This is a genomic window from Sinorhizobium sp. NG07B, from assembly GCF_002532005.1.
Lineage (GTDB): Bacteria > Pseudomonadota > Alphaproteobacteria > Rhizobiales > Rhizobiaceae > Sinorhizobium > Sinorhizobium fredii_C.
In genome coordinates, this window is sequence record NZ_NWTD01000006.1 from 168,580 (window position 1) to 280,567 (window position 111,988).

A 111,988-nucleotide genomic window follows, 5' to 3' on the forward strand; every position below is an offset into this window, starting at 1 on the left:
CGAGTCGATGCGGCTGACGACGCGGCTGATGCAGATGGCCTCCTGGCTCCTCCTACAGCGCGCTGTCAACAATGGCGAGATGAGCCGCGAACAGGTCCTGTCGGAAAAAAGCAAAGTTCGCCTCGACAGCTTCAATGTCGACCGCAGCGCGCCCGGCTGGAACGATCTGCCCGACAGCTTCCGCGACCTGATCGAACGCTCGCTTCGCCTGCAGAACCGCGTCGCCCTGCTCGACCGCGAGATCTACCGGCCGCAGGAGGCCACGACCTTCGTCCCAGACAACCAGAACGGCGTCAAGGCACAGATCAAGCTCTTGCAGACAGCGTTTGGCGGCAACTGACGTCGACGGTAATCACGGCAGAGTTCGAGGCCCGGCCACGCCGGGTTTTTCGTGCGTGCGGCACGCGAATTTCCCAGCGGTCTGCCTTGCATGGTCCTTGCATTCTCTTCTCACGCACTTGCCTGTCCGAGCCAGCACGCAAAGGAGTGCGTGTGTGTGAATCCTCGGGGCAAGCCCGAGGATGACGCTTCTGGGTAATGCTCAGTGCAAATCAAGCGGTGTATGATGCCGGCAGGTGCGCTCCCCTTTTTCGACAGCGGTTCACTCTCCCGTCATCCTCGGGTTTTACCCGGGTCAAGCCCGAGGAGGACCCCCTTGATAACGCTCGGTCTTAAGTTGAGACGAGGGTAAGCGACAGGTGCTGTCAACCTTCGCTCGTCTCCGACGAAAACGGCCCCCTTCTTCTTCGTCATTCTCGGGCTTGCCGAGAATCCATGCACAAGCCGCCGAGCGAGAGGATCGCCTGCGTAAAGCCTGCATCTGACTCTTTCGTCCAGAAGGCAACAACAGCCAACAAAAAAGCCCGGCATTGCCGGGCTCCAGAAACGCGATATCGCGAGCGATCAGAGGCCGAGGCCCTCGAAGCGCTTCTTGAACTTCGAGACGCGGCCGCCGCGGTCGACGAGCTGCTGGTTGCCGCCGGTCCAGGCCGGGTGCGACTTCGAGTCGATTTCGAGGTGCATGGTTGCGCCTTCCGAACCCCAGGTCGAGCGGGTTTCGTATTCGGTGCCGTCGGTCATGACCACCTTGATCGTGTGGTATTCGGGATGGATGCCTGCCTTCATAACAATCTTCCTAGAGTTCCAGGGTCCAATTGTCGCAAGGCATTGCGACTTTGGGACCGAACACGTAAATGGAGCCGCGGACCGCTCTCGGCCACGGCTTCTTCAATTCGATGCCGTGCCTATACATGAAGGTCTGCGGGATAACAAGTGCCGCGCGGAAGACTAATCGACCCTCCGTGGCAGGCGATCGGGGGTCACGTGCCAAGACAAGAGAACCAAGTACGAGAGCGCAAGTCCGTCCGGCCGCTTGCAGCCGTGCTGCCCTATGTCAGGCGCTATCGCCACTTTGCGATCGGCGCCGCCATCTCGCTGACGATCGCCGCGGTGACGACGCTGACGCTGCCGCTGGCGGTCCGCCGGATGATCGATCACGGCTTCTCCAATTCCGATTCCGCCTTCATCAACACCTATTTCACCATGTTGATGGTGCTGGCGATCGTGTTGGCGCTGGCGAGCGCCGCCCGCTACTACTTCGTCATTTCGCTGGGAGAGCGCATCGTCGCCGATCTCCGGCGCGACGTCTTCGCCCGGGTCACGGGCCTTTCCGCCTCCTTCTTCGACGTCAACCAGTCCGGCGAGATCGTCTCGCGGCTGACCGCGGACACGACGCAGATCAAGTCGGCGGTCGGCGCCACGGCATCCGTTGCGCTGCGCAACTTGATCCTCTGTCTGGGCGCGATCGGCATGATGGTCTATACCAGCCCGAAGCTGTCGAGCCTGGTGATCGCCGCCATTCCGCTCATCGTCTTCCCGCTCGTCGGCTTCGGCCGTTCCGTCCGGCGCCGCGCCCGTCAGGCGCAGGACACGCTCGCCGCTGCCTCCGCCTATGCCGGCGAAGCGATCGCCGCCACCCGCACGCTACAGGCCTTCAATGGCGAGGCGAGCGCCAATAACCGCTTCGGCGCCGCCGTGGAGGAGGCCTATGGCGCCGCCCGTGCGGCGATCCGAGCCCGCTCGGCGCTCACCGCCTTTGCCATCACCCTGGTGTTCGGCAGCGTCGTTGCGGTGCTCTGGTTCGGAGCCCGCGACGTGCTGGACGGCACGCTTTCGGCTGGCACGCTCAGCCAGTTTCTACTCTATTCCGTCTTTGCCGCCGGCAGCCTCGGAGCGCTCTCGGAAGTCTGGGGCGAGATCTCGCAGGCCGCAGGCGCCGCCGAGCGCCTGAACGAGCTCCTGAGCGAAGTTCCGCAGATCCGCGCGCCCGAGCACCCCGCCCCAATGCCCGTGCCGGCGAAGGGGGCGATCGCCTTCGACGACGTGCACTTCGCCTATCCGGCGCGGCCCGACTACAAGAGCCTCAAAGGCCTGAGCCTCGCGGTGGAGCCGGGCGAGACCGTTGCCATCGTCGGCCCCTCCGGCGCCGGCAAGAGTACCCTGTTCTCGATGCTGCTGCGCTATTACGACCCGATCAAGGGAACCGTGCTGGTTGACGGCATGGACATCCGCAGCGTCGACCCGAAAGATCTGCGCGAACGGATCGCCATCGTGCCGCAGGACGTGACGATCTTCGCCGCCTCGGTGCATGACAACATCGCCTTCGGCACTACGGCGAGCCGCGAGGCGGTACAGGCGGCCGCCGTCGCGGCGCAGGCCGACGAGTTCATCGCAAGGCTCGACCGCGGCTATGACACGCTGGTCGGCGAGCGTGGCGTGACGCTTTCCGGCGGCCAGCGCCAGCGTATCGCCATTGCCCGGGCGATCATCAAGGCCGCTCCGATCCTGCTTCTCGACGAAGCGACGTCGGCCCTCGACGCTGAGAGCGAGACGCTGGTGCAGAAGGCACTCGACGGGCTGATGCGGGAGCGCACCACGCTCGTCATCGCGCATCGGCTGGCGACGGTGCTGAAGGCGGACCGAATCCTGGTCATGGATCACGGCCGTATCGTCGAGGAAGGCACCCACGCATCGCTGATCCGCCAGGCCGGGCTCTATGCCAAGCTCGCGCGGCTTCAATTCGATCACGGGGCGCAAGGATTGTTTGTCGCATCCCAGGCCTGAGACCGGGCGTTAACCACGCGGCCCTCGGATGTGATTGTTTCTCGATCCGCCATTGCCCGCGGCAAGCGCAGCCCTATTGTAAGGGGGCCGGCTTTTGCCGGCAGCGCCTTCGACGAGATTGGGAGGATATCCGTAATGCCATTTCTAAGCATGACCCGCCGCGCCGCCCTTGCCTTCGGCATCGCCACGCTTTCCGCCATGACCTTGGGCGGCCCGGTGCAGGCGCAGAGTTTTCCGGACCGGACGATTACGCTCGTGGTCCCCTTCGCCGCCGGCGGTTCCACCGACGTCGTGGCCCGGATCATCGCCCAGAAGATGTCCGAGGATCTCGGCCAGCAGGTGATCGTCCAGAACGTCGCCGGCGCCGGCGGCAATCTCGGGGCGTCCAATGTCGCCCGTGCCGATCCGGACGGCTACACGATCCTGATGGCGACGGTCGCAACCCACGCCTTGAACCCGCTGATCCTGAAGACGAAGCCCTACGATCCGGAGAAGGACTTCGCGCCGATCTCGCTGCTGGTCGTCGTTCCGAACGTGCTGGTCGTCAATCCGGAGCTGCCGGCCAAATCGGTGCAGGAATTGCTGGCGCTGCTCAAGGCATCGCCTGACCAGTACAGCTACGCGTCCTCCGGCAACGGCACGCCGCTGCATCTATCCGGCGAGCTCTTCAAGTCGATGGCCGGCGTCGAGATGCAGCACATCCCCTACAAGGGCTCCGGCCCGGCGCTGAACGATGTCATCGGCAACCAGGTGCCGATCATGTTCGACAACCTGCCCTCCTCGTCCAGCCACATCAAGGCCGGAACGCTCCGGGCACTGGCGGTGACTACGGCGGAACGCGCCCCCTCCTTCCCGGACGTGCCTACCATCGCCGAATCCGGCATCCCCGGCTACGAGACCTATACCTGGAATGCGCTCTTCGCCCCGGCCAATACGCCGCAGCCGGTGATCGCGCGCCTGAACGAGTCGGCCAAGAAGGCGCTTGCCGATCCGGGGGTCCAGAAGCGCATGGAGGAATTCAGCGCCAAGATCGTCGGCTCGACGCCCGAGGAACTCGGCGCCCATGTGAAGGCGGAGCTTGCGAAGTGGACACCGGTCGTGCGCGACGCAAACATCCAGATGGATTGACGAGAGACCGGTGTTTGCCCCTCATCCACCTGCCGGCACCTTCTCCCCGCTTACGGGGCGAAGGAGACTCGCGGCGGCGCCTTCCAACCCATCGCCTGAGGAAGCGGCCGGCAGTAGGCACGCAAGTCGCCTCTCCCCGTCAAAACGGGGAGAGGGTTAGGGTGAGGGGCATTACAAGCGATGATAAGATTCTTTGATCAAACGTCCCCGCCCGCGCCCCGCCCCGCGGCACGGCCGGAAAAGATGCAGCCACCCAGGAAAGTGCCCTCGAGGGCGTTGTAGCCGTGCATGCCGCCGCCTCCGAAGCCAGCGACTTCGCCGGCCGCATAAAGGCCCGGCACCGGATCGCCGGAAAGCTCCAGCACTTGGCCGGCAAGGTTGGTCTGCAGACCGCCGAGTGTCTTGCGGGTCAGGATGTGCAATCGCACGGCGATCAGCGGGCCTGCCTTCGGGTCCAGGAGACGATGCGGCCTGGCGGTGCGGAGCAGCCGGTCGCCGCGATAGGCACGCGCGCTGCGGATGGCGGTAACCTGCGCGTCCTTGGAAAACGAATTGTCGATCTCCCGGTCGCGTGCCTCGATCTGCGCCTTGAGGTGGCTCGCCGAGAGCCGGTTATCGCCCGTCAACCTGTTCATCCCCTCGACAAGATCTTCGAGCCGGTCCTTGACGACAAAGTCCTCGCCCTTGTCCATGAAGGCCTGCACCGGGCCGGTCGGCTTTGCGCCGAGCCGCTTCAGCAGAAGCGCTATGCTCTTGCCGGTCAGATCCGGGTTCTGCTCGGACCCGGAAAGGGCGAACTCCTTCTTGATGATCGCGCGCGTCAGGATGAACCAGCTATAGTCATGGCCGCTCTGCCGGATTGCGGCCAATGTCCCGAGCGTATCGAAACCGGGCATGGCCGGCGCCGAAAAACGGTTGCCATCGGCATCGCACCAGAAGGAGGACGGGCCCGGCAGGACGCGGATGCCGTGGTCCGGCCAGATCGGGTCGAAGTTCCTGAGGCCCTCGGTATAGTGCCACATGCGGTCGGCATTGATGACGGAGCCGCGCGCCTTAGCCGCGATGTCCAGCATCCGGCCGTCGACGTGGTGCGGCACGCCGCTGACCATGGAGGCTGGCGGCTGGCCGAGCCGCTTGCGCGGCCAGTTGCGGCGCACCAGCTCATGATTGCCGCCGATGCCGCCCGAACTGACGACCACCGCGCCGGCGGAGATCTCGAAATCGCCGATCTCATCGCGCGAGCTGCGCTCGCCGCGGCCGACCGGATCCGCCTTGAGGATTGCCCCGCGCGCGCCGGTCACGGCACCGTCCGTCGTTACGAGTTCGTCGACCCGGTGGCGGAAGCGGAAACGGACAAGGCCCCGGCTCTCCGCCTGCCGCGTCAGCCGGATGAAGGGTTCGAGCACCGCCGGGCCGGTGCCCCAGGTGATGTGGAAGCGCGGCACCGAATTGCCGTGGCCATGCGCAAGACCACCGCCGCGTTCGGCCCATCCGACCACCGGAAACCAGCGCAGCCCGAGCGCATGCAGCCAGCGTCGCTTCTCGCCGGCGGCAAAATCGAGATAGGCCTCGGCCCACAGGCGCGGCCAGTGATCCTCGGGCCGGTCGAACTGCGACGATCCCATCCAGTCCTGGGCGGCGAGTTCATGACTGTCGCGAATGCCCATGCGCCGCTGCTCTAGACTGTCAACGAAGAAGAGGCCGCCAAGCGACCAGAAGGCCTGGCCGCCGAGATTCTGCTCGCCTTCCTGGTCGAGAACGATGACCTTGCGGCCAAGCGCCGCCGCCTCGGACGCCGCCACGAGCCCGGCAAGGCCGGCACCGATGACCAGCACATCGCAATCCATCAAGGCGCTCTCCCCCAACATCCCTCGACCAGCAACTCTTACGCATACGTCAAGGTCAATTCAAGCGGGGGCCGCTCGTCTATTTTTCGGTCAGCTTGAGCTCGATACGCCGATTTTGCGCCCGCGCCTCCAGGCTTTCCCCGGCCGCAATCGGCTGGTATTCGCCAAATCCGGCCGCCACTAAGCGGTCGGCCGGCACGCCCTTGGAGATCAGGAACTTGACGACCGAAGTGGCGCGCGCCGAAGACAGTTCCCAATTGTCGGCAAAGCGGCCGGTGCCGGAGAGCTGCACGTTGTCCGTATGGCCGTCGACGCGCAGCACCCAGTTGATCTCGGCCGGAATTTCCCTGGCAAGGTCGAGCAGCGCCGTGGCGAGTTTGGCCATTTCCACCTGGCCCTCGGGGTTCAGGTCGCTGCTGCCCGAGGAAAAAAGCACTTCCGACTGGAAGACGAACCGGTCGCCGACGATGCGGATATTTTCGCGGTCGGAGAGGATTTCCCGCAAGCGGCCGAAAAAGTCCGAGCGGTAGCGATTGAGTTCCTGCACGCGCTGGGCGAGCGCGACGTTCAGCCGGCGGCCGAGGTCGGCGATCTTCGCCTGCGAAGCCTGATCCTTCGCCTCGGAAGCCTGAAGCGCGCCCTCGATGGCGGCAATCTGGCTGCGCAGCGCGGCGATCTGCTGGTTCAAGAGCTCGATCTGGCTCATCGCGCGGGCGCTGACCTGCTTTTCGTTTTCGAGCTCCGAGCCCAACCGGCCGAGTTTCTGATTGGCCGCATCGGTACTGCCGGCCCCCTGATCAAGCAGCGCTTCAAGGCGGGACCGCTCGCCCTCTGACTGGGCAAGCGAGGCCTGGAGATTGGCAAGCGAATCCTCGAGATCCTGCTTGCCGCTCTTCTCGAGGGCGAGAAGCTGGGTCAGTTCGTTGATCTGGCTGTTCAGCCGGTTCAGCACCTCGTCCTTGCCGGTGATCTCCCGCCCCATCAGGAACTGAGCCGTGACGAAGACGCTGAGCAGGAACATGATCGCCATGAGCAAGGTCGACAGCGCATCGACGAAGCCCGGCCAGTAGTTGATCGTCCGCGGATTGCGGCCCCTTCGGGCGAGAGCCATGGATCAATCACCCCCGCTTTCGTCGGCGTGGCTGAGCTTCGCCTGCGAGGTGGCCCTCTCGCTGTTGACGGCGATCCGGTCGGCCTGGCCGATGCGCGAGGTCAGCCGGTCGAGCGTCTTTCGCATCGACTTCGCCTCCTCCTGCTGCGCCTCGATCCAGTCGCGTAGCATCTGCTGCTCGCCGCGCATGTTCTTGACGAGACCTTGAATGCCCTCGGCGAGGCTCGCCATCGCTGCCGTCGTGCGCTGGTTGACGCCGCCGTCCTGCGCGAGGCGGGAGAGCTGGTCGGCGACGCGCCGCATTTCCTCCGCCGGTGCGCCGCCGGTCGTCTCGATCGGCGCCGAAAAACCGGAGCCGACATCGGTCACCGAGGAAAGCCAGTTCTCAAGTTCCGTGTAGAAACGGTTCTGGGCGCGGCCGGCCTGGAGATCGAGGAAGCCGAGGATCAGCGAACCGGAAAGGCCGAACAGCGAGGCCGAGAAGGCGGTGCCCATGCCGGTCAGCGGCGCCGAGAGACCGCTCTTCAGCGAGCTTAAGAGGTCCTCCGTCGTCCCGGAACCGGCGTCGAGAGACTGGATGACGGTATTGATGGAGCCGATCGTGCCGAGAAGGCCCCAGAAGGTGCCGAGCAGGCCGAGAAAAACGAGAAGGCCGGCAAGATAACGGGTGATGTCGCGCGACTCGTCGAGGCGGGTGGCGATGGAATCGAGGATCGAGCGGAGCGCGATCGTCGAAATCGCCGTCGTCTGGCGCCCGCCGATCAGCGCCCGCATGGGTGCAAGCAGCACCGGATCTCGCCCGACCTTGTCGGCACTGCCAGCGGCGCGGAATGAATTGAACCATCGCACTTCGGGCCTGAGGCCGAGCACGTGGTTGAAAGCCAGCAGAATGCCGATCAGCAGCACCCCAAGGATCAGCCCGTTGAGGCCGGGATTGCCGACGAAGGCCTCGCGTGCCTGCCGGAAGAGGATCGCCGCGACAAAACCGACGATGATCAGGAAAATGACCATCGTCCAGAAGTAGGGCATGGGGCTCGAAAGCTTATGCGGATTATAGTTCTCCTCCGCCACTTCCTGCCCACGCCAGCCGGACAGACTGAGTTTCGTCATGCGTTTGCCAATCTCCCGGTTTGCGGCACGCTCCTGCGCCTGTCCGCACAAGCGCCGGTTGCTGCAACTCTTTGAAGTAGCGGATCATTCTCGAAATCAATAGCGATCTCGGCCGAACGATGCCGCCGATGGCCGGAGACCATCCTATCGGCCCGGAGACTAGTGGAACTTTGCGCCAAATTGAAGGGAAAACGGCAGAGCCGGCCCAGGAATGCGCCGCCCCCCTCCAGGGAGGTCGGGTCGCAACGCTGCAAAGGAGCAGAAATGTTCGATTCCAATGCCTTATGTCGAACGCGGACCGGAAGACACGTGTACGCGGCCGGTCCGCAGCATGGCCTTGGGCGGCCCTACTTCGTTGGGACCGGGCGGTGGATGACCTCGCGCAGTGCCTTGGCGATATATTCGTTGCCGCAGATGATCGAGCCGTCTTCGACCGGCTTGCTGCCGCCGTCGATGTCGGTGACCCAGCCGCCGGCCTCGCGAACGAGCAGGACCCCGGCGGCGATATCCCAGGCAGCGAGATCGCGCTCCCAGAAGCCGTCGAAGCGACCGGCAGCCACATAGGCGAGGTCGAGCGAGGCGGAGCCAAAGCGGCGAATGCCGGCAACCTCGCCCATGACGTGGCGGAGCTCGATGAGATATTTGCCGTGATTGCCGCGGCCGAGATGCGGCGTGCCGGTGCCGACCACCGCGTCGGACAGGACCTTACGGGCGCCGACGCGCAGCCGCCGGTCGTTCAGGAAGGCGCCACCGCCCCGCTCAGCCGTATAGAGTTCGTCGGTTGCCGGATTGAAGACCACCGCAGCGACGATCTCGCCCTGGCGCTCCAGCGCGATCGAGATGGCGAAATGCGGAAGGCCGTGGAGAAAATTTGTGGTGCCGTCGAGCGGGTCGACGATCCAGCGATGGGCGCCGTCGGTGCCCTTGATCTCCTCGCCTTCCTCGCCGAGGAAGCCGTAGGTCGGGCGGGCCTTCAGGAGATCCTCGCGGATGCTCCGCTCGGCCTTGCGGTCTGCCTGGGAAACGTAGTCGCTCGGCCCCTTCAAGGACACCTGTAGGTTCTGTACTTCGCCGAAATCGCGCGCCAGCGACTTGCCGGCCTTGAAGGCCGCCTGGACCATGACATTGAGAAGGGCAGAACGGGCCATAGGGCAATCCTCTGAAAGCGAAGGCCGGCCGAGCCGTCTCGACCGGACATTGAACCTGCTTGACGGCCCGCCCTCGTAAAGGGTCGGCGAAGACGCAACCGTCGTCAAAAAACCGAGTGAGAAGTCACTCCGCCCGCGGAGATGGCATGAGGGGCCGCGGACAAAACCGCGGCTTCAAGACCACAAAAACCCCAAGAGTTCAAGCGAAATACATGGCGCCGGTCGAATCTAGGCTCAGGACGAGCGGAACTTGTTCGCGGCCGCGAGCGCCGATTTCTGCTGCGAGTCGTTGAGGCCGAGATAGAAATCCTCGAGCGCATCGTCCTTGAGCCCCGCCCGGCGCGACAGCACGTACCACTTCGCTGCCTCGATTGGATCGGGCCGCGTGCCGATGGCATTGACGAGGAGGTGGGCAAGCCGGTTCTGCGCAACCACGTTGCCGCCCTCGGCTGCCCGCTTCATCCAGGCAAAGCCCTCGTCCAGGTTGCGGTCGCCGCCGATCCCTTCGATCAGCCAGATCGCCATGTCGAGCTGCGCGGTGTCGTAGCCGGCGCGCGCCGCCCGGGCCAGCCATTCGCGTGCACGCGCCCGCTTGCCGTCGTCGATGCCCTCGACATTGAGATAAATCTGCGAAAGCGCATATTGCGCATCGGCAATGCCCTGTTCGGCCGCCTTCTCGTAATAGGGCATCGCCGCCTTCAGGCCCTTCTGGCCGGGTGCGTCGGCAACGAGCGTCTGCCCATAGTTGAACTGGGCGGCCGCGTTGCCGAGATCGGCGGCCTTCTTCATCAGTTCGTCGGCGGCCTTGCGGTCGCGCTTGACGTAGCGCCCCTCCATCAGGATCAGCGCATATTTGAACATCGCCGCCGGATCGCCGTTGTTCGCCGCCTGGCCGTACCAGAAGGCCGCATCCTTGGGGTTGCGCGCGACGCCGAGGCCCTGCTCGAGGATCGAGGCGACCAGCGTCTGGGCCGCCGGATCGCCGAGTTGGGCGCGCGGCAGCGCAAGGTCCATTGCCGTCAGGTAATAGCCGCGCTGGAAGGCTCCATAGGCCTCGTCCACCTTGCCGGCGAACGGCTTTTCGGCCGGAAGCGCCGGAAGTTCGGCCCCCATGCGGTCGATTACGTTGACGCCTCCGGAGGGTTTTTCGTCGTCTTTCTTGGGCTTGGCGTTCGTATCGCCCTTCGCCGGCTTTTCGGCGCCTTCCGGCAGCGCCGCACCGTTAAAGGGTGTGATCCGGCCCCGTTTCGGGACGATGCCCTCATCCGCAGGTGCCGGCGGCTGTTCGGCGCGAGCCGGCAAGGCGGCCAGAGTGACGGCGACGACAAGGGTCGCGAACCGGCTTCGTTTCAGGGGGGATCGGCTCAGCATCGCCACGTCTAATCTTCAAACCGTGGCGCTTTTTCGTCAAGCAAGGCGTTGACGGCGGCAACCACGGAGGGCGCCTGGCCCGACTCGGCGAAGACCGCGAGACGCAGCGCGACGAACTCGGCGCCGGTCTCGGCCACTGCAAGCGCGGACTGCGGATCGGTGCCGCCCATGACGATGCAGGGAATTTCGATCATCGATGCCCACCATTCCGCGAGCGCCAGATTCTTCGGGTGCGCTTCCGGCTTGATGTCGCCGTCGGTGCGGCCGAAGAACACGTAGTCCGGCCGGAGTTCGCCGATCTCGAGCGCGTGGTGGCGGTCGGTCGCATTGCCGCCGCCGACGATCATCTTCGGCGTATGCCGCTCGATCGCCTCGCCAAGCACGTCCGCACCGGCGGCGATATGAAGACCATCGGCCTTGGCTCGGCCGGCGGCCCGCGTATCGCCTTCGATCAGCGCCGCCGCACCCGCTTGCTGGATCACCGGCACCAGCGCCTCGGCGTGCCTTTGGAAATCCGTCTCGTTGAGGCCATATTGCGGAACAATGACGGAGGCCACGTCGCCGCCTTTCAGCGCATCCGCAAGGATCTTCGCGCGCTCGGCGGCATCCGGCATGTCGGGCGCGATCAGCACAAGGCGGCAGCGGTTATCGGTATTGCTCATGTCGTTCGTTCCTGGCGAAGCCCGCTCGAGGGCGGAAATCCGCTACTCGATTTCAATCGGGAAAACCGATAGACGGAGATGACCAAAGGATCAACCGCCGCCTATGCTTCCCGATCTCGACTTCTATCTGGTCGCCGTGCCGGCGGTCCTGCTCGTTGGCCTCAGCAAGGGAGGCATGGGAGAGGCGCTATCGCTGATGGGGGTTCCGATCCTCTCGCTGGCGGTCTCGCCGGTCCAGGCGGCGGCGTTGCTCCTCCCCATTCTCATCGCAATGGACATCGTCTCTTTATGGATCTGGCGGAAGCACGGCGACCGGAAGACGCTCACCATGCTCTTGCCCGGCGCGCTGGCCGGCATCGCCATCGGCTGGGCGACGTCGGCCTACGTGCCGCGCGATGCGTTGCGGCTGATCATCGGCGCCATAACGGTCGTGTTCGTGCTGCGTTACGTCTACACCGTCTGGCGCAGCCGCAGCGGCACGCCGATCCTTCCGAAGCAGCACCGTCTGGGCCCTGCGGCGCTATGGGGAAGCTTTGCGGGATATGGCAGCTTCGTCGCGCATGCCGGCGGGCCGCCTTTCCAGATCTACGCCCTGCCGCTGAAGCTGGACCCGCGCGAATATACCGGCACCATCGTGCGCTTCTTCGCAACGCTCAATGCGGTGAAACTCATTCCCTATTTCGCGCTCGGGCAGCTCGACACCAGCAACCTCATGACATCGGCGACCCTCTTTCCTCTGGCGATGGTCGCAACGGCCTGCGGCGCATGGATCGTGCGCCGCATGAAGCCGCAGGTGTTCTATCCCTTTATGTACACCATGGCTTTCATCGCCGGATCTAGACTTATCTGGGAGGGGCTAACCAGCCTTCTGTCCGCCGGCTGAGCGAGCCTTGCTCCGCTCGAATAATGCTGCAAAGCAATGCGGCATATCGCAATGCACAATTTTCTTGCCGGTCGCAGGAAATTCGCCTAACGTCCCGTCATGACGATCGCGGACCCATTCGATGCCATTGCGGATCCGAACCGGCGTTATCTGCTGGAGGAGCTGCGGCGCGCGCCCAAGACTGTCAATGAACTCGCCGAAGGGCTGCCGATCAGCCGGCCGGCGGTGTCGCAGCATTTGAAGGCGCTGCTCGACTGCAATCTCGTATCGGTGTCGACAAGCGGCACCAGGCGCATTTACGCCATCCACAGGCCGGGCTTCGACCGGCTCAATCTATGGCTCGACCAGTTCTGGTCCTGATGGCTTACATTCGCCCGCTCCGCGGCGGCCGTTAAGGAAGTCGCCGAAGAAGCGGACCGGGCCTTAGGCCCGGTCGAGCGATCCGTCATATATGGGATTGTTGTTGACCTTTCGCGTCGTTTCTCCTTCACGAAGACGACGCCTCCCGAAAGCGCGGGAAATACCGTTCGCAATCAGTGTGTCGAGGAACGGAGTCTTTCGATTTCGTCCTTGATGCGCAGCTTCCGACGCTTGAGTTCGCTGATCAACTCGTCCTCGCAGGAGGGAGAATTCAGCGCTTCATGCAGCTCCTGTTCCAGGGCGCCATGTTTTTTCTCAAGCGTTGCAAGATGAGCCTCAATGGTCATTGGCAGTCCCTTCCTTTTGCTTGCATCCGGCACGCAAATGCCGGATGTTCCATGGTTGTAACCTTACCAGTGTGCCATGCCATTTTTCATTTGTCGAAGGCGAAATGATGACGTCGGATAACTTCCCGTCACCGCCCAAGATGTGATAGAGCGCGGCGCAGGAAATTCCGGTTCGCGGCATGGACGCAGCCGGGCTTATGGGGATCGTTTTGCATGCCGGACCAGGACCAGGCCGAACTCAGACTGACGATAGCGCGCCTGAGGCAGGAACATGAAGATTATGACGTCGCCATCAATGCCATGATCGAAACCGGCTGCGACGCCCTGCGCATCCAGCGCATGAAGAAGAAGAAGCTGGCCATCAAGGACAAGATCAGCAAGATCGAAGATCAGATCATCCCCGACATCATAGCCTGAACGGATCCTGATAGACGTGACCGAAACCACGACCCCGCCCGTCGCCATCATCATGGGAAGCCAGTCGGACTGGGAGACGATGAAGAATGCGGCCGACACGCTCGAGGCCCTCGATATCGCCTATGAGGCGCGCATCGTTTCCGCGCATCGGACACCCGACCGGCTGGTCCGCTTCGCCAAGGGCGCGCGCGACGAGGGCTTCAAGGTGATCATTGCCGGCGCCGGCGGGGCGGCCCATCTGCCGGGCATGTGCGCCGCGATGACGCCGCTGCCGGTCTTCGGCGTCCCGGTACAGTCGAAGGCTCTCTCGGGCCAGGACAGCCTGCTCTCGATCGTGCAGATGCCGGCCGGCATTCCTGTCGGCACACTGGCGATCGGCAGGGCCGGGGCCGTCAACGCCGCCCTGCTCGCCGCCGCCGTCCTGGCGCTGAGCGACGAGGCCCTCGCCGACCGTCTCGACGACTGGCGTGAGCAGCAGACCGTTTCGGTCGCCGAGTACCCGGTAGACCAGGCATGAAGACCATTGGAATCATTGGCGGCGGCCAGCTCGGCCGCATGCTCGCCATGGCGGCTGCGCGGCTGAATTTCCGCACAGTCATTCTCGAGCCGCAGCCGGACTGTCCCGCCGCTCAGGCGGCGAACACCCAGATTGTTTCCGCCTATGACGATCCGAGAGGGCTCGACGAGCTCGCCCGGACCGCCGATCTGATCACCTACGAATTCGAGAACGTCCCCGTCGCCGCGGCCGAGCGGCTGGCGGCATCGCGGCCGGTCTTCCCGCCACCAAAGGCGCTGGAAGTCGCGCAGGACCGGCTGGTCGAGAAGCGGTTCATCAATGGCTGCGGCATTGCCACGGCCGGCTTCCACGCCGTCGACAGCCAGGCCGACCTCGAAGCGGCGCTTGCCGACTTCGATGGCTCCGGCGTTTTGAAGACCCGCCGCCTCGGCTATGACGGCAAGGGGCAGCGCGTCTTCCGCTCCGGCAAGGACAATCCTTCCGACGCCTTCGCCGCCCTCGGCGGAGTCCCGCTGATCCTCGAAAGCTTCGTGGCCTTCGAGCGGGAAATCTCGATCATCGCCGCACGCTCCCCTGACGGCGCCACCGCCTGCTTCGATCCGGCGGAAAATGTCCATCGGAACGGCATTCTCCACACCTCGACCGTGCCCGCATCGGTTGCCGCCTCGACCGCCGAGGCTGCCCGCAAGGCTGCGACCGCCATTCTCGAAGCGCTCGGCTATGTCGGCGTCATCGGTGTCGAATTCTTCGTGCTTGCCGACGGCAGCGTCGTCGCCAACGAGATCGCTCCGCGCGTCCACAATTCCGGTCACTGGACGGAAGCCGCCTGCGTCGTTTCGCAGTTCGAGCAGCATATCCGCGCGATTGCCGGCCTGCCGCTCGGCGACGCCTCGCGTCACTCGGACTGCGTGATGCAGAACCTCATCGGCGACGAGATCGCCGAATTGCCCGCTCTGCTCGGCGAGCCGAACGTGCTGGTCCATCTCTACGGCAAGGCCGAGGCGCGCCCCGGCCGCAAAATGGGGCATTTCACCCGCCTCAGGTGAACCGAGTGGCCCAGGAACGCGCGCGCAGCTGTCGAAATCCCGCGGTCCTGCGGTTGACAAGGATAGGGGCGACACGCTATGTGCCTGCCTACTTGAAGAGCGCGCTGAATGGCGCGCTTTTGATTGTTGGAATTACCGGGCGAATTTTCATTCCCCGAAACCTGCGGATCAGGAAAAATGAAGATCAAGAATTCGCTCAAGTCGCTGAAGACCCGTCACCGCGAAAACCGCCTGGTTCGCCGCAAGGGTCGCGTCTACATCATCAACAAGTCGAACCCGCGTTTCAAGGCACGTCAGGGCTGATGCCCTCGGGCGGCTTCTGCCGCCGGCCTGAACGTCGGTCGCTTCGGTGATCCTCCGTCACATTTGATTTTGATCTTGTTTCATGGCGGGCTACGATGTCCGCCATGCGCTTTTTTCTACCTTTGATTCTGGCCCTGATCGTCCCGGCAACCGCGGCCCTGTCGCAGGCTGCCGAACCCGCCCCCCGGCCGGAGGCGGCAAGTCTCGCCACACCCGAGCAACGCCTGGACGCCCTGTTCCTCGACCTCAAGAAGGAGCGCGACGAGAGCAAGGCACGGGAACTTGCCGACCGCATTCGCCTCGAGTGGCAGGAGTCCGGCAGCGCCACGGTGAACCTTCTGATGCAGTCGGCCGACAAGGCGATCACCGACGACAAGAAAACAGTGGCGCTCGACATCCTCGACCAGGTCATCGTGCTTGCCCCCGGCTATGTCGAAGGCTGGAACCGCCGCGCGACGCTGCATTTCCAGATGGGCAATTATCGCAAATCGATGTCCGACATAAACCGCGTGCTTGCCATCGAACCCCGGCATTTCGGGGCGATCGCCGGCATGGCGACCATGCTGGAGGCCGCCGGCAAGAACGAGCTGGCGATGCGGGCGTGGCAGCAATTCCTCGATATCTACCCCTCCGACCGCAAGGCCCAGGAGCAATTCGGGGAACTCGCCGAGAAGCTCGCCGGCAGCCGGACCTGATCGGCGACCTCTGCCCTATCGCAGCCGCTCTGATATGACCGACGGATGTTCCTTGCCCTTCTGATTCTCGCCATTCTCATTCTCGCCGCGGTCGCCCACAGCTATTGGCAGGCACGCAGGATTGCCGCTCGCTTCCCGAACAGCGGCGAACTGGTCGATGTCGGCGGTTTCCGCATGAACTGCGTCCACATCCGGTCCCACGGGACCGCGGATCTGCCGCCGATCGTCTTCATTCACGGAGCCGGAGGCAATCTTCTCGACCAATTGCACGCCTTCCAGCCGGCGCTCGATGGCCGTGCCGAGATGCTTTTCGTCGATCGGCCGGGACACGGCTATTCGGGGCGCGGCGGGCCGGCCAATGCCCGGCCGGACGGCCAGGCCGACGCCATTGTCCGGCTGATGGACAAGCGCGGCATCTCCCGCGCAATCATCGTCGGCCACTCCTTCGGGGCCGCGATCGCCGCCAGCCTTGCGCTTCACCACCCGGACAGAACCGAAGGCGTCGTCCTGCTGGCGCCGGCGACGCATCCGTGGCCCGGAGGCGTCGACTGGCATATCACCTTCGCTGCCATGCCTTTTGTCGGCTGGCTGTTCGCCAGCACGGCCGTCATTCCGATCGGGCTGAGGCGCATCGACCGGGTGACGCAAGCCATATTCTCGCCCAATCCGCGCCCGAAGGACTACATCGCCAATACTGCGCCACACCTCGTCCTGAGGCCGGCCACCTTTCTCAACAATGCAGTCGATGTCGCCAATCTTCACGCTTACGTCACGCAGATGTCGCCGCGCTACGCGGAGATCTGCGCGCCGACCGTCATCATAACCGGTGACCGGGACGGCATCGTTTTGGCCGATATCCATTCCCGCAGCCTGGCGAGCTCAATCAAGGGATCGGAGCTGCTGTGGATCAGCAATCTGGGGCACAAGCCGGATTATGTCGTGACCGACCTCGTCGTCGCTGCCATCGAGAAGATCTCCGGAAAGCCGCACGACCTCCAGGAATTCGCAAGGCGGGCCGAAGCCCGCCTGAGAGTCGAGGAGCCGGTCGAGGAACTCGCTTATACGCCGGTACGTCCGTCCGAGCCGATATAGGCGATGCGCAGCATGTTGGTGGCGCCGGGCGTTCCGAGCGGCACGCCGGCGGAGATGATGATCCGGTCGCCGGGTTTGCCGAAACCTTCCGAAACGGCAATGCGGCAGGCGCGATTGACCATGTCGTCGAGGTCGGTCGCATCCTCGGTGACGACGCAGTGCAGACCCCAGACGACCGAGAGGCGGCGGGCCGTCTGGACGATCGGCGAAAGGGCGATGACCGGCACCTGCGGGCGTTCGCGCGCGGCGCGCAGGCCGGTGGCGCCGGACGAGGTGTAGGTGACGATCGCCGCCAGGTTGAGCGTCTCGGCGATCTGGTGCGCCGCAAGTGAGATGGCGTCGGCGCCGGTGGCCTCCGGCGGCGTGCGCTGGGCGTAGATGATGCCCGAATAATGCGGGTCGCGTTCGACGTTGCTGGCGATCGAGGCCATGGTAGCGACCGCCTCGACCGGGTATTCGCCGGAGGCCGATTCAGCCGAAAGCATGACGGCATCGGCGCCTTCGAACACGGCGGTCGCCACGTCCGAGACCTCGGCGCGCGTCGGCACCGGCGACGAGATCATCGATTCAAGCATCTGCGTCGCGACGACGACGGGCTTGCCGGCACGCCGACAGGCGCGCGTCAGTTGCTTCTGCAGGCCGGGCACGGATTCGAGCGGCATCTCCACACCGAGATCGCCGCGCGCGACCATGAGCGCGTCCGAAAGCTCGATGATCTCGTCGATGCGTTCGATCGCCTGCGGCTTCTCGATCTTCGACATGATCCCGACCCGACCGCGGGCGATCTTGCGGACCTCGGCAAGATCCTCCGGGCGCTGGATGAAGGAAAGCGCCACCCAATCGACCTGGCCGGTGGCAAGTACCGCGTCGAGATCGGCACGGTCCTTATCGGTCAGTGCGCCGACACCGAGGAGCGTATCGGGCAGGCTGACGCCCTTGCGGTCCGAAATCCTGGTGCCGGAAACCACGGTGGTGACGATGCTCTTGCCATCGGTTTTCTCGGCGCGCAGATGCAGCTTGCCGTCATCGATCAGCAAGCGGTCGCCGGGCTTCACCGCCTCCAGAATTTCCGGATGCGGAAGGAAGACGCGCGTGTTGTCGCCGGGCACGTCCCTGTTGTCGAGCGTGAAAGTCTGGCCGATCTTGAGCTCGACCTTGCCTTCGGCGAACTTGCCGACGCGCAGCTTCGGGCCCTGCAGATCGGCAAGGATGCCGATCGGCCGGCCGCAGCGCGCTTCGACACTGCGAATCCGCTCGATGAGGGTGCGCATGACCTCATGGCTGGCGTGGCTCATATTGATGCGGAACAGGTCGGCCCCCACCTCGTGCAGCTTCTGGATCATCTGCTCCTCGGACGATGCCGGCCCGAGCGTGGCGAGGATTTTGACTTTTCTGTTCCGTCTCATCAATTCTGGCTTTCCTGCGTGCCAGGCGTATCGGAAAGCTGAACCATCCAGCTCCCCTGCCGCCCCGTGTCATATTCCTTGAATCCCATGCGCTGGAAGCCGCGCGCAAAGCAGTCCTGCACGCCGACGATCTTGAACTCGTTCTCGGCGACGCACATGTTGATGTCGCCGGTCCAGCGGCCGCCCTTGGCCGCGTCTTCCGCGTAGAGATAGTAGTAGCGGGACTGGAGTTCGCCCTCGATCAGCGTCGCGCAGGTCGTCGCCGGCACCTGCCACCAGCCCTCGGTGACCCAGCCGTCCTTGGCGCGATAGCCGATCGCCACGCCGACCAGCTGCTGCGTCCCGTTGCAAACGCGAAAGTCGGCCCGAGCCTCGCCAGAAATGAGAAATGCACCGGAAAGTACCAAGGAATACAGGAGAATGGCTCCTAACGTCGTCGACCCCGGCTTCGCTTTGCAAAAAGGATATCTAGACACGGCTTCCTGCGGAACTCCGTTTTGATTTGTGTGGCACTTTCTTGCGACGGCCAGCCGGGAAAGTCAACGCAACTCTAATCGATTATATTTGCCATTCCTGTGACAGAAGGCGCTGAACTCACGGCTTTTTATTGCGAGCCGCAATTTTGCGTGCGATCAGGTGCGGAGCGTTGGAGAGCGACACAGGATCGGAATGCGGCACTTCTCCCCCTATGAAATCATCGGCGGCAAGCGCGAAAACGGCCTCGTCCTTCTGGCCGACCACGCCATGAACCGGCTTCCCCCGGAATACGGGCGACTCGGCCTTGCCGACAGCGCCTTCGAACGCCACATCGCCTATGATATCGGCATCGAGCCATTGGTGCGGCAATTGTCGGCGGCCCTCGAAGCACCGGCAGTCCTCGGCTGCTTCTCGCGTCTGCTGATCGACCCAAACCGCGGTGAGGACGATCCGACGCTGATCATGAAGATCTCGGACGGCGCCGTCATTCCGGGCAACCACCCGATCACCGACGAGGAATGGCAGAACCGGCTGAACCGGTTCCACCGGCCCTACCACGAGGCGGCCTCGCAAACAATCGCCGAGGCCGCTGCGGCGAGCGGAAAGGCGCCTCTGGTGATCTCGCTGCATTCCTTCACGCCTGCCTGGAAGGGTATCGCGCGCCCCTGGCACGCGGCGGTGCTCTGGGACAACGACCCCCGCGCCGTCTTTCCACTGATCGAAAGACTCGAGAGCGCCGGCGACATCGTCGTCGGCAACAACGAGCCCTATGACGGCGCGCTGAGGGGCGATACGATGTACCGCCATTGCATGGTGCCGGGCATCGCTCACGCCTTGATCGAGGTGAGACAGGACCTGATCTCCGACATGGCGGGCGTCACTGCCTGGGCCGAGCGGCTGGCGCCGATCCTCGCGGAGCTAAACGAAATGCCGGCGCTCCACGCCTATCAGCGCTATCCTTCGCGAACCGGTGCCTATGATGGCTGACAAACGGAGACATAACATGACCGAGCTCAGCAAGGAGCAGCGTATCGCGTTCGAGGCCGCGGCCTTCCGCCGGCTGATCGAGCATCTGCGCGAGCGCGGCGACGTCCAGAACATCGATCTGATGAACCTCGCCGGTTTTTGCCGCAACTGCCTCTCGAACTGGTACCGGGAAGCGGCCGAAGCCTCGGGCATATCGATGACCAAGGATGAATCGCGCGAGATCGTCTACGGCATGCCCTATGAGGAATGGCGCGCGCTTTATCAGAAGGACGCGTCCGCGGAGCAGCAGGCGGCGTTCGAGCGCAATCGCCCGAAGGAATAGCGGCCGTTTTCCGCCGTATCCACATCAATCCACATCTGCGGCCCTCTTCGGCGACGGCGCGGGAAGGAATTGCCCTACCTGTTGCGCAATCGCCCTTGACCTCGCCTGCCGTTCGCGGCAGGTCACAGCACCAGAATTCATTCCCCAAAAGGAGAAGACCATGTCCGATGCTCAAGGCTTCGCACGCGATCAGCTTCGCGCTTTCATCGAACGGATCGAGCGGCTGGAAGAAGAAAAGAAGACGATCGCCGACGACATCAAGGATGTCTATGGTGAAGCCAAGTCGATGGGCTTCGACACGAAGATCCTGCGCAAGGTCATTTCGATCCGCAAGCAGGACGCCGACGAGCGCATGGAGCAGGAGGCAATCCTCGACACCTATCTGCAGGCACTGGGCATGGTTCCCGCCGCCGACGAGGCCGCTTAAGCCCGATCAGGCTGAATGAAAAAGCCCCCCGGTCAGTTCAGACCGGGCGGGCTTTTTCTGTGTCCGGGAGAAGGACCTCAGTTGGTACTGAACTTCTTCACTTCCATGAAATTCACCGCAGTGCCGCTGAAGCGAGCCGTATCGACCGTGGCGCCGGCATTGCTGTTGAAGCCGGCCGCATAGACGGTCGTCGGCGCGGCCCTGAGCGAGCTGCTGACGAAGCGCGGCGCTTTGACCGGCTTCGACAGCGTGGCGACGCGGCCGGTCGAAAGCGCCCATTCGGAAATGATCTTCTTCGTCAGCTTCGGCTCAGTCCGAACGGAGGAGCGGCTTGCCGCTTCCGCATCCTGCCGCTTCGGGCGCGCGCCCTTCGAAGGCAGGTCCGCCTCGGTGTCGAAGGCGCTGTCGAAGATCGAGGCCCGCGAGCTGCTGTCGGGCTGCGGCGCATAGGCGGCCATTTGGACCGCCGGTGCAGCATGCTCGTCGACCGTCGGGGCAGCGAGCGCGACACGCGTTTCAGGCGGCCGGGCCATGGCGATCGTCTCGGCCACGGATGCGGCCGCGACCGGGCGCTCCTCAACGAGCGGGGCGGTGACATCGGCCGCGGCGACGGCGGCGAGCGCAGCCTGTCCGGCTGGACGCATTCCCGGCACCGGCACGAAGCCGAGTTCGGCCGTCTGGCCGTCGGCAGAGGCCACGAGCGTTTCGCCGGCCATGAGCGTGTTCTCACGCATCTGCGGGACCGGCACCTTCAGCGTGCTGAGATCCGCATATTCCGATGGCGTTTGCCCGGTCTGCGGCATGGCCGCGGCGAGCGCCTCCTGGGCGCTGTTCTTTTCCGGTGCAACGAGCGCGACCGCTACGCCGCTTTCGGCCGGCGCATTCTTGAAGGCCGGTCGCACGGCGGGCACGGGCGCGTTGATATTCTGCTGATCGTCGGCCGGCGCACCGGCGACCGAACCGGCGACACCCGGCAGCGCCTCCTGACCGGCGGGCGCCGAGGCGGTCTGGGCCTTGGCCGGAACTCCCTCGTCGCCGCCTTCGCCCGCGCCGGCGGCAATCGCCGTCGGTTCTTCATCCTCGTCCCCGCCGCCGCCGAAGAGCGCGGCGAAGAGATTGCGGCGCTTGCCGGTGCCAACGTCGCCCGGCCCCTTCGCGCCACCGCCGGCCACCTCGATCGCCGACGCGCCGACGCGCCGCTTGTAATCGGCAACCGCCTGTTGGAAGCCCGGTAGCGGCTTGCCGTCGGCGGGAATGTGCATCGTCTTGCCATCGGGGAAGAGGCGGGCGAGCTCGTTGCGGGTCATGCGCGGCCAGGCGCGCACGCCGCCGACGTCCATGTGCACGAAGGGCGATCCGGAGGTCGGATAATAGCCGACGCCGCCGACCTGGAACTTCATGCCGATCTCGCGCAGCGTCTTGAGCCTAACGTCGGGCAGGTAGAAGTCCATCGCCTTGCCGAGCATGTGCTGGCTCTTCTTGGCGACGCCCTTCGAACGGGATCGCAACATGCCGTTGGTGGCGGGCGAGCGATAGGCAGAGACGACGTGGATATAGTCGCGCGAACCGCTCTTCTGGTAGACTTCCCAGATGAGGTCTAGGAGGCGCGGGTCCATCTTGGTCGGCTCGTTGCGCCGCCAGTCGCGCAGGAACCGGTTGATCTGCTGCAGGCCCTTCGCATCGTAACGGCCGTTGCGCTTGAAGGTGATCTGCGCCTTTTCCTTGGTATGGATGAAATAGAGCTTCAGCGTCCGCGTCTGGCCGGCGGCCTCGACCGGCGGCGCCATTCCGGGAGTGACGAGGGAGCACGTCAAGGCAATGGAGGCGAGAATCTGCGGACCCTTACGGGTGATCGCCGAGCAGAGTCTGCGCGTCAAGGAAAAGATGGGTCCCCCCAAACCGAACAAATTTGGCATTCAATCCCCGTTCGACGGACAACCGTGCTTTGCTGTCTCAGATGACTGTCAAATAAGGTGACAGCATGGCAAATATGCCACAGTAGTCACCGCCCCTTATAATATAGTGAACAGTTTCCTAACAAGGTCTAAACGGCGGTGACTGAATTGGACGGCAAATGAGGTGTGAATGCGTCGATTTTATGCCGCTTCGCGCAGTGGATTGTCGGGATCGATGCCGTAATCCTTGAGTTTTCGGTAGAGCGTCGAGCGCCCGATGCCGAGTTTGCGGGCCACTTGGCTCATCTGGCCGCGATAGAACTTCAGCGCAAACCGAATCAGTTCCTCCTCGACCTCGGCAAGCTTGCGCACTTCGCCGCCCTGATCGACGCTGGCGATGGCGTTCTCGAACCGTCCTTCGGAAACCGCGCCGAACGAGTCGGACTTTTCCTGAGTTTCAGCGCGCGGAACGTGAACGGTCGCAGGGGCGGGAGCCGCGCGGCGGTCCGGACCCGCCTCGCCCCAGGAGAGCCCGCCACGGTCGGCAACGACATAGCCCGGTATCTGGGTGGCGATCTGCGGAAAGTCCTTGACCGTGAGGTCGCCGCCGTCGGCAAGCACGACGGCGCGGAAGATGGCGTTTTCGAGCTGGCGGATGTTGCCGGGCCAGTCATAGGCGGTCAGCAGCGCCATCGCCCCGTTCGAAACCGTCAAGGGGTGGTTGAGCCTCTGCTCCGCGGTGAAACGCTCGACGAAGGCGCGCACCAGGACGGGAATGTCCTCCTTGCGCCGGCGGAGCGCCGGGATCGTGATCGGGAAGACGTTGAGGCGATAGTAGAGGTCCTCGCGGAAGCGCCCTTCGCGCACCTCGTTGATCAGATCCTTGTTGGTAGCCGAGATCAGCCGCACATTGACCCGCTGCGGCTGGCGCGCGCCGACCGTCTCGATCTCGCCCTGCTGGACGGCGCGCAGCAGCTTCACCTGAACCTCGAGCGGCAGGTCGCCGATCTCGTCGAGGAAGAGCGTGCCGCCGTCCGCATCGACGAATTTGCCGCTGTGCTTTTCGGTCGCGCCGGTGAACGCCCCCTTCTCATGGCCGAAGAGGATGCTCTCGACGAGATTGTGCGGGATGGCACCGCAGTTGACGGTGACGAAGGGCTTGCCGGCCCGGTCGCTTGCCGCCTGGATCGCCCGCGCAACCATCTCCTTGCCGACGCCGGATTCACCCTCGAGCACGATCGGGATATTCGATTGCGCGGCGCGGCGCGCCAGGTCGAGCACCCGGATCATCGCCGGGCTCGCCGAAACGATATCGTCGAAACCGACGGCGCCGCCGCGCGGCCGGCGAGAGGTTTTGACCCGCCCGTCGCGGCTCGCCATCTTCAGCACGTTGCCGATGGCGATCGACAGCCGCTCCGGCGAGACAGGCTTGACGAGGAAGTCGAAGGCGCCCGCCTGCATCGCCTGCACGACCGTCTCGATGCCGCCCTGCCCGGTCTGGACGATGACCGGCGTGTCGATACCGCGTTCGGAAAGCGCCTCGAGAAAGCCGTGGCCATTCATCTCCGGCATCAACAGATCGAGCAGGATGAGGTTGATCATGCCGCCCTTGCGTTCCAACAGTTCGAGCCCGCTGCGCCCGTTGTCGGCGAGATGCGCGACATGGCCGAGCCGCTCGATCATGTTCGTCAGCAAACGGCGCTGCACCGGATCGTCGTCGATGACAAGAATATGGGATGTCACGAAAGCCTCCTGCTCAGGACACGCGGTACTCTTTGGCCAGCCTCATGTGCCAAATCATGCCAGCCATTCGTGCCATAAAGGGCTGAACATCGTGTTTTGAGAAATGCTTGCATTTTAGCCATTGCGGGCGGTAGCAATGCGCCCCATATCGCTGCCTTCCATAGTCAAAAGGAGAGAACCGCCGATGACCCTCGCCTCGCCCCTTCTCGCCGCCGTCGGTCCCTCTCCACTGCTCACGCCGGCCGGGCAGGCGGCCCGCCCGGCGGCAGATCTCGGCGAGTTGCCCACCTGGCGGCTCGAGGATCTCTACGCCTCGGCCACCTCCGACGAGTTCCGCTCCGACCTCGCAAAGGCGGAATCCGACGCGCTCGCCTTCGAGAACAAGTGGAAGGGCAAGCTCGCGGAGGCCGCCGGCAGGACGGGCGATCAAGGCGTCGGCGCGGCCGTCAAGGAGTTCGAGGCGCTCGAGGACCTGATGGGCCGCATCGCCTCCTTCGCCGGCCTCACCTATTTCTCCGATACGTCCAATCCGGCGAACGGCAAACTCTATGGCGACGTCCAATCGAAGCTCACCGACATATCGGCGCATCTGTTGTTCTTCTCGCTGGAACTCAATCGGATCGACGACAAGGTGATTGATGCGGCGCTCCAGGCGGACAGCCTCGCTGCCCACTACAAGCCCTGGATTCTCGACCTGCGCAAGGACAAGCCCTACCAACTCGACGACAAGCTCGAGCAGCTTTTCCTCGAAAAATCGATGACCGGGGCAAGTGCATTCAACCGGCTGTTCGACGAGACGATCGCCTCGCTCACCTTTTCGGTCGATGGCGAAGCGCTGCCGCTCGAGGTGACCTTGAACCTCCTGCAGGATCCGTCCTCCGAAAACCGCAAGAAGGCAGCCATGGCGCTGGCCGAAACCTTCAAGGCGAATATCCGCACCTTTACCCTCGTTACCAATACGCTCGCCAAGGACAAGGAGATCTCGGACCGCTGGCGCGGCTTCGAGGACATCGCCGACAGCCGCCATCTCGCCAACCGGGTCGAGCGTGAAGTGGTGGACGCGCTCGCTGCGGCGGTCAAGACTGCCTATCCGCGTCTGTCGCATCGCTATTACGCGCTGAAGGCCAAGTGGCTCGGCATGGAACAGATGGAGTTCTGGGACCGCAACGCGCCACTGCCGGAAACGCCGACCGCGCTGATCCCGTGGGCCGAGGCGAAGGACACGGTCCTATCCGCCTATCACGGCTTCGCGCCGGAAATGGCTTCGATCGCCCGGCGCTTCTTCGAAGACCGCTGGATCGACGCGCCGGTGCGGCCGGGCAAGGCCCCCGGCGCCTTCGCCCATCCAACGGTTCCGTCCGTCCATCCTTACGTACTCGTCAACTATATGGGCAAACCGCGCGACGTGATGACGCTCGCCCATGAGCTCGGCCATGGCGTCCACCAGGTGCTTGCCGGTGGCCAGGGCGCGCTAATGGCGTCGACGCCGCTGACGCTCGCCGAAACCGCCTCCGTCTTCGGCGAGATGCTGACCTTCCGCGCGCTGCTCGACAGCACCAAGGACAAGCGCGAGCGCAAGGCGATGCTCGCCCAGAAGGTCGAGGACATGATCAACACGGTGGTGCGGCAAATCGCCTTCTACGAGTTCGAACGCAAGGTCCACACGGCGCGCAAGCAGGGCGAACTGACGGCCGACGATCTCGGCGAAGTTTGGCTTTCGGTGCAAAGCGAAAGCCTCGGGCCGGCCATCCGGATTTCGGAGGGCTATGAGACCTACTGGGCCTGTATCCCGCATTTCATCCACTCGCCCTTCTATGTCTATGCCTATGCCTTCGGCGATTGCCTGGTGAACTCGCTCTATGCCGTCTATCGCAACGCCGAAAGCGGCTTCCAGCAGAAGTATTTCGAGCTCCTGAAGGCCGGCGGAACCAAGCATCATTCCGAACTCCTGGCGCCCTTCGGGCTCGATGCCGCCGATCCGTCGTTCTGGGCACAGGGGCTGTCGATGATTGAGGGCCTGATCGACGAGCTGGAAGCGCTTGATAGGGCGTGATCCAGCCAGGACGGCGACTGACAGCGACGGCTTTAGATGATCGAACACGCGCCCTTTGTCCTCTTCCGGGACGACAGCGAAGACCGCACGACAGTCTTCGCTGAGCCGTCGCGCGTGATCACGGCGCGCACGCGGGCCGAGTTCCGCCGTGGACTTTCAGAACTCGAGGCTGCCCGCCGTGCCGGCAAATGGCTCGCCGGCTATATGGCCTATGAGGCGGGCCATCTCTTCGAGGAAAAGCTCACGCCCTTCGCCGAGGAAAACCGCGAGACGCCGCTGATGTCCTTTGGTGTCTTCGACGCGCCGGCGGAAGGCCACCCCCTCGCCGAGCCGCGCCGACGCCTGGAAAACGAACCGTTCCTTTCCGAGGCCCGCGCCCGCTGGGATCTTCCTGCCTATCGCCAACGCTTCGAGCGGCTGCACCAGCACCTGCGACGGGGCGATTGCTACCAGGCGAACCTGACGATGCCGATCCACGCGCGCTGGTCCGGCGACCCGCGCGCCGCCTTCTGGTCGCTGATCGAACGCCAGCCGGTGAAATACGGGGCACTCGTGGCGCTCGACGGGCCGCTCCTGCTGTCGCGCTCGCCCGAGCTCTTCTTCCGTGTCGATGCGGACGGCTGGATCGAGACGCATCCGATGAAGGGCACGGCACCACGCGGGGCGACCGCTGGGGAGGACGCGGCGATCATCGCCGAGATGCGCGAAGACGAGAAAACCCAGGCCGAAAACCGGATGATCGTCGACCTGCTGCGCAACGACATCTCCCGCGTCACCGCGGTCGGTACGCTCGATGTGCCGAAGCTCTTCGAGATCGAGACCTACCCGACCGTTCATCAGATGGTGAGCCATGTTCGGGCCAAGCTCCTGCCGGACATTACGATCGCCGACATCTTCGCCGCCCTTTTTCCGTGCGGCTCCGTGACCGGCGCGCCGAAAATGCGGGCCATGGAAATCCTGCACGAGCTGGAATCCGGCCCTCGCGATGCCTATTGCGGGGCGATCGGCTTCATCGCGCCGAACGGCGTCATGCGCTTCAATGTGGCGATCCGGACGATTTCGCTATTTCCCGACGGCCGCGCCATCTTCAATGTCGGCGGCGGCATCGTCTTCGATTCCAAGGCCGAGGCCGAATACGACGAGTGCCTCTTGAAGGCGCGTTTCGCCGTCGGCGACGCCGAGATCGACCGATGACGGATTTCTCGCTGATCGAGACCCTGCGCTACGAACCGGAGGCCGGCTTCGTCCGCCTTAGGCTGCACCTTGCCCGACTGACGCGGTCCGCGAGGCGTCTCGGTTTTGCCGGCACCGCGGAGGCCGAGGCGCGGCTGTTCGAGGCAGTCCGCAACTCGCGCGGCGCTTTGCGCGTCCGCCTTACGCTCGACCGCGAGGGTGCCATAGCGGTTACGACCGCGCCGTTCGTGCCGCTGTCGGCCGATGCGCTGTGGCGTGTCCGGATCGCTTCGACCCGGCTCGATTCTTCGGACCGGCTGCTTCGCATGAAGACGACGCGGCGCGGCGCCTACGAAACGGCGCGCAGCGAGTTTTCCTCGGCCGAGGCCGACGAGGTGGTGCTGCTGAACGAGAAGGGCGAGATCTGCGAGGGGACGATCACCTCGATCTTTCTCGACGACGGCGACGGCATATTGCAGACGCCGCCGATCGCCTGTGGTCTGCTCGCCGGCGTGCTGCGCAGCGAACTCATCTGCCAGCGGCGCGCGCGAGTGGCGCGGCTGTCGGCTGCCGACCTTCGGCGCGGCCGTCTCTATGTCGGCAATTCACTACGAGGTCTGATCCGGGCGGAACTCGTGGTCTGAGCCTGGCAGGGTGTAGCGCTTCACCCGGTCGCGGCCCTCGCGCTTCGCCAGATGGAGCGCCTGGTTGGCGCGGGAATAGATATCGCTGACCTTGTCGCCGTCGCGATACTCCGCAAGCCCGACCGAACACGTGTAGTAAAACTCCGGAATGTTGGAGAGCGGCCTGGCGCCTCGTATCTTCTCCAAAAGGCGATCGAGGATGAGGTTCGACTCGCTGACCGTCGTATCGGGCAGGATCAGCATGAACGCCTCGCCGCCGATGCGGCCGAAGCAGTCGGAGCGGCGGACGAAGCCTTGCATCTGGCGTGCGAAGTCGAGCAGGACCTCGTCGGCGCGCTGCGGGCCGTAACGGTCGTTGATCGCCTTGAAATAGTCGATGTCGACAATCGCCACGCAACCCCACATCTGCGGATTCTCGGCGCAGTCCTGGATGAACTCGGCAAGCTTCCCGAGCGTATGGCGGCGGTCGGGGACGTGGACCAGTTCCTCCACCGGCGAATCCCGCAAGGCGAAATCCCTGTCCTTCCGGTGCTTGCGCTCCTCCTCCCGTATCCCGGTCACGTCGACCGCCATGGAGAGCGTCCAGCCCTTTTCGTCAACGGTCTCGGTCACCCACAGCGACCGCCCGTCATGCAGTTCGGCTTCCGACGCACGAGACGGCACGCTGCGGCGCCGCGCGAGCGCCGTGGCGATCCAGGTCTCGATGTCGTCGATCCCGAGCATTGCGCCCCGGCCTGCCGCGTGATTGCGGCGCATGATCTCTTCCCATGTCGGCGACTCGTCGGCGCCGACATGAAAAGTGGAACGGAATGCCGAATTGGCAAAGCGCAGCCGATCGTGCTGATCGTAGAGCGAGATCAGCACGGGCGATCGGGCTTGCAAACCCATCAGGGCCTTGAGGTAATCACCGGTCACGGTTGGTCTGCTCCAGCTTGAACAACAAATCAATCACGGCGCGAAGCGGACGGATCAACTAAAGCTATAGCACGAAAAGCTTGCGGCAAGTCGTACAACATGTGAAACCAAGGGAAAATGGCTAAGTCGCAGAACGTGCCGAATTCGCACATGAAGCACACACCTTATGACGGTTCGTCGAAGCCCTTCACGATCGGGCTCACGCAGCTCGACCCCGATCGCTGGATCGAGCCGGACGAGGCGCTGGACTTTTATCTCAGCGAAAAGGCGAGGCTGCTTGCCACAAGCCGCCAAGAGGTCTTCGCGGCCGAGGACGGGACCGACACTGCCCAGTGGGAATTGCTCGATCTTCTGACCGACTACCTCCAGCACCGCTACCCCGAGCTTTATCGGCGGGAAAACGGCACGATGATCGCCGGCGGCCGCCGCGTTGCGTTCGACGACGACGTTCCTCTCGTCATCGCCGGCTCGCTGATCCAGGATGATCTGGCGATCCTCGAACGCAAGGCCGGCGAATGGCGGCTTACCGCCGCCTATGTCGCCTTTCCGTCGTCCTGGTCTCTCCGTGAGAAGTTCGGCCGGACGCTCGACGAAATTCACGCCCCGGTGCCTGGCTTCGAGCGCGGAAGCCGCAATGCGGAGCTGATCGCCCGCATGTTCGACAATCTCTCGCCGGCCCGCTTCGTCGAGCGCTTCAACTGGGCGGTCAATGTCGACGGCGCGCTGCATCTGCCGAAATCGAAGGCCGAGGGCATCGGCGCCGAGGCCGTCCACCTGACCGAGGACGGCACCTTCATTCGCGTCGAGAGGCAGACGCTTCGCAAGCTGCCGCGAACCGGCGCGATCGTCTTCACCATCCGCATCTATTCCGACCCGGTTGCCGCGCTCAGAAACAGGCCCGACGCGGCCGCTCTTGCCCGCGTCTTCATCGGACAGTTGAACGACCTGACGCCGCCGCAGGCGGCCTACAAGGGCCTCGTCAGCAAGCGGGAGGCGCTGATCTCGGCCCTCCTATCGATAGCCGGTTAAGCAATATCCGAAATCGCGGTTGACCCGCCGGCCCTTTATTGTGACACGAAACTATGCTCTAGGGCCTCACGCGAGATTCCGAGGCGCGCTGTTCCGCGCGCATTCAAGCAGCATCAGAGACGTTTTGTCAGGAGAGACGCAAAAATGGCAGACACCAGCTACCCGGTCTATGGCGAGATTACCGGCCCGATCGTGATGATCGGCTTCGGTTCGATCGGCCACGGCACCTTGCCGCTGATCGAGCGCCACTTCAAATACGACAAGAGCCGGCTGATCGTGGTGGAGCCCCGTGAAGACGCCAAGGACACGGAGATTTTTGCCCGCCACGGCGTCCGCCACGTCCGCGCCGCCGTGACCAAGGACAATTACAAGGAACTGCTGAAGCCGCTCCTGTCCGAAGGCGGCGGCCAGGGCTTCTGCGTCAACCTCTCGGTCGACACCTCGTCGCTCGACATCATCAAGCTCTGCCGCAAGCTCGACGTACTCTACATCGACACGGTCGTCGAGCCGTGGCTCGGCTTCTATTTCGACTCCGAGATGGACAACGCCGCGCGCACCAACTACGCGCTGCGCGAGACGGTGCGCCGCGAGAAGGAAAAGAACCCAGGCGGCACCACGGCGATTTCGACCTGCGGCGCCAATCCGGGCATGGTCTCCTGGTTCGTCAAGAAGGCGCTCCTCAACCTCGCCGACGATCTCGGCCTCAAATACGAGGAACCGCACCAGGACGACCGTGAAGGCTGGGCCAAGCTGATGAAGAAGGCCGGCGTCAAGGGCATCCACATCGCCGAGCGCGACACCCAACGCACCAAGCACCCGAAGCCGCTCAACGTCTTCTGGAACACCTGGTCGGTCGAAGGCTTCATCTCGGAAGGCATGCAGCCGGCCGAACTCGGCTGGGGCACCCATGAGAACTGGATGCCGAAGAACGCTAGGAGACACAAGAAGGGTTGCCAGGCGGCGATCTACCTCGAGCAGCCGGGCGCCAACACCCGCGTGCGCAGCTGGTGCCCGACGCCGGGTCCGCAATACGGCTTCCTCGTCACCCATAACGAATCGATCTCGATCGCCGACTTCTTCACCGCCCGCGACAAGAACGGCGAAGTCACCTATCGGCCGACCTGCCACTATGCCTATCATCCGGCCAACGACGCGGTCCTGTCGCTGCACGAAATGTTCGGCAACGGCGGCACGCCGCAACCGGTGCACCACGTGCTCGACGAGACGGAACTCGAGGACGGCATCGACGAACTCGGCGTGCTGCTCTACGGCCACGAAAAGAACGCCTACTGGTACGGCTCGCGCCTGTCGCTGGAGGAAACCCGCCGCATCGCCCCCTATCAGAACGCCACCGGCCTGCAGGTGACGAGCGCCGTTCTCGCCGGCATGGTCTGGGCGCTGGAGAACCCGAAGGCCGGCATCGTCGAGGCCGACGAGATGGACTACAGGCGCTGCCTCGAAGTGCAGCTTCCCTATCTCGGTCCGGTCGAAGGCCACTACACCGATTGGACGCCGCTCGACGGCCGGCCCGGCCTCTTCCCGGAAGACATCGACACCAAGGACCCCTGGCAGTTCAAGAACATCCTTGTCCGCTAAGCCGATTGCGCCCGGAGCTCGCTGGCTCCGGGCGCCCCGACCATGATTGTCGCGCCGCGGCGCCGCTTCCTCCTCTTGCTTGCAGCTCACAACTGAACGGCGAAATCGAAAGCCTCCTGCGGCTTGGGCGCAACGCCCGGCGTACAAAGTCGCCCTGGAACGCTGTTCCGCTGCTCAATTTGCCGTCAAGCCGGTTCCGGCGGAGCGAATTATGCGGTAGAGCGGGGCGAACAGAAGTCTGTAGCGGCATTGCGTTTGCATTCCGCTTCAACTCGTGACGCGGGAGAAACGCCGATGAAGCCACTCGCCATACTGACCATTCTCGCAACCGCCACGGCGCTTGCATCCTGCCAGTCGTCTCCGAGGGAAATCCGCCAGGCGCCGCAGGTACGGGCGAGCGGCGTGGAGGGCGCCTGGGTCGATCCGAACGGCATTATCTCTACCTTTGCCGGCGGCACCTTCTCGACGCGCACCACCGACACCAACCAGCTTCTCGCTTCCGGCACCTATGTGAATGTCAGCCCGACGCTCGTCGAGATCAACATGACCTCTCTGGTCAGGAATACCCAATCCAGGGTCAACTGCGCGCTCGTATCACCGGCGCAGCTGAACTGCACGACGGATGCAGGCGCCCAATTCTCGCTCGCCCGCCAGGGCTGAGCAGAGATCCGACAATGCATGTCAAAGAAGCCTCCGACCGGAGGCTTCTTTGTTTCTGAGCCGGCTTAACCCTACTTGGAATCCGGCAAAGAAGAGACGTGTTTAGCGCTTGAAGTCCGGCGCGACTGATGAAAACATCCGGCCTGCTGAAATGCCTCGGCCGGGCGATGATTTCCGACTGGGGCCTGCAATCGGCTGAAGACGACAGGCAACAGGAGAACATCATGATCAAATCCATGCGGACCGGCCTCATCACCGCATCCCTTCTCGCCCTTTCATCGGGCGCCGCCTTCGCCGATTACGAATTGAACATCCTGCATATCAACGATCTGCACTCGCGCATCGAGTCGATCAACAAGTTCGATTCGACCTGCTCGGCCGAGGAGGAAGGCAAGAACGAGTGCTTCGGCGGCGTCGCCCGTCTGAAGACGCTGATCGACCAGAAGCGCCAGGAGCTTACCGGCAAGAACGTGCTTCTGCTCAATGCCGGCGACAACTTTCAAGGATCGCTGTTCTTCACCACCTACAAGGGCGCGGCGGAAGCGGAATTCCTGAACCTGATGAAGTTCGACGCGATGACCGTCGGCAACCACGAGTTCGACGAAGCCGAGGACGGTCTCGCGAGCTTCCTCGACAAGGTCAAGTTCCCCGTCGTCACCGCCAATGTTCTTCCTAGCCACAAGTCGAAGATCGGCGACCGTATCAAGCCGTCGATCGTGCTCGACCTCGGCGGCCAGAAGATCGGCATTGTCGGCGCGGTCGCCAACGACACGCCGGAGCTCTCCTCGCCGGGCCCGGACATCCTGATCGGCGAGGACGTGGCGACGATCACCAGCGCCGTCGACGAGCTGAAGAAACAGGGCCTTAACAAGATCGTCGCGCTGACGCATGTCGGCTATCCGCGCGACCTCGCAGCGATCGCCAAGATCCCGGATGTGGACGTCGTGGTCGGCGGCCATTCCCACAGCCTCCTCTCCAACACCGACGAGAAGGCCGAAGGCCCCTATCCGACGATGGTCGACAACCCCGGCGGCTACAAGGTGCCGGTGGTCCAGGCGGGCTCCTACAGCAAGTATCTCGGCGACCTCGTCGTCACGTTCGACGACAGCGGCGTCGTCAAGGCCGCCAAGGGCGATCCGATCCTAGTCGATTTCTCCATCAAGCCGGATGAGGCAGTGGTCGCGCGCGTCAAGGAGCTCGCTAAGCCGATCGAAGAACTGCGCACGAAGATCGTCGCCAAAACGGAAGCGCCGATCGACGGATCGCGCGAGAATTGCCGGGCGAAGGAATGCGAGATGGGCAGTCTCGTCGCCGATGCCCTGCTCGACCGCGTCAAGGGCCAGGGCGTGACGATCGCCATCACCAATGGCGGTGGCCTGAGGGCCTCGATCGACGCCGGCGACGTGACGATGGGCGAAGTGATCACGGTGCTGCCCTTCCAGAACACCGTCGCGACCTTCCAGTTGAAGGGTGCCGATATCCGCGCGGCGCTGGAGAACGGCGTCAGCCAGGTCGAGGAAGGCGGCGGGCGGTTCCCGCAAGTGGCCGGCCTCAAATTCTCCTTCGATCGTTCAAAGCCCGCCGGCAGCCGCCTTGTTTCGATCCAGGTGAAGGAGGGTGACGCCTTCAAGCTGCTCGATCCGGAAAAGACTTATTCGCTCGTCAGCAACAATTTCATGCGCGGCGGCGGCGACGGCTACGCGGTCTTCAAATCCAAGGGCGAGAACGCCTACGACTACGGTCCGGGTCTCGAAACGGTGCTGGCAGACTATCTTGCGGCGCATCAGCCGTTCAAACCCTATACGGACGGCCGCATTTCGGAGGTCGCCGCTGCGGCCGGCACGACGCCGGCGGAACCGGCTGCCGAAACCAAGCCGGCCGAAAGCGCTGCCGCGGCACCCGCCGCCCAGCCATCGGGCGGAACCGCATCGGCCGCTGGCGGACCGCAGAAGCACGTCATCGCCCGGGGCGACACGCTCTGGGATTTGGCCGAGTCCTTCTACGGCAACGGCTTCGAGTGGAAGAAAATCGCGGCAGCCAATGGCGATCCGGCCCCGCGCGCGCTCGAGATCGGGAGGGAACTGGAGATTCCGGCGAAGTAAGACAATTTGCCTCTGTGGCAAAGGCCGGTGCGGGCTTTCCCGCGCCGGCTTTTCTTTTTAGAAGGATTTGAAAACAGAGGCGCTGCTAAACATATAAACGCCCGTGAGGAAGACGATGACAGACCTAGTTGCCGAACCGACCGCCGCTGCTCACCCCGCCGTTAAATCGGGGAAGGTCGGCGTCCTGCTGGTCAATCTCGGCACGCCGGACGGCACCGATTACGCTTCCATGCGCCGCTACCTCAAGGAGTTCCTCAGCGACCGCCGCGTCATCGAATGGTCGCGCCTCTTCTGGTACCCGATCCTCTACGGCATCGTGCTCAACACGCGCCCGCAGAAGGTCGGCAAGGCCTATGAGCTGATCTGGAACAGGGCGCTCAACGAAAGCTGGCTCAGAACCTACACGCGCAACCAGGCCGCACTGATGGCCGAAGGCTTCGCCGATCGCCCGCACGTCGTCGTCGATTGGGCGATGCGCTACGGCCAGCCTTCGATCGCCTCGCGCATGGAGGCGCTGCAAAAGCAGGGCTGCGAGCGCATCCTGGTATTTCCGCTCTACCCGCAATATGCAGCGGCAACGACCGCTACGGTCAACGACAAGGCCTTCGAGGCGCTGTTGAAGATGCGCTGGCAGCCGGCGTTGCGCACCGTCCCTCCTTACCACGACGACCCGGTCTATATCGACGCGCTCGCCACGTCGATCGAGCGCCACCTGGCAAGGCTCGACTGGCAGCCGGAGGTCGTTCTGGCGTCGTTCCACGGCATTCCGAAAAGCTATTTCGAGCTTGGCGATCCCTATTATTGCCATTGTCAGAAGACGGCGCGGCTCTTGCGCGAGAGGCTCGGCTGGTCGAAGGAGAAGCTGCAGGTGACCTTCCAGTCGCGCTTTGGACCGGAGGAATGGCTGCAGCCCTATACGGACGCGACGGTCGAGAGGCTCGCCAAGGACGGCGTCAAGCGCATCGCCGTCATCAATCCGGGCTTCGTTTCCGATTGTCTGGAGACGCTGGAAGAAATCGCCGGCCAGGCGGCCGAAAGCTTCCATCACAATGGCGGCGAGAAGTTCGCCCATATCCCCTGTCTGAACGACAGCGCCGAAGGCATGGCCGTGCTCAACCACGTCGTGCGCCGTGAACTCGAGGGCTGGCTGTAGTTGCAGCGCCCTTTCTTCTGATGTAGAATACACCGCTGAGTTGAACGTAGCATTGGTCGCCCGACCGCTGAGGAGGGCACGTGGAGCTACTGGATCCCCTCTTCGACCCGCAAAGCTCCTATGTCTCGACAGGGAGCCTTCCGCCGTCCGATCATGTCGCACGCCTGGTCACGCAGGCCCACGAACGCTTTGCCTCCGTCGCGCTGGGACAGAACTCCCAAGTCTATCCGGCCCTGGCCCACGTGCCGAGCAATCTCTTCGGCATTTGCGTCGTGAGCGTTGACGGGCGCGTGTTCGCCGTCGGAGACGCGGAACATGAATTCACCCTCATGAGCGTCTCCAAGCCGTTCATCTTCGCTCTGATCTGCGATGTGATCGGCGCCACCGGCGCGCGTGAGCGGCTGGGCGTGAATGCGACCGGCTACGCCTTCACTCCGTTGCCGGGACCGAGCGCAACGCGGAGGGCCGCAGCAATCCGATGGTCAATGCCGGAGCCATCGCCACGACGAGCCTGGTGCCGGGAGAGACCGAGGAAGCGAAATGCGCTTCATCAGCGAGGGCCTGTCTCGCTTTGCCGGAAGGCAGCTGTCCGTCAACGATGAAGTCTATGACTCCGCTTCCCGAACAAACTCCCGGAACCGGAGCATTGCCTGGATGCTGGAAAGCCTCGGCCGCATCTATTGCGATCCCATGGAGGCGACGGAGCTCTATACCCGGCAATGCTCGCTGAACGTCAGCGCCAAAGATCTCGCCGTCATGGGCGCAACGCTCGCGCATGGCGGCTTCAATCCGCTGACGCGCGAACAGATCGTCAGACCCGAAGTCTGTCACTATGCCTTGGCGGTCATGCTGACCGCCGGCCTCTACGAGACCTCCGGGGACTGGCTCTACGAGATCGGGCTGCCGGGCAAAAGCGGAATCGGCGGCGGCATCGTTACTGTCTCGCCCGGAAAAGGGGGTCTCGGCACCTTCGCGCCGCCTCTCGACGAGGCGTGCAACAGCGTCAAGGGACAATTGGTGGCGCAATTCCTGTCACAACGGCTCGGGCTCGATCTGTTGATGTCACCGCCCGGTTGATGGCCGGCGCGCCGCTTCAGCTAGCTGAAGAAATCGCCAGGTCCAAAGGGGACTATCTATGGCCGCGACGACATCCGCCCAGCAGGAACTTGCGGAAGAGCGAGCCTCCTGGATTCCCATGGTCGCGATTGCATTCGGCCAGGCGATCATGTCTTTCAATGTGGCGTCCTTGCCCGTCGCGCTTGGCGGCATGGTCAAAGTTTCCAGGTTGCACCGACGGTGGTAGCCACCGGCATCGTTGCCTACTCGATGATCGTCGCGGGCTTTGTCATGCTGGGTGCAAAGCTCGTACAGCGGTTCGGTGCGCTGCGCGTCTTCCGGCTGGCTGTCATTGTGTTTGGACTGGCGCAGGTTCTCATGACCTTCAGCCCAAACGCGACGGCCATGATCACTGCGCAGGCGCTGTGCGGTGCCGCCGGCGCCGTCATCGTTCCCGCCCTCATCGCCTTGATCGCCGAAAACTACCACGGCACCCAGCAGGCGACGGCCTTGGGCGCATTGGGATCGGCCCGGGCAGGCGCCGGCGTGCTGGCATTGCTGATCGGCGGCGTGCTCGGCACCTATATCGGCTGGCGGCCGGTCTCCGGAATCCTGATCGCCGTCTCGGCGCTCGTCCTGCTGCTGAGCTTCCGGCTCAAGCCAGATCACGGTCGCCCTGAGGTGCGGATCGGCTTCCTCGGCGTGCTGCTTGCCGCAACGGCGATCATTCTTATCAGCTTCGGCTTCAACAATCTGAACGGTTCGGGACTTGCTCTGGCTCGGCCGACTGCACCGTTCAACGTGCTTGGCCTGTCGCCGGCACCGATCCTGATTCTCATCGCATCGTGCTTGGCCCGGGATTTCTGCTGTGGACGCGGCGCCGCGAGACGGCCAACGCTGTCGATCGAGATCCAGTCGCAGGTGAACCTCGACAGCATCACCTTTGCCAGCAACGAAAGACTCGAGAGCATAGTCGCGGCCACCACCGCGACGCCCGACCAGAAGGCCGAGGCGCTTCGCATCAACACAGAGGCGAGGCTGCGGGCTCTCAAGCTCGGCTTCCTGATGATGGCCGGGCTCGCTCTCCTGACGATCCTGCCGGCCGGCAAGCTGCCCAACTATCGGCCGGGCGAGATCCCCGAGGGCTGAAGGCGCTACAGCGCGTTCTTACGGAGCCGGCCGTCTTTCATGACGACGGCCACGTTTTTCTCCGGATCTTCGATCAGGCGGATGTCCGCGAGCGGATTGCCATTGAGAACCAGGATATCGGCAAGCGCGCCTTCCTGTATGACGCCGAGCTTGCCCGGAAAAGGCGTGCGAAGATTGGAGAGCGCCAGCAGTTCCGCATTGACCGATGTCGCCATACGGCGCGTTTCGGCGTTGGTGTACCAGCGGCTGAGATGGGTGAGCATGATGCCCTGGCGCCGCGTCACTTCAGGGGAGAACAGCACATCCGACACCCATGCCGCCTTGATCCCGTGCTTGCGAACGAGCTCGTAGGTTCTCGGTGTTCCGGCAAAGACCTGCTGCATGCGTTCGGCCGATGGCCCTGCCTCCGGGGCGATATCCTTCGTCGACAGGAAAGGCTGGGTGCTGAGCCAGACTTCCTTGTCGGCCATGAGCCTTGCCGTCTCCTCGTCCATCAGATGCGTATGCTCGATGCAGCGCACTTCCGCCGCGATCGCCCGCTGGACGGTGTTCGGGGCATAGGCATGGACAGTGACGTAATGTTCCAGTCCCGAGCAACGTCAATCGCCGCACGGAGTTCCTCCTCGCCGAAGGCGCGGACCCGGTATCACGCCGCTGTCGATCGCCTGCTTGAAAGAGAAGACGGGACTGCCCAGGTCACGGACGGCGGTAAAGCCGCGCAGGAGTGTCCGTTCCGCTTCGGCCGTGGAGGCGGAGAACACGAAGCCTGGATCGCAAGTCGCTATGACCGTCAAGGGAACTGCGGCATACAGCGTGTGCAGTGCGCATCGATCATGCCCGGCATCAGAACGCGATCGCCGCAATCGATCACGGTCGCGTCGAACGGCGGAGCCCTGTTCGTCGCATCTGTTGCCCTCGATCAGGACCTGAACCCCGGCCCGCAAAGGTCGGACTTGCCATCGAACAACCGGATTTTGCTCAAGAGAACCTTGGAGGCGGGTCCCTGGGCGAAGGATGGCCCAGGCATTATCCCAGTGGCGGCCGCGGCACCCGCACAAGCAAGAAAGCTCCTGCGGGAAAATTCTTCCAAGCGGCGCGATGCTTGCTGTAAAACGGGGCTGAAGCAGCCGCAGCCAGTGCCGTGCACGAGGTGTTGATACTTGGTACCCACCCGAATCATGACGCCGCTCCGGTTTCACGTCATCAGAAGACCATGGCCAGACTTTCGTTGGGTGAGCGGAATATCCAATACCGCGTGTATGCGCACGCATGATACGCGCCGCATCAGATCCTGATCGTTGAGCCGGAAAGCCTTGCCGCTGGCTCCGAGGTCTGCGCCTAGCCTGCCAACCTGACGTCCGCCGCGTCGGCGAGCACACGCGCGAGAATGCGATTGCGACCCAGCATCTTGGCTTCGTAAAGAGCGGCGTCCGCCTCCGACAGCAGGCGGCCCGGCTCGGCCTGCAGGATATGCCCGATTGCCGAGGCTATGCCGATGCTTGCCGTGACAGATCCAAACTCGCTTTGCGCATGGGCGACTTTCTCCTCGCCGAGCAGACCGGCGAATTTCTCGGCAACGATGGCGGCCGCCTTGTCGTCGGTGTCCGGCAGCAGCACGACAAATTCCTCGCCACCGTAACGGGCGACGATATCCGCCGGCCGTTGCGCGGAATTCAAAAGGCACTTGCTGACAAGACGCAGGCACTGATCGCCGGCCGGATGTCCGTAAGTATCGTTGTAAGCCTTGAAGCGATCGATATCGATCATCAGGAGGCTGAGCGGCGTATTGATCCTGGCGCATCTCGCCGCCTCGCGCACGAAGGCTTCATCGAAGGCGCGGCGGTTGACAAGGCCGGTCAAGCCGTCCGTCTCCGCCAGGTTCTTCAACTGCTCGGCCGAAAGCCTGAGTGCCATTTCGGCCTGTTTCATGACGGTGATGTCCGAGACGACCACCATCGCGGTCCCGCCGGGCGCAAGCCTTGTCCTGATGCTGTGCCAGTCGCCGTTCTGATGCTGAACCTCTTCGTCCTTGTTGCAGTGCAACGTGGAAGTCGCCTCACTGATCCATTCATCCACGGATTCGTAAGGCACGTTGAGCCGCTCTCGGGTTTCGGCGACGCAGCGGACAATGTCGCTGATATGCGCACCGATCACCCGGGCTCTGCCCGACAGCGGAAAAGCGCTGCGGTATTGCTCGTTGCAGAAGAGGAGATAGCCATCCCTGTCGAACATCGCGAAGCCGTCGGACATCCCCGCCATCGCATGGGAGAGCAGGTTCTTGCTTTCCCTGAGTTCCCGCTCGAGCGCGGTGCGTTCGGTAATGTCCCGGGTTACGCCCGCCAGCCCGATCACCCGTCCCTCCCTGTCGCGGAGAGGCACCTTGGAGGCGAGCAGGTCGCGGCCCTCGATGTGTTCGAGGGAATCGATAAGGGGCACGCCCGTGCGCATCACCTCCTGCTCGCGATCGTAAAGCTCCTCGGCGAGCCGTCGCGGATGGAGATCGAAATCCGACAAACCCACCATCTCGGCCGTCGTCCTCATACGGTAGAGGCGGATCATGTTCTCGTTGACGGTGATGAAGCGGCTGTCCCTGTCCTTCACGTAGAGATAGTCGGGCGATTGCGAGAACGCCGTCTCGAGCATTCTGCGCTCGAGTTCCAGGTGCTGGGTCGTCAGCACGATGAAACCGCAAACAATGGTCGCAGCGCAATTCATCGCCGCCATGGGCAGACCCATTGTCGCCAAAGCATGGCTCTTCGACAGAGTGGGCAGCACCGCCATCAGCACGACCAGCAGGATTCCGACCGCCGCGCCGAGCACGACGACATGCAGAAGGGTCGGCGATCTCTTCTTCATCAACAGATTGACGCTAAGGCCCATGCCCGTGACGGCGATGATCGCCACCACGCCATCGGGTGCGGCGACACCGCCGAGCGCGATCCGGAAAATAGCCGCCAGGGTTGCGCCGATGGCCGCCGCGAGCGGACCGCCGAACATACCGGCCAGTGCCAGCGGTGCGTAGCGCAGGTCCATATGGATGCCGGAACTGAATTCCACGGCCAGCAGGATCGAGCCGATAGAGGCGATGCCGGCCATCAGCCCGAACAGGATTTTCTCGTGTCCGGCAAACCGCCGGCGGAGCCAGATCGACAGATGCGCCCAGATCGAAATCGACAGGCTTACAAATGCAAGGTTGCCAACAAACTGCCCCCAAATGCCATTCATCGCGCTGCGTTCGGCCTTTCATCACCTGTAGAAGACCGACCTTAAACGACAACTGGTTTGAGCTTTATTAAGTTCGAACCGGCACCGGGCAGTAGCAAACGCAGAAAGATACTTTCGCTTGAATTATTCCCGCGAATCGCCGCGTCATAGGCCGGGCAGCACTCCAGGTCTGGAGCTGCAAAGAGGGAGGATTGTCCTTGGGCGGCTTGGATTATGCGGTCATTGCGCTCGTCGTTCTCGTTTTCCTGACGCTTTTCGCCGGGATCAAGACGGTTCCACAGGGTTACCGTTACACGATCGAGCGCTTCGGACGATATATCAAGACCCTCGATCCCGGTCTGAATTTCATCATCCCCTACTTCGATCGCATCGGCGCGAAGATGAATGTGATGGAGCAGGTGCTCGACGTTCCGACCCAGGAGGTCATCACCAAGGACAATGCCAGCGTATCGGCCGATGCGGTCGCCTTTTATCAGGTGCTGAACCCCGCCCAGGCCGCCTATCAGGTCGCCAATCTTGAAAACGCCCTCCTCAACCTGACGATGACCAATATCCGCTCGGTCATGGGCTCGATGGATCTCGACGAGCTGCTTTCCAACCGCGACACGATCAACGACCGGCTGCTGCGCGTCGTCGACGAGGCGGCCAATCCCTGGGGCATCAAGATCACTCGCGTCGAGATCAAGGATATCGCCCCGCCGACCGACCTCGTCGAGGCGATGGCCCGGCAGATGAAGGCGGAGCGCGAGAAGCGCGCGCAGGTGCTCGAAGCGGAAGGCGCCAGGAACGCGCAGATCCTGCGCGCCGAAGGCGCCAAGCAATCGGCGATCCTCGAGGCGGAGGGGCAGCGGGAAGCTGCCTATCGCGAGGCGGAAGCGCGCGAGCGCCTGGCGGAAGCGGAAGCCAAGGCGACCCGCATGGTCTCCGAAGCGATCGCCGCCGGCGACGTGCAGGCGATCAACTATTTCGTCGCGCAGAAGTACACGGAAGCCCTGGCTTCGATCGGCACCGCCAACAACCAGAAGATCGTCCTGATGCCGATGGAAGCCTCCTCGCTGATCGGTTCGCTCGGCGGCATCGGCGCGATCGCCCGCGAAGTCTTCGGCGACGGGCAGCCGCCCGCTCCTTCTCGCCCGCGCCAGTCGACGCCGCGCACCGGCCCGGCGCCGGGCCCCGCCGAGAACGCGTGAGGATCGGTCGATGATCGAGCGCATCGCCTTCGAGCTCGGCCCCTGGAACTGGTGGGTCCTGGGCCTCCTGCTGCTGGCGGCGGAAGTGATCTTGCCGGGCGTGTTCCTCGTCTGGATCGCGCTTGCGGCGCTTTTGACCGGCGTCCTGTCGCTCCTCCTGTGGGACACGGCCTTGTGGGTCTGGGAGGTGCAGCTCGTCACCTTCTCGCTGCTCGCGCTCTTCTCCGTGGTGATCGGGCGGCGCTTCGTCGTCTCCTCGTCGGAAAGCGACGAGCCCCTCCTCAACAGGCGAGGCGAAAGCCTCGTCGGCCGCACGGCCGTGCTCGAGCAGCCGATTGCCGAAGGCCGCGGCCGCGTCCGCCTCGACGATACGACCTGGCTGGTCGAAGGACCGGATCTGCCCGCCGGCACCCGCGTGCGCATCGTCGCAAGCAGCGGCCGCCAGTTGACCGTCGAGCAAGCCTGAAACCCTCGCATCTTCATGGCTGATTTCGCTTCAGAAACGATTGCTTAACCACGTGCCTTTACGATTGCGAAACGATTGCAATCAGGTTTGCGGACAAACGGCAGATGGCGCCCAGGTTTTCACGCTCGATCACGGCGGGCGCCTCGCTTGCGAGAAAGCGGGCCTGGCTGTCGGCGGGCTGTGCGCTTCTTTTCGCCCACACGGCGACCGCGCAAAGCCTTGATGCGCCGCAAGCCGCAACCACCGCAGTCACTGGCAGCACGATTGAGACCGGTGCCTCCCCGGCGGCCACCGATCCCCAGACGACCGGCGCCGTCGCCAGTTCCGATCTGCCCCCGGCCTTGGACGAGGATTTCAACCGCCTCAACCGGCGCGAGGAAACGACCGACGGGCTGCGCATGCGCATCGATCCGGAAGCCGGCCAGGCGCCGGGCATCCGCATCGGCAGCTTCGTCCTGAAGCCGGCGCTCAGCGAAACGTTCAATCACGAGCGGCAGAAGAATGGCAGCGCCAGCCAGAGCCGGACCTTTCTCGAGACGGGCCTAAAGGGCACGCTCACATCCGACTGGGCGCGCCACCAGCTGAGCGTCACCGGCGAAGGCGTCCTGCAGGACAATATATCGGGCGAAGGCGAAGAAGAGCCGCGCGCCGACGTCGATGCGGAACTGCGCCTCGACTTGAGCGACGAAACGACGGCCAAGTTAAGCGCCGGCTACAGTTTCGAGCGCGAGGACGCCAACGATCCGAACGCTATCGCCAATGCCGTGGAGCAATCGGCGGTCAACACCTACCGGCTGGGCGCTGCCGTCGAGCGCGACCTCGGCCTCGTCCGCGGTTCCCTCGGCCTCGACTTCGAGCGCCAGACCTATGGCGATGTCGAGCTCGACAACGGCACGACGCTGTCGCAGGAGGACCGCAACCGCAATACCGGCACGCTTACCGGGCGGCTCGGCTACGAGCTGTCGCCGGCCCTCATTCCCTTTCTCGAAGCCTCGGTCGGCAAATCCATCTACGATCTCAGGCGGGACACGCTCGGCTTCGAGCGTTCCTACATGAGCTATGCCGGCCGCGCCGGTATGGAGTTGGACCTCGGCGAGAAGCTCAACGGCGAACTCGCGCTCGGCTATGAGACGTTTCGGCTCGACGACGACCGGCTGGGCGACTTGGGCGGCCTGTCGGTCGACGGGCGGGTCAACTGGTCGCCCAAGCGCGGCACCGACGTGCTCTTCGGGCTCCTGACCTATCTCGATCCGTCCACGACAGCGGGCAATCCGGGATCGATCAACTATGAGCTGACGAATATCATCACCCACCAGCTGCGTTCGTCACTGGTGGCGACATTGTCGAACAGCCTGACATTGCGCGATTTCCCCTCGGATGCCGCCGCCTCCGACGAGGCCACCTGGCGGACCGGCGCGGGTCTCACTTGGGACATGAGCCGCTATCTGGCGCTCACCGGCGATGTCAGCTACGAGCGCACCAACAGGGATATCGGCCCCTCGAGCGATACGACACGCGTCGGCGTCGGCCTGACGCTGCGGCGCTGAAGCAAGCGGATTCCGCTTCAAAGAGAAAGGCCGCGCCAGAGGGACGCGGCCAGTCTCCGTCGTTCAAATCCGCTCGAAGCGCAAGCGATCACTTCAATCCATGCAACAGCGTCTTGAGCGGCCCTTCGACGATCGGGCGGATGTCGGCGCGCTCGAGCGCAAAGGCAACGTTTGCGAGGATGAAGCCGTCCTTCGCACCGCAGTCGAAAGTCTCGCCGCGGAAATGATAGGCGGCGAAGGGCTGCGCGCCGGAAAGCTTCACCATGCCGTCGGTCAGCTGGATCTCGTTGCCGGCGCCGCGTTCCTGGCGCTCGAGAATCGGGAAGATTTCCGGCTGCAGGATATAGCGGCCGTTGATGAAGAAGTTGGACGGGGCCGTTCCGGGCGCCGGTTTCTCGACCATCTTGGTGATCTTGAAGCCGTCGCCGACCCGGTCGCCGACGCCGACGATCCCGTATTTGTGCGCCTGGTCGGGGGCGCATTCCTCGACGGCGATGACATTGCCGCCGCTGTGCTCGTAGAGCTCGACCATGCCCTTGAGGCAGCCCTTCTCGCCCTTCATGATCATGTCGGGAAGAAGCAGCGCAAAGGGCTCGTTGCCGACGAGATCGCGCGCGCACCACACGGCATGGCCGAGCCCGAGCGGCGCCTGCTGGCGGGTGAAGCTCGTCGTGCCGGCCTTCGGCAGCATGGCTTCGAGCAGCTCGATTTCCGCCTTCTTGTTGCGCTCCCGGAGCGTCTGGTCGAGTTCGACCTGGATGTCGAAATAATCCTCGATGACCGCCTTGCTGCGACCGGTCACGAAGATCAGATGCTCGATCCCTGCCTCCAGCGCCTCGTCGACGACATACTGGATGACCGGCTTGTCCACGACCGTCAGCATTTCCTTCGGCACTGCCTTGGTGGCGGGAAGGAAACGCGTTCCCAGGCCTGCGACCGGGAAAACGGCTTTGCGAACTTTACGCTTGTCGGTCATGAACACCTCCTTGGAGTGGACCTCAGTCGAGCCTGAAACAGGCGAATTGAATCGGTTTTAGTCGTCATTTGCCATTTTTTGCGAAGGAAGACGACTCGGCAATTTCATGGTAAAGACTTTGTTGACTTCGTTTCTGTAGGCTTCTCCACTGACCCGAAACGGCTGCTGCCGTTCGGCCTCACGAAGGACCGCATGCTGCCCCACACGCGGCGCGCTTGCGGGGAAGATTCGCAAAACCCGGAGTAATCCGTCCGGCATGAACGCTGGCTGAATGCTCCGCCGAGAAACGGAACCGACAGCAGATGATCAGAAACCGCAGGACGTTCTTCCGACATATCGCCGCCGCTCTCGTCGCCGCCGCCGCGCTGGGTTCATCGCCGGCGCGGGCGGATCAAGGTTTTCAGAACTGGATCAACAACTTCTACGCAACGGCCGCCAAGAGCGGCATCAGCCAGGCGACCTACCGCAAAGCTTTCGCCGGCGTGATGACGCCCGACCCGGCCGTCATCGAGAAAGCCAACTACCAGCCCGAATTCAAGCACAAGATTTGGGAATATATTGACTCGCGTGTCAATCCTTACACCAGGCGCATAGGCCAGGAGATGGCGGCCAAGCACGCGCGCACGCTCGACTCGCTCGAGCGGCATTTCGGCGTCGACCGCACCATCCTGCTGGCGATCTGGTCGATGGAGTCGAATTATGGCGCCGTCCTGCAGAAGGACGACCGGCTGCACTATGTGCCGCGCGCGCTCGCAACGCTTGCCTATGCCGACCCGAAGCGCGCCAAATTCGCCAGGACCCAGCTGATCGCGGCCTTGAAGATCCTGCAGAGCGGCGACATCACCCCGCGCGAGCTCACCGGCTCCTGGGCGGGCGCCATGGGGCATACGCAATTCATCCCGACCAGCTACCTGCTCTACGCGGTCGACGCCGACGGCAACGGCCATCGCGACATCTGGAATTCGGTTCCCGATGCGCTGGCGACGGCTGCCAACCTCTTGAAGAAGAACGGCTGGCAGCCGGGCGAGACCTGGGGTTACGAGGTCGTGGCGCCGGCCAATGCGGCCAAATATTCTGGCCAGACGAAGACGCTCGGCCAATGGGCCGCGCTCGGCTTCCTTCGCCCGAACGGCAAGGGGTTCCGCAACTCGAAAACCCGCGCCGAACTCAAGCTGCCGGGCGGCGGCGGCGGTCCGGGCTTCCTGATGACGCGCAACTTCTTCGTGATCAAGCGTTACAACGCCTCCGATTCCTATGCGCTCGGCGTCGGGCTTCTCGCCGACCAGATCGCCGGCTATGCCGGCATGCAGCAGCGCTGGCCGCGGCCCGACGGTTCGCTCGACATCAGCGAGAAGTTCGAACTGCAGAACCGGCTCAAGGAACTTGGCTATTACGATGGCGAGGTGGACGGCAATTTCGGCTCGGGCTCGAAAGCCGCGATCCAGGCCTTCCAGACGCAGAACGGCCTGACGCCGGACGGCGAGCCGACGCAGAACCTGCTGCGCGCCCTGCGCCGCTAAACGCTCGCCACGACCTTCCCGGATCACGGCGATTTGCGATCATTCGGTCCCAAATCGCTTTGATTTGGCGTATGGTTGAGAGCGCGCCTGCCATTCGACGGTGATTGTAAGCATGTTTAGAACCAGAGATGCCGGGAAAGGGTCGCTTCTCCTGCGTTTGACGCCGGTCTTCCTGGCTGCGGCTGCGATGCTGGTCACCGGCTTCCTTGCCAGCATGGCCGAGGCGCAAGAGCCCGTCCCGCGTCGCACTTTTTTCCAACGGCTCTTCGGCGGCTTCGCGCCACAGCGGCGAACTTATTATCAGGATCAGGGCGCCTATCCGCCGCAACCGCGGCCGCGTCGCATACAGAGGCGGCGGCAGCAGCCGGCCGAGCAGCAGCGGCCGCGCCAGCAGCGCGCCAAGCCGCGCGTCGTGGACGCCGCCCCGCCCGCTCCGGTCGTCGAGAAGTCGCCGGACGCGAAAAAGGTCCTGGTCGTCGGCGACTTCGTTGCCGGAAGTCTTGGCGACGGCCTGAAGACTGCCTTCGAGATGACGCCAGGCGTCGTGGTGGAGACGCGCGCCAACGGCTCGTCCGGCCTCGTCCGGGACGACTACTTCGATTTGCCGGAGAACCTGCCGGGCTATGTCGCCGAACTCAAGCCCTCGGTCATCGTCGTCAGTCTTGGCGCCAATGATCGCCAGATGATGCGGATCGGCGAAACCAAGGAGGCGTTCCGCAGCGACCTGTGGATGGCGGAATACCGCAAGCGCGTCAACGCGCTCGCCGCGCTGGCTCGAAAGGACAATCTGCCGCTTCTCTGGGTCGGCATGCCGCCATTCCAGTCGACCGCCATGACCGCCGACATGGTCACCTTCAACGGCATCTATCGCGAGGAGGCGGAGAAGGTCGGCGGACAGTTCATCGACATCTGGGACGGCTTCGTCGACGAAGGCGGCAAGTTCGTTCTGACCGGCTCCGACATCAACGGCCAGCAGGTCCGCCTGCGCGGCTCCGACGGCATCAACCTGACCAAGGCGGGCAAGCGCAAGCTTGCCTTCTATGTCGAGAAGGACATCCGCAAGCTTCTCGGCGAGGCAGCCGCGGACGCGGACGTGCCGGGTGCCGGGGAACTCAAGGATCTTGTGGTTACCGCCCCGCTTGCCAACGAGGATATCGTCAAGACGCCGCCGATCGGCGTCACCGATCCGGCGCTCGACGGCGCCACAGCCCTTCTCGGAGCGGGCGCGCCTGAGAAGGGCACCGGAAAGAGCCCGAGAGATCTGCTCGTGGAAAAGGGCGAGGTACCCACCGCCCCAGTCGGCCGCATCGACGATTTCCGGCTGGCAAAGCCCGCAACGGTGATCAGCAATCCGCTGTTGCGGAATGCACAGCCATAGATTCTTTGCCCCTCATCCGCCTGCCGGCACCTTCTCCCCGCAGGCGGGGCGAAGGACGCGCGCCACATCGCCTTTGTCCCTTCGCCGGAAGCGGGGCGGAGGAGAACCGTCGCGCCGTCCATCCTCTCCCCGCGCGTGGGGAGAGGCTTAGTCCTCGGGTTAAACCCGAGGAGAGGGGCACAAGGAAGGCAATGCCTTTACCTCGGCAGCACCGTCGATCCCATCAGCGCCTCGTCGATCGCCCGGGCCGCCTGCCGGCCTTCGCGGATCGCCCAGACGACGAGCGATTGGCCGCGGCGGACGTCGCCGGCTGTCCAGAGCTTGTCGACCGAGGTCCTGTAGTCCCGCTCGTTGGCCACGACGTTGGTCGAACCGCGCCGGTCGGTGTTCAGCGACAGCCTGTCGCCGAGGTCCTTTAGCACGCTGGTCGTGAACGGGCCGCGGAAGCCTATGGCGATGAAGGCGAGGTCCGCCTTGATGATGAACTCGGTACCGGCAATCGGCTTGCGCCGATCGTCCACCTGGCAGCACTTGACGCCCGTCAGGTTGCCGTCCTCGTCGCCGATGAATTCGAGCGTGGCGACCTGGAACTCGCGAACGGCACCCTCGGCCTGGCTCGATGAGGTGCGCATCTTCGTTGCCCAGAACGGCCAGACAGCGAGCTTGTCTTCCTTCTCCGGCGGCTGCGGGCGGATGTCGAGCTGCGTCACCTTGACGGCACCCTGGCGGAAGGCCGTGCCGACACAGTCGGACGCCGTGTCACCGCCGCCGACGACCACCACATGCTTGCCGCCGGCGAGGATAGGCTCGGACGGCCAGCCGACGCTGTCGATGTTCTCGCGGCCGACGCGGCGGTTCTGCTGCACCAGATAGGGCATGGCGTCGTGCACGCCGATGAACTCGACGCCCGGGATCCCAGCATCGCGCGGCGTTTCGGAGCCGCCGCAATAGAGCACCGCGTCGTGGTCGTCGATGAGCGTTTGGACAGCCAGGTCGACGCCGACATTGATGCCGCAGTGGAAGGTCACGCCTTCGCCCTTCATCTGTTCGACGCGGCGATCGATGAAGTTCTTCTCCATCTTGAAGTCCGGAATGCCGTAGCGCAGCAGCCCGCCGGGCTTCGATTCGCGCTCGTAGACATGAACCTCGTGGCCGGCGCGGGCAAGCTGCTGCGCAGCCGCCATGCCGGCCGGTCCAGAACCGATGATCGCGACCTTCTTGCCGGTCTTGGTAACGGCCGGCTGCGGCACGATGTAGCCCATCTCATAGGCTTTGTCGGCGATCGCCTGCTCGACCGTCTTGATCGCCACCGGGACGTCCTCGAGGTTCAGCGTGCAGGCTTCCTCGCAGGGCGCCGGGCAGACGCGGCCGGTAAATTCCGGGAAGTTGTTGGTCGAATGCAGGTTGCGGATCGCCTCGTCCCAGTTGCCGTTATAGACGAGGTCGTTCCAGTCCGGGATCTGGTTGTGTACCGGACACCCGGTCGGCCCATGGCAGTAAGGGATGCCGCAGTCCATGCAGCGAGCGGCCTGCTTCTGCACTTCCTGGTCGGACATCGGAATGGTGAATTCACGAAAATGGCGGATGCGGTCGGACGCCGGCTGGTACTTCGCCACCTGCCGGTCGATCTCGAGAAATCCAGTAACCTTGCCCATCTTACGATCCTGATATCTTCAAATCTGCACAGGCGCCCATGAGGCGCGTGGTGGCCCCCGTCACCGGGAACGGTTCGGGGGCCGCTGTCACAGGTGCCGTTACTCGGCCGCTACCGCCATTTTCATGCGTTCCATGTCCTCGAGCGCGCGGCGGTATTCGACCGGCATGACCTTGCGGAATTTCGGCCGGTAGTCCGTCCACTGATCGAGGATCTCCTTGGCGCGCGCCGACCCCGTGAAGTGCAGGTGGTTGGAGATCAGCTGGTAGAGCCGTTCCTCGTCGTGGCGCGTCATATCGCCCGAGACGTCCACCCGGCCCTTGTACATGAGGTCGCCGCCGTGATGGTGCAGCTTCTCCAGCATGTCGTCCTCCTCCGGCACCGGCTGCAGCTCGACCATGGCCATGTTGCAGCGGCGTGCGAAGTCTCCCTCCTCGTCGAGCACGTAGGCGACGCCGCCGGACATGCCGGCCGCGAAGTTGCGCCCCGTGCCGCCGAGCACGACGACGACGCCGCCGGTCATGTATTCGCAGCCGTGGTCGCCGACACCCTCGACGACCGCCACCGCACCCGAGTTGCGCACGGCGAAGCGTTCGCCGGCGACGCCGTTGAAGTAGCACTCGCCCGAGATCGCCCCGTAGAGCACCGTGTTGCCGACGATGATCGACTCCTGCGGCACGATCTTCGCGCTTTCCGGCGGCCGAACGATGATGCGCCCGCCCGAAAGGCCCTTGCCGACATAGTCGTTGCCGTCGCCGACGAGATCAAAGGTGATGCCGCGCGCCAGGAAGGCGCCGAAGGACTGGCCCGCCGTGCCCTTGAGCGTCACGTGGATCGTGTCGTCCTTCAGCCCCTTGTGGCCCCAGCGCTTGGCGAGCGTACCGGAAAGCATCGCGCCGGCCGAGCGGTCGACGTTCTTGATCTCCGCCTCGAACGCCACCGGAACCTTGGTCTCGAGCGCCAGCTTCGCCTTCTCGACCAGCCTGCGGTCGAGAATGTCATCGATCGGATGGTTCTGGCGGGTCGTCCAGTAGGTCGCATCCTTCGGCGCTTCGACCTTGTGGAAGATCTTCGAGAAGTCGAGGCCCCTCGCCTTCCAATGCTCGATCATACGGTCGCGCTCGAGCAGTTCCGACGCGCCGATGATGTCGTCAAGCTTGCGGACCCCGAGCGAAGCGAGGATTTCCCGCACCTCTTCGGCCACGAAGAAGAAGTAGTTGATGACGTGTTCCGGCGTGCCCTTGAAGCGCTTCCGGAGCACCGGATCCTGTGTGGCGACGCCGACCGGACAGGTGTTCAGATGGCACTTGCGCATCATGATGCAGCCGGCGGCGATCAGCGGCGCGGTGGCGAAACCGAATTCGTCAGCACCGAGCAACGCGCCGATGATCACATCACGGCCGGTCTTAAGGCCGCCATCGACCTGAAGGGCGACGCGCGAGCGCAAGCCGTTCAGAACCAAAGTCTGCTGGGTTTCGGCAAGGCCGATTTCCCAAGGGCTGCCGGCGTGCTTCAGCGAAGTCAGCGGCGAGGCGCCGGTGCCGCCGTCGAAGCCGGCAATGGTGATGTGGTCGGCGCGCGCCTTGGCGACACCGGCCGCAACCGTGCCGACGCCGACTTCCGACACCAGCTTCACCGAAATATCGGCCTCCGGGTTGACGTTCTTCAGATCGTAGATCAGCTGCGCCAGGTCTTCGATCGAATAGATATCGTGATGCGGCGGCGGCGAGATGAGGCCGACGCCCGGCGTCGAATGCCGGGTCTTAGCGACCGTCGCATCCACCTTGTGGCCGGGCAGCTGACCGCCCTCGCCGGGCTTCGCACCCTGCGCCACCTTGATCTGCAGCACGTCGGCATTGACCAAATATTCGGTGGTGACGCCGAAGCGGCCGGAGGCGATCTGCTTGATCGCCGAGCGTTCCGGGTTCATCGAACCGTCCGGACGCGGCAGATAGCGGTCGCTTTCCTCGCCGCCCTCGCCGGTGTTCGACTTGCCGCCGATCCGATTCATGGCGATCGCCAGCGTCGTATGCGCCTCGCGGCTGATCGAGCCGAAGGACATGGCGCCGGTCGAGAAGCGCTTGACGATCTCGGCTGCCGGCTCGACTTCCTCGATCGGGATCGGCTTGCGGCCAACGGCTTCGGCGCTCTTGATGGTGAAGAGCCCGCGGATCGTGTTCATGCGCAGCGCCGAGGCGTTCACCATCTCGGCGAATTCGCGGTAGCGGTCCTCGGCATTGCCGCGCACCGCATGCTGCAGCGAAGCGATGGCGTCCGGCGTCCAGGCGTGGCTCTCGCCGCGCATGCGGAAGGCGTATTCGCCGCCGATGTCGAGCGTGTTGGCAAGCACCGGATCGGCGCCGAAGGCGGCCTTGTGGCGGGAAACCGTCTCGGCGGCGATCTCATCGAGGCCGATGCCCTCGATCGTCGTCGCCGTGCCGAAGAAATACTTGTCGACCAGCTTCGACGACAGGCCGACGGCGTCGAAGATCTGTGCGCCGCAGTAGGACTGGTAAGTCGAGATGCCCATCTTCGACATGACCTTGAGGATGCCCTTGCCGACTGCCTTGATGTAGCGGTAGACGACCTCCTTCTCGTCGACTTCTTTTGGGAAGTCGCCGCGCTTGTGCATGTCGACGAGCGTATCGAAGGCGAGATAGGGGTTGATCGCTTCCGCGCCATAGCCGGCGAGCAGGCAGAAGTGATGCACCTCGCGCGGCTCGCCCGATTCGAGCACGAGGCCGACAGACGTGCGCAGGCCCTTGCGGATAAGGTGGTGGTGCACGGCCGCGGTCGCCAGCAGCGCCGGGATCGCCACGCGATCCGGCCCGATCTGCCGGTCGGAAAGCACGATGATGTTGTAGCCGCCCTTGACCGCCGCTTCGGCGCGCTCGCAGAGTCGATCGAGCATTTCCGGCATGCCTTCGGCACCGCGCGAAATGTCATAGGTGAAGTCGAGCGTCTTGGTGTCGAAGCGGTCTTCCGTATGGCCGATTGAACGGATCTTCTCAAGATCGCCATTCGTCAGGATCGGCTGGCGAACCTCCAGCCGCTTGGCATGCGCCATGCCGGCGTGGTCGAGGATGTTCGGCCGCGGACCGATGAACGAGACGAGGCTCATCACCAGTTCCTCGCGGATCGGATCGATCGGCGGGTTGGTGACCTGGGCGAAGTTCTGCTTGAAATAGGTGTAAAGCAGCTTCGGCTTGTCTGACATGGCCGAGATGGGCGTGTCGGTGCCCATTGAGCCGATCGCTTCCTGGCCGGTAGTCGCCATCGGCGACATCAGGAGCTTCGTGTCTTCCTGGCTGTAGCCGAAGGCCTGCTGGCGGTCGATCAGCGATACGTCGCGGCGCAGCGCCCGGGGCTCGACCGGCTTCAGGTCTTCGAGGATGAGCTGGGTATCGTCGAGCCACTGCCGGTAGGGATGCTTGCCGGCAAGCGACGACTTCACCTCCTCGTCGGAGATGATGCGGCCCTCTTCCATGTCGATCAGCAGCATCTTGCCCGGCTGCAGCCGCCACTTCTTGACGATCTTGTCCTCATCCACTGGAAGCACGCCGGCTTCCGACGCCATGATGACACGGTCGTCGCTGGTGACGATATAGCGCGCCGGGCGCAGGCCGTTGCGGTCGAGCGTCGCGCCGATCTGGCGGCCGTCGGTGAAGGCGACCGCCGCCGGCCCGTCCCACGGTTCCATGAGGGCCGCATGATACTCGTAGAACGCCTTGCGTTCGGGCGACATCAGCTGGTTGCCGGCCCAGGCCTCCGGGATCAGCATCATCACCGCGTGCGACAGCGAATAGCCGCCCTGCACCAGGAACTCGAGCGCGTTGTCGAAACAGGCAGTGTCCGACTGGCCCTCATAGGAGATCGGCCAGAGCTTGGAGATGTCGTCGCCGAAGAGCGGCGAGGAAACCGACGCCTGCCGCGCCGCCATCCAGTTGACGTTGCCGCGCAGCGTGTTGATCTCGCCGTTATGCGCTACCATGCGGTAGGGATGCGCCAGCTTCCAGGACGGGAAGGTGTTCGTCGAGAAGCGCTGGTGAACCAGCGCCACCGCCGACTGGAAACGCTCGTCGGCAAGGTCCTTGTAATAGGCGCCGACCTGGTAGGCAAGGAACATGCCCTTGTAGACGATGGTCGAGGTCGAAAGCGATACGACATAGAAGCCGAGGTCGCCGCCGTCCGCCTCCGCATAGATGCGGTTGGAGATCACCTTGCGCAGCGTAAACAGTCGCCGCTCGAATTCCGCATTGGTGGCAGCATCGCGGCCGGCGCCGATGAAGACCTGCACATGGTGCGGCTCGGTGGCGGCGATGTCTGGCGCCTTCGAAAGCGACGAATTGTCGACCGGAACGTCGCGGAAGCCGAGCAGATGCTGGCCTTCCTCGGCCACCACCTCGCTGATCACCTCCTTGAAATGGGCGATCAGCTTCTCGTCGCGCGGCATGAAGAGATAGCCGACGGCATATTCGCCCGCCTTCGGCAGGGTGACCCCCTGGTTCGCCATCTCCTCGCGGAAGAAGCGGTCGGGGATCTGCACGAGAATGCCCGCGCCGTCGCCCATCAGCGGGTCGGCGCCGACCGCACCGCGGTGCGTCAGGTTTTCAAGCATAAAGAGCCCGTCGCGCACGATCTGGTGCGACTTCTCGCCCTTCATATGCGCGACGAAGCCGACGCCGCAGGCGTCATGCTCGTTGCGTGGATCGTAAAGGCCCTGTTTTCGCGGCAGACCGGAGGGGAATGCGGGCGTTTTCACAGCCGTCGCAGCATTCTGTGCGAGGTGGAGCCCAATCTGTTGTGATGGCGAATGATCCGTCATCGTCGTCCCTCCTGTTGTACCCGGAAATCCGGGCATACCGCGGCCCGCGCGCCTAAGCCGCCTCGCGTTTTCGCATCGCGGCAAGCCGGGGCATTATCGTCGCATGATCCTGAGCAGGTCGCAAATGAAGCGCGGCCCATCAGGCACGAATGTCCGCGACCATGGTGATGGCAGGCGATAACAGCCGAATGAAACCCGGCGAAACCCCTTACGCTCCCCGCCCGAGGCCGCTTTTCGCGGCCCTTCCGGCGATTGTTCCGGTCCCTAGACCGAAATAGGACAGCAAACCTGTCCTATTTCATGCGCTCTATGCCAGAAAGCGCCCCCCTCCGCAAGGGGCATGGCCGCAAATAATGCTGGAGACTTTGCCGAACATTGCCAAAAATTTCGCCGGTTTGAAATAAAATTACGCGACGCCGTCGCTTTCTTCACTTTGGTTTCAAACTGGTCTTCTGTTGGCATCGCCAAGAACCTACCACATGTCTCCTTAAATCGAACTCGGTTCAACGGACAAAGACATTGAAGTGCTACAGCGGCCTTTGCGCGCGCGATAAACGCGCGGCGCTGTAGGCATTGTCTGGACGCCGAACTCGGCTATGGTCACCCGGAATCGGCCGCCGAGGCTGACAGATAGGATGATTCTGATGATATTTGCCTCCGACAACTGGGCTGGCGCTCATCCGGCCATTTCCGAAAACCTCGCCGCCGAAGCGCGGGGCTATGTTTCCGCCTACGGCACGAGCGAACTCGACCGGAATGTTGAAAAGCGCCTGTCGGAGATTTTCGAAACGGACGTGGCGGTGTTCTTCGTCGGCACCGGCACGGCGGCCAACGCGCTTGCGCTGGCGAGCACCAATCGGGCCGGAGGGGTCGCCTTCTGCCACCGCGAAGCGCATGTGAATGTGGACGAATGCGGCGCGCCGGAATTCTTCTCGCAGGGCGCCAGGCTGTGCCCGGTCGCCGGCGCGCGCGGCAAGATGGATGCGGCGCGGCTGGAGGCCGAGATCCGCCGCTTTCCGCCGGACGTCGTGCATGGCGGCCAGCCGATGGCGGTGACGCTGACGCAGGCGACGGAGAGCGGCACGGTCTATTCGCTCCCGGAGATCGAAGCGATCGCCTCGATCGCCAAGTCACACAGGCTGCCGCTGCACATGGACGGCGCGCGCTTCGCCAATGCCCTCGTTAGCCTCGACACGACCCCGGCCGAGATGACCTGGAAGCGCGGCGTCGACCTTCTATCCTTCGGCGGCACGAAGAACGGCTGCTGGTGCGCCGAGGCGCTCATCCTCTTCGACCTGTCGAAGGCGCACGAGATGCACTTCCTACGCAAGCGGGCGGCCCAGCTTTTCTCGAAGTCCCGTTTCATCGCCGCCCAATTCGACGCTTATCTCAAGGGCGATCTATGGCTCGATCTCGCCCGCCATGCGAATGGCATGGCCCGCCGCATTGCGGAAGGAATCGCGGCTTCGGCCGTGAGCCGACTCGCCTGGACGCCGGAGGCCAACGAAGTTTTCGTGATCCTGAAGCGCGACGTGGCCGCGCGTCTGCAGGAGCAGGGGGCGGTCTTCTACGACTGGCCCGCGCCGCAAGACCTCTCCTCCAGCCTCGCCGCGGATGAAGGCCTCTACCGCCTCGTCACAAGCTTCGCGACGCGCGCCGATGACGTCGACCAGTTCATCGCGGCCTGCTGAACAAGGGAATGCGCGGCAGAAATGCCCATGAAAAAACGGCGCCCCGAGGGACGCCGTCTTTGATGGTCTAATGATGGACGTTAGGCCGTCTGCGCCTCGATCTGCTTCGGCTGGGAAGAGACCGAAGTGATCTCGATGCGACGCGGCTTGGCAGCTTCCGGAATCTCACGCAGGAGATCGACGTGAAGCAGGCCGTTCTTCAGCGAAGCAGCTCGGATCTCGACATGGTCGGCAAGCTGGAAGCGGCGCTCGAAGGCCCGCTTGGCGATGCCGCGATGGAGAAACTGGCTTTCCTCACCCTTCTCCTCGCTCTTCTCACCCTTGATCGTCAGCGTATTCTCGCGCGCTTCGACCGAAAGCTCGCTTTCGTCGAAGCCGGCAACGGCCATGGTGATACGGTAGGCGTTTTCGCCGGTCCGCTCGATGTTGTAGGGCGGATAGGTCTGCGCCTGATCGGGCTGGCCCAGGCTGTCAAGCATGGTGAACAGGCGATCGAAGCCGACGGTGGAGCGGTAAAGGGGGGAAAAGTCAAAGTGACGCATGGTGTCCTCCTTCGAGAGCAACGGTTTGCGATGTCTGGCCTGCCGCCCCATAAGGCTGCGGCATGACCGGTGAGCGGACCCGTCTTCGGCGCCCGCAGCCAAAACATGGGAGCGCTTTCGCATGAGTTCAAGGGCCGACCTGGCCACATTGGTGAACGGCAAATGAACGACGGGTTCGGCCGCCGTTCAGCCTCGCGCAGCTAAAACAGACACACTGGGTGGAAGCGCCCAGGGCTGAAGCGACATGTCCCTTCTCCTTCAGCGGCCGGAAGCGGTGATCGTCCGGATTTCATCCGCCGCTTCCGGCTTTTTTCTTTGACGTGGGCAGGACTGCCGCCTATCCCTAAACGATCTCGACTTCGTTTCCTCGGCCGCGCGCTTAATGACGACGATCCTTCATTCCACGCCGGATAATCCGATACCGGGCAAGCCCCAGGTGGGCTTTTTGGACGGCGCCGGCGACCGCAAGATCCGCTACGCCGTCTTCAAGGCGAACGCGCCGGTCACGCGCGGCACGATTGTGCTCCTGCAGGGGCGCAACGAGTCGATCGAGAAATACTTCGAAACGATCGGCGATCTCACGGCGGCCGGTTTCTGGGTCGCGACCTTCGACTGGCGCGGTCAGGGTGGATCCGAACGGCTGCTGCCGCAGCCGGGCCGCGGCCACGTGGAGCATTTTGCCGACTACGAGCGCGATCTGTCGATATTCCTGGAGCAGATCGTCCTGCCCGACACGCGCCTGCCCTTTTCCATTGTCGCCCATTCGATGGGGGCGCTCGTCGCCCTGTCGCTGGCGCCGATGCTGGCAAGCCGTATCGACCGAATGGTGCTGCTGGCCCCATTTCTGGGCTTGAGCGGCCAGGCGATCGGCGAGCCCGGCATAGTCGCGATCGCCACGGCAATGCGCTGGTTCGGCCTCGGCAACCTGCCGGTGCGCGGCGACAAGGAGCGCCAGTCTCCCTTCAGGAACAACCCGCTGACCTCGGACAGCCGGCGTTATGCCCGCAACCTTGCCGTCATCGACGCCTGTCCGCATTTGCGCATCGGGCCGCCGACCGGCCGCTGGTTGAGCGAAGCGTTCCGGGTGATCAGGCGCACGACGCGCCGCGAGCACCTCACGAGGATAATCGTGCCGACGGTCATCCTGGCGCCGACGGCCGACGGCCTCGTGCCCTATCTCGCCATGGAATATCTCGCCAGCAATTTCCGCGCCGGCCATTTGATCCCGATCGACGGGGCGCGCCACGAGCTCTTCCAGGAAGCCGACCGCTACCGCGCCCAGGCGCTCGCCGCCATTCTGGCCTTCCTGCCGGAGACCGACGCCGAGGAAATCGACCTTTCGCCGCAGACGATGGAAGATGCGTAACTCATTGCATGTCGCCCACAAATGTGGGCAGCAGCTTTGAGGTAACGACATGCACAAAGCGGGCGCGCTTTAGCGCGCTCGCAACGTCTCCAGCGCCTGCGCATGTAGCTCCGGGCTGCCCGCGGCGATGATCTCGCCGCCCATTTCCGCCGGACCGCCCTGCCAGTCGGTGATGATGCCGCCCGCCTGTTCGATTAGCGGAATGAGGCCGCCGACATCGTAGGGCTTCAGGCCGCATTCGATGACGAGATCGACATGGCCGGCCGCAAGCAGTGCAAAGGCGTAGCAATCGCATCCGTAGCGGAAGAGCCGCACCTTGGCCTGCAGCGCTTCGAAGCGCTCCTTGAGATCGCCGGTATAGAGATGCGGCGAGGTGGTGAACAGGACAGCATCGGAAAGCGCGTCGCAGGCACGCGCGGACAGCACCTTCTCGCCACCGGGGCCCCGATAGATCGCTTTCTCGCCGTCGGCGAAATAGCGCTCGCCGGTGAAGGGCTGGTCCATCAGCCCCATGATCGCCTTGCCGTGGCGATAGAGGCCGATCAGCGTTCCCCAGACCGGCAATCCGGAAATGAAGGCACGCGTTCCGTCGATCGGATCGATCACCCAGACATGTTCGCGGTCGAGGCCGATATTGCCGTGCTCTTCGCCGAGGATACCATGCTCAGGGAACGCGGCTTCGATCAATCGCCGGATGGCCGCCTCGGCCGACTGATCGGCTTCGGTGACGGGATCGAATCCGCCTTCGAGCTTGTTGACGACGCTCGTGCCCGTGCGGAAGCGCGGCAGGGTTTCCGCCTTGGCGGCATCGGCGAGGCGGTCGAAGAAGGAACGGTCGGGCAGCATGTCACTCTCTTGAGGCGAGAAGGAAGTTCATTCTGAATAGAGGAAATCTGCCGAAAGGCAACGCTTGCGCCGGGCGCTCGCAGCTGCGGTGCCAAGACACGCTCGCCTACTGCCTGTCTCCTTAATCGACCTCGATTCAAGGAGAAAGACATCGGCAAATTCAAAGTGCTACAGCAACCTTTGCACGTCTGATAAGACGCGCGGCGCTGTAGAAACTTGACAATTGTGCAGTGCAATATTAAAGTTTCCTGGCAGTCACGAGTGGCTGCAAATACCCTCCTTGGGTGTTTCCTCCCTAGACTTGACCGCGCCATTGGCGCGGTTCTTTTTAAGGGCAAGAGCAGGCTATTCCGCGGCAAGCGGCAGATAGGCGCCGTAATCCTCGACATGGCGCGCCAGACCTGCGACGAACGTCGCAAGATCGGTTTCCAGGGCGGCAAATCCCGGCTTTTTGACCAGCGTCGCCTCGTCGATATAGAGGCTGCGGTTGATCTCGATCTGAAGCGCGTGTAGCCCCCGCGTCGGCCGGCCATAATGTTCGGTGATGAAGCCGCCGGCATAGGGCTTGTTGCGCGTCACCGCATAGCCGAGCTGCTCCAGGAGTTCGACCGCAAAGCGCGACAGTTCCGCCGCGGCGCTCGTTCCATAGCGGTCGCCGATGATGAAATCCGGTCGCTGGCCGCTTCCTGCCAGGTGAACGTTGCCGGGCATCGAGTGGCAGTCGATGAGCACCGCCATGCCGAACTGGACATGGGTGCGGGCGATCAGCTTCCGGAGCGTCGCATGGTAGGGCTTGTAGATCGATTCGATCCGCGCCAGCGCCTCCTCGACGGGCACGCGGCTGCGATAGATTTCCATATTCTCGGCGACCAGCCGCGGCACCGTGCCGAGCCCGCCTGCGACCCGCATCGAGCTGATATTGGCGTGGGGCGGCAGCGCCCCCTCGAACATGCGCGGATCGAGCTCGTAAGGTTCGCGGTTGACGTCGAGAAAGGCACGCGGGAAATGGGCCCTCAGCAGCGGCGCTCCAAGGAGCGTGGCGCTTTGGAAGAGTTCGTCGACGAAGTGATCCTCGGACCGCCGAATCGAATGCGCATCGAGCCGCGACTGATCGAGAAAGGATTGGGGATAGTAGCGCCCGCTATGCGGTGAGTTGAACACGAGGGGGATCCGCTGGCTCGCGGGTTCCAAGACCTCGAACACGTCCCACTCGGCCACTTCCCCCATCTGAACCCTTTTACCATATGCGGATCTTGCTGTTTTGATCATGTTGCCAGTTGGCCGCCTCTGTGTCCATAGTGGCCTCCCGTCGGTTCCGGGGGTTGACCCCTGCCGTTCACCGGATATTTACGCTGTTGCGGTTTGCTAGGCTGCCGCATCCCACAAGCATCGAAAAGAAGTAGCCACGGCCGAATTCATGACTGCGAAAATCCTCCTTGCCGAAGACGACAACGACATGCGCCGCTTCCTCGTGAAGGCGTTGGAAAAGGCCGGCTACAAGGTCCTGTCCTACGACAACGGCGCCAGCGCCTATGACCGGCTGCGCGAAGAGCCCTTTTCGCTGCTGCTGACCGATATCGTTATGCCCGAGATGGACGGCATCGAACTCGCCCGCCGGGCGACCGAGCTCGACCCGGACCTGAAGGTCATGTTCATCACCGGCTTTGCCGCCGTCGCGCTCAATCCCGACTCGAAGGCCCCGAAGGACGCCAAGGTCCTTTCGAAGCCCTTCCACCTTCGCGACCTCGTCGACGAGGTCAACAAGATGCTGGCTGCCTGAGACCCCCCAAGCGGTTTCCCTATCTGTCAAAACGGCTGGCCAAGCCGATCTGCTTGATCGGCTTCCGCTTGCGCTTTGCCCCGCCAGAATTCGCAAGCCGCGCGTCACGCTGCGCGTTCCTCCGGCAGCAACCTCTGCTATTTCAATCATTTAGCTGCCCGATGCGCCCGCAGCGGGCTAAAGGCCGAACGCGCGCCCATCGAAGTCCCGCCCCACCGGCACCTTCGAACTTTCTGTCAAAAAACCTTCGAAAAGCCTATTGACGCGCACGCCGGTTTTATGGTCTATGCGCCGCATCGGATGGGCGTGTAGCTCAGCGGGAGAGCACTACGTTGACATCGTAGGGGTCACAAGTTCGATCCTTGTCACGCCCACCATCCTTTTCAAGGGCTTAGCGGTCCCGCTGAGCCCTTTGTCGTTTCTGGTGGCTAATGGCGCCAAGTTGCGGGCGGCGACGCGCCGAGCAGCCATCATGCCCTGACCTCCTGACGCTGGAAGACGACGTAGGCCAAAGTGAAGAGCAGGATCATCGCAGCGACTAGTCCCGAGAGCTGCGGCCATACGACCAGCAGGCTTTGCACGGTCGGTAGCGGTGCGCTGGCAATCGCGCCTTGGACTTGATCGAAGAACAAGGGACCACCGAGCGCGCCGCGGGGTTCAACAGCATTCCGGTGATTTCCCCGTAAAGCGTCTGAGGCGAGAACCTGCTGATGGCCTACTGCGTTTCGAGCTGTGTCACCACCGTCATCGGCTCGAGCGGATCGATGGGAGCCAGCGCGCCTGCAAACAGCGGCGCGATCATGTCCCAGAACACCGCAAGCACCAGCCAGACCGACAGGGCGGCCAACGCCGAGGTCGCCGGCGAGCGGATCAAGGTCGAGAAGGCGATCGCCAGCGCCAGCCAGACGTCGCGGCGAGATAGGCGGCGCCCCGCACGATGTCGGCGGCCGACGGGGCAGACCGAGGAACAGGATGCCGAGGCCTGTCATGAGCAGCCAGAGCGTCAGCAGCGCGATTGCGATAACAAGCAAGCCACCGAGGAACTTTCCGAACAAAACCGCATCGCGGTAGATCGGCTGCGCCAGGAGCCGGCTTATTGTCCGCCAGGCGTATTCGCCGTTGACTGCGTCGAAACCCAGCGCGATCGCCACCAGCGGCAACAGAAAGCCAAGCAAGGCGGCGAAGGATGGAAGCGGCTCGCACGCCTCCGTCAACAGCTTCAGGAACAGGAAAGGATCCTCGGCCGTGGTTGCGGTGATGCGCCCAATCGCACCATATGCGGCGCCGATCGCGGTCAGCAGCACGAGCAGCATGATCAGATGCATCCGCGCGCTGGTCATATGATCGGCCGCTTCCTTGAAGGCAATCGTTGCCGCTCCCTTGAGGGGTGAGCCTTCACGCGTCATGGACAACCTCCCGGAAATACCGATTGTAGGCCTGGTCAAGCCGCGCCCGACGCAGGTCCAGATTCTTCAGGGAACCACCAGCATCGACGACGAGGCGGGCGAGCTCCGGGCGAACATCGCGGTCGCTTTCGACCAGCCAATGGCCGTGGCGACCGGGTGCGATCGACTTCACGCCCTCGGCCGACGTGCCCAGTTCGGTAAGGTCGATACCATCGGCCTCGACATCGATGATGAAAGCGCCTCCCCCGATCTTGTCGGCAAGCTCTTCGATGGTGCCGAGGAATCCAATCCGGCCGTTGCTGAACAACGCAATGCGATCGCAGACCGTTTGCACCACGTTGAGCATGTGCTGTCATGCCGTCGCGGCTCAGCGCTCCTCATCTCGTTCCCCTTCAACGTTCGACATTCACGCGCGCGGCGGCCGCTTAACCGATCACCAGGAACAGTTTTGAGCCGCCGCGAAACAGATCGAGCGCAATCGCGCCGCCGGCGTCCTTCAACGCCGCGGCGAGCTCCGCCACGGTGGCGACGGGCTTTCGATTAACGGCAACGATCACGTCGCCGGCGCGCAAACCCGATCGCGCCGCTGCGCTTCCTCCTTCAATGCTGGAGACAACCACATTACCAGCCGCATCCTCGAACTGCGCGCCCTGCAGGGGAGCGGGCGTTGCATCGGCCTCAGCATTTGCCTCGGCCGGCTCAATGCGCATTGTCACCTTTTTGCGAGCCCGATCGCGCAGATATTCGATCTCGACCTGTGATCCGACCTGAGCCAAACCGATCCGATTGCGGAGATCTGCCGAGCCGGTGATTTTGCGATTGTTGACGGCGATGATGACATCGCCAGCTTGAAGCCCGGCACTCGCTGCCGGCGAATTCTGCTCAATGCTTCCGACAACGGCGCCGGAAGTCTCCTCTATGCTGAGCGCCTCGGCTAGGTCCGGCGTGAGGTCCTGAATGGAAACGCCGATCCGGCCGCGCCGCACTTCGCCATGCTCGATCAGTTGCTGCATCACGGCGGAGGCCATCGCGATCGGAACCGCAAAGCCGATGCCGACGTTGCCGCCGGCCGGCGCGATGATGGCGGTGTTGACGCCGACCAGCCGACCATCGGCAGTCACCAGTGCCCCTCCCGAATTGCCGGGATTAATCGAGGCGTCGGTCTGGATGAAATCCTCATAACCCTCGACATTGATGCCGCCACGCCCAAGAGCGCTGACAATGCCGGAGGTTGCGGTCTGACCCAGTCCGAACGGGTTGCCGATCGCAACAACGGAGTCGCCGACCCGGAGAGCATTGGAATCGCCCAAGGGCAGCGCCGTCAGCTTTTCAGCCTCGATCTTCAGCAAAGCAATATCGGTTGCCTGATCGCTGCCCACCAGTTCAGCGGTGAAGCGACGGCGGTCCTTCAGCGTCACCGCAATCTCGCCGGCGTCGGCGACGACGTGGTGGTTGGTGAGGATATAGCCATTTTCGGCGTCAACGATGACGCCGGAACCGGCGCTCAGCCGCTGCTGCTGCTCAGGCAGGTTGAAATAGCGGCGGAAAAACGGATCATTATACAGAGGGTTGGTTTCGGCAGGTGTGCGAGACCTCACAGCAATGTTGACGACCGCCGGCGTGATCTCTTCCAGGACGTCAGCGAGCGACCGTTGAGTGCTTGATGAAAGGGCGGCCTGCGGCTGCGCCGCCGGCAGCGGCCCAGAAACCATAACGAGAACGAGTGCGGCGAATACGCCAACAAATTTCGACGAACGCGTGGTCATTTTTGGCCCCGATTTTGTTAGATCCTCCTTCGGAGCGGGCTGACGGGCCTCGGGTCCGGCCTCCTTGGAGCCGATCTCGGGCTCCTGCCGCCCTGCTGCAAACCATGTTCGAACGCTTCACCCATCGAGGGGCAAGCCATGGTTCGATGGGTCCGCGCCCCTGAGGCGCGAACCCATCGCTTCCGTCAGAAGTCCATACCTCCAGGCGGCATCGGCGGAACCGGCGCCTCCTTCTTCGGCTTCTCGGCGACCATTGCCTCGGTGGTAATCAGCAGCCCGGCGACCGAAGCGGCGTCCTGCAGCGCGGTTCGAACGACTTTGACCGGATCGATCACACCCTGCTCGTAAAGGTCACCGAACTCGTTGGTCTGGGCGTTCCAGCCATAGCCAAATTCGGATTTCTCGCGCAGCTTGCCGACGATTATCGAGCCTTCGGCACCCGCGTTCTCGGCGATCTGGCGCACCGGCGCTTCGATCGCACGGCGCACGATCTCGATGCCATGCCTCTGATCGGCGTTCTCGGTCTGAACGCCGTCCAGGGCCTTGACGGCTCGCAGCAAAGCGACGCCACCGCCGGGCAGCACGCCCTCCTCGACAGCCGCCCGCGTTGCATGCATTGCGTCATCGACGCGGTCCTTGCGTTCCTTGACTTCGACCTCGGTCGAGCCCCCCACGCGGATCACGGCAACACCGCCGGCGAGCTTGGCGAGACGCTCCTGCAGCTTCTCGCGATCATAGTCCGAGGTGGTCTCCTCGATCTGCGCCTTGATCTGGGCGACGCGACCCTGGATCTCCGTCTTCGAACCAGCGCCGTCGACGATGGTCGTGTTTTCCTTCTCGACAACCACCTTCTTGGCGCGGCCGAGCATTTCGAGCGTGACGTTCTCGAGCTTGATGCCGAGATCCTCGGAGATCGCAGTACCGCCGGTCAGAATGGCGATGTCCTCGAGCATGGCCTTGCGGCGGTCGCCAAAACCAGGCGCTTTCACTGCAGCGACCTTCAGGCCGCCACGCAGCTTGTTGACGACGAGCGTGGCGAGCGCTTCACCCTCGACGTCCTCGGCGATAATCAGCAGCGGTTTGCCGGATTGAACGACAGATTCGAGAACCGGAAGCAGCGCCTGCAGATTGGACAGCTTCTTCTCGTGGATGAGCACATAGGGCTCCTCCAGCTCGACGCGCATCTTTTCGGGATTGGTCACGAAATAGGGCGAGAGGTAACCGCGGTCGAACTGCATGCCCTCCACGACTTCGAGCTCCGTGACCGCGGTCTTGGCTTCTTCGACCGTGATCACTCCTTCGTTGCCGACCTTTTCCATCGCTTCTGCGAGGAAGCGGCCAATCTCCGTGTCGCCATTGGCCGAGATGGTGCCGACCTGGGCGATCTCATCGTTTCTGGTGACTTTGCGGGCATTGCTGCGCAGCTCCTCGACCACAGCCTCCACCGCCTTGTCGACGCCACGCTTGAGGTCCATCGGGTTCATTCCCGAGGCCACGGCTTTCGCTCCCTCCTTGACGATCGCCTGGGCGAGAACCGTTGCCGTGGTGGTGCCGTCGCCGGCGATGTCACTGGTCTTTGATGCCACTTCGCGCACCATCTGGGCGCCCATGTTCTCGAACTTGTCCTCAAGCTCGATCTCCTTGGCGACGGTGACGCCGTCCTTGGTGATCCGTGGAGCGCCGAACGATTTGTCGAGCACCACATTGCGACCCTTCGGGCCCAACGTCACCTTCACCGCATTGGCGAGAATGTCGACGCCGCGAAGCATCTTCTCGCGGGCTTCCGTATGGAATCTCACTTCCTTGGCAGCCATTTTTTCTACTCCTCCAATTGGCCCGGCTCTCAGGCGGCCTTCTTCGCCGAGGCTTCGTTCTCGATCACGCCCATGACGTCGGATTCCTTCATGATCAGAAGCTCCTCACCATTGAGCTTGATTTCTGTACCGGACCATTTACCGAACAGGATGCGATCGCCGGCTTTGACGTCGAGCTCGACGAGCTTGCCGCTGTCATCGCGTGCGCCCGGGCCGACGGCGATGACCTCGCCTTCCTGCGGCTTTTCCTTCGCCGTATCGGGGATGATGATGCCGCCGGCCGTCTTTTCCTCGGCTACAATGCGGCGGACCAGGATGCGGTCATGCAGGGGACGGAACGTCATGTCGCTTACCTCGTGGACAAACAGATTTCTTAGAAGCTCCTCCGCGCCGCATCCGGCTCGAATCCGACGCGGGACGCACGATGTTTTGGCATCGCGCCAATCGATCTGGTTTCTGATTTTTCGAGTTTCAAGAGGGCGGCGCAATTTTTTAGCACTCGATCCATGTGAGTGCTAATCCCATGAATTTATAGCTTCATTTCCCGCCACCCCCTTGACGTAACGCGGTGGGATCCCCAACTCATTTCTGCCGACGCCCCATTGGGGTCGGCCTGGTCAGGGAGCGCCGAGCTTCTTGGCGCTTCCTCGTATCTATGTTGCTCTACGGAGGATGTAGCTATGAGAACAAGCCTCGACTTTACCCCCTTCTACAGGTCGAGCATCGGCTTCGATCGCATGTTCGATCTGCTGGAAAACGCCAGTCTGAACGCTGAAAACTGGCCGCCCTACAACATCGTGAAACTTGGCGAAGATTCCTACCGAATCGAAATCGCGGTAGCGGGATTTGCCGAAGACGACCTGACGATCACCCATGAGGCGAACATGCTCATGGTCAACGGCGCCAAGTCCAAGGATGAGGAGGCACAGTACCTCCATCAGGGGCTCGCCGTACGGCCGTTCGAGCGTAAATTCGAACTCGCCGATCATGTCTTTGTCGAGGGCGCAAAGCTCGAAAACGGGTTGCTTGTCATTAATCTCAGGAGGGAGATCCCTGAGGAGATGAAGCCACATCGGATCACCATCCAAACCGAAGTGACCAAGCCCGCTTCGAAGCAGATCGAAGGCGACAAGGCAGCCTAAACCGGCGCGCGCCGCTCGAGCCTCGGCTGCTTTCGAAGGCGAGGGCCGGGAGAGAGCGCAAAAAAAGGAGTGAACGAAACCGAAGAAAGGATGAAGCCATGAATGTACGTGACCTGATCCCCTGGAATCGTAGCAGCAGCCAGGTTCCAAGCGCCTTTCGCGGCGATGACCTAGATCCGTTCCTTTCGCTGCACCGCAATGTAAACCGGCTGTTTGACGACGTCTTCCGCGGTTTTGGCCAGCCCTCGTTGTTCGGTGCTGCGACGTCCTTCAATGGCTCGTGGCCGACAGTGGAGATCGAGGAGAACGACAACGAGATCCGCGTGACAGCGGAGGTGCCGGGGATTGATCCAGACGATGTCGAGGTGCTGCTGGACGATGGTGTGCTAACGCTTCGCGGCGAGAAGAAATCGGAAACGGAGGACAATGGCCGCCGGTTCACAGAGCGCTACTACGGGCGCTTCGAACGGCGGCTGGCTCTTGGTGGCCAGGTCGATGAGAATAAGGTCGCCGCAACGTTCAGGAACGGCCTGCTCTCGGTGACACTGCCTAAGACCGTGAAGGCGCGAGCCAACGTCAAGCGGATCAGCATCGATAAAGCCAAATAGTACCGTCGCCGCCGGCCGGGTCGATTGCCCGGCCGGCTATTCTGGTGACGACAACCTATCTCATGACGGGACGCCGTTCTCGACAGGAAAGCTCTCGTAGCGATGATCGGAAATTCGCGGAGCAGATCGGCGACAGCCAGCATCCGGCGGCTGAGGACCGGCTAAAACCAAACAGTGACCCGGTAGCACGCATCTTTCGTCCGTCACGTTCCGTGATGACGTCAGCGCGCCTGTCAAGGCGACCTTGGCTGCTGGTGTTCGAACGGAAAGACCCGCCGGTCATCGACTATCTCATCGGCTATACCGGAGGGAGTGACACGCTGTCTCAGGTCGAACTTCCCATCCCGCGAGGCCGCCATTGCCTATGCGGAAAGACAGAAACTTAACTACATCGTCGTGGACGACAGGAGCCGCTAGTTTGAGGGGAGCAGTAACCGGCTGTGGCCGAAGCGCCGTACCTTTCAGTAGCGGCGCGTGTCGCGAATTGCAGCAGGGCGAGACGATCAACCAGAGCCCGAGCCACGAATGAAGCTTGTTGACGCTGTTCCGCGTGCTGCGCACGCTGCGTAAGACGATGTAATGATGGGCAAATTAATCTTCAAGACGGACTTGATTACTTGTTTGGACGGACGTGCACTTCCGGACATTCCCGGGAGCGAGGCGAGACGGTAGTCGCGGGGTTAGGGCAATCCTTACGGCAGGGCCATTCAGAACGTGGTGACGGGTCGCATGGGTTGCTGCTCGATAGGTCGGGGCCTGGAAGCGTGCCCCGACTCCAGCCTTTAGGCAAGCGAGTGTTGACCGCCAGCACCGGGTTTCGCGCCGAACATTGCATCCGCGCTCGCTGCCATGCCCGCATCTCGGCAGGCGTCAATGAACGCTTCGCGCGCGATGGCCACTGGGGTCATTCGGTTCAGAGCACGGCGGCACGTTTGAACGGCTCGACTGTATTTTCCACCTCGATGGAGGGCCAGGTCCTCTTCGAGAAAATCAAGCGCATCGTTGACGCAGGCGAAGACCTGCGGGGTCCCGTCCTTTTTGCGAACGATGACGGGCGTCATCCAAACCAGTTCCGGGTTACGCATGATGTCCTCCTTTCGCATTCACACCGGATGAAAAAGAAGTGCAGAAAATATCGGCGCCAACAGATCGGATTTCAAGGCTTCTAACGCTTTCCCGAGTTGACCAACCATCCGAGCAGCTGGCTCGCCATCTGATCCCCTCGAAACATTTCGGCTGCCTTTTTCCATAGGGCTTTACAGTCGGAGCGCGATCAGTTTGTGGAGCGTCCTTCGGGATTATTTCTCGCGGACACATTAGCTTTGTGTTCGATGGGCGCAGACGGAGTCTGGCTCCGTCGAGGTGGGATATGGACTGTCCGAACCGTGGGGTTTCCCTCGACGGGCTTGGGCGCAATCCTCACGTTTCGGCAGCGATTCCCGAGAGGCGGTGGCCTGCTCGGGCCTTTTTCGTGCCCGAGCTTTGCCCAAGTTGCGCTGTTCTCCTACGAGGATGCTTCGCGATTCTTTACGAGGCTCGATCGAGAAAGTCGACCTTTTGCAGCCGAACAGCATTGTTGACATCGTAAGGGTCACAATCCTTTCACGCCCGCCTTCTCTTGCGACCGATTGCAGCCGATCAGCGCTTGTTGCAGCCGCTGTCACGAGATCGTCACGGTCCTCGGGTAGGAAAGATGCACCTCGCCGTTGACCACGGATGGACTGGCAAAGGCGAGAGGTGATGAGGAAGGTCGGGCGAGCCCGGCCTTTTCTGTTGCAACCGGTTCTGCCATCGGCGGGGGCTAAAGCCTGACGATATCGTCGACCCAATATTCCACTTGATAGCGAACGGAATTGGCCTGCTGCTTTGCTTCGCGCCAGGCCGCGCGGCCGTATCGCCCCTCGCAGGCGATCCGGTCGATCGCCCAGAAACCAGCCAACGCAACAATGAACAGTAGCAAGCCGCGCATATAGACATCTTGTCGATGAATTCTTTAGAAAGCGCTAACGTTCCAACTTGCATTCAAGCGGATCGTATCGGCGCGTCGATCTTCCCTGTCGCGGCAATCGATCGCGTATTCGGTTGCTCGTCATGCACTTGTCACGAACAGCGTCTAGGAAGAACCCACCTCGCCATTGACCACGGATGGACTGGCAAAGGCGCAAGGTGATGAGGAAGGTCGGGTTTACCCCGGCCTTTTTGTTTGTCCGGAGCGGTTCCGAAGGGCGGGCCGGCACCGCCGCTCACGCTCAATGGAGGACCTGCGATGCAGCCGACATCACCTCGTCCGGCGAAGGAGAACGGAACATGTTGCGGCCGTCCGGCAAAGCTTCGGTGAAGGACCACCGCACGACGCCGTCGCGGTCGAGCAGGAACTCACCGACGAGCTGCGCCATGGCGGCCGCCTCCATCCGCTTGTCGTCCTCGGTCATCTCATAGCCGTCGGCTTTCTGGAGATAGGCTGACGCGGCGACAGGATTCATCGGTTCCGGCAGTTCGCTGGGCATGTCGAGGCGCATCGACATCACCGTCTGCATGCCCAATTTATGCGGCCAATCGTCCTCATCCTCGGTGAATTCGAGATTCGGCAGGCCGAAGGCTCGGTGCGAAAGCCGCTCGGGGTCCGACGCGGCGAGCAAATTCGGCAGGGGATGGTAGCGGAAATAGAGCCGGGCCCGCTCGATCGGCGTGTTGACGACCGTCAGGGTCTCTACCCCCTTTTCGTTGAGGGCGGCCTTGAGCTGCGCCATGGTGGCGATCTGCCGGCGGCAGAATGGGCATTGCAGGCCCCGGAACAGTCCCACCAGAACGGGTTTGCGCCCCCGAAAATCATCAATGGCGATCTTGCCCTCCTGGGTGATCGCGTCGAGCACCACGTTCGGCGCCCGGTCGCCCGGCTGCAACGGCCCGGAACTGGTATACTCCGCCATGGCTGTTCTCCTCCCTGCATGCCGTGCAGCGCAGGCCTATCGAGGCGTGCGGCGCTGCCTCTTTCCGGGCCATTGCCGAGTGAAGGCTGCTCAGTCGAGGAAAGGCAGTATCACCAGGGCTTCCGGATCGAGATCGTGACTTTCGCAGATTTCTTGCGCCAAACGGAAATGACGTTCGGCCTCGGCGAGCTCGCCTTCATCCAGGCAAAGTGTCGCCAAGCCATCATAGCACGGAAACAGCACCTGCGCTTCGTCCGTTTCACCGGCAAGATCGAGCGCTTCGCCGTAGAGCCTGCGAGCCTCTGCTGGCCTGCCGTGGCACTGGAATATCTGCCCCAGCACCAGCAGCGAGACCGGCAGATGATCGCGCTGGTCGAGCGCCCGGTCGATCTCGATCGCCTTTTGCGCCGCCGGCACCCCTTCGGCCGCGCAGCGGTCGGTAAAGGTGCAATGGGCGACTGCAAGATTGGCAAGGAGCCGCGCCTGGAAGCCGAGGTCGCCGATGCGGCGGGCCATGTCGAGGCCGCGCCGGCAGACGTCGATGGCGAGCTTCGGATCGACGATCGTATAGAGCACGCCGAGATTGGTATAGCCGCGGCAGGCCGCGTGCATCAGGGCCGCCGCTTCGGCCACCTTGACGCTCGTCTCCACCGCCTCGATCGCCTCTCGCGTGCGACCGCGCCGCGCGAGGGCCACCGCCTTTGTATTCAACGCCTCGGCGGTGACGAGGGCTACCTCGCGCCTCGATTCGGCACCCATGGCGGGACCAAGCGCCTTGACCCTCTCCAAGGCTTCGTCCGCCCATTCTGACGCGCCGAGATAGTCGCCCATGCGAAAAGCCAGATGACCCCGCTCCTGCAGCAGCGACGCGCTTTCGATCGGTGCCTCGGCGCGCTCGAGCAGGCCGGCCGCTTCCGTGAAGCGCGCCTGCGCCCGATCGCGCTTGCCGGCCTCCCAGAGAAGATGGCCGAGCTTGCGTAGGATCCGCGCAGAGGCTACCGCATCCGCCGCGACGGGACGGGCATCGAGCAGTGCACGATAGTGCTCCTCCGCCTGGGCGCGCTCGCCGAGGGGGACCAGCAGATCGGCGAGCCGCTCGCGAGCGGCGAACCAGTCCGGCTCCTCTTCGCCAAGCGTGGCCAGCGCGGCCATCGCCTGCCGATAGAAGCGGATCGCGTCTTCGTTGGCATAAAGCTGACTTGCGCGGTCTCCGGCCGCCATCAGGTAGCGAGCCCCCTTGGCCCGGTCGACCGACTGACCGTAGTGATGCCCGAGGACGGCCAGATCCTCGAAACGCTCGGGGCTCTCCCCATGGCGGCGCTCCAGGGCATGGGCGATCGCCGCGTGAATCTCCGTTCGCCGCTTGACGAGGAGATTGTTGTAGACCACTTCGTGCAGCAAGGACTGCACGAAGCGAAAGCTTTGCGATGCCGGCGTCCCGCCCCCGGCACTCTCCTCGATGATTTCGGCGTCGCACAGCAACTCCAGGCCCGTCGCGACGTCGCCGGATTGCGGGGAGATGGCGGCGAGCAGCTCCGCGTCGAAGCGCGGGCCGATGACGGCGGCGCCATGGACGAGGCGGCGCACCTCCGGCGGCAGGCGGTCGATGCGCGCCAGCAGCATCGCCTCGATGCCAGCGGGAATGTCGACGCTTGCTTCGCCCGCGGCCACCTGCCACCGGGATCCGTCGCGCCGGAGGGTTCCAAGTTCAATGAGGCCGCGGACGATTTCCTCGATGAACAGCGGGTTGCCGCCGGCGCGCGCAAGAATTTGCCGGCGCAGGCCTTGAGGCAGGCAATTCTCTCCGAAGAACCCCGCAAGGAGCCGCTGTCCGTCGGCGGGAGAGAGCGATCCGAGACGCAATGCGGTTACGCTTGTGCGCCCCGGAGCCAAGCGCTCCGGGCCGGAATCGGGCCGCTGCGTGGTGATCAGCATCAAGGGGCGGCGATCGAGCCGGTCGAGCACGAAGCGCAACGCCTCTAGCGAAGCGGCATCCGCCCAATGCAGGTCCTCAAGCACGATGAGCAAGGGCGTCCGTTCGAGCCGCCGCTCGAACATGGTGCGGATGACCGAGAGGAGCTGGCGCCGGACCTGGTCGGGAGGAACGTGCTGCAGGGCGCCGTCCCGGTCCCCCATTCCGAGAATATGGAAGAGAAGCGGCATCGCCTCACCGAGTTCATCGGCGGTGAAGCCGATTTCGGCGAGACCGGAAGCCAGCCGCTCCTGCATTTCCTCCGCCGTGCCGCCGGCCGGTATGCCGTAGGCGCTGCCGAGCACGGCGGCGAGCATCCCGTAGGACGGCTCGCCAAGCGGAGAACAGGCCGCGCGCCTGACGACCACCTGCGCAAAGCGCGGGTCCTCGCCGATGGCGGCCAGGAAGTCGCCCACCAGACGCGACTTGCCAATGCCGGCTTCGCCGGTCAGGCGGACGACTTGCGCGGTACCGGCGCAGGCGAGCGCCAGGCAGTCGCGCATCCGGCCGATCTCCGCATTGCGTCCGATGAGCGGAGCGCTGAGACCGAGGGCGTCGAGACCCCTGGCCGGGCGCGGCGCCGCGAGCGCGCCGGTCAGGCGATGCACCTGAAGGCTGCCGGTTTTGCCGCGCAGCGCGACGGCGCCGAGCGTCTCATAGGCGAAGGCGTGCCGGGTAAGCCTGTGCGTCACCGGCCCGACCAGGATTTCGTCCGGCCCCGCCATCGTCTGCAGCCGCTGCGCCGTGTTCACCGTGTCGCCGGTGACCGAATAGGATTTCGCGTCGCGCGCCCCGAAGCCGCCGGTGACGACCGGGCCGGTGTTGACGCCAATATGCAGGCTGAGCGGCAGGCCGATGCGCCCATGCCAGCGCTCGCTCACCTGCGCGGTCCGCTCGAGCATTTCCAATGCGGCCCGAAGGGCCCTCTCCGGATCATCCTCATGCGCCACCGGGGCGCCGAAGAGGGCAAGCAGCGCATCGCCGATGAACTTGTCGACGAAGCCGCCGAACGTCTCGACGGCACTCGTCAGCGCCTCGAAGAGCTCGTTCTGCAGCGCCTGCAGAACTTCCGGATCGATCTGCTCGCTGAGACCGGTGAAACCGCAGAGATCGGCGAACAGGACCGTGACGGTACGCCGGTCGGCGCCGATATCCGGTGAGGGTGCTGCAGGCGCCTGCGCGACGCCTACCGCCGGCGGCTTTGGAGCCGGTCTGACATCCGCCGGCGCTCCGAGCCGGGTGCCGCAGCGCGGGCAGAAGGCGAAATGCGGCGCGCAGAGATAGCCGCAAGCAGAGCACGAACTCTGCTGCTTGGCGCCGCATTTCGGGCAGAACGCGAAGCCGCTCTCTATCTCGCTACCGCATTCATGGCAGTTCATCGCCGACGAACCTCGATACCCACCCGCCGCGAGACGTCCGCGGCACAGGTCGGAATGCCGAAAACAATGGACTTGTTGACGTGGCTTGGCAAGCAATGCGCCTTGCAGGCGGAGGTGAAGCGGCAGGTCGGCAACCCTCAAGGAAACGCCGCCTCGAATGTGCGACGAATGACCGGCGCTGCGCGGGGCTCATGCGGCGGAAATAATCTGACGCGAAAGATGACGCGCGCGCAAATTTGCGCTAGTACGCCTGCAAGGCGCTCCATCATCGCCATTATATTCGCGTATCGATATTCGTCCGTGAAGGAACACGTCATGCCTGCCTATCGCTCCCGCACCACCACCCACGGCCGCAACATGGCCGGCGCTCGCGGCCTCTGGCGCGCGACGGGCATGAAGGACAGCGACTTCGGCAAGCCGATTATTGCGGTGGTGAACTCCTTCACCCAGTTTGTGCCCGGCCACGTGCATCTGAAGGATCTCGGGCAGCTCGTCGCCCGTGAGATCGAGGCGGCCGGCGGCGTCGCCAAGGAATTCAACACGATCGCGGTCGATGACGGCATCGCCATGGGCCATGACGGCATGCTCTATTCGCTGCCGTCGCGCGAGATCATCGCCGACAGCGTCGAATACATGGTCAACGCCCATTGCGCCGACGCCATGGTCTGCATCTCCAACTGCGACAAGATCACGCCCGGCATGCTGATGGCAGCCTTGCGCCTCAACATTCCGGCCGTCTTCGTCTCCGGCGGGCCGATGGAAGCCGGCAAGGTCGTGCTGCACGGCAAGAAGCACGCGCTCGACCTCGTCGACGCCATGGTCGCTGCCGCCGACGACAGCGTCTCCGACGAGGACGTCAAGGTCATCGAGCGTTCCGCCTGTCCAACCTGCGGCTCCTGCTCCGGCATGTTCACCGCCAACTCGATGAACTGTCTGACCGAAGCGCTCGGCCTGTCGCTGCCCGGCAACGGCTCGACGCTCGCGACCCATGCCGACCGCAAGCGCCTTTTCGTCGAGGCCGGTCATCTCGTCGTCGACCTGGCGCGCCGCTATTACGAGCAGGAGGACGAGCGCGTGCTGCCGCGCTCGGTCGCCAGCAAGAAGGCCTTCGAAAACGCCATGGCGCTCGACATCGCCATGGGCGGCTCGACCAACACCGTGCTGCACATCCTCGCCGCCGCCCACGAGGGCGAGGTCGACTTCACCATGGGCGACATCGACCGGCTGTCGCGCAAGGTTCCCTGCCTGTCGAAGGTCGCGCCGGCGAAGAGCGACGTCCACATGGAAGACGTGCACCGCGCCGGCGGCATCATGTCGATCCTCGGCGAACTGGAAAAAGGCGGCCTCATCAACCGCGATTGCCCGACCGTGCACAGCGAGACGATCGGCGACGCGATCGATCGCTGGGACATTACCCGCACATCGAGCGAGACTGTCCGCAACTTCTTCCGCGCCGCTCCGGGCGGCATCCCGACGCAGGTTGCCTTCAGCCAGGAGGCGCGCTGGGACGACCTCGACACCGACCGGGAAAAGGGCGTCATCCGTTCGGTCGAACATCCCTTCTCCAAGGACGGCGGCCTCGCGGTCTTGAAGGGCAACATCGCGCTTGACGGCTGCATCGTGAAGACGGCCGGCGTTGACGAGAGCATCCTCAAATTCTCCGGCCCGGCCCGCGTCTTCGAGAGCCAGGATGCCTCCGTCAAGGCGATCCTCGGCAACGAGATCAAGGCCGGCGACGTGGTCGTCATCCGCTACGAGGGGCCGAAGGGCGGCCCCGGCATGCAGGAGATGCTCTATCCGACGAGCTATCTGAAGTCGAAGGGCCTCGGCAAGGCCTGCGCGCTGATCACCGACGGCCGCTTCTCCGGCGGCACCTCCGGGCTGTCGATCGGCCATGTCTCGCCCGAGGCGGCCAATGGCGGCACGATCGGGCTCGTCCGCGAGGGCGACATGATCGATATCGACATCCCGAACCGCACCATCAGCCTGAGGGTGGACGAAGCCGAGCTTGCCAGGCGCCGCGCCGAGCAGGACGCAAAAGGCTGGAAGCCGGCCGAGCCGCGCAAGCGCAAGGTGACGACTGCGCTCAAGGCCTATGCCGCCTTCGCGACCTCCGCCGACCGCGGCGCGGTGCGGGATCTCGGCGACCGCTAAGCCAAACCGCGTCAGCTCAAAGTGGTGCCCCGGACCGGCTGAGCGTCATCCGCTCCGGAGCCTCGATTGCAACACTGATCGAACCATGTTGTCTGTGCAGGGGCTGAAATCATGGCGAAGAAGGTCTATTTGGCCGGACCTGAAGTCTTCCTTCCGAACGCGCGCCAAATGCTCGACCGCAAGGCGTCTCTGACGCGTGCCGCCGGACTGATACCGCTTTCGCCGGGTGACCTTGAAATCCCTCCGAACGGGCGGCAGCGATCAGCGCCGTGGATGAACGGATGATGCTCGAAGCAGACGCGATCATCGCCAATCTGACGCCCTTTCGCGGGATTGCCGCCGATACCGGCACCACCTTCGAGCTTGGTTTCATGTGCGCGCTCGGCAAGCCGGTCTTCGCCTATACGAATGTGGCGCGCGACCACGCCGCCCGTGTTGTCGAACACTGCAAGGGAGCTGTGCAGCCGGATCCCGCAGGTCAATTGCGCGATCCGGGCGGGCTGTCGGTCGAGGATTTCGGCCTGATTGACAACCTCATGCTGCATGCGGGCATCGAGCGCCGCGGCGGCGTCGTCATTGTCGGCGACGCCCGGCCCGATGCGATCTACACCGATCTCGCCGCTTTCGAGACATGTCTCGACGCCGCAGTCAGCAAGCTCAGCTGTCGCTGATGTTCAAAGGTGCCGCGTCTCGGCCGGCACATTCCACCAGTTGTCGTGCAGCCCGTCCATATACTGGATCGGCAGGGCGGCAAGCACCGCCGGATCGATATCGTCGAGGCAGGCAACGTTGATGGAGACGAAGGCGCCGCCGAGCTCTTCGACATTTCCCGTGCCGTAGGGCGACACGCCGCAAGTCGGGCAGAAGCGATGATGGCCGCTCATCGTGTTGAACTGATAGTCGCCACTGCTTGCTTCTTCGCAGAGCAGCCGGAAGTCCTCCGGCTTCACCAGCGTGCCCCAATAGCGCGTCTTCGAGCAATAGGAGCAATTGCACCGGCTGGTGCCGGCCTCGAGATCGGCATCGACTTCATACCGGATACGTCCGCAGTGGCAGCTGCCCTTGTAGGTCATCTTCATCCCGTTCCTCCCGGCGCTCTCTTGCCAATCATCAACCGATATGACAACTTATTGTCAAAATACATCTACCGAAAATGACAATATGTTGTCAACATGATTCAGCCCTCACGGACTCCCTCCGGCGACGCCTTCGCCGAGTTCGCCATCTCGGTCCTGCGCCTTGCCGGACACTTGACCTCGGAAGGAGATAGGCTGGCGCAGCCATCCGGCCAGACCAGCGCCCGCTGGCAGGTCTTGGCTGCGGCAAGGCATTCGACGTTGTCGGTGGCAGAGGCGGCCCGCGCCCTCGGACTGGCGCGGCAGGGCGTGCAACGCATCGCCGATATTCTCGAAGCCGAGGGCCTATTGGCCTACCGGCAGAATCCGGCACATCAGCGCGCCAAGCTGATGACGCTCACGCCCGGCGGGGAAGCGGCGCTCGCAGAGATCACGGCAAGGCAGGCCGTCTGGGCGAACGCGCTTGGCGCTGAAATCGGAGAGGAGAGGCTGCGGCAGGCGACGGCGCTGATCGCCGAACTCGCCGCGCTGCTCGGAGAGCGTCGCGCGCCGACCTGATCACGCGCCGCATATCGCCGGCGTTTCCGTGAGAGCGAGGAGGTCGGTCCGCAGCCGGTCGGGACCTGCGTCGCCGAGTTGCGCATCGACCGCAGCATGCGTGCGCTGCCAGATCGGGACGGCTTCCGCCAGCAGCCGCTCTCCCGCTTCCGTCAATCGCAGGCGGCGCAGCCGTCTGTCATCGGGATCGACGAAGGTCTCGACGAGACCGCGGCGCTCGAGCGGTTTCAGCGCTGCCGTCAGCGTCGTGCGGTCCATCGCCAGAAGCGACGCGACCGCGCTCATGCTTGGCGGTTCCGGCCTGTTGAGCGACATCATCAGCGAGAACTGCCCATTGGTGATGTCGAGCGGCCTCAGCGCCTCGTCGAAACGGCGGGCGAGCGCCCGGGCGGCACGCTGGACATGCAGGCACAGACAGCTGTCCCTGACGACGATCGTGGTCGAGAAGGGGATGAGCGGCAGCTTTGACATGCTCGACTAATGTTGATATCAACCTAAATAGTCAAGCAAAAATGGCGATGCATCCACCGTTCGACGTTCTCACCCATGAGAATTCGAGCACGGAAATCGTTCGCCACTGCGACCTGTCTGACGATTGACTGTGACCGCACGCCTGCCTGCCGCGGTCGAATGGACTTAGCGGCCGTCGGCCCTATCTGACGCTCTGTGCCGCGTAGCATCGAAGCGCGGCAGACCACGGCGATGCAATCGAAAAAACCAAGGAGGAGAACGTGAAAGCAGAGCCTCAGGAAGAACACCGATGGCTGGAACAGCTGCTTGGTGAATGGACGGTCACGTCGGAAGAGTCGATGGGAAGCGGCGGGTCGAGTGAGCCATGGGTCGAGAATGTCCGTTCGATGCAGGGACTCTGGGTCGTTTGCGAAGGGCAAGGCACCATGCCCGACGGAAGTTCCGGCCAGACCCTGATGACGCTGGGCTTCAATCCGCTGACCGGCCGCTATCTCGGCACGTGGGTCGGCTCGATGATGACGCATATGTGGGTCTATGACGGCGAGATCGAAGACGACGGCAAGACGCTCGCTCTGAATTGCGAGGGCCCGGACTTTGAGAACCCAGGCAAGTCCGCCAGATACCAGGACAGAATAACGCTGATCGACGCCAACCGCAGGGTGCTGACGGCCCGCGTCCAGGCGGCAGACGGAGACTGGAAGGAACTGATGAGGGCGGAGTATCGCCGCCGATAGCTGGAGCCATGGCGATCGCTGCGTCGCCTGCATAGACCCAAACCGGAGGATCGACAATGCACGGGAAATTCATCTGGTACGAGCTGATGACGACGGACACGAAGGCCGCGGAAGCCTTCTATAAGAGCGTTGTCGGCTGGTCCGCCCGCGACGCTGGGATGCCGGACATGAACTACACGCTTTTTTCCAAGGGCGAGCACCAGATCGCCGGCCTGATGATCATGCCCGACGGTGCGCTCGAGATGAAGGTGCCGCCGGCCTGGCTCGGCTATGTGGCAGTCGATGATGTCGACGCGACCGCCGACAAGCTCGCCGCCGCCGGCGGTACCGTCCACCGCGCGCCGGACGACATTCCCGGCGTCGGCCGCTTCGCGATCGTCACCGATCCGCATGGCGCTGCCTTCGCGCTGTTCAAGGGCGATGGCGAACCGCCGCCGGCCATGGACCAGATGGCAGCCGGCAACGTCGGCTGGCATGAATTGATGGCGGGCGACCTCGACACCGCCTTCGACTTCTATTCGAAGCTGTTCGGCTGGACGAAGGACCAGGCGATGGACATGGGCGAAATGGGCGTCTACCAGATCTTCGCCTTCAACGGCCGGCCGATCGGCGGCATGATGACCAAGCCGAAGGAAATCCCCGCGCCACCCTACTGGCTCTATTATTTCAACGTCGAGGCGCTCGATGCGGCGATCGATCGGGTCACGTCCGGCGGCGGCAAGATCATTCAGGATCCGATGGAGGTGCCCGGCGGCGCCTGGATCGTGCAGGGCGCCGACCCGCAGGGCGCAGTTTTCGCGCTTGTCGCACCGAAGCGCTGACGCAAGCGCCAATCAAGAAATGGCTCGCGGTCCCCGCGGGCCTTCTTCTATCCCGACACACCCAACCGCTGCCGATCGAGCTCGTCGGGCAGCATCGGCGTCACGCGGGCATGGCTCGCAAGAAAGTCGAGAACCGCACGCACACGGGAGGGGAGAGCCCCGCCCTGCCCCAGGAAAACCGCATGGATCTCTTCGAGATCGCCCGGGTTCAAGTCCTCGAGCACCGGCAGCAGCCGGCCGGCACGCATGTCTTCGCGCACGGTGAACTCGGCAAGCCGGGCCAGCCCGGCGCCGGCAAGGGTGAGGTGCCGCAAGCCCTCGCCGTCGCTGACCTGCACCGCTCCCGAAGCGGGCAGCACGATCGTCTCGCCTGCCTGCCGGAGAGGCCAGCCGTCGACCGCGCGGGCATAGCAGAAGCCGAGCCGGTCATGGGCCCGCAGTTCGTCCAGACTTGAGGGCATGCCGTTGCGCGCGAGATAGGACGGGGCTGAAACGATCACCATCCGCGTCGCGCCGAGCTTGCGGGCGATCAGTGTCGAGCTCTTGAGCGGCCCCGCCCGGACCGCCACATCGGCGCGCGCCTCCATCAGGTCGACCACCGCATCGGTCTGAACGATATCGAGGGTGACCGCCGGAAATCGCTCGCGGAACTTTGGCACCAGCGGCATCAGGACATGCGTGCCGAACGAGGCGTTGACGTTCAACCGCACCCTGCCGGTCGGGCTTTCGCCGGCCGAAGCGCAGCGTTCCGCCTCGTCGATGTCGGAAAGTATCCGCGTCGTGCGCTCGTAGAAGGCATGGCCTTCCGGCGTAAGCTGGAGCTTACGCGTCGAACGGTTGACGAGCCGGACTCCGAGCCTTTCTTCGAGGCGCAGCACGAGCTTACTGACGGCGGACGGCGTCATGCGGAAGTGGCGGGCGGCGGAGGAGAAACCGCCGAGCTCCACCGCTTTCGCGAAGACTTCCATCTCACCCGAGCGGTTGACCGAGGGTCGTGACATGTGAACTCAACTCACAGATAATGTTCCCGTTGCCAGTCTATATCCAAAACGCCGTCCGCTCCATCTTTCTCCTCGCATGGGTGACATGAGCACTAAGGAGTTCTTGGAATGGAGTATCGACGGCTTGGTTCGTCCGGCCTGAAGGTGCCGGCGCTCAGCTTCGGGGCTGGCACGTTCGGCGGCAAGGGGCCGCTTTTCAGTGCCTGGGGCACCACTGCGGAAGCGGAGGCCCGCCGCTTGGTCGACATCTGCCTCGAGGCGGGCGTCAACCTTTTCGACACGGCGGATGTCTATTCCGATGGCGCTTCCGAGGAAATCCTCGGAGCGGCGATCAAGGGGCGGCGTGACGCCGTGCTCGTCTCGACGAAGATATCGCTGCCGACCGGCGACGGACCGAATGATGCCGGCTCGTCCCGCGCACGCCTCGTCAAAGGCGTCGACGCGGCGCTGAGACGGCTCGGCACCGATTACATCGACCTGATGCAATTGCACGCCTTCGATGCCGGCACGCCGGTCGAAGAAGTGCTGTCGACCCTCGACATGCTCGTGCGCTCCGGCAAGCTGCGCTATGTCGGCGTTTCCAATTTCTCCGGCTGGCAATTGATGAAGTCGCTCGCGGTTGCCGATCGCCACGGCTATCCACGCTACGTCGCCAATCAGGTCTACTACTCTCTCGTCGGGCGGGACTACGAATGGGAGCTGATGCCGCTCGGCCTCGACCAGGGTGTCGGCGCGCTTGTCTGGAGCCCGCTCGGCTGGGGCCGGCTGACCGGCAGGATCCGCCGCGGCGAGCCCTGGCCCGAAGGAAGCAGGCTGCACGACACCGCGGCTTTCGGGCCGCCGGTTGACGACGAAAAGCTGTACGACATCGTCCAGGTGCTAGATCAGATTTCGAAGGAAACCGGTCGAACGGTGCCGCAAATCGCGATCAATTGGCTGCTTCAGCGCCCGACCGTGTCGAGCGTCATCATCGGGGCGCGCAACGAGGAGCAACTCCGCCAGAACCTCGGCGCCGGCGGCTGGTCGCTGGCGGCCGAGCAGATCGCCCGCCTCGATGCGGCGAGCGCGACGACGGCGCCCTATCCTCACTTCCCCTACTACCGGCAGGAGGGCTTCGCGAGGATCAATCCACCGCCCGTCTGATACTGAATCGAGCACATTGACCGGCCCAGGCCAAGTCTCGGTTTCGGCTTGCTTTCTTTCTTTGCATTGCACAAAGTCGTCTCGAATGGCGGGCGACGGACCCGCCATCGAGGGGAAAAACGCTGCATGTCGATCAAGGCCAGTATCTATCATCTGACTCATTACAAATATGACCGGCCGGTAAGGCTCTCGCCGCAGATCATCAGGTTGAAACCGGCTGCCCATTCGAAGACGAAGGTCATCAGCCACTCGCTGAGGGTCTCGCCGGAGAACCATTTCGTCAATCTGCAGCAGGATCCCTACGGCAACTATCTCGCCCGCTATGTCTTTCCCGATCCGGTGACGGAACTGAAGATCGAAGTCGATCTCGTCGCCGACATGACCGTCTACAATCCCTTCGACTTCTTCGTCGAGGAGGAGGCGGAACGCTGGCCGTTTCAGTACCCTGAAGACCTCAGCGAGGACCTGAAGATCTACATGACGCCGGAACCGGCGGGCGAAAGGCTTTCCGTATTTCTCGCGGGGGTCGATCGCTCGCCCCAGCGCACCGTCGACATGGTCGTCGGCCTCAATGCGCGGCTGCAGAAGGAAATCGGCTACGTCATCCGAATGGAACCGGGCGTCCAGCCTCCGGAGGAGACGCTTGGGCTCGCCAGGGGCTCCTGCCGCGATTCGAGCTGGCTGCTCGTGCAGATCCTGCGCAATCTCGGCTTTGCCGCCCGTTTCGTCTCCGGTTATCTCATTCAGCTAACGCCCGACCTGAAGGCCCTCGACGGTCCCTCCGGCACCGAGCACGACTTTACCGACTTGCATGCCTGGGCCGAGGTCTATCTTCCCGGCGCCGGCTGGATCGGGCTCGATCCGACCTCCGGCCTCCTGACCGGCGAAAGCCACATTCCGCTGGCCGCCACACCGCACTATCGCAACGCCGCACCGATCTCCGGCGGCTTCTTCGGCGATGCTGACACGAGAACTGAGTTCGCCTTCGACATGAAGGTCGCGCGCGTCGCCGAGCATCCGCGCATCACCAAGCCCTTTTCCGACGAGAGCTGGGAGGCGCTCAACGCGCTCGGCAACGAGGTCGACCGGGTGCTCGCCGACAACGACGTGCGCCTGACCATGGGCGGCGAGCCGACCTTCGTTTCGATCGACGACTTCGAATCCGACGAATGGAACACCGCCGCCGTCGGCCCGACCAAGCGTGAAAAGGCCGACGCCCTCATTCGCCGCCTGCGCGAGCGCTTCGCGCCGGGCGGTTTCCTGCACTACGGGCAGGGCAAGTGGTATCCGGGCGAAAGCCTGCCGCGCTGGACCTTCTCGCTTTATTGGCGCCGGGACGGCCTGCCGATCTGGCAGCGGCCGGAGCTCATCGCCGAGGAACGCGGCAGGAATAATGTAACCGAGCGCGATGCCGAGCGCCTGCTGGTCGCGATCGCCGGCGAGCTCGACGTCGCCGCCGACATGGTCGTTCCGGCCTATGAGGATCCGGCAGAATGGATCGTCAAGGAAGCGAACCTGCCGGACAATGTCGATCCGTCCAACTCGAAGCTCAAGGACCCGGAGGAGCGCAGCCGTCTCGCCCGCGTCTTCGAGCGCGGCCTGACGACGCCGACCGGCTACGTGCTGCCGGTGCAGGCCTGGAATTCTCGGGCCTCTGGCCGGAAATGGACGAGCGAGAAGTGGACGACGCGGCGCGGCCGCATCTTTCTCATGCCGGGCGACAGCCCGGTCGGCTATCGCCTGCCGCTCGGCTCCCTTCCCCATATCTCCCCCTCGTCCTATCCCTATATCAACCCCGTCGACCCCACGGTTTCGCGCGGAGACTTGCCAGACTTCGCCGAAGAGAAGGGACGCGCCCAGCAGTCACGTTTCCAGCCCTTCGAAGAGCCGCAGACGCCGCTGCCCGCCTCGCGCGACGAGATCGGCGGCTCGGTGCGAACCGCCCTCAGCGTCGAGCCGCGCGACGGCCGGCTGAGTGTCTTCATGCCGCCGACCACGAGCATCGAGGAATATCTGGATCTGATCGCCTCGACCGAAAAGGCCGCCGCGGCGCTCGGCCTCAGCGTCCATATCGAAGGCTATCCGCCGCCGCAAGACGAGCGCATCAACGTCATCCGCGTGGCACCCGACCCGGGCGTGATCGAGGTCAATATCCACCCGGCTTCGAACTGGGGCGAATGCGTCGACATCACCACGACGATCTACGAGGAGGCGCGCCAGAGCCGGCTCGGTGCCGACAAGTTCATGATCGACGGCCGCCACACGGGAACCGGCGGCGGCAACCACGTGGTGGTGGGCGGCCGCAGCCCCAATGACAGTCCCTTCCTGCGCCGGCCTGATCTGCTGAAGAGCATCGTGCTGCACTGGCAGCGCCATCCCTCGCTCTCCTATCTCTTTTCCGGCCTGTTCATCGGGCCGACCAGCCAGGCGCCGCGCATCGACGAGGCCCGCCACGATTCGCTTTACGAGCTGGAGATCGCCCTGGCGCAGGTGCCCTCGCCCGGCGCAGGCCGCGTGCCGCCTCTCCCGTGGCTCGTCGACCGGTTGTTCCGCAATCTGCTCGTCGACGTCACCGGCAACACGCACCGCTCCGAGATCTGCATCGACAAACTGTTTTCGCCCGACGGTCCGACCGGCCGCCTCGGCCTGATCGAGTTCCGCGGCTTCGAGATGCCGCCCAATGCCCGCATGTCGCTCGCCCAGCAATTGCTGGTCCGCGCGCTCATCGCCCGTTTCTGGAAAAACCCTGTCGAAGGCAGCTTCGTTCGCTGGGGCACCGCGCTCCACGACCGCTTCATGCTGCCGCACCACGTCTGGCAGGATTTCCTCGACGTTCTCGCTGATTTGAAAGCGCACGGATTCGACCTCCGGCCGGAATGGTTCGCGGCGCAGCTTGAATTCCGCTTCCCCTTCTGCGGCGAGGTGGAATACGAGGAGGCGAAGCTCGAAATCCGCCAGGCGCTCGAACCATGGCACGTGATGGGCGAGCAGGGTGCAATCGGCGGCACGGTGCGCTATGTCGATTCCTCCGTCGAGCGCCTGCAGGTGAAGCTCGAAACCGGCAACCCCGATCGGTACACGGTGACCTGCAACGGCCGGCCGGTGCCGCTGTCGAAAACCGGTACGAACGGCGTCGCCGTCGCCGGCGTGCGCTACAAGGCCTGGCAACCGGCATCCGGCCTGCACCCTGTTTTGCCGGTGAACACTCCCCTTACATTCGACGTTTATGATACATGGTCGAATCGGGCGATCGGCGGCTGCGTCTACCATGTTGCGCATCCGGGCGGGCGTAACTATGAGACCTTTCCGGTCAACGGCAACGAGGCGGAGGCACGCCGGCTGGCGCGCTTCGAACCCTGGGGGCACACGACCGGCATGTATCGGCTGCGATCCGAGGCACCCTCGGCGGAGTTTCCCCTGACGCTCGACTTGAGGCGTCCGGCAGGAGTGTAAATGGCGAAGAAGCAGGCGGCAGAGGCAACAGGCGAGGGGCGGTTCGATGGCGACCCGGCGTTCGGCTATCGCGCCCTGCCGGGGGTCGCCGACGAAATGCTCGACCCGCAGGGTGATGTCCGGCCGGTCTGGCAGCGGCTGCTCGCCGCTCTTGGCCGCATGGACGAAACGGAGCTCGCCAACCGCTTCGCCCGTGCCGACCGCTATCTGCGCGACGCCGGCGTCTTCTATCGCGCCTACGGCAAGGAAAACACCGAACGAAGCTGGCCGCTTTCGCACATACCGGTGTTGATCGACGAAGCCGAATGGGCCGCCGTTTCGGAAGGCTTGATCCAGCGGGCCGAGCTTCTGGAGAAGGTCGTTGCAGATATCTATGGCGAGAACCGCCTGGTGGGCGAAGGTCTGCTGCCGCCGGCGCTCGTCGGCTCCAATCCGCAGTTCCTGCGCCCGCTGGTCGGCGTAAAGCCGGCAGACGGACATTTCCTGCACTTCTGTTCTTTCGAGATCGGCCGCGGGCCTGACGGCACCTGGTGGGTTCTTGCCGATCGGACGGAGGCGCCGTCCGGCGCAGGCTTCGCGCTTGAAAACCGCGTGGCGACGACGCGCGCCTTTTCCAACCTCTACGCCGAAACCCACGTCCGTCGCCTGGCGAGCTTCTTCGGGGCCTTCCGCGACACTCTTCAGGCGCAAAAGCTGCATCCGGACGACCGCATCGCCGTGCTCTCGCCCGGCATCGCCAACGAAACCTATTTCGAGCATGCCTATATCGCCCGCTATCTCGGCTTCATGCTGCTCGAAGGCGAGGACCTGACGGTCGTCGGCGGCCGGGTGATGGTGCGCACCGTCGCCGGCCTGAAGCCGATCGGCGTGCTCTGGCGCCGCCTCGACGCCTCCTTTGCCGATCCGCTCGAACTCAATCAATCCTCCCATATCGGCACGCCCGGCATCGTCGAAGCGCTACGCGGCGGTTCCGTCTCGATCGTCAACGCGATCGGCTCCGGCATTCTCGAGACGCGCGCCTTCCTCGCCTTCATGCCGACGCTCTGCCGCCACCTGCTTGGAGAAGAGCAGAAGCTGCCGTCGATCGCCACCTGGTGGTGCGGCCAGGAACAGGAGCGTCAGCACGTCGCGAGCAATATCGAGGGCATGGTCATTGGCCCGGCCTATTCGACGCGGCCGTTCTTCGACGACAACGGGCAATCGGTGCTCGGTGCGGCGCTGCGCGAAACCACCAAGACTTCGGCCGCCGAATGGCTGGCGGCAGGCGGAGGCAAGCTGGTCGGGCAGGAGGTGGTGACGCTGTCGACGACGCCGGCTTGGGTGCGCGGCCGGCTGACGCCGCGGCCGATGAGCTTGCGCGTCTTTGCAGCGCGCACCCGCGACGGCTGGCAGATCATGCCCGGCGGCTTCGCCCGCATCGGCTCCGGCGACGACGTGGCGGCGATCGCCATGCAGGCGGGCGGCACCGCCGCCGATGTCTGGATCGTCAGCGAAAAGCCGGTCGAGCGCACTACGCTGCTGCCGGCCGAGGAGAGCTTCACCCGCAACCTGCCGGGCAGCCTGCCGAGCCGCGCGGCGGACAATCTCTTCTGGCTCGGCCGCTATATCGAGCGGGCGGAGGGTGCGCTCCGGATCCTGCGCGCCTGGCACGCCCGTTTCGCCGAGGCGGCGGATCCGAACATGCCGCTCCTGAAGGATGTCAGCAGCTATCTCGCAGCCCTCGATATCAGCACGCGCCAGCCGGTGCCTGCCAGCCTGCTCGCCAATATCGACAGCGCCCTCTTCAGCGCCGGCAACATTCGCGACAGGTTCTCTCCCGACGGCTGGCTCGCGCTGAACGACCTGTCGAAGACGGCGCGCAAGTTCCACGCGACCGTTCAGGCCGGCGACGACGCGACCCATGCGATGACCATCCTCCTGCGCAAGCTGGCGGGCTTTGCCGGTCTCGTCCACGAAAACATGTATCGCTTTACCGGCTGGCGCTTCCTGTCGATCGGGCGCTATCTCGAGCGCGGCCTGCACATGACGCGGCTGCTCGGCCATATGTCCGGACCGGAGGCTCCGGACGGCGCCTATGACATGCTGCTCGAGATCGGCGACAGCGTCATGACCCATCGCCGCCGCTACAACGTCAACACGGCCGCCCTGACGGTCACCGACCTGCTAGCGCTCGATCCGCTCAACCCACGCTCGGTGCTCTTCCAATTGAACGAGATCAAGACGGAGGTAGAGCTGCTGCCGAATGCCTTCGTCAACGGCCAGATGTCGCCCTTCTACCGGGAGACGATGCGGCTTCACTCCGGCCTTGCGGTGATGACGCCCGAGGCAATGACCGAGGCGGTCTACAGGCGGTTGGAGCAGGATCTGGAAAGACTTTCCGACCTGCTCGCCCAAACCTACCTCGGCTAGAATGGTATAAGGCGGCATGGCGGCTAACGAAGCATGCGAATACCCCTCCCCAGCCCGTCCCCACAAGGGGGAGAGGAACTCTTTGCCGCACCCTCCCCTCCTCGCCGTCAGCCTCTGTGCTCGACGCAAGTCTGGAATGACAGGCGATCGCCGCGGGCGCCTAGCCCCTTCCCCTTGTAGGGAGGGGTTGAGGAGGGGTTTCAGCCACGAACCGAGACCGCATCGCGATCGAACCAAGGGCGTCACTTCGCATGCTCTATGACATCAACCTGAAGATCACCTACGGCTACGAAGTTCCGGTGAGCGGCGGTCGCCATCTGGTGCGGGTGTTGCCCGCCTCGATTCCCGGCCGCCAGCGCCTCATAGCGGGCTCCGTCACATTCCAGCCCACCCCCGGCGAGCGATCGGAGAGCGTCGACTTTTTCGCCAACGCCACCACCTCCATCCTGTTCCGCTCCATGCACGAGCACCTGGTCATTCGCATGCAGGCGCGCGTGCAGGCCGAGGCGACGGCGCTCACCGCCGATTTCTCGCCGCCTCTCGCCGGCCTGCCCCTGCAACTCGCCTCCTGCTGGTCCGTCGATGCCGAGTCGCCGCACCATTTCATCGGCCCGAGCCCGCTGCTGCCGGAAGCGTCGGAAATCGCCGCCTATGCGCGCGAGATCGCCGCGGAGAACATGACGGTTCGCCAGATCGGCATCGCCATCTGCGAGCGCATCCACCGCGATTTCGCCTATGATGCCGAAGCGACGACGGTGACGACGACGCCGGCCGAAGCCTTCAAGCTGAAGCGCGGCGTCTGCCAGGACTTCACCCATGTGATGATCGTGGCGCTGCGCAGCCTAGGCATTCCCGCCGGCTATGTCAGCGGATTCCTCAGGACCCTGCCGCCCCCTGGCAAGGAGCGGCTGGAAGGAGCGGACGCCATGCATGCCTGGGTCCGCTTCTGGTGCGGCACAACCGGTGGCTGGATGGAGCTCGACCCGACCAACAATATTCCGGCAGGCACCGACCATATCGTCGTCGGCCACGGGCGCGACTATGGCGACGTGGCGCCGGTCATCGGTGTCCTGAAAAGCTACGGCAGCCATACCACCGAACAGGCCGTCGACGTCATTCCGGTGGAATGACCGAAACTGGCACGCTTCGTGCCGTTTTCACACAGATAAAGGCAAATCCACGCTTGCCGGCGCCCCACAGAAAGCATGGGCTTTGCGGCGGTTCGTTAAGATTGCAGCGATTGCTTGAACGGGACGGTAACGCATCATCCACTAGTGTCATAGGCGACAGGCTACAACGTGTGGGGGTGCAGCATGGGAAGACGGTCCACTATCGGCCAATCCTTCATGAAGATGCTGAAGGATCGGGGCGGCAATTTCGGCATGATGACGGCGGTCGCTGCGCCGCTGCTTCTCGCGGCCGGCGGCGTGTCCATCGACATGGCCAATATGCTGATGACGAAGAACCAGCTGCAGGACGCGACCGATGCGGCCGCTCTTGCGGCGGCGTCTGCGCTCGTTTCCGAGGAACAGCCGAGCATCGCAGAAGCCAAGGAACTCGCCCGCAAATTCCTGAAAACCCAGGGCGGCGGCACCACGACGCCGGATACTCCGGCCGACAGCGGCGATGGAACTCCGACCGGCACTCAATCGTCGACTCCAACATGGGACGACGTCAACACGCTCGAGGTGAATATCACCGAGACGCCGAACGGCACGAAGGGAAAAATCTTCCAGGTGACCGTCGTCAACAAGCGAGTCATCGAATTCAACGCCATGACGCGGCTGCTCGGGACGGATTCGGTCGAGCTCGAAGCGAGTTCCACGGCGGAAAGCGCGACCGAGAGCAAGAACGCGCTGTCGATGTATCTGGTTCTCGACCGATCCGGCTCGATGGCATGGAAGACGAACACCATCAACACGACAAAGAAGAGCTGCCCCAACTATACCGAAGCGACCTGGAGCAAGTACCCTTACCTGAAGGCGACCAGCCCGTGCTACGTCACCAAGATCGACGCCCTGAAGACTGCAGTGAGCGACCTGCTGGCGCAATTGCTGGTCGCCGATCCGGATCAGATCTACGTTCGTACCGCTGCGGTCTCCTATAACTCCGTACAGGATGCCGCCGGAACACTCGCCTGGGGTACGAGCGGCGCCGCAAGCTATGTCAATGCGCTCGTCGCAACCGGGGGCACGGCCTCGGCCGGCGCTTTCAAGACCGCCTACCAAAAGGTCATTGCGGAGACGGAAAACACGACACACGCCGCCAAGAATGGCCAGGTGCCGTCGAAATACCTCGTCTTCATGACCGACGGCGAGAACAACTACGCCAATGACGACACGGTCACCAAGCAATGGTGCGACACCGCCAAGGCCAACAAAGTCGAGATCTATAGCGTCGCATTCATGGCGCCGCAGCGCGGCCAGGAACTGCTGAGATATTGCGCCTCGTCCGCCTCGCATTATTTCGAGGCCGAGGAAGTCACCGACCTCGTCGCGGCCTTCCAGGCGATCGGCGAGCGCGCCGCAGCAGTGGTTTCCCGCCTCACGAAGTGAGCGACACCGGCGGGCAGGCTGCTTTGGTCGGACCGGAGCCCACCGCTGTCCCCCCCTCCCCATGCCGTTCGGCCTTGCCGGATGGCATTTTTCGTGCTGCGAACCTATTGAAATAGAAGCCTAAGTACATCCGTACCCGGCGTAGAAACGATCTAATCCATTTAAAAACAGCTGTTGCAAGCGCTTCGGATCGATGCATAAATGCCCTGTTCCCGGCCGCTTCGGCCTGCGGTTTCCTGAAATGCAACAAGGGTTTGACAGTTCTCATGATGAATCGGCTCTCCACCAACGAACTGCCGCAGCCGGCCCTGAGATCCTCCGAACCCGGCCAGCTCGCCGTCGAGATTCTCGAGCGCCTGAAATACCGCATCGGCAAGGATCCGAAGGTCGCCAAGCCGCACGACTGGCTGACCGCCGCCATTCTGGTGGCCCGCGACCGGATCACCGACAAGTGGATGGAGTCGACGCGCAAGACCTATGCCACCGGGGCGAAGCGGGTCTACTACCTTTCCCTCGAATTCCTCATCGGTCGCCTGATGCGCGACGCGATGACCAATATCGGTCTGATGGACGAGATGCGTGACGCGCTCGCCTCGCTCGGCGTCGATATCGATGTGGTCGCGCAGCTCGAGCCCGACGCCGCGCTCGGCAATGGCGGCCTCGGGCGCCTTGCGGCCTGCTTCATGGAATCTATGGCGACGGTCGACGTCCCCGCCTATGGCTACGGCATCCGCTACATGCACGGCCTGTTCCGCCAGCAGATGGCCGATGGCTGGCAGGTCGAACTGCCAGAAACCTGGCTGGCGCATGGCAATCCCTGGGAATTCGAACGGCGCGAGAGCTCCTACGAGATCGGCTACGGCGGGAGCGTCGAAACGGTCAATATCGACGAGGAAGTTCAGCGCTACGTCTGGAAGCCGGCGGAACGGGTGATCGCCACCGCCTTCGACACGCCGGCGGTCGGCTGGCGGGCGAAGCGCGTCAACACGCTGCGGCTCTGGGCCGCACAGCCGATCGACCCGATCCTGCTCGACGCCTTCAATGCCGGCGACCATATCGGTGCGCTGCGCGAGAGCAACAAGGCGGAGTCGCTGACCCGCGTGCTCTATCCGGCCGATGCAACGCCCGCCGGCCAGGAATTGCGCCTCCGGCAGGAATATTTCTTCTCCTCCGCCTCGCTGCAGGACATTCTGCGCCGGCATCTGCAGCAATATCCGGACTTCACGTCGTTGCCGGATGCGGTTGCCATCCAGCTCAACGATACCCATCCGGCCGTATCCGTGGCGGAACTGGTGCGGCTCTTGACCGACGTCCACGGGCTTGGCTTCGAAGAGGCCTGGGACATCACCCGGCGGACTTTCGCCTATACCAACCACACGCTGCTGCCGGAGGCGCTCGAAAGCTGGCCGGTGCCGCTCTTCGAGCGGCTGCTGCCGCGCCACATGCAGATCGTCTACGCCATCAATGCGAAGGTCCTCATCGAGGCGCGCCGGCAGAAGCATGCGGCCGACGAGGAGATCCGCTCGATCTCGCTGATCGACGAAACGGGCGAGCGACGGGTACGGATGGGCAATCTCGCCTTTGTCGGCTCGCACTCCATCAACGGCGTCTCGGCACTGCATACAGAGCTGATGAAGGAAACGGTGTTTGCCAACCTGCACCGCCTTTATCCGGACCGCATCAACAACAAGACCAACGGCATCACGCCGCGCCGCTGGTTGATGCAGTGCAATCCCGGCCTTTTCGCGCTGATCCGCGAAGCGATCGGCGACGAGTTCATGGACAATACCGAAGCGCTGCAGGCGCTCGACGCCTTCGCCGACAAGGCGGATTTCCAGGAGCACTTCGCCGCCGTCAAGCGTGCCAACAAGGTTCGGCTGGCGAAGCTGGTCCAGGGAACCCTCGGCATCAGGCTCGACCCTTCGGCGATGTTCGACATCCAGATCAAGCGCATCCATGAGTACAAGCGGCAATTTCTCAACGTCATCGAGGCCGTGGCGCTCTACGATCAGATCCGCTCGCACCCGGAACTCGATTGGGTGCCGCGCGTCAAGCTGTTCGCCGGTAAGGCGGCGCCGAGCTACCACCACGCCAAGCTGATCATCAAGCTCGCCAACGATGTCGCCCGCGTCATCAACAACGACCCGGCAGTGCGCGGTCTCCTGAAGATCGTCTTCGTCCCCAACTATAACGTCTCACTTGCCGAGGTGATGGTTCCGGCCGCCGATCTCTCCGAGCAGATCTCGACCGCCGGCATGGAGGCGTCCGGCACCGGCAACATGAAGTTCGGCCTCAATGGCGCGCTCACCATCGGTACGCTCGACGGCGCCAATGTGGAGATGCGCGACTGGGTCGGCGAGGAGAACATCAAGATCTTCGGCATGACCGCCGATGAAGTGGCGAAGGCAAGGGCCGAGGGGCACAACCCGCGGGCCATCATCGAGGGGTCGCGCGAGCTGTCGCAGGCGCTCGCGGCAATCGCCTCCGGCGTCTTCTCGCCGGACGACCGCAACCGGTTCGCCGGCCTCGTCGACGGTCTCTACAACCATGACTGGTTCATGGTCGCCGCCGATTTCGAAGCCTACGCAAAGGCGCAGCGCGAAGTCGACCAGCTCTGGACGACCCCGTCCGACTGGTATTCGAAGACGATCCGCAACACGGCGCGCATGGGCTGGTTTTCATCCGACCGCACGATCCGGCAATATGCCGGTGAGATCTGGAGAGCTGGATGACCTCACCGCCCGGCAAGGACGAAACGCCAGCTGCGTCAGGCTTCCTGCCGGCGCAGGAGATCGAGGCAATACTTTCCGGCACCCACAGCGACCCCTTTGCCGTTCTCGGCGTGCATGCATCCGGCAAAAGCTATGTGGCACGATGCTTCATCCCCGGCGCAGAAACGGTGGTCGCGGAGACACTCTCCGGCAGCGAAATCGGAGCACTTCACCGGCGAGACGATGCCGGCTTCTTCGAAGGTCCCGTCTCGCTCCGCAAGGAGCAGCCGGTCCGCTACCGCGCCCGCAACAAGGGCGGCGAATGGATCGTCGTCGATCCATACAGTTTCGGTCCCGTCCTCGGACCGATGGACGACTATTACATCCGCGAAGGCTCGCACCTCAGGCTCTTCGACAGGATGGGGGCCCATCCGATCTCACATGACGGCGCCGAAGGCTTCCACTTCGCCGTCTGGGCACCGAATGCCCGGCGCGTGTCGGTCGTCGGCAGCTTCAACGAGTGGGACGGGCGCCGGCACGTCATGCGGCTGCGGACCGATACCGGCATCTGGGAGATCTTCATCCCCGGCGTGCCGATCGGCGCCCCTTACAAATACGAGATCCTCGGCAAGGACGGCACGCTGCTGCCGCTAAAGGCGGATCCTTTCGCCCGGCGCTCGGAACTGCGCCCTGATACCGCATCGGTAACGGCAGCTGAGATCGTCCAGGTCTGGGAGGACGAGGCGCATCGGCAGCACTGGGAAGAGGTCGATCCGCGCCGCCAGCCGATTGCGATCTATGAGGTCCATGCCAGTTCGTGGCAGCGCCGCGACAATGGCGATATGCTCACCTGGGACGAACTGGCAGAGCGGCTCATCCCCTATTGCGCCGACATGGGTTTCACCCATATCGAATTCCTGCCGATCTCCGAGTTTCCCTACGACCCGTCCTGGGGTTACCAGACCACCGGGCTTTTTTCACCAACCGCCCGCTTCGGCGAGCCGGAGGGCTTTGCCCGTTTCGTCAATGGCTGCCACAAGGTCGGCATCGGTGTCATCCTCGACTGGGTGCCGGCACATTTTCCGACCGACGAGCATGGCCTGCGCTGGTTCGACGGCACGGCGCTCTACGAGCACGAGGACCCGCGCCAGGGCTTCCACCCCGACTGGAACACGGCGATCTACAATTTCGGCCGCGAGGAGGTCGCCGCCTATCTCGTCAACAACGCCCTCTACTGGGCCGAGAAGTTCCATGTCGACGGCCTGCGCGTCGATGCGGTCGCCTCGATGCTCTATCTCGACTATTCGCGCAAGCATGGCGAATGGGTGCCGAACGAGTATGGCGGCAATGAAAATCTCGAGGCGGTCCGCTTTCTGCAGACGATGAACTCCCGTCTCTACGGCATTCATCAGGGCGTGATGACGATCGCCGAGGAGTCGACCTCCTGGCCGAAAGTCTCCCATCCTGTCCACACCGGCGGACTCGGCTTCGGCTTCAAGTGGAACATGGGCTTCATGCACGACACGCTTCAATATCTGTCGCGCGAGCCGGTGCACCGCAAGTTCCACCACAACGACATGACCTTCGGGCTGCTCTACGCCTTCAGCGAGAATTTCGTCCTGCCGCTGTCGCATGACGAGGTCGTGCACGGCAAGGGATCGCTGATCGCCAAGATGGCCGGCGACGATTGGCAGAAGTTCGCCAATCTCAGGGCCTATTACGGTTTCATGTGGGGCTATCCGGGCAAGAAGCTGCTGTTCATGGGGCAGGAATTCGCCCAATGGCGCGAATGGTCGGAAGAGCGCCAGCTCGACTGGAACCTGCTTGAATACCACCTGCACGAAGGCATGCGGCGGCTGGTCCGCGACTTGAACGGCACCTATCGTGCGAAGCCGGCGCTGCATGCGCGCGACTGCGAGGGCGAGGGTTTCGAGTGGCTGATTGCCGACGACCGGGGCAATTCGGTCTTCGCCTGGCTGAGAAAGGCACCGGGCGAGAAGCTGGTCGCCGTCGTCACCAATTTCACCCCCGTCTATCGCGAGGGCTATGACGTGCCGCTGCCGGTGGCAGGACGCTGGAAGGAAATCCTCAACACCGATGCAGAGATCTACGGAGGAAGCGGCAAGGGCAACGGTGGCGCCGTTCTCGCGGAAAAGAAATCGAACGGAAGGACGATGGCCACCATCACGCTGCCGCCCTTGGCGACGCTGATGCTGGAGCAGGATTGAGGAATGGGTCTCGTCGGCACCGCCGGCGGACGGATAGAAAGAAATCATGGGGCCCGCGAGGCGTCGCAGAATGCCGCCGGGCGGTCCTCGAAGAACTGATCTTGGGGAGGACAAATGGTGGAAAAGCGTACTCAACCCCTGGCCCGTGATGCCATGGCCTATGTTCTCGCCGGCGGCCGCGGCAGCCGACTGAAGGAACTAACCGACCGGCGCGCCAAGCCTGCCGTTTATTTCGGCGGTAAGGCGCGCATCATCGATTTCGCACTTTCCAACGCGCTGAATTCCGGTATCCGCCGCATCGGCGTGGCGACGCAGTACAAGGCCCACTCGCTGATCCGGCACCTGCAGCGCGGCTGGAACTTCTTCCGCCCCGAGCGCAACGAGAGCTTCGACATCCTGCCGGCCAGCCAGCGCGTCTCGGAGACGCAATGGTATGAAGGCACCGCCGACGCGGTCTTCCAGAACATCGACATCATCGAGGATCACGGCGTCGAGTACATGGTCATCCTCGCCGGCGACCACATCTACAAGATGGACTACGAGTTGATGCTGCAGCAGCACGTCGATTCCGGCGCCGATGTGACGATCGGCTGCCTCGAAGTGCCGCGCATGGAGGCGACTGGTTTCGGCGTCATGCATGTGGATGACAAGGACCGGATCATCGCCTTCGTCGAGAAGCCGGCCGATCCGCCCGGCATTCCGGGCAACCCGGAGATGGCGCTCGCCTCCATGGGCATCTACGTCTTCCACACCAAGTTCCTGATGGACATGCTGCGCCGCGACGCGGCCGATCCCAAATCGAGCCGCGACTTCGGCAAGGACATCATTCCCTATATCGTCGAGCACGGGAAAGCCGTGGCGCACCGCTTCACCCATTCCTGCGTCCGCTCGGACTTCGAACGCGAGGCCTATTGGCGCGACGTCGGCACCATCGACGCCTATTGGCAGGCGAACATCGACCTCACCCATATCACGCCGGAGCTTGACATCTACGACAGCACCTGGCCGATCTGGACCTTCTCCGAGATCAAGCCGCCGGCGAAATTCGTCCATGACGACGACAATCGCCGCGGTTCGGCGACCTCGTCCCTCGTCTCGGGCGATTGCATCATCTCCGGCGCAACGCTCAACAAGAGCCTGTTGTTCACCGGCGTCCGCATCAATTCATACTCCCGACTCGAAAATGCCGTAGTTCTCCCCGACGTGACGGTCGGGCGGCATTCGATCCTGCGCAATGTCGTCATCGACAGCCGGGTGGTCATCCCGGAAGGGTTGATCGTCGGCGATGATCCGGAGCTCGACGCCAAGCGCTTCCGCCGGACCGAGAACGGCGTCTGCCTGATCACCCAAACGATGATCGACAAGCTGGGAATGTAGGCCGCCGTATGAACATCCTGTCCGTTGCGTCCGAGGTCTACCCGCTGGTCAAGACCGGGGGGCTCGCCGATGTCGTCGGCGCGCTTCCCGCGGCGCTTCTTCCCCATGGCATCCGCACCCGCACCCTCGTGCCCGGCTACCCCGCCGTCCTTCACAAGCTCAAGAAGAAAAAGAAGGTCGGCGGCATCGACAATCTATTCGGCCATCCGGCGACCTTGCTTGCGGCCGAGTTCGACGGACTGGACCTGCTCGTCCTCGATCAACCGGCGCTCTACGATCGCGACGGCGGGCCCTATCTCGATCCGACCGGGCGCGACTATCCGGACAATTTCCGCCGCTTCGCGGCCCTGTCGCTCGCAGCCGCCGAAATCGCCGGCGACGGCGTCGTTTCCGGCTGGAAGCCCGATATCGTCCATGTTCACGACTGGCAGGCGGCGCTGACGCCGGTCTATATGCGCTTCGGCTCGGCCTGGAACATGCCGACCGTGCTGACGATCCACAACATCGCCTTCCAGGGACAGTTCGGCCCTTCGGTGTTCGCCGAGCTCTCTCTGCCGCCCGAGGCGTTCTCGGTGCAACTCGTCGAATATTACGGCGATGTCGGGTTTCTGAAAGGCGGCCTGCAGACGGCGACGGCGATCACCACGGTCAGTCCTTCTTATGCGCACGAAATCCTGACGCCGGAATTCGGCATGGGGATGGAAGGGCTTCTGGCAAGCCGCGCGCCCGATCTGACCGGGATCGTCAACGGCATCGACGTCGACACCTGGAATCCCGAGACGGATCCGCACATTGTCCGCAACTACGGTCCGACGGCGATCAAGCAGCGAGCAGTCAACCGCAAGGCTCTGGAAGAGCGTTTCGGCCTGGATGATAGCCGCGGCCCGATCTTTTGCGTCATCAGCCGGCTCACTTGGCAGAAGGGCATGGACCTCCTGGCCGAAGTGGCCGACGATATCGTCACGCTCGGCGGCAAGCTTATCGTGCTCGGCTCAGGCGACAGCGCGCTCGAGGGGGCGCTCTTGGCGGCTGCCTCGCGCCATCGCGGCCGCATCGGCATGGTCACCGGCTATGACGAGCCGCTGTCGCACCTCATGCAGGCGGGCTCTGACGCGATCCTCATTCCCTCGCGCTTCGAGCCCTGCGGCCTGACGCAGCTCTACGGTCTGCGCTATGGTTGCGTGCCGATCGTCGCCCGCACCGGCGGCCTCACCGACACGGTGATCGACGCCAACGAGGCGGCGCTGTCGGCGAGAGTCGCAACCGGCTTCCAGTTCCGCCCGGTCACCGCCGACGGCCTGCGTCTTGCGATCCGGCGCGCGATGCATGCATACAACGAGCCGAAAGTGTGGGCGCGCCTGCAGCACCAGGGCATGAAGTCCGACGTTTCCTGGGCCAAGAGTGCGGAACGCTACGCTTCGCTCTACTCCGGTCTTCTCGCGAAAGGCTAAGACAGATGATAAAAACCGTCTCCACCAACCCCTATGGCGACCAGAAGCCCGGCACATCGGGCCTCAGGAAGAAGGTTCCGGTCTTCCAGCAGAAGAACTACGCCGAGAACTTCATCCAGTCGATTTTCGATTCGCTCGAAGGCTTCGCGGGAGAAACGCTGGTGATCGGCGGTGACGGCCGCTACTACAACCGCGAAGTCATCCAGAAGGCGATCAAGATGGCGGCGGCGAACGGCTTTGGGCGGGTGCTCGTCGGCCGCGGCGGCATCCTGTCGACGCCGGCCGCCTCGAATGTCATCCGCAAATACAAGGCCTTCGGCGGCATCGTGCTGTCGGCAAGCCACAATCCCGGCGGCCCGACCGAGGATTTCGGCATCAAGTACAATGTCGGCAATGGCGGTCCCGCACCAGAAAAGGTGACGGATGCGATCTTCGCCCGCACCAAGGTGATCGACAGCTACAGGATCGCCGACGTCGGCGACGTCAATCTCGATGTCGAGGGGTCGCAGCAGGTCGAGGACATGACCGTGACGGTCATCGATCCGGTCGCCGACTATGCCGAGCTTATGGAGAGCCTGTTCGACTTCGCGGCGATCCGCAAGTTGATCTCCGGCGGCTTCCGCGTCGTCTTCGACGCGATGAGCGCCGTCACCGGACCCTATGCCAAGGAGATCATCGAGAAACGGCTGGGCGCACCGAAGGGCTCAGTGATGAACTTCATCCCCCTGCCCGACTTCGGCGGCCATCACCCGGACCCGAATCTCGTCCACGCCCGCGCGCTCTACGAGACGATGATGGCACCCGACGCGCCCGATTTCGGCGCCGCCTCCGACGGCGACGGCGACCGCAACCTGATCGTCGGCAAGGGCATTTTCGTCACCCCTTCCGACAGCCTTGCGATCCTGGCCGCCAATGCGCATCTGGCGCCGGGCTACGCCAAGGGCCTTGCCGGCATCGCCCGCTCCATGCCGACGAGCGGTGCTGCCGACCGCGTCGCCGAAAAGCTCGGCATCGGCCTCTACGAGACGCCGACCGGCTGGAAATTCTTCGGCAACCTGCTCGACGAGGGCCTGGCGACGATCTGCGGCGAGGAAAGCGCCGGCACCGGGTCCAACCACGTGCGCGAAAAGGACGGCCTCTGGGCGGTCTTGCTGTGGCTCAACATCCTGGCGGTGCGCAAGGAAAGCGCGCTCGACATCGTCCGCCAGCACTGGTCGACCTATGGCCGCAACTATTATTCGCGCCATGACTATGAGGGCGTCGATTCCGACGCTGCAAACGCCCTGATCGCCGCACTCCGCGAAAAGCTCGCCGGCCTGCCGGGCACGAGCTTCGGCGCGCTGACGGTCGAGGCCGCGGATGATTTCTCCTACAACGATCCGGTCGACAAGTCGGTGAGCAGCAACCAGGGCATCCGCATCCTCTTCAAGGGCGGATCGCGCGTCGTCTTTCGGCTTTCCGGCACCGGTACCTCCGGCGCGACGCTGCGGGTCTATATCGAGCGTTTCGAGCCTGACCCGGCGCGCCACGACCTCGACACCCAGGAAGCCCTTGCCGACCTGATCGCCGTCGCCGACGACATCGCCGAGATCAAGTCGCGCACCCGCCGTGAGGAGCCGAGCGTTATCACCTGAGGAACAGTGCGGCGAGGATCGCGACCCGCGGCCCTTCTCTCTACTGCCCTCAACCCCCTCTGCCCTGCCGGGCATCTCCCCCACAAGGGGGGAGATCGACTCGCGGCAAGCCCATCGCTCCCGCAGGAAAACCGGCAGCCCGAGTCCGGCGACGGGGCACCGGCCGAGCCACATCCAATCTCCCCTTGTGGGGGAGATGCCCGGCAGGACAGAGGGGGTGGACGGGATACAGAATTCAGTTGTGAATCAAAAAGGAACGTGCCGTCATGCCGACGACCGGAATTCCACCCCTCGGCCTGATGCACACGCCTGGCGGGACACGTTTTGCCGTCTGGTCGCACAATGCCGCCCGTATCGAGCTCTGCCTTTTCGACAAGCAGGGCGAAAAGGAATTGCGCCGTCTGCCGATGGCGCGCGATGGCGATGTGCACAGCATCACTCTTGCCGACGTGCCGCCTGGCAGTCGCTATGGCCTACGCGCCGAGGGCGTCCACTCACCCGATCACGGATTGTGGTTCGATCCATCGAAGCTGCTGGTCGATCCCTATGCTATTGAACTCGACCGACCCTTTCTCCACGATCCGCGCCTGACCGTCTTCGGCGAGGAGACCGCCGACCTCGTGCCGAAAGCGATCGTGACCGACGTCAAGGCACTCAACCCGAAGCCGCCATTGTTCCAGCCTGGCGGGCTGATCTACGAGGTCGCGGTCAAGCCGTTCACTATCCTTCATCCGGAGATTTCGGAAAAGAAGCGCGGCACGCTGGCCGCCCTCGCCGAGCCGGTCGTCATCGAGCACCTGCACCGCCTCGGCGTCTCCGCGGTCGAACTGATGCCGATCGTCGCCTGGATCGACGAGCGGCACCTGCCGCCGCTCGGGCTTCACAACGGCTGGGGCTACAACCCGATCGCGCCGATGGCGCTCGATCCGCGCCTGGTTCCAGGCGGCGTCAAGGAACTGCGCAAAACCGTCGAAGCCCTGCACAAGGCCGGCATCGGCGTCATCCTCGATCTCGTCTTCAACCATTCTGGCGAAAGCGACCGCTACGGCGCCACGCTTTCGATGCGCGGGCTCGACAATCTTACCTATTATCGCCATGTCATCGACCAGCCGGGAGAACTTATTAACGACACCGGCTGCGGCAATACCATCGCTTGCGACCACCCGATGGTTCAAAGGCTGATCCTCGATAGCCTGCGTCACTTCGTTCTTGCCGCCGGCGTCGACGGATTCCGCTTCGACCTTGCCTCGATCCTCGGCCGGGATATGAGCGGTTTTCATCGCGACGCAGCACTCTTCTCGGCAATAGCAGCCGATCCCCTGCTGTCGGACCGCGTACTCGTCGCCGAGCCCTGGGACACCGGTCCCGGCGGCTATCAGCTCGGCAATTTCCCTGAAGGCTTCCTCGAATGGAACGATCGGGCGCGCGACGATATCCGCCGCTATTGGCGCGGCGACCGGCATGCTGTGGGCGCGCTCGCCACAGCGCTTGCCGGCTCCTCCGACACGTTTTCGCGCTGGGGCGAGACGAGAACACGCACCGTCAATTTCATCGCCGCCCATGACGGCTTCACGCTTTGCGACCTCGTCTCCTACGCGCGCAAGCACAACGAGGCGAATGGCGAAAGCAATCGCGACGGGCACAACGAGAACTACGCCTGGAACAACGGTGCCGAAGGCCCGACCGACGATCCGGAGGTCGTGACGGCCCGGCGGAGCGATGCCATGGCGCTCCTCGGCAGCCTCTTCGCCTCGCGCGGAACGATCATGCTGGCGGCAGGCGACGAAGGCAGCCGCAGCCAGCACGGCAACAACAACGCCTATGCGCAGGACAACGCGATCACCTGGCTCGACTGGGAAAAGCTCGACCAAAAACTCGTCGACCACACGGCCGCGCTCTCCGCCATGCGCCGCCGCTTCGGCATCTTCGCCGAGACGTCATTCTTCACCGGACAAGGCGACGTCGCCTGGCTTCGCCTCGACGGTCACCCGATGACGGTCGAGGATTGGGAACATCCGGCAACCGACAACCTGACCATGGTTTTGGCGACCGAGGATCGGCAGCAGCAGCGCTCGACCCGGCTCGCCGTCGTCATCAACCGCAGCCATGCGCCCCATCCCTTCAGCCCGCCCACCAGCCTCGTCGGCGAATGGCGCGATGCCCTCTCGGGTGCTAGGCTGCCGGCCTTCGCTCCGGCGCGCTCGGTCAGCTTCTTCGTCGAGGTTTTCTAAAGTTTTACCGCCACTTGCTAGAAATTGCCCGGCCGGCCTATAGATCGATAGGGAGGCCGCTGGTTCAGGACAAACAAATGCCGCAAGACATTTCACTTTCCGACGTCAAGAATCTGATCGGCAAAGAAATCGGCGTGTCCGACTGGATCACCGTTTCCCAAAAGACAATCGACAATTTTGCCGAAGCGACGGGCGACTTCCAGTTCATTCACATCGATCCCGAGCGCGCGGCCGCCGAGACGCCCTTCGGCGGCACGATTGCGCACGGCTTCCTGTCGCTCTCGCTGCTCTCGGCGATGAACTACAATTGCCTGCCGAAGATCCGCGAGCAGACGATGGGCATCAACTACGGCTTCGACAAGGTGCGCTTCATGGCGCCGGTCAAGAGCGGCGCGCGGGTGCGCGGCCGCTTCAGCATGGCCGACGCCCGCTTCCGCGGCGCCGGCATGCTGATGATCACCTATGACGCGACCGTGGAAATCGAGGGCGAGCGCAAGCCGGCGCTGACGGCGGTGTGGCAGACGATCATCCAGTTCGACCCGAAGGACCGGCCGGCGGATGTCTGACGAGCCAACTTTATGCGCCAATGACGAGGAACGCCGCAAGTTGCCCCTCTCCTCGTGTTTAACCCGGGGACTAGCCCTCTGCCCGTAGCGACGGGGAGACGGGACTGGCGCCGGCGCGGAACAGTCCTTCGCCCCGCCTGCGGGGAGAAGGTGGCGGCAGCCGGATGAGGGGCGAACATCGGAAAAAAAGAAAAAGCGGCAGATCGCTCCGCCGCTTCCGATGCTCTTTTCAATGCGCCGCGTCTTCAGCGCCTTCCGAAAGCAGGCCGAAGACGAAGGGGGCGAACGACCGCCAGCACTCGAGGCGGAACGTATCCTCCGCCGTGCGGAGGAGAACGATCTCGGCCTTGCCGAAGATGGTGCGCGAGCAGGCGCCGACCGGGAAGAGGCCGAGCGACAGGTCCTGCGGGCAACCGCTGTTGATGGCCACTTCCGCGCCTGGTCCGCTGACGATGACCGCCGTGTTGCGGTGCGACACGTCGACCGCGGAATGCAGGGTACCGCTCTGGGCGGCAGCGCCCATCAGGTCGGCGCCGTCCTCGTCGATCACCAGCCACTCGTCCGGACCGAGCCAGAGCGCGTGGCGCTTGGCCGTCGATGCCGAGGTCTTCGGCCGCGTCGGGAGCGTCACCCCGAGAGCGGCCGAGAGGGCCGGCACCGCGTCCTTGCCGGCGCGCAGGGATATCCGCGAGGCGGTTGCCGCCGGCGTGAGGATCGCCGCGTGCGAGCCGCCCCTGAGGCCGGCGAGCGGAGCTTTGCGAATTGCCTGGTCAGCCATGGAGGCGACCTCCTTCCTTGTCAAAGAACACCGTGTCGCTCACTTCGACCGCAATCGTCCGGTCGGCCATCGGCACGTAGAGCGTCTGGCCGAGGCGCGCCTGTCCGCCGGCGACGACGGCCAGCGCGATCGAGCGGCCGCAATTCGACGACCAGTAGGACGAGGTCACATGACCGAGCATGGTCATGGGTTTCGGCTCGTTCGGATCGGCGACGATCTGCGCGCCTTCCTCCAGCACCACCTTCGGATCCTTGGTGAGCAGGCCGACGAGCTGCTTGCGGCCATCCTTGACGAGATCGGGTCGCTTCAGGCCGCGAATACCGACGAAGTCCGGCTTCTTCTTCGACACCGCCCAGGAAACACCGGCGTCATGCGGCGTGAGGGTGCCGTCGGTGTCCTGGCCGACGATGATGTAGCCCTTCTCGGCGCGCAGAACGTGCATCGTCTCCGTCCCGTAGGCGCAGGCGCCCATCGGCTCGGCCCGGGCCCAGATCGCCTCCCAAACCGCCTGGCCGTAATCCGCCGGGACGTTGACCTCGAAGCCGAGCTCGCCGGTGAACGACATGCGGAAGAGCCTGGTCGGAACACCGCAGATCCGCCCTTCGGCGACGCTCATATGCGGGAAGGCTTCGTTCGAAAGATCGATGCCCTCGACGAGCGGCGCGATGATCTCGCGCGCCTTCGGTCCCTGCACGGCGATGACGGCCCATTGCTCCGTCGTCGAGGTCAGCCACACCTTGAGATGCGGGAACTCCGTCTGGAGATAGTCTTCCATGTGCTGCAGGACGCGCGGCGCGCCGCCGGTCGTCGTCGTCACGTGGAAGCGATCCTCGGCGAGCCGGCCCACCACGCCGTCGTCATAGACGAAGCCATCGTCGCGCAGCATGATGCCGTAGCGGCACCGGCCGGGCTTCAGGTTGTCCCACGCGTTGGTATACATCAGGTTCAGGAACTGGGCTGCATCGGGGCCGACGACCTCGATCTTGCCGAGCGTCGAGGCGTCGAAGACGCCGGCAACGTCGCGGACGGTCTTGCACTCGCGGGCGACGGCGTCATGCATGCTCTCACCGGCTTTCGGATAGAACCAGGCGCGCTTCCAGTTGCCGACATCCTCGAACTCGGCGCCCTGCGCCTCCTCCCAGGCATGCATCGGCGTCTTGCGGGCCGGATCGAACAGGCTGCCGCGCGAATGGTTTACGATCGCGCCGAAGGTAACCGGAGTATAGGGCTGGCGGAAGGTCGTCAGCCCCACCTCGGGGATCCCCTTGCCGAGCGCTTCCGCGGCGATCGCGAGCCCGTGCATGTTGGAGAGCTTGCCCTGGTCGGAGGCCATGCCGTTCGTGGTGAAGCGCTTGATATGCTCGACAGAGTGCATGCCCTCGCGCACGGCCAGGCGAATGTCCTTGGCGCAGACGTCGTGCTGGAAATCGATGAAGGCCTTGACCGTCGTATCGGGCCCCGCCCCTTCGGCCGCCCCGATCATGCCACCGGTCCATTCGAAGGCGTTCTGACCGGTGAGCGTTACCTGCGCACCACCTTCTGCGCCGGAGGCCCGCGCCGCCAGCTCGCCGGCGGCAAGCGCCTCGTCGATCGTCGCCTGGAGATCGTCGGTGCCGTTGCATGCGCCGATCGACAGGCAGTCCTGCGCATAAGTGCCCGGCAGGAAGCGCTCGGTCTCCGCATCAAACTTCACCTTGCCGCGCGACTGCGAGAAGAGGTGCACCGAGGGTGTCCAGCCGGCCGAGACGAGCAGCGCATCGACGGCGATCTTGCGTGCCCCGCTGCCGCCATTGCGGGCGACGGCGATCGAGGCGATCCGCAGCTTCCCCGTCGTGTTGACGACGGAGTGCCCCTTGAGCACCTCGATGCCGAGCTCTCTCGCCTTTTCCAGCACCGCTTCGCCCGGTTTTTCGCGGCAATCGACGAGGACCGGAACCGCGACGCCGGCCTTCTTGAGGTCGAAGGCGGCCTCGTAGGCGGAATCATGCGCGGTGTAAATGCCGACCTTCTTGCCGACGGCAACGCCGAAATGGTTGAGGAAGGTGCGGCCGGCCGAGGCCAGCAGGATGCCCGGCCGGTCATTGTTGGCGAACACCATGTGGCGCTCGATCGCGCCGTTGGCGAGGATCACCTTCTTGGCGCGCACCTGCCAGAGCCGCTCCCGCGGCAGCGCCTTGTCAGGCGAGGCGAGATGGTCGGTCACCCGCTCGACCAGTCCGACGAAATTGTGGTTGTAGTAACCGAAGGCCGTCGTGCGCGCCAGCACGGTGACGTTGTCCATGCCGGCAAGCGCCCTGCCGGTCTCCTGGGCCCAGTTGTAACCGGGTTTGCCGTCGATGGTCGTGCCGCTGTCATAACGTAGCGCGCCGCCTACATCCGGCTGCTCGTCGCAGAGGATCACTTTCGCCCCCGCCTTTGCCGCGGCGAGCGCGGCCGCGAGACCGGCAACGCCGGCGCCGACCACCAGCACGTCGCAATGGGCATAGCGGCTCGCATAATGATCCGGATCGGGCTCGGTCGGCGCCACGCCGAGGCCGGCTGCCCGGCGGATGAAGGGCTCGTAGAGCGCGTGCCACGCCGCCTTCGGCCACATGAAGGTCTTGTAGTAGAAGCCGGCGGCGAAGAAGGGCGACAGGAGATCGTTGAAGCCGCCGACGTCGAAGGCAAGAGACGGCCAGCGGTTCTGCGACGCGACCTTCATGCCGTCGAACACTTCCTGCACGGTGGCGCGCACGTTCGGCTGGCGGCGGGCCGCATCGCGCGAGACGTCGAGAAGCGCATTCGGCTCCTCGGCGCCGGCCGAAAGGATGCCGCGCGGGCGGTGATACTTGAACGAACGGCCGACGAGATGGATGTCGTTGGCGATCAGCGCCGAGGCGACCGTATCGCCCTCGAGCGCCGTCAGCGTGCGACCGTCGAAGCTGAAGCGTGCGGTGCGGGCCGGCGTCAGGCGCCCCGCACCGGAAATGCGATTGACCCCGCTCATTGGGCTGCTCCTTCCAGGGCCTCGTAGGTTTCGACCGTCGCGCTCGTCTCGGGCGCCGCGTCGAGATTGGGCTTCGGCTCGCCGGCCTTGTAGGTCGTCAGGAACCGGTCGCTGACCGTATCGCGGGCGGCGTTGAAAAACCGGCCGCAGCCGTGGATGTGGCGCCATCTCTCGAAGATCACGCCCTTCGGGTTGTCGCGCAGGAAGAAATAGGCCTCGAATTCTTCGTCGCTGATCTCGGCGATGTTGGTCGGACGGGCGATGTGGGCATCACCGCCGTTGCGGAATTCGAGCTCCGAGCGCTCTTCCTCGCAATAGGGGCAGTAAATCAGAAGCATCTGGTAATTCCTCGCGTTAGAGCGCCGCGTCTTCCCGGGAAGGCGCAAAGGTCGCTCTATCCTTCAACTCTAGTGCGCAACGGCGGCGGCAGCCGCCTCGTCGATGAGCCGCCCGGTGCGGAAGCGCTCGAGCGTCAGCCCGGCGGCGAGCCGGTGCGGCTCCCCGCGTGCGATCAGATGGGCGAAGAGATTGGCCGAACCCGGCGTCGCTTTGAAGCCGCCCGTGCCCCAGCCGGCATTGAGGTAAAGCCCCGGCACCGGCGTCACCCCCTGAATCGGCGAGCGGTCCTGGGTCACGTCGACGATGCCGCCCCATTGCCGCATCATCTTGACGCGGCGGAACATCGGGAAGAGCTCGCAGATCGCGTCGAGCGTATGGGTGATGATCTGCAGGCCGCCGGTCTGCGAATAGGAATTGTACTGGTCGGTACCGGCGCCGATGACGAACTCGCCCTTGTCGGACTGCGAAATATAGGCATGCACCGAGTTCGACATCACCACGCAGGGGAAGATCGGCTTCAGCGGCTCGGAGACCAGCGCCTGCAGCGGCTGGCTCTGCAGCGGCACGCGCACATCCGCCATCTGCATCAGCACCGAACTGTGGCCGGCGGCGGAAATGCCGATCTTCTTCGCGCCGATGAAGCCGCGATTGGTGTCGACGCCGGTAACGCGGCCGGTTTCGTCGCGGCGGATGCCGGTCACTTCGCAATTCTGGATGATGTGCACGCCCCGGTCGGACGCTCCACGCGCATAGCCCCAGGCGACCGCATCGTGACGCGCCGTGCCTCCGCGGCGCTGCAGTGCCGCACCGTTGATCGGGTAGCGGGCGGTCTTGGCAATATCGAGCGGCGGACAATAGGCCTTTGCCTGTTCCGGCGTCAGCCACTCGTTGTCGATGCCGTAGAGCCGGTTGGCATTGATATGCCGCTTGAAGGACTGCTGGTCGTGGATGTTGTGCGACAGCATCATCACGCCGCGCGGCGAGTACATGACGTTATAGTTCAGGTCCTGCGACAGGTTCTCCCAGAGCTTCAACGAATGCTCGTAGATATCCATGCTCTCTTCATAGAGATAGTTGGACCGGATGATCGTCGTGTTGCGGCCGGTATTGCCGCCGCCGATCCATCCCTTTTCAAGCACGGCGACATTGGTGATGCCGTGCTCCTTGGCGAGATAATAGGCTGCCCCAAGGCCATGCCCCCCGCCGCCGATGATGATCACATCATAGTGCGGGCGTGGCTCCGGCGAGGCCCAGTGGGGGCCCCAGCCCTTGTGGCCGCGCAGTGCCTCACGCGCCACGGCGAAAACAGAATATTTGCGCATCCGCCTGCTACTCCATGAACCCCGAAAATACGTTCTGTCGGCGTTAGAAATCGCAAATCCGGTGACGGCGCAACGTTTCTTTTGCGACGCGATCCGGCGGACTTGGTCGGACTTGCGACATGGGCGACAAGCATTCGAGGCGCAAGCCCTCCTTCTGTCCCGCTGTGGCGCATTTTTGCCGGCAGCGATGCTCTCGCCGCTGGACTTTCGGCCCGTCATCTGGTATCCGCTCCTCTAATCGTAGAGCTTTCGGCTCGGCGAACGTAGACTTATTGCCTCCCAAACCTGATGGTGAGGCTGCCAACTCGAACAAAGGAACGGGATTCACGTGCAGGTACTTGTCCGCGATAACAATGTCGATCAGGCGCTTCGCGCACTCAAGAAGAAGATGCAGCGCGAAGGCATTTTCCGCGAAATGAAGATGCGTGACTTCTACGAAAAGCCGTCCCAGAAGCGTGCGCGCGAAAAGGCCGAGGCTGTCCGCCGCGTTCGCAAGCTGGCTCGCAAGCGCGCGCAGCGTGAAGGCCTCCTGGCCCGCTGATTGGTCGTTTTTTCGACGCTTTCCAATGTAAATCGTGGCGGGGGCGAGGCATCGCCGCCGCCATTTTGATATGGACACCCTGTCCGTCGGCAGTTTAGCGTGACTGCCGCATCAGTTGGCGACGGTCAGCCGCCCGGAAATAGGCCGGTCGGTTCATCCGAGGCGCTCATTGAGCCCCGGAGCCCCGCGCCTTCGCCGCTCTCCGTAAAGGAAAGCACTGGGACCTGTCGCTTGAGGGATCGACTTTGACACTTGCTGCCATGACTGCGGACGTCTCCGGTTTCACCTTTCAAGAGGCGCACCGCCGCCGCCAGCGCAATCCGAAGCTTGCTGCCATGCTGATACTCGGCTCGGCTCTGCTGCTTGCCGGATGCCAGACCGACAACGCCTCCGAATCGATGATCCGCGTCGAGCGGAAGCAGGGCTCGGAAGAAAACATCGCGTCGCTGTCGAGCGTCATCGCCTCCAATCCGAGCGACCCGGAAGCCTATAATGTGCGTGGTTCGGCCTATGGCCGCGCCGGCGAATTCCGCCGGGCGCTTGCCGATTTCGACCAGGCGATCAAGCTCAACCCGAGCTTCTACCAGGCCTATGCCAACCGCGGGCTCGTCCATCGCAACATGGGCGACCAGCAGGCGGCGCTTGCCGACTACAATGCGGCGCTCCAGCTCAATCCGAATTACGACGTCGCCTATATCGGCCGCGGCAATCTCTATCGCCAGGCCAACCAGTTGGACCCTGCCCTCAACGATTTCAGCAAGGCGATCCAGCTCGACACCACCGATCCCCGCGCCTACCACAATCGCGGCCTGATCTATCAGGCGCGCAATGATCACGCCAAGGCGATCGAGGATTTCTCGACGGCGATCTCGCTGTCGCCGAGCTCGGCCGAGCCCTATAACGGCCGCGGCATTTCCTATGCGGCGCAAGGCGACGACGACAACGCCTTCTCGGATTTCAACACAGCCATCAACCTCAACGGCAAGCTCGCAGAATCCTGGGCAAACCAGGCGCTGATCTACGAGCGTCGCGGCGAGAAGGCCAAGGCGCAGAAGTCCTATTCGCACGCGCTGCAGCTCGATCCGAAATATGAGCCGGCCCGCGCCGGGCTGGAGCGCGTCAAGGCAATGTCCTGAGGTCGCTCCCTCGCTAATTTCAGACGCCCGTGGCGATGCCGCGGGCGTTTTCTTTGTGGAATGCCGATCTGGGTAGCACCGGCAGATTGCGGAACCATCAGGGGTTCTATCCGTTTGACCAGAGCTTCCAAACGGAGATCTGAGCCATGATCAGACACATTGTCATCGCGGCGGCCGCCCTTGCGGCCCTTTCAGGAACGGCGCCCGCCCAGAACTATATGGCGCTCGGTCGCCTGACCTGCGGCTCCGAGGGCGGCACGGGGCTCATCGTCACCTCCACCAAAAACCTGATGTGCACCTTCAAGCCTGCGGATGGATCGCCAGGAGCCGTCTATGCCGGCAGGATCACCAAGATCGGCATCGACATTGGCTCGACCGGCAAGACCGTCATGGTCTGGGACGTGCTGGCGAAGACCGGCACGCCTTTCACCGAGTATGCGCTGGCCGGCGAATATACCGGTCTCGGTGCCGATGCGAGCTTCGCCGTCGGCGGCGGCGCAAAGGTTATCGCCGGCGGCACCAACAAGGCCTTCATGCTGCAGCCGATCAATGTCCAGGTCCAGGAGGGCCTGAACGTCGCGCTTGGCATTGATCATCTGATTTTGGCGCCGGCGGGCTGACCGAACACCCAGATACTGCTGGGGGCCCGTCGCGGGCCCCCAGCAGGTTCACGCCTCCCGCAGCCCCCTCGACTGAAACCCCCGCCGACTTGCGCGCGACGGCAAGGCGCGCCACTGTGCTGCTGATCGCCGGGCGAAACCGGCGCGACAGTACGACGGGATAGAGGATGAAGGACCAGGCAATCCGCGACATCGTTCTATGGATGTCGGACGAGGCAATTCGCGGGCTCAAGGAACAGGACCTTCTTGCGGGCTTCTGCGACCGTTGCCATGCTGCCGGCGTTCACGTCGACCGCGCGCTCGGGCTGATCGACACGCTCCACCCGGAATTCGAGGGTCGCGCCTTCCAGTGGAACAGAGAAAGCGATGAAGTGCCGGACGTTCTGCACTACGGCTCGACGACCAGCGGCGAGGCACTGGCGAACTGGCAGCGCTCTCTCTTCTTCCACATGCTCCAGGCAGACGAAACAGAACGCCGCATTCGCCTTGCGCAGGAGCGAGACATCCCCTTCACCACCCTCGACACGCTCAAGTCCGAGGGACACACCGACTGTGTCGGCTTCATCCACCGCTTCACCGACCGCGGCCGGGTAGGCCAGATGGATTGCTTTTACTCCCACTGGGCGACGAAGAGACGTGCAGGCTTCAGCGACGAGGACCTTGACGTGCTCCGGACGCTGGTGCCGACGCTTGCGCTCGCCGTGAAGGCGGCCTCCTGCGTCCGCATCATCGGCACGCTCGCAGACGTCTATCTCGGCCAGGACGCCGGGCGGCGCGTGGTCGAGGGCAGCATCGAACGGGGGGCGGCCGAGCGCATCGAGGCGGTCATGTGGTTCTCGGACCTGCGCAACTACACGCGCATCGCCGAGAGCATTGCGCCGGAGGAGGTCATTCCCTTCCTCAACGACTATTCCGGTACGGTGATCACGGCAATCGAGGAGCATGGCGGCAGCGTACTGAAACTGATCGGCGACGGCGTCCTCGCGATTTTCAACGGCCGCCAGCCGGCCGATGCCTGCAATGCGGCGATCGCCGCCGAGCGGCAACTGCGCGTCATGCTCGCCGAGCTGAACGAGCAACGGCTCGGGGAAGGAAAGCCGACCACCGACGTGTATCTCGGCCTGCATATCGGCGAGGTCTTCTACGGAAACATCGGCAGCCGGAACAGGCTCGACTTCACCGTGGTCGGCCCGGCCGTCAACGAGGTGAGCCGCATTGTTTCGATGTGTCGCTCGGTGGAACGGCACCTCATCATGTCTTCGGAGTTCATCGAGGCCTCTCCGGCCGCCCATCGCGCCAACGCCGTTTCGCTCGGCCGCTTCGCGCTTCGCGGCGTCGCAAGAGCGAAGGAACTGTTCACCTGGGATCCGGAGATCGCCGGCGCGCCAGAGCCGGACTGACCATTTCGAGCCGGAGCATCGCCCTTGCCTACAAGTGGGAAGGCTTCGGCACTTGCTGCGGAAAGCGTTTCAATCCTGGAGATCGAAGGTTTTTTGGAAGACCTGCAGCTCGTGACGGCGACACGGCTTGCCTGCTGCGAGAGGTAGAAATCCGCGCGTCGGCGAGGCTTGTGCCGGCTGTAGCGGGGGTTGCGCGGGGAGGCGAACGCAAAAAGGCCCGCGCTTGGCGGGCCGTTTTGAGGACTATTTGGTTGCGGGGGCAGGATTTGAACCTGCGGCCTTCAGGTTATGAGCCTGACGAGCTACCGGGCTGCTCCACCCCG

Annotated in this window: 91 protein-coding genes, 1 tRNA gene and 4 pseudogenes (1 of these 96 cut by a window edge); 58 read left to right on the plus strand and 38 right to left on the minus strand. The window is 63.7% G+C overall.

Going from position 1 to position 111,988, the window contains the following annotated elements; genetic code table 11:
• Positions 1–340, plus strand: partial view of a DUF1465 family protein gene (locus tag CO664_RS20575; protein ID WP_037420109.1) — the 3' portion only. It extends 179 nt beyond the left edge of the window; 340 of the gene's 519 nt are visible here — the last part of the coding sequence; the start codon falls outside the window, past its left edge; the stop codon is at positions 338–340.
• A gap of 563 nt (positions 341–903) precedes the next feature.
• On the opposite strand, the gene rpmE is transcribed toward CO664_RS20575, so the two are convergent.
• The gene (gene rpmE, locus CO664_RS20580) at positions 904–1,125 is read right to left on the minus strand and encodes a 50S ribosomal protein L31 (protein ID WP_012709319.1); all 222 of its coding nucleotides are present in this window, start codon (positions 1,123–1,125) and stop codon (positions 904–906) included.
• A gap of 198 nt (positions 1,126–1,323) precedes the next feature.
• Here rpmE and CO664_RS20585 point away from each other — a divergent pair, with 198 nt between their 5' ends.
• Complete coding sequence (locus CO664_RS20585; protein ID WP_097539750.1) at positions 1,324–3,123, plus strand: ABC transporter transmembrane domain-containing protein; 1,800 nt, start codon at positions 1,324–1,326, stop codon at positions 3,121–3,123.
• A 135-nt stretch (positions 3,124–3,258) separates the two neighbouring features.
• Positions 3,259–4,251, plus strand: coding sequence for a tripartite tricarboxylate transporter substrate binding protein (locus tag CO664_RS20590; protein ID WP_037420184.1), 993 nt, complete (start codon positions 3,259–3,261; stop codon positions 4,249–4,251).
• A 197-nt stretch (positions 4,252–4,448) separates the two neighbouring features.
• On the opposite strand, the gene CO664_RS20595 is transcribed toward CO664_RS20590, so the two are convergent.
• From CO664_RS20595 to CO664_RS20620, 6 genes are all read right to left on the minus strand, one after another.
• The gene (locus tag CO664_RS20595; protein WP_097539751.1) at positions 4,449–6,098 is read right to left on the minus strand and encodes an FAD-binding dehydrogenase; all 1,650 of its coding nucleotides are present in this window, start codon (positions 6,096–6,098) and stop codon (positions 4,449–4,451) included.
• Between the two features lie 79 nt (positions 6,099–6,177).
• Complete coding sequence (locus tag CO664_RS20600) at positions 6,178–7,209, minus strand: peptidoglycan -binding protein (RefSeq protein ID WP_037420192.1); 1,032 nt, start codon at positions 7,207–7,209, stop codon at positions 6,178–6,180.
• A 3-nt stretch (positions 7,210–7,212) separates the two neighbouring features.
• Positions 7,213–8,319 carry a MotA/TolQ/ExbB proton channel family protein gene (locus tag CO664_RS20605; protein ID WP_037420195.1) on the minus strand — a complete coding sequence of 369 codons (1,107 nt, stop codon included), beginning with the start codon at positions 8,317–8,319 and terminating at the stop codon, positions 7,213–7,215.
• Positions 8,320–8,666: 347 nt separating this feature from the next.
• A complete protein-coding gene (locus CO664_RS20610) occupies positions 8,667–9,467 on the minus strand; it encodes an inositol monophosphatase family protein (RefSeq protein ID WP_037389161.1) in 801 nt (266 codons plus the stop codon).
• A gap of 234 nt (positions 9,468–9,701) precedes the next feature.
• A complete protein-coding gene (locus tag CO664_RS20615; RefSeq protein ID WP_037420358.1) occupies positions 9,702–10,838 on the minus strand; it encodes a tetratricopeptide repeat protein in 1,137 nt (378 codons plus the stop codon).
• A gap of 8 nt (positions 10,839–10,846) precedes the next feature.
• Complete coding sequence (locus CO664_RS20620) at positions 10,847–11,500, minus strand: thiamine phosphate synthase (protein ID WP_037420198.1); 654 nt, start codon at positions 11,498–11,500, stop codon at positions 10,847–10,849.
• A 103-nt stretch (positions 11,501–11,603) separates the two neighbouring features.
• On the opposite strand from CO664_RS20620, the gene CO664_RS20625 reads away from it, so the two are divergent.
• Together CO664_RS20625 and CO664_RS20630 are read left to right on the plus strand one after the other, a co-directional pair.
• Entirely contained in the window at positions 11,604–12,383 is a 780-nt protein-coding gene (locus CO664_RS20625) for a sulfite exporter TauE/SafE family protein (RefSeq protein ID WP_097539752.1), read from the plus strand.
• 99 nt (positions 12,384–12,482) lie between these two features.
• Entirely contained in the window at positions 12,483–12,743 is a 261-nt protein-coding gene (locus tag CO664_RS20630; protein ID WP_037389169.1) for a metalloregulator ArsR/SmtB family transcription factor, read from the plus strand.
• 173 nt (positions 12,744–12,916) lie between these two features.
• On the opposite strand, the gene CO664_RS20635 is transcribed toward CO664_RS20630, so the two are convergent.
• Entirely contained in the window at positions 12,917–13,090 is a 174-nt protein-coding gene (locus CO664_RS20635) for a DUF465 domain-containing protein (RefSeq protein WP_014765888.1), read from the minus strand.
• Positions 13,091–13,303: 213 nt separating this feature from the next.
• On the opposite strand from CO664_RS20635, the gene CO664_RS20640 reads away from it, so the two are divergent.
• The 6 genes from CO664_RS20640 to CO664_RS20665 all read left to right on the plus strand — a co-directional run bounded on the left by CO664_RS20640 (position 13,304) and on the right by CO664_RS20665 (position 17,160).
• A complete protein-coding gene (locus CO664_RS20640; protein ID WP_012709331.1) occupies positions 13,304–13,507 on the plus strand; it encodes a DUF465 domain-containing protein in 204 nt (67 codons plus the stop codon).
• 52 nt (positions 13,508–13,559) lie between these two features.
• Positions 13,560–14,024 carry a 5-(carboxyamino)imidazole ribonucleotide mutase gene (purE, locus tag CO664_RS20645; protein WP_176536635.1) on the plus strand — a complete coding sequence of 155 codons (465 nt, stop codon included), beginning with the start codon at positions 13,560–13,562 and terminating at the stop codon, positions 14,022–14,024.
• Positions 14,021–15,070: a 5-(carboxyamino)imidazole ribonucleotide synthase gene (locus CO664_RS20650; RefSeq protein WP_097526664.1), complete on the plus strand. Its 1,050-nt coding sequence runs from the start codon at positions 14,021–14,023 to the stop codon at positions 15,068–15,070. Before purE ends, CO664_RS20650 begins: the two co-directional genes overlap by 4 nt.
• 177 nt (positions 15,071–15,247) lie before the next feature.
• Entirely contained in the window at positions 15,248–15,373 is a 126-nt protein-coding gene (ykgO, locus tag CO664_RS20655; protein ID WP_012709334.1) for a type B 50S ribosomal protein L36, read from the plus strand.
• A gap of 95 nt (positions 15,374–15,468) precedes the next feature.
• Positions 15,469–16,068: a hypothetical protein gene (locus CO664_RS20660; RefSeq protein WP_037420208.1), complete on the plus strand. Its 600-nt coding sequence runs from the start codon at positions 15,469–15,471 to the stop codon at positions 16,066–16,068.
• A gap of 45 nt (positions 16,069–16,113) precedes the next feature.
• The gene (locus CO664_RS20665; RefSeq protein ID WP_097539754.1) at positions 16,114–17,160 is read left to right on the plus strand and encodes an alpha/beta hydrolase; all 1,047 of its coding nucleotides are present in this window, start codon (positions 16,114–16,116) and stop codon (positions 17,158–17,160) included.
• On the opposite strand, the gene pyk is transcribed toward CO664_RS20665, so the two are convergent.
• Together pyk and CO664_RS20675 are read right to left on the minus strand one after the other, a co-directional pair.
• Positions 17,127–18,566 carry a pyruvate kinase gene (gene pyk, locus CO664_RS20670; protein ID WP_037420214.1) on the minus strand — a complete coding sequence of 480 codons (1,440 nt, stop codon included), beginning with the start codon at positions 18,564–18,566 and terminating at the stop codon, positions 17,127–17,129. The two genes, CO664_RS20665 and pyk, sit on opposite strands and share 34 nt — an antisense overlap.
• Positions 18,566–18,937 (minus strand): annotated as a pseudogene (locus CO664_RS20675) (DUF1036 domain-containing protein); the annotation flags it as partial. The gene pyk and the pseudogene CO664_RS20675, both read right to left, overlap by 1 nt.
• Before the next feature lie 298 nt (positions 18,938–19,235).
• On the opposite strand from CO664_RS20675, the gene CO664_RS20680 reads away from it, so the two are divergent.
• The 3 genes from CO664_RS20680 to CO664_RS20690 all read left to right on the plus strand — a co-directional run bounded on the left by CO664_RS20680 (position 19,236) and on the right by CO664_RS20690 (position 20,779).
• On the plus strand, positions 19,236–20,030 hold the full coding sequence (locus tag CO664_RS20680) for an N-formylglutamate amidohydrolase (RefSeq protein WP_097539755.1): 795 nt from the start codon (positions 19,236–19,238) through the stop codon (positions 20,028–20,030).
• Between the two features lie 16 nt (positions 20,031–20,046).
• Positions 20,047–20,352 (plus strand): DUF1244 domain-containing protein, encoded by a 306-nt coding sequence (locus CO664_RS20685; RefSeq protein WP_037420220.1) that lies wholly within the window; start codon positions 20,047–20,049, stop codon positions 20,350–20,352.
• A gap of 160 nt (positions 20,353–20,512) precedes the next feature.
• Entirely contained in the window at positions 20,513–20,779 is a 267-nt protein-coding gene (locus CO664_RS20690) for a DUF2312 domain-containing protein (RefSeq protein ID WP_037389186.1), read from the plus strand.
• Between the two features lie 77 nt (positions 20,780–20,856).
• On the opposite strand, the gene CO664_RS20695 is transcribed toward CO664_RS20690, so the two are convergent.
• Positions 20,857–22,695 (minus strand): DUF882 domain-containing protein, encoded by a 1,839-nt coding sequence (locus CO664_RS20695; protein WP_097539756.1) that lies wholly within the window; start codon positions 22,693–22,695, stop codon positions 20,857–20,859.
• A 180-nt stretch (positions 22,696–22,875) separates the two neighbouring features.
• Positions 22,876–24,417: a sigma-54 dependent transcriptional regulator gene (locus CO664_RS20700; protein ID WP_097539757.1), complete on the minus strand. Its 1,542-nt coding sequence runs from the start codon at positions 24,415–24,417 to the stop codon at positions 22,876–22,878.
• A gap of 184 nt (positions 24,418–24,601) precedes the next feature.
• Between CO664_RS20700 and CO664_RS20705 the strand changes: the two genes are divergently transcribed.
• From CO664_RS20705 to CO664_RS20715, 3 genes are read left to right on the plus strand one after another with little or no spacing between them, the layout of a single operon-like run.
• Positions 24,602–26,470: a M3 family oligoendopeptidase gene (locus CO664_RS20705; protein WP_097539758.1), complete on the plus strand. Its 1,869-nt coding sequence runs from the start codon at positions 24,602–24,604 to the stop codon at positions 26,468–26,470.
• A 36-nt stretch (positions 26,471–26,506) separates the two neighbouring features.
• Positions 26,507–27,664: an aminodeoxychorismate synthase component I gene (locus tag CO664_RS20710; RefSeq protein ID WP_097539759.1), complete on the plus strand. Its 1,158-nt coding sequence runs from the start codon at positions 26,507–26,509 to the stop codon at positions 27,662–27,664.
• Positions 27,661–28,287 carry an aminotransferase class IV family protein gene (locus tag CO664_RS20715; RefSeq protein ID WP_097539760.1) on the plus strand — a complete coding sequence of 209 codons (627 nt, stop codon included), beginning with the start codon at positions 27,661–27,663 and terminating at the stop codon, positions 28,285–28,287. Before CO664_RS20710 ends, CO664_RS20715 begins: the two co-directional genes overlap by 4 nt.
• On the opposite strand, the gene CO664_RS20720 is transcribed toward CO664_RS20715, so the two are convergent.
• The gene (locus CO664_RS20720) at positions 28,252–29,202 is read right to left on the minus strand and encodes a sensor domain-containing diguanylate cyclase (RefSeq protein WP_097539761.1); all 951 of its coding nucleotides are present in this window, start codon (positions 29,200–29,202) and stop codon (positions 28,252–28,254) included. The genes CO664_RS20715 and CO664_RS20720 overlap by 36 nt on opposite strands.
• A 117-nt stretch (positions 29,203–29,319) precedes the next feature.
• Between CO664_RS20720 and CO664_RS20725 the strand changes: the two genes are divergently transcribed.
• The 7 genes and pseudogenes from CO664_RS20725 to CO664_RS20755 all read left to right on the plus strand — a co-directional run bounded on the left by CO664_RS20725 (position 29,320) and on the right by CO664_RS20755 (position 37,947).
• Positions 29,320–30,231: a DUF3445 domain-containing protein gene (locus CO664_RS20725; protein WP_097539762.1), complete on the plus strand. Its 912-nt coding sequence runs from the start codon at positions 29,320–29,322 to the stop codon at positions 30,229–30,231.
• Between the two features lie 144 nt (positions 30,232–30,375).
• The gene (locus CO664_RS20730; RefSeq protein ID WP_037420244.1) at positions 30,376–31,827 is read left to right on the plus strand and encodes a homospermidine synthase; all 1,452 of its coding nucleotides are present in this window, start codon (positions 30,376–30,378) and stop codon (positions 31,825–31,827) included.
• Positions 31,828–32,121: 294 nt separating this feature from the next.
• Complete coding sequence (gene omp10 / locus CO664_RS20735; RefSeq protein WP_097539763.1) at positions 32,122–32,487, plus strand: outer membrane lipoprotein Omp10; 366 nt, start codon at positions 32,122–32,124, stop codon at positions 32,485–32,487.
• A gap of 224 nt (positions 32,488–32,711) precedes the next feature.
• Entirely contained in the window at positions 32,712–34,589 is a 1,878-nt protein-coding gene (locus tag CO664_RS20740) for a bifunctional UDP-sugar hydrolase/5'-nucleotidase (protein ID WP_097539796.1), read from the plus strand.
• Positions 34,590–34,704: 115 nt separating this feature from the next.
• Positions 34,705–35,742, plus strand: coding sequence for a ferrochelatase (gene hemH, locus CO664_RS20745; protein ID WP_097526676.1), 1,038 nt, complete (start codon positions 34,705–34,707; stop codon positions 35,740–35,742).
• 242 nt (positions 35,743–35,984) lie between these two features.
• Positions 35,985–36,819, plus strand: a pseudogene (glsA, locus tag CO664_RS20750) (glutaminase A).
• Positions 36,820–37,038: 219 nt separating this feature from the next.
• On the plus strand, positions 37,039–37,947 hold the full coding sequence (locus tag CO664_RS20755; RefSeq protein ID WP_234820291.1) for an MFS transporter: 909 nt from the start codon (positions 37,039–37,041) through the stop codon (positions 37,945–37,947).
• Between the two features lie 5 nt (positions 37,948–37,952).
• Here the strand turns inward: CO664_RS20755 and CO664_RS31245 are convergent, their stop codons facing one another.
• Positions 37,953–38,468, minus strand: a complete 516-nt coding sequence (locus CO664_RS31245; RefSeq protein WP_234820292.1) for a hypothetical protein — start codon at positions 38,466–38,468, stop codon at positions 37,953–37,955.
• Between the two features lie 42 nt (positions 38,469–38,510).
• Between CO664_RS31245 and CO664_RS31710 the strand changes: the two genes are divergently transcribed.
• Complete coding sequence (locus CO664_RS31710) at positions 38,511–39,104, plus strand: hypothetical protein (protein ID WP_337441823.1); 594 nt, start codon at positions 38,511–38,513, stop codon at positions 39,102–39,104.
• A gap of 181 nt (positions 39,105–39,285) precedes the next feature.
• Here the strand turns inward: CO664_RS31710 and CO664_RS20765 are convergent, their stop codons facing one another.
• A complete protein-coding gene (locus CO664_RS20765; protein ID WP_097539764.1) occupies positions 39,286–41,172 on the minus strand; it encodes a diguanylate cyclase in 1,887 nt (628 codons plus the stop codon).
• A 197-nt stretch (positions 41,173–41,369) separates the two neighbouring features.
• Here CO664_RS20765 and CO664_RS20770 point away from each other — a divergent pair, with 197 nt between their 5' ends.
• The 3 genes from CO664_RS20770 (at position 41,370) to CO664_RS20780 (ending at position 44,375) form a co-directional block, all read left to right on the plus strand.
• On the plus strand, positions 41,370–42,362 hold the full coding sequence (locus tag CO664_RS20770; protein ID WP_097526678.1) for an SPFH domain-containing protein: 993 nt from the start codon (positions 41,370–41,372) through the stop codon (positions 42,360–42,362).
• Between the two features lie 10 nt (positions 42,363–42,372).
• Positions 42,373–42,828 (plus strand): NfeD family protein, encoded by a 456-nt coding sequence (locus CO664_RS20775; protein ID WP_097539765.1) that lies wholly within the window; start codon positions 42,373–42,375, stop codon positions 42,826–42,828.
• Between the two features lie 104 nt (positions 42,829–42,932).
• Positions 42,933–44,375, plus strand: coding sequence for an outer membrane beta-barrel protein (locus tag CO664_RS20780; protein WP_097539766.1), 1,443 nt, complete (start codon positions 42,933–42,935; stop codon positions 44,373–44,375).
• Positions 44,376–44,463: 88 nt separating this feature from the next.
• On the opposite strand, the gene galU is transcribed toward CO664_RS20780, so the two are convergent.
• On the minus strand, positions 44,464–45,351 hold the full coding sequence (gene galU, locus CO664_RS20785; protein ID WP_037420256.1) for a UTP--glucose-1-phosphate uridylyltransferase GalU: 888 nt from the start codon (positions 45,349–45,351) through the stop codon (positions 44,464–44,466).
• A 302-nt stretch (positions 45,352–45,653) separates the two neighbouring features.
• Here galU and CO664_RS20790 point away from each other — a divergent pair, with 302 nt between their 5' ends.
• A complete protein-coding gene (locus tag CO664_RS20790; RefSeq protein WP_037420258.1) occupies positions 45,654–46,871 on the plus strand; it encodes a lytic murein transglycosylase in 1,218 nt (405 codons plus the stop codon).
• 112 nt (positions 46,872–46,983) lie between these two features.
• Positions 46,984–48,249 carry a GDSL-type esterase/lipase family protein gene (locus CO664_RS20795; RefSeq protein ID WP_097539767.1) on the plus strand — a complete coding sequence of 422 codons (1,266 nt, stop codon included), beginning with the start codon at positions 46,984–46,986 and terminating at the stop codon, positions 48,247–48,249.
• A 197-nt stretch (positions 48,250–48,446) separates the two neighbouring features.
• Here CO664_RS20795 and CO664_RS20800 read toward each other — a convergent pair whose 3' ends face one another.
• Positions 48,447–49,904 carry a glutamate synthase subunit beta gene (locus CO664_RS20800; RefSeq protein WP_037420264.1) on the minus strand — a complete coding sequence of 486 codons (1,458 nt, stop codon included), beginning with the start codon at positions 49,902–49,904 and terminating at the stop codon, positions 48,447–48,449.
• Between the two features lie 99 nt (positions 49,905–50,003).
• The gene (gene gltB / locus CO664_RS20805; protein ID WP_097539768.1) at positions 50,004–54,728 is read right to left on the minus strand and encodes a glutamate synthase large subunit; all 4,725 of its coding nucleotides are present in this window, start codon (positions 54,726–54,728) and stop codon (positions 50,004–50,006) included.
• 644 nt (positions 54,729–55,372) lie between these two features.
• Here gltB and CO664_RS20810 point away from each other — a divergent pair.
• Positions 55,373–56,419 (plus strand): low specificity L-threonine aldolase, encoded by a 1,047-nt coding sequence (locus tag CO664_RS20810; RefSeq protein WP_097539797.1) that lies wholly within the window; start codon positions 55,373–55,375, stop codon positions 56,417–56,419.
• Positions 56,420–56,499: 80 nt separating this feature from the next.
• Here CO664_RS20810 and CO664_RS20815 read toward each other — a convergent pair whose 3' ends face one another.
• Positions 56,500–56,961 (minus strand): Hsp20 family protein, encoded by a 462-nt coding sequence (locus CO664_RS20815; RefSeq protein WP_097539769.1) that lies wholly within the window; start codon positions 56,959–56,961, stop codon positions 56,500–56,502.
• A gap of 382 nt (positions 56,962–57,343) precedes the next feature.
• Between CO664_RS20815 and CO664_RS20820 the strand changes: the two genes are divergently transcribed.
• A complete protein-coding gene (locus CO664_RS20820) occupies positions 57,344–58,327 on the plus strand; it encodes an alpha/beta hydrolase (protein ID WP_097539770.1) in 984 nt (327 codons plus the stop codon).
• 69 nt (positions 58,328–58,396) lie between these two features.
• Here CO664_RS20820 and hisN read toward each other — a convergent pair whose 3' ends face one another.
• Entirely contained in the window at positions 58,397–59,173 is a 777-nt protein-coding gene (gene hisN / locus CO664_RS20825; RefSeq protein WP_097526686.1) for a histidinol-phosphatase, read from the minus strand.
• Positions 59,174–59,518: 345 nt separating this feature from the next.
• Positions 59,519–60,400 (minus strand): N-formylglutamate amidohydrolase, encoded by an 882-nt coding sequence (locus CO664_RS20830; protein ID WP_037420278.1) that lies wholly within the window; start codon positions 60,398–60,400, stop codon positions 59,519–59,521.
• Positions 60,401–60,590: 190 nt separating this feature from the next.
• Between CO664_RS20830 and cpdR1 the strand changes: the two genes are divergently transcribed.
• Positions 60,591–60,953, plus strand: coding sequence for a response regulator CpdR1 (gene cpdR1 / locus CO664_RS20835; protein WP_037389271.1), 363 nt, complete (start codon positions 60,591–60,593; stop codon positions 60,951–60,953).
• A 302-nt stretch (positions 60,954–61,255) separates the two neighbouring features.
• Positions 61,256–61,330 (plus strand) — tRNA-Val (locus tag CO664_RS20840).
• A 338-nt stretch (positions 61,331–61,668) separates the two neighbouring features.
• Here the strand turns inward: CO664_RS20840 and CO664_RS31715 are convergent.
• The 6 genes and pseudogenes from CO664_RS31715 to CO664_RS20865 form a co-directional block, all read right to left on the minus strand.
• Positions 61,669–61,827, minus strand: a complete 159-nt coding sequence (locus tag CO664_RS31715; protein ID WP_337441824.1) for a hypothetical protein — start codon at positions 61,825–61,827, stop codon at positions 61,669–61,671.
• Positions 61,828–61,951: 124 nt separating this feature from the next.
• Positions 61,952–62,359, minus strand: a pseudogene (locus CO664_RS31720) (ABC transporter permease subunit); the annotation flags it as partial.
• Entirely contained in the window at positions 62,349–62,705 is a 357-nt protein-coding gene (locus tag CO664_RS20850; RefSeq protein WP_176536633.1) for a hypothetical protein, read from the minus strand. The gene CO664_RS20850 and the pseudogene CO664_RS31720, both read right to left, overlap by 11 nt.
• Positions 62,706–62,784: 79 nt before the next feature.
• Positions 62,785–64,125 carry a Do family serine endopeptidase gene (locus CO664_RS20855; RefSeq protein ID WP_097539771.1) on the minus strand — a complete coding sequence of 447 codons (1,341 nt, stop codon included), beginning with the start codon at positions 64,123–64,125 and terminating at the stop codon, positions 62,785–62,787.
• 185 nt (positions 64,126–64,310) lie between these two features.
• Positions 64,311–65,939 (minus strand): chaperonin GroEL, encoded by a 1,629-nt coding sequence (gene groL / locus CO664_RS20860; protein ID WP_097539772.1) that lies wholly within the window; start codon positions 65,937–65,939, stop codon positions 64,311–64,313.
• 29 nt (positions 65,940–65,968) lie between these two features.
• Positions 65,969–66,283 carry a co-chaperone GroES gene (locus CO664_RS20865; protein WP_037420378.1) on the minus strand — a complete coding sequence of 105 codons (315 nt, stop codon included), beginning with the start codon at positions 66,281–66,283 and terminating at the stop codon, positions 65,969–65,971.
• Between the two features lie 336 nt (positions 66,284–66,619).
• On the opposite strand from CO664_RS20865, the gene CO664_RS20870 reads away from it, so the two are divergent.
• From CO664_RS20870 to CO664_RS31260, 3 genes are all read left to right on the plus strand, one after another.
• A complete protein-coding gene (locus CO664_RS20870; RefSeq protein ID WP_097539773.1) occupies positions 66,620–67,081 on the plus strand; it encodes an Hsp20 family protein in 462 nt (153 codons plus the stop codon).
• A gap of 98 nt (positions 67,082–67,179) precedes the next feature.
• Positions 67,180–67,689 (plus strand): Hsp20/alpha crystallin family protein, encoded by a 510-nt coding sequence (locus tag CO664_RS20875; RefSeq protein WP_097526688.1) that lies wholly within the window; start codon positions 67,180–67,182, stop codon positions 67,687–67,689.
• 215 nt (positions 67,690–67,904) lie between these two features.
• The gene (locus tag CO664_RS31260; protein WP_234820295.1) at positions 67,905–68,075 is read left to right on the plus strand and encodes a hypothetical protein; all 171 of its coding nucleotides are present in this window, start codon (positions 67,905–67,907) and stop codon (positions 68,073–68,075) included.
• 396 nt (positions 68,076–68,471) lie between these two features.
• Here CO664_RS31260 and CO664_RS20885 read toward each other — a convergent pair whose 3' ends face one another.
• The 4 genes from CO664_RS20885 to CO664_RS20900 form a co-directional block, all read right to left on the minus strand.
• Positions 68,472–68,774: a DUF982 domain-containing protein gene (locus CO664_RS20885; protein WP_234820294.1), complete on the minus strand. Its 303-nt coding sequence runs from the start codon at positions 68,772–68,774 to the stop codon at positions 68,472–68,474.
• 716 nt (positions 68,775–69,490) lie between these two features.
• The gene (locus CO664_RS20890; RefSeq protein WP_083854105.1) at positions 69,491–69,658 is read right to left on the minus strand and encodes a hypothetical protein; all 168 of its coding nucleotides are present in this window, start codon (positions 69,656–69,658) and stop codon (positions 69,491–69,493) included.
• 280 nt (positions 69,659–69,938) lie between these two features.
• Positions 69,939–70,619: a peroxiredoxin-like family protein gene (locus CO664_RS20895; RefSeq protein WP_097539775.1), complete on the minus strand. Its 681-nt coding sequence runs from the start codon at positions 70,617–70,619 to the stop codon at positions 69,939–69,941.
• A 90-nt stretch (positions 70,620–70,709) separates the two neighbouring features.
• A complete protein-coding gene (locus CO664_RS20900; RefSeq protein ID WP_097526692.1) occupies positions 70,710–73,970 on the minus strand; it encodes an adenylate/guanylate cyclase domain-containing protein in 3,261 nt (1,086 codons plus the stop codon).
• A gap of 315 nt (positions 73,971–74,285) precedes the next feature.
• Here CO664_RS20900 and ilvD point away from each other — a divergent pair, with 315 nt between their 5' ends.
• Both ilvD and CO664_RS20910 read left to right on the plus strand, forming a co-directional pair.
• Positions 74,286–76,124, plus strand: a complete 1,839-nt coding sequence (gene ilvD, locus CO664_RS20905) for a dihydroxy-acid dehydratase (RefSeq protein ID WP_097539776.1) — start codon at positions 74,286–74,288, stop codon at positions 76,122–76,124.
• Between the two features lie 111 nt (positions 76,125–76,235).
• A pseudogene (locus CO664_RS20910) lies at positions 76,236–76,795 on the plus strand (nucleoside 2-deoxyribosyltransferase).
• Positions 76,796–76,798: 3 nt separating this feature from the next.
• Here CO664_RS20910 and CO664_RS20915 read toward each other — a convergent pair.
• Positions 76,799–77,203 (minus strand): GFA family protein, encoded by a 405-nt coding sequence (locus CO664_RS20915; protein ID WP_037420295.1) that lies wholly within the window; start codon positions 77,201–77,203, stop codon positions 76,799–76,801.
• Between the two features lie 93 nt (positions 77,204–77,296).
• On the opposite strand from CO664_RS20915, the gene CO664_RS20920 reads away from it, so the two are divergent.
• Entirely contained in the window at positions 77,297–77,758 is a 462-nt protein-coding gene (locus CO664_RS20920) for a MarR family transcriptional regulator (RefSeq protein ID WP_097539777.1), read from the plus strand.
• On the opposite strand, the gene CO664_RS20925 is transcribed toward CO664_RS20920, so the two are convergent.
• Positions 77,759–78,229: a MarR family transcriptional regulator gene (locus CO664_RS20925; RefSeq protein ID WP_097539778.1), complete on the minus strand. Its 471-nt coding sequence runs from the start codon at positions 78,227–78,229 to the stop codon at positions 77,759–77,761.
• A gap of 260 nt (positions 78,230–78,489) precedes the next feature.
• Between CO664_RS20925 and CO664_RS20930 the strand changes: the two genes are divergently transcribed.
• A complete protein-coding gene (locus tag CO664_RS20930; protein ID WP_037420303.1) occupies positions 78,490–78,963 on the plus strand; it encodes a DUF1579 domain-containing protein in 474 nt (157 codons plus the stop codon).
• A gap of 56 nt (positions 78,964–79,019) precedes the next feature.
• Positions 79,020–79,784: a VOC family protein gene (locus CO664_RS20935; protein WP_097539779.1), complete on the plus strand. Its 765-nt coding sequence runs from the start codon at positions 79,020–79,022 to the stop codon at positions 79,782–79,784.
• 47 nt (positions 79,785–79,831) lie between these two features.
• Here the strand turns inward: CO664_RS20935 and CO664_RS20940 are convergent, their stop codons facing one another.
• Positions 79,832–80,785, minus strand: coding sequence for a LysR family transcriptional regulator (locus CO664_RS20940; protein ID WP_097539780.1), 954 nt, complete (start codon positions 80,783–80,785; stop codon positions 79,832–79,834).
• A 108-nt stretch (positions 80,786–80,893) separates the two neighbouring features.
• Between CO664_RS20940 and CO664_RS20945 the strand changes: the two genes are divergently transcribed.
• From CO664_RS20945 to CO664_RS21000, 12 genes are all read left to right on the plus strand, one after another.
• Complete coding sequence (locus CO664_RS20945) at positions 80,894–81,928, plus strand: aldo/keto reductase (protein ID WP_037420310.1); 1,035 nt, start codon at positions 80,894–80,896, stop codon at positions 81,926–81,928.
• Between the two features lie 126 nt (positions 81,929–82,054).
• Positions 82,055–85,381, plus strand: a complete 3,327-nt coding sequence (locus tag CO664_RS20950) for a transglutaminase family protein (protein ID WP_097539781.1) — start codon at positions 82,055–82,057, stop codon at positions 85,379–85,381.
• The gene (locus CO664_RS20955; RefSeq protein WP_097526698.1) at positions 85,382–87,790 is read left to right on the plus strand and encodes a circularly permuted type 2 ATP-grasp protein; all 2,409 of its coding nucleotides are present in this window, start codon (positions 85,382–85,384) and stop codon (positions 87,788–87,790) included.
• A gap of 251 nt (positions 87,791–88,041) precedes the next feature.
• Positions 88,042–88,920: a transglutaminase family protein gene (locus CO664_RS20960; protein ID WP_037420317.1), complete on the plus strand. Its 879-nt coding sequence runs from the start codon at positions 88,042–88,044 to the stop codon at positions 88,918–88,920.
• 183 nt (positions 88,921–89,103) lie between these two features.
• Complete coding sequence (locus CO664_RS20965) at positions 89,104–90,345, plus strand: VWA domain-containing protein (RefSeq protein ID WP_097539782.1); 1,242 nt, start codon at positions 89,104–89,106, stop codon at positions 90,343–90,345.
• Between the two features lie 269 nt (positions 90,346–90,614).
• Positions 90,615–93,077, plus strand: coding sequence for a glycogen/starch/alpha-glucan phosphorylase (locus CO664_RS20970; RefSeq protein WP_176536636.1), 2,463 nt, complete (start codon positions 90,615–90,617; stop codon positions 93,075–93,077).
• Positions 93,074–95,284: a 1,4-alpha-glucan branching protein GlgB gene (gene glgB, locus CO664_RS20975; RefSeq protein ID WP_037420322.1), complete on the plus strand. Its 2,211-nt coding sequence runs from the start codon at positions 93,074–93,076 to the stop codon at positions 95,282–95,284. The genes CO664_RS20970 and glgB overlap by 4 nt, the downstream gene beginning before the upstream one ends.
• Positions 95,285–95,398: 114 nt before the next feature.
• Positions 95,399–96,661, plus strand: a complete 1,263-nt coding sequence (glgC, locus tag CO664_RS20980) for a glucose-1-phosphate adenylyltransferase (protein ID WP_037420325.1) — start codon at positions 95,399–95,401, stop codon at positions 96,659–96,661.
• Between the two features lie 8 nt (positions 96,662–96,669).
• On the plus strand, positions 96,670–98,112 hold the full coding sequence (glgA, locus tag CO664_RS20985) for a glycogen synthase GlgA (RefSeq protein ID WP_097539784.1): 1,443 nt from the start codon (positions 96,670–96,672) through the stop codon (positions 98,110–98,112).
• 5 nt (positions 98,113–98,117) lie between these two features.
• Complete coding sequence (locus CO664_RS20990) at positions 98,118–99,746, plus strand: alpha-D-glucose phosphate-specific phosphoglucomutase (protein ID WP_097539785.1); 1,629 nt, start codon at positions 98,118–98,120, stop codon at positions 99,744–99,746.
• A gap of 266 nt (positions 99,747–100,012) precedes the next feature.
• Positions 100,013–101,977, plus strand: coding sequence for a glycogen debranching protein GlgX (gene glgX / locus CO664_RS20995; RefSeq protein ID WP_097539786.1), 1,965 nt, complete (start codon positions 100,013–100,015; stop codon positions 101,975–101,977).
• 77 nt (positions 101,978–102,054) lie between these two features.
• The gene (locus tag CO664_RS21000; protein WP_097526704.1) at positions 102,055–102,543 is read left to right on the plus strand and encodes a MaoC family dehydratase; all 489 of its coding nucleotides are present in this window, start codon (positions 102,055–102,057) and stop codon (positions 102,541–102,543) included.
• 229 nt (positions 102,544–102,772) lie between these two features.
• On the opposite strand, the gene CO664_RS21005 is transcribed toward CO664_RS21000, so the two are convergent.
• The 4 genes from CO664_RS21005 to CO664_RS21020 form a co-directional block, all read right to left on the minus strand.
• Positions 102,773–103,321, minus strand: a complete 549-nt coding sequence (locus CO664_RS21005) for a sarcosine oxidase subunit gamma (protein ID WP_097539787.1) — start codon at positions 103,319–103,321, stop codon at positions 102,773–102,775.
• Positions 103,314–106,307, minus strand: a complete 2,994-nt coding sequence (locus CO664_RS21010) for a sarcosine oxidase subunit alpha (protein ID WP_097539788.1) — start codon at positions 106,305–106,307, stop codon at positions 103,314–103,316. Before CO664_RS21010 ends, CO664_RS21005 begins: the two co-directional genes overlap by 8 nt.
• Positions 106,304–106,645, minus strand: coding sequence for a sarcosine oxidase subunit delta (locus CO664_RS21015; protein ID WP_037389331.1), 342 nt, complete (start codon positions 106,643–106,645; stop codon positions 106,304–106,306). Before CO664_RS21015 ends, CO664_RS21010 begins: the two co-directional genes overlap by 4 nt.
• A 69-nt stretch (positions 106,646–106,714) precedes the next feature.
• Complete coding sequence (locus tag CO664_RS21020; RefSeq protein WP_037420346.1) at positions 106,715–107,968, minus strand: sarcosine oxidase subunit beta family protein; 1,254 nt, start codon at positions 107,966–107,968, stop codon at positions 106,715–106,717.
• A gap of 328 nt (positions 107,969–108,296) precedes the next feature.
• Here CO664_RS21020 and rpsU point away from each other — a divergent pair, with 328 nt between their 5' ends.
• From rpsU to CO664_RS21045, 4 genes are all read left to right on the plus strand, one after another.
• On the plus strand, positions 108,297–108,509 hold the full coding sequence (rpsU, locus tag CO664_RS21030; RefSeq protein ID WP_012709405.1) for a 30S ribosomal protein S21: 213 nt from the start codon (positions 108,297–108,299) through the stop codon (positions 108,507–108,509).
• Between the two features lie 245 nt (positions 108,510–108,754).
• Entirely contained in the window at positions 108,755–109,645 is an 891-nt protein-coding gene (locus CO664_RS21035) for a tetratricopeptide repeat protein (protein ID WP_037420349.1), read from the plus strand.
• Between the two features lie 146 nt (positions 109,646–109,791).
• Positions 109,792–110,265, plus strand: a complete 474-nt coding sequence (locus tag CO664_RS21040) for a DUF992 domain-containing protein (RefSeq protein WP_097526707.1) — start codon at positions 109,792–109,794, stop codon at positions 110,263–110,265.
• A 167-nt stretch (positions 110,266–110,432) separates the two neighbouring features.
• Positions 110,433–111,665, plus strand: coding sequence for an adenylate/guanylate cyclase domain-containing protein (locus tag CO664_RS21045; protein WP_037420355.1), 1,233 nt, complete (start codon positions 110,433–110,435; stop codon positions 111,663–111,665).
• Positions 111,666–111,988 lie beyond the last annotated feature (323 nt).

Excerpts from the sequence above, each read along its gene's own strand:
- rpmE (WP_012709319.1), bottom strand. The coding sequence starts at position 1,125 with ATGAAGGCAGGCATCCATCCCGAATACCACACGATCAAGGTGGTCATG.
- CO664_RS20590 (WP_037420184.1), top strand. The coding sequence starts at position 3,259 with ATGCCATTTCTAAGCATGACCCGCCGCGCCGCCCTTGCCTTCGGCATC.
- CO664_RS20595 (WP_097539751.1), bottom strand. The coding sequence starts at position 6,098 with ATGGATTGCGATGTGCTGGTCATCGGTGCCGGCCTTGCCGGGCTCGTG.
- CO664_RS20600 (WP_037420192.1), bottom strand. The coding sequence starts at position 7,209 with ATGGCTCTCGCCCGAAGGGGCCGCAATCCGCGGACGATCAACTACTGG.
- CO664_RS20605 (WP_037420195.1), bottom strand. The coding sequence starts at position 8,319 with ATGACGAAACTCAGTCTGTCCGGCTGGCGTGGGCAGGAAGTGGCGGAG.
- CO664_RS20610 (WP_037389161.1), bottom strand. The coding sequence starts at position 9,467 with ATGGCCCGTTCTGCCCTTCTCAATGTCATGGTCCAGGCGGCCTTCAAG.
- CO664_RS20615 (WP_037420358.1), bottom strand. The coding sequence starts at position 10,838 with ATGCTGAGCCGATCCCCCCTGAAACGAAGCCGGTTCGCGACCCTTGTC.
- CO664_RS20620 (WP_037420198.1), bottom strand. The coding sequence starts at position 11,500 with ATGAGCAATACCGATAACCGCTGCCGCCTTGTGCTGATCGCGCCCGAC.
- CO664_RS20625 (WP_097539752.1), top strand. The coding sequence starts at position 11,604 with ATGCTTCCCGATCTCGACTTCTATCTGGTCGCCGTGCCGGCGGTCCTG.
- CO664_RS20630 (WP_037389169.1), top strand. The coding sequence starts at position 12,483 with ATGACGATCGCGGACCCATTCGATGCCATTGCGGATCCGAACCGGCGT.
- CO664_RS20635 (WP_014765888.1), bottom strand. The coding sequence starts at position 13,090 with ATGACCATTGAGGCTCATCTTGCAACGCTTGAGAAAAAACATGGCGCC.
- CO664_RS20640 (WP_012709331.1), top strand. The coding sequence starts at position 13,304 with ATGCCGGACCAGGACCAGGCCGAACTCAGACTGACGATAGCGCGCCTG.
- purE (WP_176536635.1), top strand. The coding sequence starts at position 13,560 with ATGGGAAGCCAGTCGGACTGGGAGACGATGAAGAATGCGGCCGACACG.
- CO664_RS20650 (WP_097526664.1), top strand. The coding sequence starts at position 14,021 with ATGAAGACCATTGGAATCATTGGCGGCGGCCAGCTCGGCCGCATGCTC.
- ykgO (WP_012709334.1), top strand. The coding sequence starts at position 15,248 with ATGAAGATCAAGAATTCGCTCAAGTCGCTGAAGACCCGTCACCGCGAA.
- CO664_RS20660 (WP_037420208.1), top strand. The coding sequence starts at position 15,469 with ATGTCCGCCATGCGCTTTTTTCTACCTTTGATTCTGGCCCTGATCGTC.
- CO664_RS20665 (WP_097539754.1), top strand. The coding sequence starts at position 16,114 with ATGTTCCTTGCCCTTCTGATTCTCGCCATTCTCATTCTCGCCGCGGTC.
- pyk (WP_037420214.1), bottom strand. The coding sequence starts at position 18,566 with ATGAGACGGAACAGAAAAGTCAAAATCCTCGCCACGCTCGGGCCGGCA.
- CO664_RS20680 (WP_097539755.1), top strand. The coding sequence starts at position 19,236 with ATGCGGCACTTCTCCCCCTATGAAATCATCGGCGGCAAGCGCGAAAAC.
- CO664_RS20685 (WP_037420220.1), top strand. The coding sequence starts at position 20,047 with ATGACCGAGCTCAGCAAGGAGCAGCGTATCGCGTTCGAGGCCGCGGCC.
- CO664_RS20690 (WP_037389186.1), top strand. The coding sequence starts at position 20,513 with ATGTCCGATGCTCAAGGCTTCGCACGCGATCAGCTTCGCGCTTTCATC.
- CO664_RS20695 (WP_097539756.1), bottom strand. The coding sequence starts at position 22,695 with ATGCCAAATTTGTTCGGTTTGGGGGGACCCATCTTTTCCTTGACGCGC.
- CO664_RS20705 (WP_097539758.1), top strand. The coding sequence starts at position 24,602 with ATGACCCTCGCCTCGCCCCTTCTCGCCGCCGTCGGTCCCTCTCCACTG.
- CO664_RS20710 (WP_097539759.1), top strand. The coding sequence starts at position 26,507 with ATGATCGAACACGCGCCCTTTGTCCTCTTCCGGGACGACAGCGAAGAC.
- CO664_RS20715 (WP_097539760.1), top strand. The coding sequence starts at position 27,661 with ATGACGGATTTCTCGCTGATCGAGACCCTGCGCTACGAACCGGAGGCC.
- CO664_RS20725 (WP_097539762.1), top strand. The coding sequence starts at position 29,320 with ATGGCTAAGTCGCAGAACGTGCCGAATTCGCACATGAAGCACACACCT.
- CO664_RS20730 (WP_037420244.1), top strand. The coding sequence starts at position 30,376 with ATGGCAGACACCAGCTACCCGGTCTATGGCGAGATTACCGGCCCGATC.
- omp10 (WP_097539763.1), top strand. The coding sequence starts at position 32,122 with ATGAAGCCACTCGCCATACTGACCATTCTCGCAACCGCCACGGCGCTT.
- CO664_RS20740 (WP_097539796.1), top strand. The coding sequence starts at position 32,712 with ATGATCAAATCCATGCGGACCGGCCTCATCACCGCATCCCTTCTCGCC.
- hemH (WP_097526676.1), top strand. The coding sequence starts at position 34,705 with ATGACAGACCTAGTTGCCGAACCGACCGCCGCTGCTCACCCCGCCGTT.
- CO664_RS31710 (WP_337441823.1), top strand. The coding sequence starts at position 38,511 with ATGGACAGTGACGTAATGTTCCAGTCCCGAGCAACGTCAATCGCCGCA.
- CO664_RS20765 (WP_097539764.1), bottom strand. The coding sequence starts at position 41,172 with ATGAATGGCATTTGGGGGCAGTTTGTTGGCAACCTTGCATTTGTAAGC.
- CO664_RS20775 (WP_097539765.1), top strand. The coding sequence starts at position 42,373 with ATGATCGAGCGCATCGCCTTCGAGCTCGGCCCCTGGAACTGGTGGGTC.
- CO664_RS20780 (WP_097539766.1), top strand. The coding sequence starts at position 42,933 with ATGGCGCCCAGGTTTTCACGCTCGATCACGGCGGGCGCCTCGCTTGCG.
- galU (WP_037420256.1), bottom strand. The coding sequence starts at position 45,351 with ATGACCGACAAGCGTAAAGTTCGCAAAGCCGTTTTCCCGGTCGCAGGC.
- CO664_RS20790 (WP_037420258.1), top strand. The coding sequence starts at position 45,654 with ATGATCAGAAACCGCAGGACGTTCTTCCGACATATCGCCGCCGCTCTC.
- CO664_RS20795 (WP_097539767.1), top strand. The coding sequence starts at position 46,984 with ATGTTTAGAACCAGAGATGCCGGGAAAGGGTCGCTTCTCCTGCGTTTG.
- CO664_RS20800 (WP_037420264.1), bottom strand. The coding sequence starts at position 49,904 with ATGGGCAAGGTTACTGGATTTCTCGAGATCGACCGGCAGGTGGCGAAG.
- gltB (WP_097539768.1), bottom strand. The coding sequence starts at position 54,728 with ATGACGGATCATTCGCCATCACAACAGATTGGGCTCCACCTCGCACAG.
- CO664_RS20810 (WP_097539797.1), top strand. The coding sequence starts at position 55,373 with ATGATATTTGCCTCCGACAACTGGGCTGGCGCTCATCCGGCCATTTCC.
- CO664_RS20815 (WP_097539769.1), bottom strand. The coding sequence starts at position 56,961 with ATGCGTCACTTTGACTTTTCCCCCCTTTACCGCTCCACCGTCGGCTTC.
- CO664_RS20820 (WP_097539770.1), top strand. The coding sequence starts at position 57,344 with ATGACGACGATCCTTCATTCCACGCCGGATAATCCGATACCGGGCAAG.
- hisN (WP_097526686.1), bottom strand. The coding sequence starts at position 59,173 with ATGCTGCCCGACCGTTCCTTCTTCGACCGCCTCGCCGATGCCGCCAAG.
- CO664_RS20830 (WP_037420278.1), bottom strand. The coding sequence starts at position 60,400 with ATGGGGGAAGTGGCCGAGTGGGACGTGTTCGAGGTCTTGGAACCCGCG.
- cpdR1 (WP_037389271.1), top strand. The coding sequence starts at position 60,591 with ATGACTGCGAAAATCCTCCTTGCCGAAGACGACAACGACATGCGCCGC.
- CO664_RS20850 (WP_176536633.1), bottom strand. The coding sequence starts at position 62,705 with ATGCTCAACGTGGTGCAAACGGTCTGCGATCGCATTGCGTTGTTCAGC.
- CO664_RS20855 (WP_097539771.1), bottom strand. The coding sequence starts at position 64,125 with ATGACCACGCGTTCGTCGAAATTTGTTGGCGTATTCGCCGCACTCGTT.
- groL (WP_097539772.1), bottom strand. The coding sequence starts at position 65,939 with ATGGCTGCCAAGGAAGTGAGATTCCATACGGAAGCCCGCGAGAAGATG.
- CO664_RS20865 (WP_037420378.1), bottom strand. The coding sequence starts at position 66,283 with ATGACGTTCCGTCCCCTGCATGACCGCATCCTGGTCCGCCGCATTGTA.
- CO664_RS20870 (WP_097539773.1), top strand. The coding sequence starts at position 66,620 with ATGAGAACAAGCCTCGACTTTACCCCCTTCTACAGGTCGAGCATCGGC.
- CO664_RS20875 (WP_097526688.1), top strand. The coding sequence starts at position 67,180 with ATGAATGTACGTGACCTGATCCCCTGGAATCGTAGCAGCAGCCAGGTT.
- CO664_RS31260 (WP_234820295.1), top strand. The coding sequence starts at position 67,905 with ATGACGTCAGCGCGCCTGTCAAGGCGACCTTGGCTGCTGGTGTTCGAA.
- CO664_RS20885 (WP_234820294.1), bottom strand. The coding sequence starts at position 68,774 with ATGCGTAACCCGGAACTGGTTTGGATGACGCCCGTCATCGTTCGCAAA.
- CO664_RS20890 (WP_083854105.1), bottom strand. The coding sequence starts at position 69,658 with ATGCGCGGCTTGCTACTGTTCATTGTTGCGTTGGCTGGTTTCTGGGCG.
- CO664_RS20895 (WP_097539775.1), bottom strand. The coding sequence starts at position 70,619 with ATGGCGGAGTATACCAGTTCCGGGCCGTTGCAGCCGGGCGACCGGGCG.
- CO664_RS20900 (WP_097526692.1), bottom strand. The coding sequence starts at position 73,970 with ATGAACTGCCATGAATGCGGTAGCGAGATAGAGAGCGGCTTCGCGTTC.
- ilvD (WP_097539776.1), top strand. The coding sequence starts at position 74,286 with ATGCCTGCCTATCGCTCCCGCACCACCACCCACGGCCGCAACATGGCC.
- CO664_RS20915 (WP_037420295.1), bottom strand. The coding sequence starts at position 77,203 with ATGAAGATGACCTACAAGGGCAGCTGCCACTGCGGACGTATCCGGTAT.
- CO664_RS20920 (WP_097539777.1), top strand. The coding sequence starts at position 77,297 with ATGATTCAGCCCTCACGGACTCCCTCCGGCGACGCCTTCGCCGAGTTC.
- CO664_RS20925 (WP_097539778.1), bottom strand. The coding sequence starts at position 78,229 with ATGTCAAAGCTGCCGCTCATCCCCTTCTCGACCACGATCGTCGTCAGG.
- CO664_RS20935 (WP_097539779.1), top strand. The coding sequence starts at position 79,020 with ATGCACGGGAAATTCATCTGGTACGAGCTGATGACGACGGACACGAAG.
- CO664_RS20940 (WP_097539780.1), bottom strand. The coding sequence starts at position 80,785 with ATGTCACGACCCTCGGTCAACCGCTCGGGTGAGATGGAAGTCTTCGCG.
- CO664_RS20945 (WP_037420310.1), top strand. The coding sequence starts at position 80,894 with ATGGAGTATCGACGGCTTGGTTCGTCCGGCCTGAAGGTGCCGGCGCTC.
- CO664_RS20950 (WP_097539781.1), top strand. The coding sequence starts at position 82,055 with ATGTCGATCAAGGCCAGTATCTATCATCTGACTCATTACAAATATGAC.
- CO664_RS20955 (WP_097526698.1), top strand. The coding sequence starts at position 85,382 with ATGGCGAAGAAGCAGGCGGCAGAGGCAACAGGCGAGGGGCGGTTCGAT.
- CO664_RS20960 (WP_037420317.1), top strand. The coding sequence starts at position 88,042 with ATGCTCTATGACATCAACCTGAAGATCACCTACGGCTACGAAGTTCCG.
- CO664_RS20965 (WP_097539782.1), top strand. The coding sequence starts at position 89,104 with ATGGGAAGACGGTCCACTATCGGCCAATCCTTCATGAAGATGCTGAAG.
- CO664_RS20970 (WP_176536636.1), top strand. The coding sequence starts at position 90,615 with ATGAATCGGCTCTCCACCAACGAACTGCCGCAGCCGGCCCTGAGATCC.
- glgB (WP_037420322.1), top strand. The coding sequence starts at position 93,074 with ATGACCTCACCGCCCGGCAAGGACGAAACGCCAGCTGCGTCAGGCTTC.
- glgC (WP_037420325.1), top strand. The coding sequence starts at position 95,399 with ATGGTGGAAAAGCGTACTCAACCCCTGGCCCGTGATGCCATGGCCTAT.
- glgA (WP_097539784.1), top strand. The coding sequence starts at position 96,670 with ATGAACATCCTGTCCGTTGCGTCCGAGGTCTACCCGCTGGTCAAGACC.
- CO664_RS20990 (WP_097539785.1), top strand. The coding sequence starts at position 98,118 with ATGATAAAAACCGTCTCCACCAACCCCTATGGCGACCAGAAGCCCGGC.
- glgX (WP_097539786.1), top strand. The coding sequence starts at position 100,013 with ATGCCGACGACCGGAATTCCACCCCTCGGCCTGATGCACACGCCTGGC.
- CO664_RS21000 (WP_097526704.1), top strand. The coding sequence starts at position 102,055 with ATGCCGCAAGACATTTCACTTTCCGACGTCAAGAATCTGATCGGCAAA.
- CO664_RS21005 (WP_097539787.1), bottom strand. The coding sequence starts at position 103,321 with ATGGCTGACCAGGCAATTCGCAAAGCTCCGCTCGCCGGCCTCAGGGGC.
- CO664_RS21010 (WP_097539788.1), bottom strand. The coding sequence starts at position 106,307 with ATGAGCGGGGTCAATCGCATTTCCGGTGCGGGGCGCCTGACGCCGGCC.
- CO664_RS21015 (WP_037389331.1), bottom strand. The coding sequence starts at position 106,645 with ATGCTTCTGATTTACTGCCCCTATTGCGAGGAAGAGCGCTCGGAGCTC.
- CO664_RS21020 (WP_037420346.1), bottom strand. The coding sequence starts at position 107,968 with ATGCGCAAATATTCTGTTTTCGCCGTGGCGCGTGAGGCACTGCGCGGC.
- CO664_RS21040 (WP_097526707.1), top strand. The coding sequence starts at position 109,792 with ATGATCAGACACATTGTCATCGCGGCGGCCGCCCTTGCGGCCCTTTCA.
- CO664_RS21045 (WP_037420355.1), top strand. The coding sequence starts at position 110,433 with ATGAAGGACCAGGCAATCCGCGACATCGTTCTATGGATGTCGGACGAG.